The following is a 112929-nucleotide window of genomic DNA, read 5'->3' as shown; positions in this document are numbered from 1 at the left end:
AGGCCTGACCTGCGTGAAGAATTGGCAACAGTCGAGATTCGTCAGTTCTTTAATCGTGTTGAGTCACCGACAGTTGGACAGGTGAAAGTAACTGAAACAGGTCTGATGGATGATTCGGTGAGATCGATTCAGACCATTTATCATTTTAGGAAAGAAGAGAAAAACTGGAAAATGCACAATACTGAAAAGCTCTATCAGTGTGTACGCGGTTCAAATACCAAAACTTTCCAGAAAGCAGTCTGTCCATAATAATGTTTGATCTTTAAATAAAACTTCGTTAAAAGCGTATCTTCAGGATGCGCTTTTTTGCTTTTTGGGGCGATATGAAAAACGATATTAATATAGAAACTGTGCTTAGTAATATAAGTTATGAACTACAAAAATTATTTGATTCTGCCCCATACAATACTTTTGATTACTTAGATTTAGTACAGCTTCTTATTCTCTATAGATTTGAGGAGTTTTCTAAACGGCTAGAACAGCATACCGATTTATTAGAGTCTTTACTAACTAGATTAAAATACGCGAATCCTCATTTCAATTTAGATGAAGTCTTTGAAGCAGAAAGAACTGCAAGAAAAGTATTAGGGGTATTTGATAGCCAGTATAAATTCGCTGATACTGATGAATTAGATTTCCCTTTAAATATAGATAAAGATAATTTAGAAAGAAGCTATAGAAAAATAAACAGACAACTATTTGATATACATAAAGAACAATTAAGAATTTCTTTTAATAATGAAGATGTTTTGAAATTACAGAGTGAAGCTAATCAATTAGTTGAAGAGTTAAGAGTAAAGAAGTATTTATTAAATCAGGATATAGACGATAAAAATAATAGCTTAATTAAAAAATTATATGATGAAATTCATGAGGAAGAAGTTTCGATAGCAAACAAATATAGAAATTGGGCTTTAGGTATTTTTGCAATTATTGGAACAATATTGATATTGGGTTTTCTTAACATCTCTATCCAAAATTGGAATCATTTAAGAGATAGTACCTATATTCATATTCCACTTGGTTGGGAAAGTCTAATCAAAACATTGATGCTTTTTAGCTTAACTACACCTGCTTGGTACTTAGCTCGTGAATCTTCTAAACATCGTAAAGTGGCATATAAAGCCAGAATGTTGGGAACTGAACTCGCTTCTTTCCCACTTTATGCCCGTGAATTTAAAGATGAGGATCGTTTAGAACTTCGGAAACATTTAGCAGATCGTTTCTTTGGACAGGAACTTTATAATGATTCGAAAGCTGATTCAAATTCTGATAATTCGTTGGAACAAGTCAAATTACTGACAGAGGCAAATAAAGTTTTAGCTGAATCTTTTAAAATGAAGAAATCGGTTGAGAACAGTTAAAGTTCAAAATACTTTAAATCCGATCTCTGCTAAAATTATTCTTCTCTATTTTAGATAAAGTTCGGTCTGCTATTAATGGGCAGACTGGCAATAACAACTCCCATGCAAAACGCCCAAACCCACAAACTGACCCGTGCCACACTGATGTTTCCTCTGGCACTGGTGCTGTTTGAATTCTCCGTCTATATCTGTAATGACCTGATCCAGCCGGCCATGTTGGCCATTACCCGTGATTTTGGTGTGAGCAGTTCCTGGGCACCATCCTCTATGTCCTTTTTCCTGTTAGGTGGGGCATTTGTTGCCGCAATTTTAGGACCCTTATCAGACCGTTTAGGCCGTAAAAAAGTCCTGCTCGGTGGCGTGGCATTTTTTGTAATCTGCTGTCTGGCAATTTTACTCACAACGAATATTCAAAGCTTTCTGTTCCTGCGCTTTTTACAAGGTTTTGGCTTGTCCTTTATTGCTGCTGTGGGGTATGCCGCGATTCAGGAAAGTTTTGAAGAACGTGATGCCATTAAAGTCATGGCACTTATGGCCAATGTTTCCTTGCTGGCACCACTTTTAGGGCCAGTGGTCGGCGCCTTTATGATTGACCATGTCTCATGGCATTGGGGCTTTATCGGCATCGCCTGTCTGGCATTTCTGAGCTGGTTTGGACTGAAAGCGAAAATGCCGAATCCGAATATCAGTATTCCTAAACAGCCACTCAGCTATATTATCGATGACTTTAAGCAAGTCCTAAAAAATAAACGCTTTGTGATCATGACCATGGCATTGCCGCTGGTGAGCTTGCCCTTGATGCTATGGATTGCCTTATCTCCTGTGATTCTGGTTGAAGAATTGGGCTTGAGCAGCATGCAATATGGCCTGGCTCAGTTTCCGGTATTGGGTGGCCTGATTCTGGGCAATATCATTCTGCTAAAAATTATTGACAAGATGCCGCTCGGTAAAACAGTAATGCTAGGTGTGCCATTGATGCTGTTTGGAACCATTTTGCTTTTAGTGGGAATGCTGATTCCGGATTATTTCCTGCATTGCCTGATTATTGGTACCACTTGCATCAGTCTGGGTGAAGGGATCAGCTTCTCGGTATTGTACCGGTTTGCGCTGATGTCATCTGAAGTGTCTAAAGGCACGGTTGCGGCAACGGTATCTATCTTGATGATGCTGAGTTTCTTTATCGTGATTGAAGTGGTCAGAATTGCATATGAAGCTTTTGATCTTTGGGCTTACTGCGGTGCCTCGTTTATTTTAATTGCGCTGTGGTTTAGCTTGCCGCGTATGCAGCTGAAACAGGTGATGTTGGAAAGAAAAGGGCGAGGGGAGTTTTAAAAGAATTCCTTTCTCTTAAATATTTAATCGAATGAAGCTATTTACTTTATGTGCCTCAAATACAAGTATTAAATGTTCTCTCTCCCTATGGGAGAGAGTGAGAGAGGGAAATATTAATAAAATAACCTCACCCTTGCGCAGCAGTGCTGCTCATCTCCTAAAAGGCGAGGGAACGTCCATGATTGATTTAATAATGATTAGAATCCAAAAGCTAAGCTTCAGCCGGCTGCTCCAACTTCTTTAATTTCATATCAAAAATAAATGGCCCAAACGGCAGAATCGAAGCGATCAAACCCAGTATAAACATACTCAGAGACCATTTCTGTTTTTCGCAGACCGCAAATAACACCACAAGAAAAAGCACGAAAAGAACGCCGTGACCCATGCCGATATATTTTACCAGAATCGGGTTATCCATCATGTACTTGACCGGCATGGCAATAAATAACAGCAGCAGAAATGAAATACCTTCAAGCAATCCAACCAGACGCAAAGTTTTAATATTCACGCGCGCTCACTCTTCTATGTTCTATTCAATCAGGCTTGAGTGTACCCAATCTACCAATTTAAGCAAAATGAAATTTATAGGATAAAATTAATTATTTTAAATACTTATATCCTAGTGCTCCGCTTGGTTATTTGATTTCAACAGCTAGTAATTGCTGTCTTAGAGACAATAATTCAGGCAAGGTTTCCAGTAACAGACTGATCTGTTTAAGCACCAGCAGCAGGTGGGTAGAAATATGTTCCTGCTGACTCAGTTGCCGGATTTCTGCCAATTGGCCTTGAATGTCCTGCTGCGGTACATTTTCAGGATTTGATAGGGCAGAGGTTAAAGTCTGCTGACAGGCAGAGAGCAGTTGCAGAATTTGCGGATCAGATACCTGTTCACGATGGCTACCCAATGCGGAAATATAACTGAGCTGACTGTGACTATAAACTAGATAACGAAAGGCATTGCGAATCAGCACCGGATCTGGATTTGGTTCGGTACTCAGACTGGAAATCATATTGGAAAGGTCAATCTGGGCATTGTGGGCCAAACGACGTGCTGTCCGATAAGCAATGCTGTTATTTTTGCCATGCTGATATTGCTCCAGAATAGCCAGTAAATAGTTCAGCGTCGCTTGGGAGGATTTTTTGATATTGCTGGAAATATTACGGAAATTCCAATCCGGCCAGATACAACTGACCGCCAGCCAGGCAATTAGACAGCCAATTAGGGTATCGATAATTCTCGGCAGAATGACAGCATAGCCTGCGCCTTTCAGATTAAAAATCAGCAGTACTACTAGGGTCGCCATTAATGTAGCCATAGCATATTTCTTGGAGCGCAAATAGAAAAAGCCGACACCAAAAATCACCGTAAGCAGCAACTGGCCTTCAATACTTGGTACAAAATACAGGATTGGAATTCCTAGAATGACGCCGAGCAATGTACCCAAAGTTCGCAGTTTTAAACGGCTTTTGGTAGCGAAATAACTGATCTGGCATACAAACAGACTGGTCAGCAATATCCAGTAGCCATTTTTGGCAAAGGGCAATAGAGAAATTGCATAGCCGACCAGAAAGACCAAAGCGATCCGCACCGCATGACGAAACAGCGCCGATTGCGGTCCCAAATGGGGTTTTAATTTCAGCCAGAAATCCGCAGGTCCACGCAGATCATCATCAAACAGGCTGGAATCATCAAAATACTTTGGATAATCTGGACGGTAAATGGCTTGTCCATCCTGCAAATGTTGCAGCTGTTCATGCACACTCAGCAGATTGCTCAGAATGAGCTGTAAGTTTTTTACCTCAATATTCTGTGGATGCTGGGCAATCCAGTCCCTCATGGAGGCTTCTAATGCTTTGAGTGCCAGTTGATGCTGTTCAGGAAGTTGATAAGTTTCATTACGCAATACGCAAGCAGCCAACTGCTGGCAGGCAAGCGCCTGCAAGTGAATATTTTTCTGAATGCGAAAAATCAGATCGGTACGGCTAAAATGCTGGTGAATCTGCTCGTAATGCAGATAGTTAGCAGTTGCCTGCTCATGAATATCCTGAGTCAGAAAATAAAGATTCAGCCAGTAAATAGTTTTATGATTTGGGCGCGAGGCTTTGAGTCGGGTCAGTAAAGAATCTTTGGTGCGGTTAAAGCTTTCAATGACTTGGGTATTTTTTAAGGAAAGTTCATAAAGCAGCGGTTCGACATTATTCTGATTATCGGGATCAAATAATTTGGCTTTGGTCGATAGCAGTTCGGCCATCTGTTGTAGGTTGATGGACAGATTTTCCTGAACCTGTAAAGTGGGACGAATCAGGTAAAACAGAATCGAAGTCAGGCCATACCACACCACCCCAACTACAAAATACAGCGGCTGCTCATACCAGTGTCCATATTCTCCCAAGCCAAACATGGTGTAAATGGACAGCAATACAGTGCCAAAAGAAATGGTGGCATAACGCTGTCCCAAAGCCCCCATTAAGATAAATACGGCACTAGAAAGTGATAGCCAGAGTGCAAACCAGATTTTATAGGGATGCAGAAATTCCAGCATGCTACTGACCGCAAAAAACAGCAGCATGACCAGCCCCAGATTGCGCAGCCTTAAACTTAAACGGTCATCAAAATCGGTCAGGGCGGTGGCAATTGCCCCTAAAGTGACCGGAACAATCAAAGTCTCATAGCCGAGAAGCTTTAGACCAAAAGTCGTTCCTGAAAGCACAATGAACATCTGCAAACAGTAAGTCATCAAGGCACTGGACTGAAAAGGCAACAGGGCTTTTTTAAGTATGTGCTGAAGAGGATGCAATATGGAATCTGAGCTATTCACAAGAATATGATCCGTGGTATTTGACTGCCGGTTTTGAATGCAATTTAAGCGCCAATTTCAAAAGAAATATCTACTAAAAAACGGGCAAGAAGCCCGTTTTTGAATGCTAATAATCTGTAATAAATCAGATTACGCCACATGCAATACGTTCACCGCCACCGCCTAATGGCTGCGGTTCATCTGAATAGTTATCACCGCCTGCATGGACCATGATGGCACGACCCTGAACATCTGCCAGTTTCAGGCGTGGCGCAAGCAGAGTCACACGTGCTGTACCATCAGTGTTTACTTTAAGGGCTGGTAAGTCACCCAGATGACCCGTCATGGGTGTGCCATGATGAGGTGCCTGATTCGGGTTGTAGTGACTGCCGGCAGCAAGTGCAGCACCTGGTTTGCCATCTTTTTCACCCGGTGCACATGAACCATTTTCATGAATGTGGAAACCACGCTCACCCGCAGGAAGCTGTTTCAGGTTAGTACGAATCACCAGGCCCGCCGGGCTGTCACTCAATAATACGGTACCAATCGATTCACCGACGCCCTGTGCAGAGACTGCATTCAGGGTCACGATTTTAACATTTTCAGTCGAAGTAGAGGTTGAAGCGCAACCGGTAAAAAGTGCGGCACTGACTGCGCACAAAGCTGTAAGTTTAAACAATGAAGACATAATTATCACACCTTGATCTTTATTCTGCTTTTCGGAATCTATTGAAACAGAGCAAGACCAAAAGCACTATGGAAAATCGGTACTTAAATGTTTTAATTTGTTTAAGCCAGTTAGTCTTGTGATTTAGGCGTCTTGTTACGGCGCAGACGGAATTTTTTCTTCGGTTCAACCTCATGCGCCATAGTGGCTTTAGGCATCATCAAAGGTTCATTCAAGTTGCTTTCATGCAGCCATTCACGCCAGATGGCCAGTAGTACGGCCAGAATCACCGGTCCAATAAAGACACCGACCAGACCGAAACTGGCAATGCCACCTAAGACACCAAACATGATCAGCAGGAATGGAATTTGTGTTGCACCTGAAATGACCAGTGGACGAATCACGTTATCCGCTGTACTCACAATACAGACACCCCAGATCATGACCCCTACGGCTTCAATGGTCTGTCCTTGCGAGAACAGCCATAGCGAAACTGCACCATAAGCAACAGGAGGGCCAAAAGGAATTAAAGCAAAGATAAAGGTGATAATGGTCAGTACCATCGGGTTCGGTACGCCAGCCACAAAGTAGCTGATACCTGCCAGCAAAGACTGGGCAATTGCTGTTAAGCCTACGCCATAGACCACCGCACGTGTAGTATCCGAAATTGTCGCCAGATAATGGTGAATACGTGGACCGACTACCATTTCAAAGGCTTTACGCACCTGATTCAGAATGGTATGACCATCACGATAAAAGAAAAATAACGACAGCACGGCAAAACACAGCTTAAAGACATTTTTACTGATTTCATTCAGCACGACTTTGCCGTAATTCAGATGACCCTGAATCCAGACCGAAATGGTCTGTGCAATGCTGTTTGGATCGGCATTAATCTCATTCAGGGTGCGGTTAATTTCCTTACCTACAAGTGGCAGGCCGCGAATAAAATCTGGAACGCTGAGATGACCTGAGAATACCTGTTTCTGCAATTCAAAATACAGGTTCCGGCCTTCGTGTTGCAGCATAAAAATGGCAAAGATAAAAGGCAAACCAAATACCAGAATCACACCCAGAATCATAATGGTCGCACTCAGCGTTGGCCGATTGCCACTCATTCTTAAGATCGACTGATACAGCGGCCAGGTCATGTACGCAATAATGGCTGCCCAAACTACAGGAATGATGAAATACTTGAGTATGTGAAAACTCAAAAAAATCAGAATGAAAAACAGTCCAAATAATAAGACTTTTTGTAGTGTGGGCGCGTATTGTTGCACTGAATTTAGAAGCTCATTTTTTAGGTCGTGTCAGGCATATTAACTGAAAAAAAAGCGATCGAAAACGATAGTGCAGGAAGTAGTACGATTATTTTCCTTAGAATAAAAAGAAGAGGCTAAAAATAACAGAACTAGAACCATTGGCTTGGATCGTCAATAATGGCATTCAATAAAGGTTGCCATTGATCCTGTAATTCCCGGTACATCTTCTGCTGTTTATCAAAAATAGACAGGCCTTGCATGGCCAGTCGGCTATAGGGTGCACGTTCAGAAATCCAGGTAACCGGTTGCTGATCAATTTTATTAAAGAATTGCTGAATGTCCTGATTACTGGCTGCATTAGGTTTGGTGCGGTTAGCGAGGAGCAGAATTTCAACCTTGCCTTTACGGATACGTTTAATATCCTGCAAATGTTTGAGAAAACGGCGCGTAGAATCAATATCAAAAAAAGAAGGCTGCAGCGGGATAATGATGGCATCCGCTTCACTAATTAGCTGTTCGGCATGATCTTCAGTCAGCGCTCCGGGTGCATCGATAATCAGATATTCCAGATTTTTAGGCGCATCCCCAATCGATTTGGCATTTCGCCAGTCCAGACTCTGAATCGGTGCGGCATCTTTTGGGCGATGTTTCAACCATTGCAAGGTCGATTTCTGGCTGTCCGCATCGGCCAGAGCAACTTTATAACCCTTTTGTGCCAGGGCAGCTGTCAGGCTAATCGCAGTAATGGTTTTACCACAGCCACCTTTCTGATTTGCAATTAAAATAGTTTTCATGACCCGGGATGATTTAATTCTGCTCCCGCCTAGCATATCATTCTTTGCAGGCTTACTGGATGGCAGACCCTTTCAACTTCAGTCGAAGGTAGGCAGCAAAATAAAGCAGATTAGGAAGATTGAATGTCCATTGGAATGGCTATGCTGATTGGTGCCTGTATTGGAGTGGTTTTAACTACCCTGATTCTGGGCCAGACGCGAAATGGTCGAATTAAAGCAGAATATGAACAATATATTGCCGAGCTGGAGCTGGAACATCAGCAAGCTTTAGTTGCTGCACAAAAACGCAGTGTGAATACCAGTCGTGCGGTACTCAAAGGCAAAATGGCCGAGCAGTTGGCACCGATCATGCCAGAGTTTCAATATCTGCCTAGTGATGCCAAATTTTTAGGTGATCCGGTGGATTATGTGGTCTTTGATGGTTATACCGATTTTCGTGACGGTGAGGGGCTGGCTGAAGATATTGAAGTGGTTTTGATTGATATTAAAAGTGGGGGTGCACGTCTGACCAAAGGCCAGATGGCAATTGCTCAAGCCATTCAGGAAGGGCGGGTACGTTTTGAGACCATCCGGATTGATTTTGAAGACTGAAGGACAGCAAGCTTCAACTCTACACTATGGATAAACTGATTATTGCCGCAGCACTGTTTGCGCTTGGACTATGGATCTGGTCGGAATACTTTCGGGCGATCCCGAATCTGGAGCAGGCCGGGGTACTCAAAAATTTTCAGGTAGAATCGATTGAGCCGCATCAGGCTGAATATCGCGTACTGGCTAAACAGTATTATGGGCCTGAGCGCCGTACCATTCATCCAGCCAGTCCGGTGGTGGGAAGTTTTAATGATCTGGCCTATGTCAGTAATATTGATCTGTTACTAGCAGTACCGGAAGTATCCAGTGCTGTATTTAAACCATTCAAGCTTGAGCAGGACAGGCGTTGTTTTAATATGACCGCTACAGACGCACAAGCCAATCCTGCGAACATTCAACCTCATTTGCTGAACCTGAGTGTGATTGCCGCCAGCGAAGCTGTTGCCAATAAGGTTCGCCGTTTAAAAGCAGATCAGCGGATCTGGCTGCAAGGTGACTGGGTACAGGTCAAATTAGCGACCAGCCAGCAAGAATTCCAGGTTGGAAAAAGCAATCCAAAATCAGCCCAATGCCGCCTGTTCAGAATAACTGATTTAAAAGTGCTGGATTAAAGCGGTTTATGCGCTCTAGCTAACAGCATACGCTGGCCAATCTTTGGAATACCTTCTGCATCGATATAATGAACTTCATCCAGTTCAAACCCAGCCTCTAAAAGAGCGGTTTCAATATCCCGGTTAAGATGACAGCCATCTGCCACTTTCTTCTGAATCGGGGTGAGTAAATGCTGTAAGCGCTGAATGTTGAGATGCTCTCGGTTTAACACATGCTCAACCAGATGAAAATGGCCGCCTGGCTTCAGAACCCAGTAAATTTCATGCAGACTTTGGTGCAGATCTGGAATACTACATAAGGTCCAGGTTGATACGATATTTTCCAAACTATTCTCTGCAAAAGGCAGGGCTTCTGCACGGGCCTGAATCTGTTCGACCGCAAAAGGGCTTTGACTGATACGCTGCTCAGCCAGTTTAAAAATGTCCGGGTTAGGTTCCAGCGCATAGATTTTATCGACGGCCTGATAAAAAGGCAGATTTAATCCTGTACCGAAGCCAATTTCCAGGACTTCACCTGTAATAGGCAATAATAATTCGCGGCGTAAATCCATCAGGGATGGGGTCTGCATGACCTGATTTAGCAAATGTGGAAAAATATGTTGTTGATAGAATTTATACAGCATGGTCGCATTCAAATTATTTTTAGACAGGCTTAGATTAACCGAAAATAATCAGATTAGCTAAAGCCCTCCGCTCACCAAAATTGATCAACTTGTTACTAATTTCAACTATTTATTCATTAAAAAAATCGTACTATCAAGCAAGATATTCTTGAAAAGATTTGATGGAATAAAGACAGAATTATGTTCAAACATCTTCGATACTATGCTTTGGCGGCCAGTCTTTTACTACCGCTTTATGGTCACACTTCTGTAGACCATAATGTTGCCAAAGGACTGCCACCGATGGCCAAAGACCAATCTATTTCAGTCTTGCAGCCGTTTAAAGGTGATTTCCGCATTCTGGGATCAAAAATTTATACCGACGATGAGCAGGCCAAGTTCTCTCCGATCGATTATGCGGTGAGTTGGGGGCTGTTTGCACAACCTGAAATTGCCCGTCACATTACAGTCAACCAGTATAACCGTTACCTGAACTGGAAAATGGATCGCGTGCCAGTGCCTATTGAACAGGCTAAACAGATGGTATCCAATATGCACATCATCCCTGCCAATCCACAAATTGCCAAAGCAATTAAACAGGTAAAACGGGGTGACCTGGTGCGTTTGCAAGGGGAACTGGTGGAAGTACGTGATAAAGACCTCGTCTGGAAATCTTCTTTAACCCCAACCGATACCGGTGATGGTGCTTGTGAAGTATTTCGGGTCAGCTCAATCAAGTGGATTGAGAAAGTAGGTAAAGGTTAAAACTGGAAAAATTTATGGCTTTCTGAAAGGTGTGCTCGGGTGCTTCTGAGTGACTTGGCTTTATAGCTATTTAATTTATTTTTAGCCTCAGAGTTTTTCATTTTTAAAGTGAATTACTTCTTCCAAAAAAAATTTAATCTTAAATATGAATGTCATCTTGTTCTGTTATTTTGATATAAAAAACCGCCAGAAATAGGCGGTTTTTTATTTGGCAGAATAACTTATTTGGCAGCCAGTGCTTCACCTTCAAACGCAATGCCATCCCAGCCATTTTGCATGAACTGGCGGATATTCTGATGATCCGTTGCTTCTGGTGTAGCCAGTACAGCCGCATAGTGTTCTGCAAACAGGCTCAAGGTTTGTGCCTGATCCAGACTATTTAGTTGGGCAAATGAAAATACTTTGGCACTGCCTTGGTTTTCAGTGGCAGCATTAACCTGTTGGCCATTTTTAAAAGCAGTGGGTGTATGAGCATAGTGCGCATCGATATATGCAATCACATCTGCAAATTTAGCTTCGCCCGCAGCCAATTGAGCCAGTAATTCCTGAGCCATGTGGATTCCCTCTAGACTTAAATCAATTTGAATGGCGTCGAATATACCAATTTTTTGGCAAAGATCCATGTTCATTCTGCAATTTTAGGTGCATGATGTTATTCATTATTCTCGTCCCCCATGGTGGCTGACGAAAGTTAAGATCGGATAAGGATGGTGTAGACATGAACTGGCTTTTGGTGGCAATGGGCGGCGCGATTGGGGCAACACTGCGTTATGGAACAGGAATGCTAATTGCCAAGCCACACATGCTATTTCCGTGGCCGACCTGGTGGATCAATATTATAGGCTGTCTGTGTGCCGGAATTTTCTTTGCCTTTAGCCAGAAATATAGTTTCCTGCAAACTGAAGCACGGCTATTTTTGATGGTAGGCATCTTGGGCGGCTTTACGACTTTTTCCAGTTTTGGACTAGAAACCTTTCAGCTGCTTAAGCAGGGTGCAGTCACGATCGCCCTCAGTTATGTGATCTCTAGTATGATTGTCGGAGTATTTATGCTGGGTGTGGGCTTCTATTTAACCCAGCTGGCTTTAGCGCAGGCATAAAAAAGTCAGGAAATTGGAGGTAATTTCCTGACATAAACCGCGATTTAAATTGAGAAAAAAATCGGAGGTTTTAAGTTTAACCACGTTTAAAACGGGCAAAACGTTTGTTAAAGCTCGCTACGCGACCTTCATTACTGGTTTGACGTTGCTCACCGGTATAGAACGGATGTGAAGCACTCGAAATATCAAGGGTGACATAAGGATAGGTCTTACCTTCATATTCCTTGGTCTGGCTAGAAGTCATGGTGCTGCCAATCACGAAGTAGGCATCAGCATTGGTGTCATGAAATAAAACTTCTCGATATTCGGGATGAATTTCTGGACGCATCGTAATATTCCTCTTGTAATTTAAGAGTAATGTTATAATGTAACATTTGATATTTCAAGTGAAGTAGGGTTACAGCTTGTAAGCTTATTACTTCAACCTAACTGCGACTTGGCACAATTTCCTCAAATACATCACTCAAATCATCATGTACTTTTAAATGAATTAGGTTCCAGTACTGTCCGGAAATAGTACGGTTCACCATCAAGGTATCTGGCGACGGTTTGAATACATCCCAATATTTTAGAGAAGGTTTGAGCAATTCCATTCCATCATGATGTGCTGAGTTTTCAGCAAAATCATAATTGGTAGTTAAAGGACGCATCAGCACTTCTAGCCATTGCTCATACAGATCGGCCGGGAATTTTCCGGTTTCTGTCAGGGTATGCAAGGCATCCAGTTGCTGTTCAATGGTCGAAATATCCTTGTCACGGGCTGCATGGATCAACTCTTTGAAATGAGTAATGATCTCGGTAGAAAGGGTTTTAACACCGCCGTAATCGTAAATAATCACCGAGCCATCTTCACGGAAGGCGAAGTTCCCTGGATGCGGATCACAGTGGAAACGTTTCAGATAGAAAATTTCCTGACCAATCGCACGGAATAAACGACGGCCTAGGGCATTACGGGTTTCTAGCGGCCATTGGCTGGCTGTTTCCATACTTTCACCCTGTTCCAGGCTTAGGGTCAGAATATGGCGGGAAGAATATTCACTAAATACTTTCGGAATTACAATTTGGTGATCGAGCGATTCATGAAAGGCACGCGCCACTTCTAGGTTCTGTGCCTCAATTTCATAATTGAGTTCATTGTCTAGACTATGCTGGATTTCCTTAAAGAGTTGATCCTGCAATTTGCGGTCAATTTTCAGTACACCCATTAAACGTAAGGCCAGACGAACCTGTTTCAGGTCACTTTCACAGGCTTCTTCCACTCCCGGATATTGCACCTTGACCACAACCTGCTGACCATCGGGTAGAGTCGCTTTATGTACCTGTCCGATTGAGGCTGCAGCAAAAGGCTGCTCATCAAACTGCTGGAATAGGTCCTGCAAAGATTTTCCCAATTCTTTTTCGACCTGAGACTGAATCTCTTTAAATGGCATCGGTGGAGCCTGACGCTGCAATTTGGAAATGGCTCGAGCAACTTCAGGCGGGAAAATATCTTTATATTGTGAGGCAATCTGGCCGACTTTCATCACCGCACCTTTCATTTCCCCCAAGGTATCAGCAATCTGTACTCCAATATCCTGAAATAATTTACTGCGTGCAGCATTTTTCTGCTCTTCATCCGCAGTTAAATTTTTAATCGAATTGGATAGGGTTTTACTTGCAATACTTGCGGTCATTCCAGCCAATTTCATAAAGCGGCGACCAGGCGTTCGAGCCGTTTTTGCCATGCGAGATTCCTCAAAATCACCATTTTTATGGGTGTATTTGATCATAGGTGACAAACTATAAATTGCCTATATTTAATTGTAGATGTTATGTTGCAAAGCTTCTCAAAGTATTCATATTTGCTTGATATTGTTCATTTGATTTATGCAATTTTTAAACCAACTCGGCGTATGTACGGCAGTTTTTAAATCAATTATTTAATTATTCTTGCGCGAGCAAAGCATGATTTTTGAGTTCCTTTCTATGATGAAAGGCTTAAAATAATGGCATCTCAAGATCAAGAAATTTCAATGAAAGTCTATCGATATTTTACTGGCAAAGATGATGTGAGTTTTTGTGCCCGTGTGACCAAGGCACTCAATGAAGGTTATGAACTTTATGGTGCGCCAACCATGACCTTTAATGGAACAGATGTCATTGTTGGGCAAGTGGTGATTAAAGAAGTCGCAGATGAGTCCGAGGTTCCACAGGGATTAAAAGATGCGTTAAATCAGTAATTCAATGCATCCTTTTAAATAATAAGAGGATTAGGCATGCTGGCTTAAACGTTTATTATTACCATAAAGCCGTGCCAGCAGCAGGACACAAGCCACACTGAGACCGACAATCAGTCCGACCCAGACGCCTGCCGCCCCCATATCTCCAAACCGGGACAAATAAACCCCCACCGGGAAGGCAATCACCCAATAGGCAATCATGGTGATCCACATTGGGCCTTTGGTATCCTGCATACCGCGTAAGCAACCTGCAGCACTGATCTGCCAGGCATCCATCAGCTGATAGGCCACTGCAAAGAGCACCAGATAAAGCGCAATCTGGGTCACCATAGGATCAGAGGTATAAAGCGCTACGATTTCACTACGGAACACCCAGAGTAATAACATGATGAGCAGAGCCAAAATCGTCGCGGTCATCAGACCTAAGCCTTGTACTCTACGCATGGCATCCCAGTTCTGTTCACCATAATAAGTTCCCACCCGAATGGTTAGTGCAATGGCGAGAGACATCGGAATCATGAACAGCTGTGAGGTAACAGAAATAGCAATCTGGTGAGCGGCCACAATGGTTTCACCCAATGGGCTCAAGACTATCGCTGCGGTACTAAAAATACTCACTTCAAAGAAAATTGCCAGTCCGATCGGAAAGCCCAGCTTTAAAATCCGTTTCAGCCAATATCCGTTCAGCTTTTCCCAGTGACTAAATGGCTGACTACTTTGATAAACCCGATTTTTAAAAATATACAGCGCCAAGCTGAGTAACATTAACCATTGCAGAATTGCTGTGGCAAAACCACAACCGGCACTGCCCAGTGCCGGAATAGGGCCAACTCCATACATAAAAATGAAGTTTAATGGAACCAAAAGCAGTAGCGCCATGAGGCTAATAGCAGTGACCGGACGTGGATAACCAATGGCTTCAGAATAACCACGTAAAGCCGCATACATGGTCACAGCAGGCATACCAAAGCCGATGGCATGTAGGAACAGACCAGCCTTAGGTTGCAAGCTTTCTGGGACACCTAGTAAAGGTAAAGAGAGGGGCAAAACTTGTAAAACCAGACCCGCAATCACCCCAAGGATGAATGCGACCCATAATGATTGTCGCGCAATTGTGGCAATTTTCTCAGGTGTACGTGCACCTTTAGCTTCAGCGACTAGAGGCGTGGTGGCGATCATGATGCCACTGAAGAGTAGCATGACTGGAATCCAGAGGCCGACACCAACCGCAATCGCTGCCAGATCAGTTGGTGAGAGACGCCCGGCCATAATGGTATCAATCAGGCCCAAACCTGCCTGGGAGAATTGTGTGACCAGAATGGGCAACATCAGATGGAACAGCTGTTTTAATTCATAACGACGGGTTGTGGCTGTCAAAACATTCGACACAAAAATTACTCATTAGTGATCATGTGCTTAGAGATAAGGTTTAGCGTTGTAAAGTGAGAAGCACACCAATAAAAATCACCACGCCACCTAAAAGACGTTGCCAGTTCACCGGCATTTTTTCATTGCCCAGCAGACCAAACTGATCGACGATCATGGACATCACCATCTGACCAAAAATAATCATTCCGGTCAGTGTCAGGAAGCCCATTTTAGGTGCAGCATAAATGCTCATGCTGATCGCATAAACACCCAAAAAACCACCTAACCAGAGATACCAGGGAATTGCCATCAGCTCCTGTAAGCCTGGTTTGGGATGTGACTGAAACAGCACGATGCCGGCAAGTACTATTGTACCAATCAAAAAGGAAAAAAATGCAGCTTGAATAGGAGAATATAAATATTCTTTTAATTGGGTATTAATAGCCGTCTGTAAGGTCAGCAAGACCCCGATCGCAAAGACCAAAGGCAGTAAAATAAGGAGCTGGGAAGATATTTTCATAATTTTAACTATCTAATTCTATTTGAATTTTTAGGCATTAGGCGATGGCGATTTTAATTTTAGCAGAGTTGTTGCCGAGTCATGTTAAAATTACGCTAGATCTTGTAGTTGTTTTTGAGTAGTTCTTTGGCTGAATTGAATCCTGCACTTATTCCCTTATCCCTGTATATCCATATGCCGTGGTGCGTACGTAAATGTCCGTATTGTGACTTTAACTCGCATGCCGTACCTGATGGAAAACTGTCTTTGGACCTGGAGCGGGAATATCTGCATGCGCTGGTAGAGGACTTTAAAACTCAGGTTGATTTTGCCCAAGGCCGTTCGATTCATAGTGTATTTATCGGTGGGGGAACGCCATCACTGATCTCTGCTGCAGGTTATCAATGGCTATTTACCGAACTGAAAGCACTGATTCCTTTTGAAGAGAATTGTGAAATCACACTGGAAGCCAATCCAGGTACGGTGGAGCATGATCCATTTGCTGGCTATTTAGCAGCTGGTATTAATCGTCTTTCTATTGGCGTGCAAAGTTTTAATACCGAGCATCTGAAAAAGCTGGGCCGAATCCATAGCAATGAAGATGCGATCTCGGCGATTGGCCTGGCGCGTGATGCTGGTTTTCAACGGATTAATGTGGATTTGATGCATGGCTTACCTGAACAGACACTAGAGCAGGCACTCAATGACCTGAAACTGGCAGTCGAGAATGGTGCTACGCATATTTCCTGGTATCAGTTAACTATTGAGCCGAATACTGTGTTTTTCCGTACTCAGCCGATTTTACCGGTCGATGAAGTACTGGAAGAGATTCAGGAACAGGGCGAGGCTTATTTAAAAGCCAATGGCTTTATCAATTATGAAGTCTCTGCCTGGCGTGAAGAATTACCATCGGCACATAACCTGAATTACTGGCAATTTGGTGATTATCTGGCCATTGGAGCAGGGGCGCATGGCAAAGTGACTCAACCGGATGGTGTTTACCGTTTCCAGAAAACCCGTTTGCCCAAAGACTATTTAGCCAAAGTGCCAGCCGAACATTTGCAGTTTAAGCGCATCGAAGCGGCAGATATACCGTTTGAATTTATGATGAATGCCTTACGTTTAAATGATGGTGTGGAAGCGAAGCTTTATCTTGAGCGAACAGGCTATAGTCTGGATACACTGGATGAATTGCTGACTTCATTGCGCCAACGTCAATTAATGGTAGAAGATACAGAACGTCTGGCATGTACTGAGCAAGGTCACATCTTTTTAAACTCTGTGCTGGAAGAGTTTCTTTAATTGCCTAATCTATCCGAATAATTAATTTAGTTTAAAAAGAACAAGCCCGATGAGTTACATCGGGCTTGTTCTTCTCTCTACTATGCGTTTAAGCCATTCGGATTAACGATACTTAGGCGGTAACTTGTGATGCGGGCCATTGTGATGGTTTTTGTTGAAGAAGCTCTTATGGTCTTTCTTGCCAAATTTATCATGAAGATCATGCTGGTTAAAATGCGCTTTAGGAGGTGCTTTATGGAAACCACCTCTATGCGGCATTGGGTTCTTATCAAAATGATGCGCTGATGGCGTTGGATGACGATGATCCGGTCCAGGAGCCGCCATTGCTGACATGGTAGCTGTTGTTGCGATCAAGCCAATCATTAAAGAAGAAACTAATTTTTTCATGATCATACTCATATTTATTCAATGAGTTCATCATAGGAGTCAGCGATGTAGGGAAGATGGAGCCATAGACAACACTTTTGTAAATTTCAGAATTTCTTTTAATATATGCTTAAGTAATTAATAAATAATAATTTTTATTAAAACTTCTATATTTTTATGGGCAATTTTTGATTTTAAAATCATCAAAATTCTTCTCAGCTTCTTCATGTTTTAACCTGACTAAAATCAGATGAAGAAATTTAGGACAAGATGATGAATGAAAAGCGAATATTTAATTATCTTTTAAACTTAATTAATTGATCTGGAAACTAAAATTAGTCAATTTAAGGTACAAAAAAAGCACTCTAATGAGTGCTTTTTTTCATCTTCGCAATATTAGATTGCAGTGATGTTAGTCGCTGTAGGACCTTTTTGGCCTTGAGCTACGCTGAAAGAAACCTTTTGGCCTTCAGCTAAAGTTTTGAAACCTGAACCTTGGATTTCGCTGAAGTGAGCGAAAACGTCTGGACCATTGTCTTGTTGAATGAAGCCAAAACCTTTAGTTTCGTTGAACCACTTTACTGTACCGGTAACTGTGTTAGACATAATATAACCTATTGAATCTTATGGATTTATAGTCAAAATTTCAGATGACTAGCTGTAACTTTGAAAAATAAAAAGGATGGAGCTTATTGATCTTTAAAACGAAGGTTTATGACTAAAACTGCGATACTTAAAAGAAGACTAACCAAAACAAGAATTTTTCTAGTTATCGCCATCATACCCTGTATTTATAGATATTCAAGTAAATTATATGGATTATTTAATAGACGTCTGAAAATTATAGATATAAATTTGTGTAGTTTGTGTACGCAGCAGATTCTTCTTTGTATCAAGTCATCATTTTGACATATGAAAAAGAGCGCCGTAGCGCTCTTTTTAAAGCTAAAACCTAAGTTTTTGACTTAGTAATCAAAGCTAAAGTGTTCTGCTGCCAGTGAAGTCATGGTTTTTGATGGGTTCACCATCGCTTCAGCATGGCCTTGGGCACGCGGCAATAAACGCTCAAAGTAGAAATCAGCAGTTTTGATCTTCGCTTTATAGAACTCTGGAACTTCTGCACCATCACCAGCAACCAGTTTCGCTGAAGCCACCGCAGCTTGTTGTGCCCAGAAGTAAGCCATCATCACATAACCCGAGAACATCAGGAAGTCCACAGAAGCAGAGGATACGATGTCACGGTCTTTACGTGCTGCCAGCATGATACGTACAGTTAACGCATTCCACTGTGCACATAGCTTGGTCAGGTCCCAGGCAAAACGGCGCATGTATTTATTGCGTGCATGCTGTCCACAGAATTTCAGAATTTCAGCGGTGTAATCACGAATCACTTTACCTTTAGAGGTTAGCAGGACCTTACGACCAATCAGGTCAAGTGCCTGAACGCCAGTCGTTCCTTCGTACAGGGTAGAGATACGTGAATCACGAACGATTTGCTCCATGCCCCATTCTTTGATGTAACCATGACCACCAAATACTTGCATACCGTGGTTCGCTGCTTCATAACCCATTTCAGTCAGGAAGCCTTTCAGAATAGGGGTATAGAAACCTAAGTGATCATCCTGCTGTTCAAATTCAGCAGTATCACCACGCAGCAGAGCATCATTCATGTTATCTGCGATTTGTGCAGCATGATAGATCATGGCACGACCACCTTCAGCAATCGCTTTCTGGGTCAACAGCATACGGCGTACATCAGCATGGTGGATAATCGCATCCGCCACTTTTTCTGGATCTTTTTTACCAGACAGGGCACGCATCGACATACGTTCTTTAGCATATGGCAATGCACCCTGGAACGATAATTCTGCATGACAGATACCTTGGATTGCGGTACCAATACGCGCGGTATTCATGAAGGTAAACATGGCATGCAAGCCTTTGTTTGGCTCGCCAATTAAATAACCTACTGCATTGTCAAAGTTTAGTACCGCTGTTGCAGAGGCACGGATCCCCATCTTGTGTTCAATCGAACCACAGTTCACCGCATTGCGTTCACCAATACCGCCATCTTCAGTGGCAATAAATTTCGGTACGATGAACAGGGAAATGCCTTTGGTGCCTTGTGGCGCATCTGGAAGACGTGCCAAAACGATGTGCACGATATTTTCAGTTAAATCATGCTCACCCGCAGAAATAAAGATTTTAGTACCAGAAATCGCATAAGTACCATCAGCTTGCGGTTCTGCTTTAGTTTTTACCTGACCCAGGTCGGTACCACATTGTGGCTCAGTCAGACACATGGTTCCTGACCAGGTACCTGCAACCAGATGCGGTAGATAGGTGTTTTTCTGCTCGTCAGTACCATACTGGATGATGGTATTGATACAGCCTACGCTCAAACCTGGATACATCTGGAAAGACCAGTTTGCCGTACCCATCATTTCTGATTTGATCAGGTTTAAAGACATCGGCAGGTTTTGACCGCCAAATTCTTCAGGATAAGACAGACCTTGCCAGCCACCTTGTACGAACTGATCATAAGCTTCCTTGAAGCCTTTAGGTGTGCGTACTTCGCCATTTTCAAAATGACAGCCTTCTGCATCGCCGGTCTGGTTCAGTGGAGAAAGTACATTTTCACAGAAATCTGCCGCACCTTCTAGAATCATGTCTACCGTATCTGCATCGGCATATTCGCCATTTGACAGTTTTTGGTAATGTGCAGGGTAATCAAGCACTTCATTCATTAAGAAGCGAATATCACGTAAAGGAGCTTTATATGCTGGCATGCGTTTAATCCTGATTAAAATAGTTTTGGATTATCTGTATCGATTCTATGATTATTCACATTGGGGATAAAAAAACATTGATAAAGACAACAAATAAAAATGTCAGAAAAGCGAATCGAGAAGATCAGACAAGTTTAAAGATTAAATAACGGAACTCTCCATCTTTAAATAAGGCACTTCTATTTAAAAATGCTTATCTGTCTGGACTTTAATCAACATTTAGGGAGATTGTCTAGGGGTATTTTTGTATGAATTGTACACGAATGTTAGGGTCTAATCATTGGATAAATCATGTCATTAAATCCAATTTAATTTTATTATTTTTAATGAAAGAAAAAGAGCGAACGGATTAATGGCTAACCCGTTCATCTCAAAAATATTCAGAATTAAAGAAAATCTTTCAACTCAGGTTTTACTCCGTTCCAGATATAAAAAGATTCAATGGCCTGACCGACTAGCATGCCGAAACCCTCAGAAGTAGGGACGCCACGAGCTTGAGCTTGATCCAGAAAAGTGGACGGTTTGCCATAGGCCATTTCATAGGCATGTTTAAACTGTAGGGCTTCAGGTAGTACCAGCGCATCACCACTAAGACTGGCAGAAGTCGCATTAATTACAATATCAAACTCACCGGCTAAATCAGTTAAGGCAATGGCTTGTAACTCTGCTTGAGGTACAGCGTCTTTTAGATCGGCAACCAGTTGTTCTGCACGTGACAAAGTACGGTTAGCAATAACAATCTTCTTCACACCAGCCTGTACCAATGGATAGATCACGCCGCGGGTCGCGCCACCAGCACCAATAATCAGGATATCGGTATTTTCCAGAGTCCAGTCAAGAGCACGAATAGCCTCGACTAAGCCTTGTCCGTCAGTATTGTCACCATGCAGAATGCCATCTTTCATCCATAGGGTATTAACGGCTTTGGCGATTTTGGCACGTTCGGTAAGGAACTGGCACTGGGCAAAGGCCTGTTCTTTGAAGGGCACAGTCACATTCATGCCAATACCGCCCTGAGCAAAAAATTCCTGGATATTGGCTGTGAAACCATCCAGAGGGGCAAGGCGTTTGGTATAGGTCAGATCGACCCCGGTTTTGGCAGCGAAAGCCTGATGCAGTTCAGGAGAGCGTGATTGTTCGATGGGGTTACCAATGACGGCAAATTGCTTGCTCATTTCACCATGTCCATGTGCGGAAATGGCCATTAATATACGTGAAAATGCAGGAGGGCTAAAGCCTGTCAGCAGTGAAAAGCAGGCTAAAGATTAAAGGTTTAGGAACTACAGATCTCAATAATATGTTCGACAAAGAGCAAGGCCATACTAAATAAGGTTCCGGCAATCGTGAGGACACTAACAAAAATGGCCACTACATCTAGAATCAGGTTATGACTGATGACAGCGGTACTAATCGCACTAATACCAAGCGCCAGAAATAGCCAAAAGGCCAACGTAGCAGGATTAAGGTGAAGCTTAAACATTGTTATTTTTACCTAGCAGAATTTATCTTTATCAGAGTCGAGATCTAGGAGTAGATCCTGAAATATCTTTCTGAGTTGCAGTATAGAGGATTTATCCATTAAAAAAGCCCTCGATCTGAGGGCAATTTGTATTTAAATATTTTGATTGCTTTATTTAGTTTTTAATTCTGTTAACCAGTCATGCGGTTTAAGATAGTAATCGGTCAAGCGTTTTTCTGGTGATCCTTCAGCCCATTCCGGGCGGTATAACCAGCCGGTAAGAGGCGGTAGGCTCACTAGAATCGATTCAATCCGGCCACCCGTCTGCAGGCCAAACAGTGTGCCACGGTCATATACCAGATTGTATTCCACATAACGGCCACGACGGTACAGCTGGAAATCACGTTGTGCTTCAGTATAAGACTTGTCTTGGTTACGCTGGAAAATTGGCAGAATTGCTTCGAGATAACCATTGCCTACAGCCTGCATATACTGAAAACAGGTTTCAAAATCCCATTGATTCAGGTCATCAAAGAATAGGCCGCCGACACCACGCTGCTCATCACGATGTTTTAGATAGAAATAATCATCACACCATTTTTTATGTTCTGGATAAACCTCTTCGCCAAAAGGTGCACACAGGTCATATGCGGTCTGGTGCCATGAAAGCACATCTTCATCATTTGGATAAAAAGGGGTGAGGTCAAAACCGCCACCAAACCACCAGACCGGATTCTGACCTTCTTTTTCCGCTACAAATAAACGTACATTGGCATGTGAAGTCGGGACGTTCGGATTTTTAGGATGGATAACTAAAGATACACCCATGGCTTGAGCTTTAGCTCCGGCTATATTCGGATGGCGTTCAGTGGCAGAAGCGGGCAGTTTGGAAATATTGATGTGAGAGAACATCACACCGCCTTTTTCAATCACCGTACCATTTTGCAGCACACGTGAACGGCCGCCGCCACCTTCAGGACGTTCCCAGTCATCAATCAGGAATTCAGCTGTACCGCCACCGGCACGTTCCTGCTGTTCCAGCGCGGCACAAATCCGGGCTTGCAGGTCGAGGAGAAAATCGCGAACGCGTTGAATATCTGCAGAGGTAGGATGCTGCATCAGAACCCTCATAGGGAAATAAAAAGACTGCTTACATCAAAGCATAAAATGGCCTAAAAATTAAGGTGTTTTTCTGGATGCTCACCATCTGTAACAACATTCAACCTAATGTTTTAGAAGGATGTGTAGTGCATTAAATCCGACCAGACTACTAGGTTGAATTCTTTTTTTGAGCTCCGCACAATAACCTCAACAGCGCTTATGCAGCGCATTAACCTGACTGATAAGGTGGTAGGCATTCATGACTGTGCAGGCAAATTCTCTCATTCAAAAATACAATGTACCCGGTCCCCGCTACACCAGTTATCCAACCGTACCTTATTGGGAAGAGTCAGGATTTTCACTAGAGCTTTGGAAGCAGACACTAAAACGTTCTTTTCAGGAGTCGAATGCGACTGAAGGCATCAGCCTGTATATTCATCTGCCATTTTGTGAAAGTTTATGTACCTTTTGTGGCTGTCATAAACGGGTGACCAAACGTCATGAAGTCGAGCAGCCTTATATACAAGCTGTGCTGAAAGAATGGGAGCTGTATTGTGAGTTATTAGAAGAAAAACCCATCATCAAAGAAATTCATCTTGGTGGTGGGACACCGACGTTCTTTTCCATTGAACATTTAACCCAGCTGATTCAAGGTATTTTGTCCAAAGCCAAGATTGCAGCAGAGCATGAATTCAGCTTCGAAGGTCATCCAAACAATACCACGCGTGAGCATTTGCAAGGCTTGCATGACCTGGGTTTTCGTCGGGTCAGTTATGGCGTGCAGGATTATAATGAAACCGTACAAAAAGCCATTCACCGGATTCAGCCTTATGACAATGTCAAACAGGTCACCGAATGGGCGCGAGAAATTGGTTATGAATCGATTTCGCATGATCTGGTTTTTGGTCTGCCATTTCAAAGTTTGGAGAATGTCTTGAATACCATCGATCAGACCAATTCATTATTACCAGACCGTCTGGCTTTATATAGCTATGCGCATGTGCCTTGGATTAAAGGGAATGGCCAGCGCGGTTTTAAAGATGCGGATGTACCGAAAGATGAGATCAAGCGTCAGTGCTATGAAGAGGGTAAGAAAAAGCTCTTGGCGCATGGTTACCATGAAATTGGTATGGATCATTTTGCGTTAGAGAAAGACAGTATGTATCAGTCTTTTCAGTCTAGAACTTTGCACCGCAATTTTATGGGTTATACCGCGTCTAAAACTCAGGTGATGATTGGACTCGGAATTTCTTCGATTAGTGATAGCTGGTATAGCTTTGCGCAGAATGTGAAAACCATTGAAGAATATTGTGAACTGCTAGAGCAAAACCAGATTCCGGTCTTTAAAGGGCATATCCTGACTCAGGAAGACCTGATCATTCGCAAACATATCTTGAACCTGATGTGTAGCTTTACCACCTCTTGGGCAAAACCTGACATGCAGTTTTCTGAAATTGATGAAGTTCTAAAGCAGCTTGAGGAAATGCAGCAGGATCAGCTGATCAAAATTGAAGACTCTTCAGTCACGATTTTGGAGAAAGGGAAACCATTTGTACGCAATATTTGCATGGCTTTTGATTTACGTTTAAAGCGTCGTATGCCAGAGAACCGGATTTTCTCGATGACGATCTGAATCTCCCCCTCTTGCGGAGCAGTGCTCCTCATCTTTGAAAAAGAGGGGGAAAAGCCTCCCTGAGCAAGACTTAAGCATGGCTTTAAGTCGAAGCGCAAGAAAGGGAGGTTTGGAGGGGTTAAGTTAAAAGGTCGAAGAGATTTAAAAATAATTAAAAATCTTCCTTCTGATACATATGCGCCATACGCTCATGCTTGGTTTTGAGGTATTGCTCATTGAATGGATTCAGACCCACAGTGAGTGGTACACGGTCCACTACATTAATGCCTTGCTCTTTCAGTGCATCAATTTTTAAAGGGTTATTGGTGATCAGGCGGACGGCTTTTACACCTAGGTGATCCAGCATGATGCTGCACATATCATATTGACGTGCATCTGCCGGTAAATTCAGCATCAGATTGGCATCGACCGTATCATGGCCCTGGTCTTGCAAGGCATATGCACGGATTTTATTGGTCAGGCCAATTCCGCGTCCTTCCTGACGTAAATAAAGAATGACACCGCGACCCACTTCATTAATCAGTTTTTGTGTTGCCTGGAGTTGAGGGCCACAGTCGCATTTTAATGAAGCAAAGGCATCACCGGTTAAACATTCAGAATGTACACGGACCAGCACAGGTTCATCACTTGGTTCTTCTAAGCCTTTAGAAAGAGCGACATGTTCTTCGCCAGTTTTAGGGTCTTGAAAAACAGTAATTTTAAATTCACCATGAGCGGTCGGTAATCTTGAAGTTGCGACAAATTCGATAGGCACAGCTGAACCCGTAAAATCCTAATAAAGTAGCTAAAGTATAGCGTAATGCTTAAACATTAGTAGAATTGCTCAGCTGAATTTATGAAGAACATTTTCTTTTTTGTAGAAAGCGAACGATAATAGTTGATAAATAGTAAGATTATTCAGGATAATCGTAGCCTGCAAATTTTTCACCCCGACGAGATCGCTGTTTAATATTGCATCGCTAGAAGCGTAGCTGAATTGAAGCTGCTACAATTCAACTATATGATCGGTTATTCCCCATTGACCTAGCTTAAGATTTTGCCAGGCTTTAGAAGGCTTTGCCATATATGCTGTATACAGAAATACCAACTCAACGCCCTGTAACACCGTTGCTTGATGCGATCGATCATCCTGAGCAACTGCGTGCACTCGAGCAAAGCCAGCTCACACAAGTGGCGGATGAGTTACGTCAATTCATTTTGTATGCTGCGGGTCAGAGTGGTGGACACTTTGGGGCCAATCTGGGTGTGATTGAGCTTACTGTCGCTTTACATTACTGCTTTAATACGCCACATGATCGCCTGATCTGGGATGTGGGTCATCAGGCTTATCCGCATAAGGCGTTGACCGGACGTCGTGAACAGCTCACTACAATCCGTGCAAAAGATGGTCTGGCCGCATTTCCGGCGCGTGAAGAATCCGAATTTGATACTTTTGGGGTAGGGCATTCATCTACCGCAATTTCTGCTGGCCTCGGCATGGCTCTGGCGCGTCGTTATCAGAACAATCCGTGTGAAGTTGTATCAATCATTGGTGATGGGGCCATGACAGCAGGTATGGCCTTTGAGGCTATGAATGATGCTGTGGCACATCAGGCTGACCTGATGGTGGTTCTGAATGACAATGATATGTCGATTTCATGTAGTACTGGTGGTTTTGCCAAGCATCTCGCTGCAATCTGGGAACGTGGCGAATTCGTCAATGTGACTGAAGATGGTGAGGCTTATGTACAGCCACATCCGGAATGGCTATATAACTCGCGTTTACATCAGGCTGCAACTGATGCCGCAGATAACCTCTTTAAAGCCATTGGTTTTGATTATTTTGGTCCTTATGATGGCCATGATGTTAAACAGCTGGTACACGTTTTTAAAGCCTTGAAAAAACGTACCGGTCCACGCCTGATCCATATCTATACCAAAAAAGGTAAGGGCTTTGCGCCAGCAGAATGTGACCAGATTAAATACCACGCCATTAGTAAACTCAATGCAGCTACAGCCCCTAATCTAGCACCGAAATATTCAGATGTATTTGGACAATGGTTATGTGATGAAGCAGCACAGGATAAACGCCTATTGGCGATTACTCCGGCAATGTGTGAAGGTTCAGGCATGGTGCAGTTTGCCAAAGAGTATCCAGAGCGTTTCTTTGATGTTGCCATTGCAGAACAGCATGCAGTGACGCTGGCAGCAGGTATGGCTTGTGAAGGTTTAAAACCGGTCGTCGCAATTTATTCAACTTTCCTGCAACGGGGATATGACCAGTTGGTGCATGATGTAGCGCTGCAAAATCTGGATGTGACGTTTGGGATCGATCGTGCCGGTCTGGTTGGTGAAGATGGTCCAACGCATGCCGGCGCCTATGATTATGCCTATATGCGTACCATTCCGAATCTGGTGATCATGGCACCAAAAGATGAGAATGAATGCCGTCAGATGTTGCATACGGCTTATCTGTATCATGGTCCGGCAGCAGTGCGTTATCCGCGCGGGAATGGACTGGGTGTGGAAATCCAGAAAACCATGACCGAGATGCAGATCGGTCAGGCAGAATTGTTGCTCAGTCTGAACGAACAATATGATGAATATGTTTCAATTCTAGCGTTCGGTAGTCGGGTTCAAGCCGCAGTTGAAGCCGCTCAAGTATTTGCCAGCAAACATGAGGTGGGTGTACGCGTGGTAAATATGCGTTTCATCAAACCACTGGATACCAAAATGTTAAACCAGCTGGCCCATTCTACCAGCCTGTTTGTCACTGTTGAAGAACATGCAGTTATGGGCGGCGCAGGAAGTGCAGTGAATGAGTATCTGGCTGAAGCTCAAATCGTTAAACCAATCCTGAATCTAGGTTTAGCGGATAACTTTATGGCACAAGCAACACATAGCCAGATGTTGCAGCAGGCAGGACTTGATAGCCAAGGCATTGAAAAATCAATCAATGAGGCCTGGTCAAAGCTAGGTCAAAGCGTTCTGTTATAAACGCTTAAAAAGTTTCGACACATTTTTTCCCAAAAAGCCCGGATATTTGCTAAAATATGCGGGCTTTTATGCATTATTCTTTATCAGTATCTTCAAATTTGTAGTGGGTGTTCAATGGAACCTATGGTGGTGATGGCTGCGCGTGCGGCTCAATTAGTTGGTCAAGAGCTTTTAAAAGCGCATCAAAATCGTCATAAACTCGATCTGCAAGTCGAAGAAAAAGGCATTGATGGTCCGGTAACGCGTGTAGATCGTTATCTGGAACAGTTGACCATCGATACTCTACGTAAAAGCTATAAAAATCACAGTTTCCTTGGTGAAGAATTTGGTCTGCAAGAAGGTAAAGGTCACGACGCTGATTGGTGTTGGGTGATCGATCCACTTGATGGCACACTAAACTTTATCAACGGTTTTCCGCATTTCTGTATCTCTATCGCAGTTCAGCACAAAGGTGTAACTCAACACGGTGTTATTTATGACCCGGTGAAAGATGAGCTATTCTCTGCGAGCCGTGGTCGTGGTGCGATGCTAAACCAGCGCCGTATCCGTGTAAATGTTAAAGACAGTCTGAACAATACTTTTCTGGCAGTTGGTCATGCTTACCGTACTAAACGTAATGGTGAAGTAGTCTCTTATGCCAAGAATCATTTTGATGCATTACTCAATGTGACTGAAGCAGGTGCACAATTCCGTCGTGGTGGTTCAGCTGCCCTGGATCTGGCTTATGTAGCTGCCGGTCGTCTTGATGGGTATTTCGAGCTTGGCTTGAAACCTTGGGATATTGCAGCAGGCGAGTTAATCGTGAAAGAAGCGGGCGGTACTGTGGTTGATGCGCGTGGTGGTAGCGATTCTATGGAAAATGGTCAAGTTTTGGCTTGTTCAATGAAAATGCTGAAACCTCTTATGCAAGCAGTTGTTCCTGCTTGGGGTGAGGCAGCGAAATAATCGGGTTTAACGCCGTAAATCGAATATTAAAAAGGTATCTTTCGGGATGCCTTTTTTATTTTTTGAAAATAATTACGGGATAAATATCTTCATATTTAGATGATTCACAGCCTTGATAAAAAGAAAATTGACCAGCCGGAGAATTAATTACATTTCTTTTCTTGGTTAAGTCTTGGAAATTGATGAAGAAATTAGCAGTTAAACAAAATAATCTGAAAAGCGGATGACTTTATGAATAATCCTGCTATAATCTGCGCACGCACTTAATTTCTGTTCGTCACCTGAACATTTCTCTTCTTATCATTGTGTATGCGCGTGCGGTCCAAAGAGAGGACGATATCTCGCGCCCCAATCGCTAAAGCGATTCCTTCAGGTTATGCCGTAATCATGCGTGCGTTATATCACATCGTCGTTACTCGGATCGCCGCTGAATCATCTCTTTTCAGCGTTTAATTGCTGTACCGCTTTTTGTCGATGTCCATTTGACTTTATTTTTAATGGAGCACCCAGTTTCCGGGTGGAATACTCTATGAGCAAAACTTTTGCTGAATTTTCTTTGCATGAATCGTTACAACAAGCCCTTCAAGGCTTAGGTTTTACTACTCCGACTCCTGTACAAGAACAATCTATCCCTGCTGCACTAGAAGGTAAAGACCTTTTAGTATCTAGCCAGACAGGTTCGGGTAAAACCGCTGCGTTCCTTCTCCCAACTTTGAATGCACTTGCTAACCAAGATACTTTCGTACCATTTAAAGAACGTATGAAAGCGGTGACTCAACCAACTATTCTGGTGATTTCACCAACTCGTGAATTGGCACAACAAGTATGCCAAGACGCGATCGCATTTGTACGTCACATGAAAGGTGTTCGTATTGCTGCAATTATGGGTGGTATGCCATTTGGTAAACAAATCCAGCAGTTAAAAGGTGCACAGGTTGTTGTAGCAACTCCAGGCCGTTTACTTGACCTTGTTAACCGTCGTCAAATCAAACTTGACAAAGTTGACTCGCTGATCGTCGACGAAGCTGACCGTATGCTGGATCTTGGCTTCTCTGAAGACCTAGAAGCAATCGGTGACTTGGCTGCAAACCGTAAACAAACACTGATGTTCTCTGCAACTTTCGCTCCACGTATCATTACCCTTGCTGAACGCATGATGAATGAACCAGAGCGTATTGCAATTGAAACTGGTCACTCTACCAATACTGACATTACCCAGACTTTACACTGGACTGATGGCTTTGAGCACAAGAAAAAACTTCTTACTCACTGGTTAAACGAAGAAGACGTTGATCAGGCAGTGGTCTTTGCTTCTACTCAAGAAGATACAGATATGCTGGCTGAAGAACTTGCTGAAGCAGGTTTGTCCGTTGTTGCTCTACATGGTGCGATGCCACAAACCGTTCGTAACCGTCGTCTGCGCAGCATCCGTGAAGGTCGTGCAAAAATCCTGGTTGCAACTGACGTTGCAGCACGTGGTCTAGACGTACCGACAATCTCTCACGTGATCAACTTTGGTCTTCCTATGAAGAACGAAGACTATGTACACCGTATCGGTCGTACAGGTCGTGCGGGCCGTACCGGTAAAGCAATTACTTTAGCGACTTATCGTGAACGCGGTAAAATCCGTGCACTAGAAGACTTCCTTGAAGCTCGTCTAAACGTATCTGAAATTGAAGGTCTTGAGCCATCTCCACCTCCTGCACGCGGTAGCCGTGATGGCGCTGGTCGTGGTCGTGGCGGTCGTCGTGATGGTGGTCGTGGCTTCGGTGGTGGTCGTCGTTTCGAAGGCGAGAGCAACTTCAAACGTCGTGAAGGTGGTGATGACCGTCCACGTCGTAGCTTCGATGACAAACCTCGTGGCGAACGTCCTGCGTTCGGTGGCGAAGATCGTCCACGTCGTGACTTCAACAGCGATCGTCCACGTCGTGAAGGTGGTTTCGGTGATCGTCCACGTCGTGACTTCAATGAAGACCGTCCACGTCGCGAGTTTAACAATGATCGCCCACGTCGTGACTTCGGTGACCGTCCTCGTTTCGAAGGTAATGATGACAACCGCGGTAACCGTGTAGATTACAAACCACGTCGTGAAGGTTCTTTCGGTGACCGTCCTAAACGTGATTTCGGTGATCGTCCTGCTCCACGTCGTGAAGGTGGTTTCGGTGACCGTCCAGCACGTCGCGAAGGCGGTTTCGGTGATCGTCCAGCACGTTCATTCGGTGATGACCGTCCAAAACGTGACTTTGGTGACCGTCCAGCGCGTCGCAACTTTGATGACAAGCCACGTGGCGAGCGTTCATTCGGTGAAGATCGTCCACGTCGTAAATTCAATGACTAATTGAATAACGTCTGAAAAAAAACCAGCCTGAGTGCTGGTTTTTTTATGCATTGATTTTTTGTTTTTTCAGCATAGAATGCCCACTTCATCAACTTTTTCTGGATTTATGATGATCCGTAATCTGAAAGCGTCCTTGTATAGTCTTTCATATTATTGAGGGGGTACATGTCCTACATTGCGGTAACTTTGCTTTTGTGCAATCTGATTTATTATGTATATCGTTTTTTAAATGGATCATAGTCTGTTAAAATCGCGTCGAAACAAAATTTTTGATTACTAGAAATATATGGCCAGGCATGGAGCATTATGTTTTCCATGAACTTGACCCTTCATTTTCAAATGCTAACATGTTGAACTTCGTTCTTTTGTCATATGCATGCTGAAAAAATGCAGGAATAAACTCAGCTATGAAAAATCAAACAGCGCAGGATCCTCAGTCTTTGATTGAAGTCAAGAATTTGAGTTTCAAGCGGGGTGAGCGTGTAATTTATGACGATGTCAGTTTAAACATTCGTCGTGGGCAGATTACCGCCATTATGGGACCTTCCGGAACTGGTAAAACCACTTTATTAAGATTGATCGGTGGGCAACTGACGCCTGAACAGGGTCAGGTTTTACTGGACGGTAAAGATATTGCCAAGATGTCCCGTTCCGAGCTTTTTTCCGCACGTGCACGTATGGGGATGCTGTTCCAAAGTGGTGCTCTGTTTACCGACATGAGCGTCTATGAAAATGTTGCCTTTCCGATTCGTGCGCATACCAAATTGCCTGAACATTTGATTGCTGAAATCGTGGCTTTGAAACTCGAATCAGTAGGACTGCGTGGGGCAGAGCAGATGATGCCTTCAGAGCTGTCTGGCGGGATGAATCGTCGTGTCGCATTGGCTCGTGCGATTGCACTGGACCCGGAGCTGATCATGTACGATGAGCCTTTTGCCGGGCAGGATCCGATTGTGATGGGTGTTTTGACCCGACTGATCCGCTCTCTACGTGAAGCATTGGATTTAACGACCATTATTGTTTCACATGATGTGGCAGAGACTTTATCGATTGCTGATTACATCTATGTGGTCGCAGAAGGCAAAATTCAGGGTGAGGGCACAGCAGAAGAATTGAAAAATCATCCTTCAGCTTTTGTGCAGCAGTTCCTAACCGGTTCGGTTGAAGGCCCGGTAGATTATCAGTTTAGTCATCAGGCTTATTTAAGTGATGAGGTACGTTCATGAATGCCATTGCTGCCTTAGGTAGACGCGTTATTGAACGTGTTCAGGGGATTGGTGTTGCAACACTGATGCTGTTGCAGATTCTCTTTTCCATGCCGACCTGGCTTGGAGTAAAGCTGTTTGTTTATCAAATGTATCGGGTTGGGGTGCTGTCCCTCTTGATCATTGCGGTATCTGGCCTGTTTATTGGTTCGGTACTCGGTTTGCAGATGTATACCATTCTGTCGACATTCGGTAGTGAAGCGATGCTTGGTACTGCAGTGGCTTTAACCTTGTTACGTGAATTGGCACCTGTGGTTGCTGCCTTACTATTTGCGGGTCGTGCCGGTTCTGCTTTAACTGCCGAAATTGGACTGATGAAAGCGACCGAGCAATTGTCCAGTATGGAAATGATCGGGGTCGATCCCTTAAAACGGGTGATTTCACCACGCCTTTGGGCCGGTATTTTTAGCTTGCCCATGCTCTCTGTGATCTTTGCTGCGGTCGGGATTATGGGCGGAAAAATGGTGGGTGTTGATTTTCTGGGTGCAGATGAAGGCGCATATTGGAGTGGCATGGAAAGTACCGTGCGATTCTATAAAGATGTCCTGAATGGCACCATTATCAAGAGTTTTGTTTTCGCATTAATTTGTACCTGGATCGCGGTTTATCAGGGTTATGCCTGTGAACCAACATCAGAAGGTATCGCAACTTCTACAACACGTACGGTTGTCTATTCTTCGCTGTGCGTATTAGGTTTTGATTTCGTGTTGACTGCGGTCATGTTCGGAGGTATTTAATGAAATCACGTACTAGTGAGCTGGCCGTTGGTGTTTTTGTCATTCTTTTTGGTATCGCCCTGTTCTTTTTGGCGATGCGTGTTAGCGGTCTGGTAGGCACCAATATTTCTGATAGCTATCAGATGACAGCGACTTTTGAAAATGTAAATGGCATCAAGCCACGTGCTAAAGTTGCTTTGAGTGGGGTAAAAGTCGGTCAGGTCGATAAAATTACACTGGATCCGGTGACCCGTTTAGCCACTGTCCATATGACACTGGATGGCTCTCTGACTTCTTTTAATGCCGAGCAGCTCAAGCAGGTTCAGCAGGAAGCATTGGAAGAGTTACGTTATAGTTCAGATTATACCGCAGCCGATCCTGCGCAACAAAAAACAATGGAAAAACAACTATTAGATAACATGAAATCCATCACCAATATTGATGAAGATGCTTACATTATGGTAGCAACAAATGGTTTATTGGGTGAAAAGTATCTGAAAATTATTCCAGGTGGCGGTCTGACTTACTTGAAACGTGGTGAGCAGATTGCGAACACTCAAGGCACCATGGAAATTGAAGATTTAGTGACGAAATTTATTACCGGTGGTGCCGGAAAATCGTCAGATAGTCAGGAAAGTGCCTCAGAAGAAGCTGCATTTTCAGAAACAACAGATGCGGAACCTGCATTTGTTGAATAACAGATTGAGGAGATTTGAGTGAAGACTTTAGTAAAACAAACGCTTGCTGCAAGCATTCTTTCAACAATGGTTGCTGGTACAGTGTTTGCTGCACCGTCTGAAGCCCCACCTGCTTTTATTAAAAGAGTTGCAGACAATTTGATTGATCGTCTTAAAACCGATCATGCCAAATTGCAAAATAATCCTGCGCTTGTGAAAACGATTGTTCGTCAGAATCTTGACCCGTATATCGATTCACAATCGTTTACCCGGATTGTGATGGGGACTTATGCGACCAATCAGTATAGTACTGCGGCGCAGCGTGCACAGTTTGAAAAGAACTTCCGTGAAACCCTGATTGAAAATTATGGTACGGCTTTCTCTAAGTTCAGTAACCAGACTTACAGCGTTCGTCCTTACAAGGCGACTAACAGCAAAAATCCTGTGGTGACTATCGACTTTAATAACAAAGGCGAGAAAATCCCGGTTGCTTTCCAGCTGGTTGATAAAGGTTCACAATGGAAAATCCGTAACATCAATGTTTCTGGTATTGACCTGGGTTTGCAGTTCCGTAACCAGTTTGCGGCTACAGTAAAACGTAATGGTGGTAATCTGGATAAAGCCATTGCCAACTTCAAGCCAGATGCAGAAGCGGCGATTGACAAGAAAAAATAAGATAGGTGAGCTGTGATTCAATTCAATAATCAGGAACTGCAGGTTTCAGGCAAGATTGACGCTGACAATGCGCAGAACTATTACCTAGATGGTCTGCGTGTTATTCACTCACAGGGCAAGTTTCCTGTGGTAGTTAATTTGGCTGGACTTGAGCAGGGTAGTACTTTGGCTTTGGCCGTTCTGGTGCGCTGGTTGCGCCAAACTCCGCAAGCACGAGGGCTACAGTTTAAAGCGGTTCCTGAGAAAATGATGAAGATCATTCAGGCCTGTCATTTGCAGGATGATTTACAGATCATTCAGTAAATAAAAAAGCACCGAAAGGTGCTTTTTTATTGCCGGTATATTTTAAAAAAGTTCCTCCCTTTCTCAAAGGGAGCTTAGGAGGGGTTAGTTAATTAACCTCTCCCTAAAGGAGAGGGAACTTGTATTTTAAAAAAGTGGAGAAATGGGCCTGGACTCGAACTTTAAGCAAATATTGGAAGTCTTTTCTCTCTGAGCGAGATTTAAAGCACTGCCTTAAATCTAAGCACAAGAGAGTTAATTCTCACCTCACCCTTGAGCAGCAGTGCTGCACATCACCTGAAAAGAGAGGGAAATTCCTCCCTTAGGAGAAATTAGGAGGGATTCTAAATCCACTTCTTCCATCTAAAGTAAATAAGAGGCCCAATCAAAAAGCCCATAATAATAATGCTCACCATCACAAAGCTCATCGAACCTTGAGCGAAGGGCAAGACATCAGTATTCATCCCGTAAATACTGGCAATCAGCATGGGTGGCGCAAGCATACTCGGTAAAATCGAGAAGCGACGGATCGTATCATTCTGTTCAGTGTTAATGAATCCGGACGTGGTATCCAGCAAGAATCGGACTTTTTGGAACAGGAAGGCATCATGCTCGACCAGTGAGCGGACGTCTTCACTGAGTTCTCGAATATCCGCATCATAAATATGACTGCCTAAGGCACGTGGACGTGACAGGAAGGTAAGTACACGGCGTAAATCGATCAGACAGAGCTGAGCTTTCCCGAGCATATCTTCCAGTTGGGCCAGACGGGTAATCATGTCATCCAGATCAAGGATCTGTTCACGATGCCGGTTATTCAGCACTTCGGTTGAGTATTTTTCCAGATCCTTATGTACGTCTTCCAGAATATCGGCCAACTCATCCAGTTTGGCCTCGAGCAAACCCAGCAAAATCCAGGTTGGATCTTTATAGTCAATATCATAATCATTGCGACGCGCACGGGCACGAAAGGCCCGGAAAGCTACCAGCTTTTCACCGCGTAGGGTAAAGAGCCGGTCTTTATGCAAAATGAAAGCGACTGTCTGAACCGTTGCGAGGATGCTGGCATCATCCTCATGTTCACTTTCGACTTGATAATTTTTATTTTTCGTTAAGAAATAAGTACTGATGTGCAAAATACCGTCATCATCACGGTAAAATCGGGCACTCGAAGAAATATCTTCCAGAGATTTTAAAGTGGGTAGGTTTTGCTCATAGGCATCCAGAATCCATTGCTGTTCTTCCTGTGAAGGTGCAATTAAATCTATCCAAACCAGTTCCGGATGCAGGTCGAAATCACCATTGATGGTGGCATCTTCTAGGCTACCGCGCTCTGTGGCGTAAAAGGCTTCAAGCATGCTGTCTTTTCTCCCTTGCGCAGTATGTTAATCTAAATGCGTGTATTTTAGACAAGGAATTGAATAAAAACACTGATTGTGCAGTTATTTTTGAAAAAAAACTCTCAGGCGCTGCCTGCGTACTATATACCGGCAATGCAATGGTGAAAATGATGAATTCTATCGCAATTTTCTGTGGCTCAGCGCTAGGTTCTGAACCTGGTTATAAACAAATTGCTGAAAAGGTAGGCCAAACTCTGGCAAAAAGACAGCAAACACTGATTTATGGTGGTGGTCGTTCCGGATTAATGGGCATTGTAGCGGATAGTGCCTTGGCTGCAGGGGGCGAGGTTATTGGTGTTATTCCAAGACCCTTGGTGAATCGTGAACTGGCACATCCACATATTACCAAGCTGTATGTGGTCGATAATATGCATGAGCGTAAGACCAAAATGTCAGAACTCTCCGATGGTTTTATTGCCATTCCGGGTGGGGCGGGAACGCTCGAGGAAATTTTTGAGCAATGGACTTGGGCTCAGCTCGGGATTCATAAAAAACCTTGTGCTTTTCTCAATGTCGATGGCTTTTATGATGATTTGCTGAAATTTATTCAGATGACCACGGACAAGGGTTTTACCAAGCCACGTTTTACTGAATCCCTGATCGTGAGTGATGACTTCGAAGAAATTTTACAGAAATTTCAAGACTACCAGCCGCCTGAAGCAAAATGGGGTATGGTCGATCAGGAAGATCTCGTAAAATAAGTGTTTTCCACTTGATCGTTCCGAATTCATGAAAATTATTACCGTCGCAGCTGCCATTATTTTGAATTCAGATCAGCAGCTGCTGGTGGTTCGTAAGAAAAATACTGACTGTTTTATGCAAGTGGGTGGCAAGCTGGAACCGGATGAAGCACCTGAACGCACCCTGCTACGTGAAATTAAGGAAGAAATTGGTTGTCAGGCTGAGATTCAGCAATTTATCGGGTGTTTTGAAACTCAAACTGCCAATGAACCGGATCATCAACTGGTTAGTTATGTTTATCTGGTGCAGTTAGATGGCGAACCACATATTGAAGCTGAGATTGCCGAGATGAAATGGGTGGATCTGGATCAGAAAGATGTGAAACTTGCACCTTTAACTACAGAAATTGTCATACCTTGGGTTAAAAAGAACTTACTGGCCCAAGCCTGATTTAAAGTTTGGCTCCCGCCAGACAGGCGGCATAAATCTGCTGACAGCCCAGTTTTTCCAGTTGCTGGCTCAAAGCTCGAATTGAGCTGCCAGTCGTAACCACATCATCAATAATTAAAACCTTACGATAACGGACTTTTGAAGAGATAGTGACCCTGAACTGGGCTTCAATATCTTCGATACGTTCCAGACGGCTTAAGCCTTTTTGTGAATGTTGCTTGAGTCGTTCAATTGGTTGCCAGACGGGAACTTGCAAGTGTTTAGCTACATGCTTGGCCAGCAACAAAGATTGATTATAGCCACGTTCAACCAGTCGTTCGGTTGAAATCGGCATAGGAACCACTGCACTGACTTTAGGAAATTTTAAGGTTAGTAATGCACCTGCCAATAATGGTTCCAGATGCAGCTTCTGCTCATATTTAAATAATTGAATCAGGCGATCCATCGGGTAGGCATAGTCACAAGCCACCTGAAACTGCATTTCCTGACGCTGAATAGTCTGATATGCCCAAGGTAACTGTTGCCAGCAATCCTGACAGACAGAATGCAGGTTTTGATAATCTGTCTGGCACAGCTGACAAGGCTGTAAACGATTCAGCCAGAGTTTACCCTGTTGTAACAGCTTAAACATAGGCATAGCGTGGAGCCTCAGGTAGCCAGCGTTTTAATAATGCATCCGCCTGTTTCGGATAATCTTTTAACATCTGCTGGGCGACATAATGCGCCTGATTCAGCAAGTGATCATCACGTGCCAGTTTGGCTACACGGAAACCCATATCACCGGTCTGTTTGGTTCCTAACAATTCACCCGGACCACGTAATTCCAGGTCTTTCTCGGCAATGATAAAGCCATCATTGGTTTCGCGCATGATACGCAGACGTTCCTGACCATTTTGTGACAATGGATTTTTATAGAGCAGGGCACAGAAACTGGCTTTGGCACCACGACCCACCCGACCACGCAGCTGATGTAGTTGTGACAGGCCAAGCCGTTCGGCATTTTCAATCACCATAATCGAAGCATTCGGGACATCAACACCGACTTCGATCACAGTTGTAGCAATGAGTAGCTGCAGTTTATTGTCTTTGAATTCCTGCATGACTGCCTGTTTTTCATCGGCTTTCATTTTGCCATGTACCAGACCGATATTCAGTTCAGGGAAGCGTTCCTTGATCTCGGCAAAGGTTGCTTCTGCGGCTTGAGCATCCAGAGTTTCCGACTGTTCCACCAAAGTACAGACCCAATAAGCCTGTTTACCTTCAGCACAATTCGTGGCAATCCGTTGCAGAACCTCTTCGCGACGATCCAGCGGAATGGTCACAGTCTGGATCGGAGTACGACCCGGTGGCAATTCATCAATAATCGAAGTATCCAGATCGCCATACGCCGACATGGCAAGCGTGCGTGGAATCGGGGTCGCGGTCATGACCAGTTGATGCGGTGACATACCATCCAAGCCTTTATTTCTCAAGGCTAAGCGTTGATCGACCCCAAAACGATGCTGCTCATCAATAATCACTAAGCCCAGTTTGGCGAACTCGACATTTTCCTGAAACAGGGCATGTGTGCCCACCACCAGATGCGCGCTGCCATCACGGATTACTTGTTCTGCTGCTACACGCGCTTTACCTTTCTGCTTGCCGGAAAGCCAGGCAACATTTAAACCGAGTGGTTCGAACCAGCGCTTGAAGTTGAGGTAATGCTGTTCGGCCAGAATTTCAGTTGGCGCCATCAGCGCGACTTGCCAGCCTTCTTCGAGGGCATGACAGGCTGCAACACCAGCTACTAAGGTTTTTCCTGCACCCACATCACCCTGCACCAGACGTAGCATCGGTTTATTCTGTTTCAGGTCTATAGCAATTTCCTTAGATACGCGTTTTTGCGCACCGGTCATTTCGAAAGGCAAACCGGCCAAAAGCTGTTTGGCATAGGTCTTACTTGGAGAAAATGAAGGGGCTTCAATCTGCTGAATAAAAGCACGCCGGGTCAGCAAACTGATTTGATGTGCCACCAGTTCCTCAAAAATCAGACGCTGCTGTGCCGGATGTGAGCCTTGAGTGAGCTGCAACATATTGGCGTCCAATGGCGGATGATGAATATATTCCAGTGCCTGCTTCAGGCCATAACCATTGCTAAATTTTTGTGGCAACAGTTCAGGCAAATCATCACTGTGCAGTTCTAGTGCCTGTTTAATATATTCCCGCAGCTTGGGCTGAGTCAGTCCTTCGGTTGCCGGATAGATCGAGGTGAGTTGGGTATGAGGCAGAGGCGTATGTTCAGTAATCACTTGCAGCTCTGGATGATACATTTCCAGACCACGGGCACCGACTCGCACTTCACCAAAGACTCTTAAACGGTTACCGAGCTTGCAGCGATCGGTAATGCCTTTATAAATATGATAAAAACGCAAAGTGACTTTGCCAGAATCATCATCCAGTAACACCGCCATGGACTTGCGTTTACCGGGTGGGAAATCGACCCCTTTCACGATACCTTCCAGCAAATAGCTGCGTCCCACCATTAATTGATTCATGGGAATGATCGTGCTACGGTCTTCATAGTCACGTGGTAGATGAAAAAGCAAATCATCAGTATTAAAGATATTTAGTTTTTCGAGTAAAGCAGCGGCGGCATTGCCAACGCCTTGTAACTGATGGACTGCAGCCATGTCCCCTCAACCAGGTCTGTGATTCGGTGTCGAATGCATATTTTATTTATTGGTTATGGTAAAACATCCGAGCGGGTAGCTAAACAATTATTTGAGCAAGGTCATCAAATTAGCACAATTAGCCAAAGTCCCAAAACAGATTCATTCGCAACTCATCTGATTCAGGATGTGCATACTCTAGATTTAAGTGCAGTCGCTTCGATTGATTGGGTCTATGTGTTACTCAGTCCCAAACAGAGTGGTGTCGAAGCCTATCAGCACATTTATCTGGATTCGGTTCAGCCAATCGTCACTGCCTTGAAATCCCATCCGGTAAAAAGAATTGTGGTGGTTTCATCAACCCGGGTTTATGGACAGAATGCAGGTGAAAGCGTGGATGATGAAACTGAAATTCATCCGAATGATGCTCAAGGTGAAATTCTGCATCACATGGAACAGGCGTATCTCGCGGCTTATCCTGATCAATGTACCATTATCCGCCCAAGTGGGATTTATGGGACTTCTGTGGCACGTATGCAGAAAATGGCAACCTCAATGATCAGTTATCCAAATCTGCACTGGTCGAATCGTATTCATATTGAAGACTTATCACGTTTTCTAGCTCATATGATTCACGTGGAACATCCTGATTCTTCATATATTTTGACTAATAATCAGCCACAACTTTTGCATGAAGTCTTGCAATGGTTTCAGCAGCAGATGGGTTTATTTATATTGAAAGTGGAAAGTGACAGGGTGACGGGTAAAAAGCTGTATGCCACAAGAATGGAAAAGATAGGCTTTGAGTTAGAGCATCAGGATTGTTTTCAGGATTATTTAGAGTTGATGAATAAGACTGATTTATAAATTTGGAAGTTCCTCCTCCCTCTGGGAGGAGGTTAGGAGGAGGGTTTTTTTAAAATCACCTCTCCCTTGCGCAGCAGTGCTGCTCATCTCCTAAAAGGAGAGGGAATATTTATCATTTTTATTAATTCTCAAGCAAAAAAAGAGAGGCCAAAACCTCTCTTTTTCTTTAAGTAAACTTTACTTTTTCTTGCGTTTCGCACGTTTCTTGGCTTGTTCAGCCGCAACCGCATCTAGTGCTTCTTTCAACTCTTCATCGGTAAAGGAGGTGATGTGATGCAGCATTTGCAGCTTCACTTCATCCAGTACCAGATCTGCATACTGCGCAACATTGGTCAGCTGCTCATCATAGACAATGGCATTGTCTTCGTTGGTACAAATATAGCCTTTTTGCGTCAGAACTTTGATAAAGCTTTGGAACAAGGCCTTGTCAAAGAATTCTGGCGAGTTGAATTCATACAGTACAGAAAGACGTTGCCCCACCAGATGACTCAGCTCTTCCACCTGACGGGTTGAAATATTGCCTGGGCCACGCTGGGTGATCAAAGCCAGTGTCATGTAATAGCGTTCCAGACTTTGGGTCACTGGAGCAGCCAGAACTTCAAGCTGGTGATGCGCTTCAGTATTCGGTGCTGGCGCTACCAGGTTTTCACCATCTGCACTGATCAGATTGGTTGCAAGTAAAGCATCGATATAAGCATCAACATGTTGCTGAATTTCGTCTTCTTTCCATTTCAGGAATAGCTCAGCTTTCAGGAATGGATAGAGTGTACTGCTAGCGTTGATCGCATCTTCACGGCGAATTATGCCATTGTGTTCTACCAGTGCCGCAATCAGGGACGGCAATACAAAGCTATGCACGATGTTATTACGGAAATAAGTCAGCAATACGGCCTGATTATCTTCAATGGCAATAATATCGCCCAGAACGTGTTTCACCCGTTTAATCAGCTTGAGCTTCATTGCATAGGCAATAATCTCTTTACCTGAAAGTGAGGTAATTTGCATACGCTCATCATAAGGTAAAGCCACCAGTAGATTACGGTAGGTATCCAGCTGCTTGATACAGATTTCTTCGTCCAGCGTATGTTTCGGTGTTGCCAATAAAATAAGTGACAGCAGTGAAACCGGATTCACCACGACTGCACGGTTGATATTTTCCAGAATGGCTTGGGCAGAACTGTTGACTGCGTCGGATACTGGCTGCGGAATCGGATCATCATTCTTTTCAATTTTGATATGTTCTGCACCATGCTGTTTCAGGATGTCATCCAGAAATACCGGTTCACCGAAGTTCAGATGGACCTTGCCAAAAATACGTTCAATTTTGCGCAAGGTTTTCAGGATGCCAAAAATAGATTCTGCTTCTTTCGGCTTGCCATTCATCTCACCGACATAAGTACCACCTTCCATCAGGCGTTCATAGCCGATATAAGTCGGAACGAAGACAATTGGCTTAGCTTTGCCACGTAAATGACCATGTACGGTCATCGCCAGCATGCCGGTTTTTGGTGGCAGCAGACGACCAGTACGTGAACGGCCACCTTCGATAAAGTATTCCAGTGGGGTATTACGCGACAGCACGCTATACAGATATTCTTTAAATACGGTGGTATAGAGTGCATTACCGCGGAAGGTACGACGGATAAAGAAAGCACCGCCACCCCGTAAGATCTGACCCACAAATGGCATGTTCAGGTTATCGCCTGCCGCAATATAAGGCACCATCAGACCACGACGATAAATCACATAAGACAATAATAAATAGTCGATATGACTGCGGTGACATGGCGTATAGACAATTTCATAATCTTTGGCCAGTTCACGCACGGTACTGAAATTATGTACTTCCACGCCGTCATAGAGCTGGGTCCATAAACGGGTCAGGGCTTTATCGGCGAAACGTACGGTAGAGTGAGAGTAGTCCGATACAATTTCATTCAGATAGCCAATCGCACGACGTTCTGCTTCCAGCATACTGATTTTGCTGCGGATGCTTTCATTACGAATAGCCGCCTGTACATCCGGAGATTTAATCAGGCCATGCATCACATTACGGCGGTCTGACAGGTCAGGGCCGAGGATCACTTCACGCTGTGCATCCAAATAGTCATTCAGACGGCTGACAATATAGGTCGCTGGCGCTGAATTTGGATAAGTTTCTTTGGCAAATTCCATGAGGGTGCGCAAAGATTGTGGCTCATGAAACTCTAGATAAGACTGGCGACCATGCAGACCGATATTGACCAGCTGTTTGACCCGGCTTGGCGTAGACCAGGTATCGGTAAATAAAAGCTTGAACCAAGAATCTTCTTTTTCAGGATCACGACCCCAAAGTACAGTCACCGGTACCAGTTCCACATCCAGTTCGGGATTTTTTTCTAGGACTTCAATCAGGCGTAACAGGCGTGGAGGAAAAGCATGTGGTGGTGAGCTAAGCAGATTATTCTCATCATGATGCTGCAGGAACAGCACCGAAGCCTTTTCCTTGCTGTCACCAATCTGTAGAGGGTCGAGCGCAGGCGGCATGTTTAAACGGCGAGTTTCCGCATCGACTACCAATGCATTACTGCGTGAATGATTCTGCAAGATATAGCAGACGATTTTCTGCTGCGCTGCCGGAGTCTGGTCAGCAGTAGGAGCTGTCACTTCACTTGGTACTTCCCCAAGAACATGCGGGGTGACCACAAGATCAAGTAGCTTACTTGAAAGCTTGCGATACATTTGACCAAAGCCACTCTTGGACATAGTTACTCCTAATTTTACTGACCAAAACTACAGAATTTCTGAGGGAATTTATTTTGATTGATTATAAAAACAAACAATATGTCATTTTCTGACAAATTCAATCGAAGTGGTTCAATTTTAGCGCGAAAGCAGATGTTTTTCCTAGTAAGTTGCAAGAGCAATTGACAGAACAGTCAATCAATCTTTAGAAGATTGCTTGGATTTTATGGCAGAATATTCAGAATAAATTGTATAGATTTATTTCTACACTTCTGGATCTTGCCAATATCACACAGGTTGCTTATGAATGCCTTAACACAGGAACTGGTCGAGCTGCTCAGTTTAGAAAAGTTAGAAGAAAATATTTTCCGGGGAATTAGCCGTAATCTGGTAGGCAAGCGCGTATTTGGTGGGCAGGTTCTGGGACAGGCTCTGCGTGCTGCGTCTTATACCACAGATCGTCCTGCGCATTCACTGCATGCCTATTTCCTGTTTGGTGGCGATGTCAATGCACCGATCATTTATGAAGTGGATCGTATCCGTGATGGAAAAAGCTTTGTCAGCCGTCAGGTTCGTGCCATTCAGCATGGCCGTACTATCTTCATGTGTATGGTTTCCTTTGCGCATCAGGAAGAAGGTCTGAACTATCAGATTTCAGAACCTGAGTATCCACCAGCAGAAAGCCTGAAAAATGAAGCAGAGCTCACCCGGCAGATTATTGAATTTATTCCGGAAAATGTGCGTGCTTCTTTCATGCGTGACCGTCATGTCGAAATTCGCCCTGTAATGCCAGTGAATCCATTCCAGCCGCAACCGGAAGCGCCAAATTATGCGCACTATATTCGTACTCATGGAAAGATTGCTGCAGAAGTGGATGAGATTTCCCTGCATCAGGCGATTGCTGCTTTCTATTCGGACTTTACCCTAATGACCACAGCGCTGCGTCCGCATGGTTTAAGTTATCTGTCTCCAAGCTTGCAATGTGCCAGTATTGATCATGCCATGTATTTCCATAAACCATTCCGGGTAGATGAATGGATGTTATACGACATGGATGCTACTCAAAGTGCCAGTTCACGTGGTCTGAACTTTGGCCGCATGTGGCAAAATGGTGAGCTGGTCTGCAGTACCACACAAGAAGGCCTGATCCGTTTACGTGAAATTGAAACCCAGTAAAGCATACTTTTAATTTAAATAAAGCCGGATCCCAGATCCGGCTTTATACATTTTTAAGCATGGCTCTTTATAAAAAATTACTCGATTCTCCAGCACTTGCATGGCATAGTGCCCTTAAGATCAATATTAAAAATGCATGTGAAATGAGCTTAAATACGCAGATTTTAATTGCCGCCGTATTGGGGGTACTGTTTGGATTTTTACTGACTTTATTTCCGCAAAGCACATTTTTTGATGTCGGCCTGTACGGGATTGGAATTGCCAGCAGCCTTTTTATTGGCCTGCTGAAAATGATTTTGATTCCCCTGATTTTTACCTCAATTGTGGTTGGGGTCTCTAATCTGCAGGCGGGGGGGCAGCTGAGTCGAACCTGGAAAATTACTTTGCTGTGCTGTGTGACCACCACCTCATTGGCACTGATTTTAGGGCTAACCTGTGCGCATCTGTTTAATGTGGGGAGAGGTGTGGATGTGGTGATGTTTCAGGATGCTATGGCTCAGCATCAGACTCCTGATACTTTAACGCCATCTTCTTTCTTTACTAATTTTATTCAGAATACCCTGATCAATCCCTTTAAGGCCTTTGCTGATGGCAATGTTTTGGCCGTTGTGATTTTTGCTCTGTTTATCGGTGTGGCGCTGGTCGCAGGTGGAGACAGCTTCCGTACTGTGCGTAAGCTGAGTCACCAGTTTTTTGACATCATGATGTTGATGATTGGCTGGATCATGAAACTGGCACCGATTGGGATTTTTGCATTACTCGCCAAGTTAATTGCCACTGAAGATATTTCAGTGCTGAGCCGTCTGGCCGAGTTTGCGGCAGTGGTGACAGGCACTACAATTTTCCACGGAATAGTGGTGTTGCCGTTATTGCTATGGATCTTCGGAAAAATGAATCCGCTGACCTTTTTTAAAGGCACCCGTAGTGCATTAATTACTGCCTTTGCCACCAGCTCCAGTTCGGCAACCATGCCGATTTCTTTAAAATGCGCGCAGGAGAACCTGGGCGTACGTCCGCAAACAGCCGGTTTTGTGATTCCTCTTGGCACGCAGCTGAATATGGATGGAACGGCACTTTATGAAGCTGCAGCAGCTTTGTTTATTGCCAATCTGATGGGGCTGGATTTAACCTTAGGTCAGCAGCTGGTGGTTTGTGCCACGGCAATGATTGCGTCATTAGGTGCACCGGGCATTCCAAGCGCCGGCATGGTCACCATGATCATGGTACTGCAATCAGTGGGTTTACCTGCTGAAGCGATTGCGATTCTACTTCCGATTGACCGTCTGCTGGATACCGTACGTACAGTAGTAAACGTGCAGGGCGATATGATGATTAGTGTGGTGGTAGATCGACATACCCGCGAGCCTGAAGTGCCGGTTTAATCTTTGTCTAATTCAGCTTTATCTAAGTCCGGATTCCAGACAATTTCCCAGAGATGACCATTGGGATCCTGAAAATAACCTGCATATCCGCCATAAAAAGTCGTGTGTGCAGGTTTAATAATTTTAGCGCCGGCACGTTCAGCCTGTGCCATTGCCTGGTCGACTTCTAAGGGACTATAGACATTATGCCCCAGAGTCATTTGCGTCGGACAGATTGGGCTTGGCTCCAGACCGGTATCTTGCTGGATACTACGCTGTGGCCATAAGGCAAGCTTAAGACCAGGTTGTAATTGAATAAAAGCCACCGCGCCATATTCAAACTCTTCACCCATAATTCCTTCACTGGGAAAACCCAGTCCATCACGGTAAAAGCGTAGTGAAGCTTCCAGATCGAGCACACCGAGGGTAATCACAGAAATCCGTGCTTGCATAAGTCCCTCCTGATTATGATTGTTATATTTCTATCTTAGGACAAATAAAAAGCAGGGAAGCGATCCCTGCTGTTAGAAATTGTAATAACAGGCAAGCTTAAGCGACTTTGAGAGTAGCGCGTTTGGCTGCCTGTGAATGGTTGAGATAATGCAGCGCATCATCGGTACTGCCTTCATGCACCGGATCATACCAAGGCATTAAATAACCGAGCTGTTGGGATACTAACCACAGCGGGTTAGGCAGAAGGCGGTTATCTGACTGGGAAATACGCAACCATTCTTTCCAGATCCAGGGTTTATATACGGCTGGCTTATACTGCTTGAAACGTGAATCCTGCGATAACAGATGTGCAGCACCATCCACCCAAAGGCCAATTACACCAATAATGACCACCACACTTAGATAATAACGGGCAATATAGCCGCCACCTAGGTGACGATATAAATCAAAAGCCACACTACGATGTTCAATTTCTTCAGCACCATGCCATTTCACCAGATCCAGCATATTCGGATCAGCACCCAGACGTTCCCATTCAGTATTGTAGAGTGCGTATTTACCCAGGACACAGGTCATGTGTTCTATCGTCGCAATGATACCGAGACGGAACAGATCCCATTGGTGTTCTAAGATTTTAGGAATTTTGAGACCGAATGGATGATCGGCTAGGAGCTTGTTAAATAGGAAATGCATGATGTGCAGATTGCGCTGGATATCAATCTGACGTTCAGATAAATATTCTTTATTGGCCGAATTATGCGCTTGGGCATGCATGGCTTCCTGACGGATAAATGCCTGCACATCATGCTTTAATTTTTCGTCAGTGATCTGGGGGAGGACTTTGTTATATAAACGGCAGAACCAGAGTTCACCCGCGGGCAGAATATTGTTAATTTCATTGACGAAGTAACTGGCAAAGGGCTGATCAGGAATCCAGTCGACTGGAGTGTCTTGCCATTCAAAGCTGACTTTGCGAGGCTGGATAAAATAGGAAATGGAAGAGCCAATTCTTGTTGTTTTGAAGCGCGAAAGTAAAGACATGGTGTGAATCCATCACTGCTTGATCAAGACAGTATGAAAAAAATATCCCGAATTGCGGCAGGCAATACGGGACATTCTTTTATCCGATGAAACACATTCGGCTTATTTTTGTGGATCCTGTTCGACAATCTTTGTTGGATCGGCTTCCACAGGTGCATCCAGATCATTCAGTTCACTGGCAGTGACTTCATGAGCGCTGTTGGTCTCATCTTCATCTTCTAATAATTCAATTGGTTCATCAGCTTCGTTTAAATCATGCATTGAAGCTTCAGGAATGCTGTCCAGATCAAATTCAGGTGCTTGATTCAAAGTGAAGTTCAAACGCCCGCCCATCACACTGGCCAGTTCTTCCAGACCTTGCTTGTTTAGAGAAGAAAACAGTTGAATCGAGAAATCCAGCTTCATCTTTTTCAGTTTGGCTTTCACTTCTTGTAGCGCTTTCGAAGCAGGGCCACGGTTCAGCTTGTCGGCTTTGGTCAGCAGCACATGTACGAATAATTTACGTGAATACGCCCATTCCAGCATCATCACATCAAAGTGTTGTAGCGGATGACGGATATCCATCAGCAACACCAGACCTTGCAGGCTCTTGCGGTGAATCAGATAGTTTTCCAGTTCTTTCTGCCAGACAATTTTCATGGCTTCTGGGACCGCTGCATAGCCATAACCCGGTAAATCGACCAGACGCTGATCCGGATTGCCAAGGCTAAAGAAGTTGATCATCTGGGTACGGCCTGGTTTTTTGGACGCACGGGCCAACTGTTTCTGATTGGTCAGGGCATTGATGGCACTCGATTTACCCGCATTGGAACGGCCAGCAAAAGCCACCTCATAACCGGTATCTTCTACACACAAGCTGAGCTTGGGTGCACTCATCAGGAACTCAGCTTTGCGTAACCAGTTGAGGGCTTGTACCGAATATTCAGTAATGGCTGGATCGACCTTTTTTTCATAGCTGATCTTTTGCTTTGGGGCATTTGATGCCTTACTGTTTTTCGACTTTCCTCTGCTGTGATGCATGGCTCAACTTCAATGACTAATTATACAAGAAGCTATTATAAAGGAAGTCGGGCGGGCAAGCGAACTTTAGAATTGCCCAATAGAATAAGGGTATTAGAGATTGATCAGGCTAATTGGTGACTGGATACTAAAATGTTCCTTGGTCGGTTCAACGACATCACCCAGAATATATTGATCGAGACTGGTGTAGAACTGCTCCACCGCCTGATCCAGAATGCCTTTTAATCCGCAATTGGTACGTAATACACAGGGTGGATCATTACATTCCACAATCTGGTTGTCACGTTGCAGAATACGCACAATCTGTCCTAGCTGAACTTTCAGGGCAGCCGGATTAAGACGGATTCCACCGCCTTTACCGCGAGAGGTAATGAGCCAGTCCTGTTTCGCCATAAAGTAGGCAATTTTCATGGCATGGTTCTGTGAAATCTGTAAGCGCTCCGCCAGCTCGGCAATCGTATAAGGCAGATCGCGGGGTTGTGCAACATACATCAGTATGCGCAGCGCATAGTCAGTAAATTTATTCAGTTGCATGATAATACTGATGTTTTTGATGAAAAAAATTAGGGTTAGTCTAGCATACCAGGCTAACCCTCTGTTTTTATTTTAAGCTGAAGAAGCAGTTAGTGGCGTACACCACCTGTGCCAAAGGCTTCGCTATGAATGTTCTCAGCAGGAATTCCGCGAGCGACAAGCGCCTTTTGCTGTTCAGCCATAAATGGCATTGGGCCACAGAGATAGTAGTCTGCATTGGCTGGTAATAATGCGCTATCTACAGTGCTTAAGTCCAGTCGACCGGCAACATCATAATCCTCGCCCAGTTTATCGCTTGGGTGCGGGAATTCATAAGCAGTCATTGTGCTTAAACGTGGATATTTGGCTTTCAGGTCATGAATATGCTGTTTCATCGCATGAACCTGTTTGCTACGGCAGGCATGGATGAAAGTCACAGGTTGTGGCATGTCCAGAGTCACCAGCTGGTTTAGCATGGCCACCATTGGAGTTAGACCTACACCGCCACTGATGAACACATTACGTTTATTCGGATCAATCAGGTAGAAGTTACCTGTCGGTGCAGAGACTTCAATTTCTGAACCTTCTGGCAGGCTATGTAAAGTATTCGATACCCAACCTGGAACCATGTCGCCTTTCTGGTCTTCACGTTTCACCGAGATACGCAGGTAGTCTGCTTGTGGGCAAGTCGACAGGGTATATTGGCGTGGTTGTCTCAGATTTAACTCAGGTACAAACACACGTACAGAGATATATTGGCCAGCTTCATATTTCGGTAATGGACCGCCGTCGACTGGAGCCAGGTAGAAAGAAGTGATTTCGTCACTTTCCACGACTTTCTTGGCAATCTTGAAGTTGCGCCAGCCTAACCAGCTGCCTTTAGTCTGTTCATGCTGGTCGTAAATCGCTTTTTCAGTTGCAATGAACAGATCCGCCAGTTGACCGTACGCTGCAGCCCAAGCATTAATCAATGGATCATCCATCGAAATGTTCAGCACTTCACTGATCGAATGCAACAGGTTTTCCCCAACAATACCGTAATCCGGTGCCTTAATGTTTAAGCTCACGTGTTTATGTGCGATCAGCTCAACCACGGGTAACAGCACAGATGGATCTTCGATATTTTCAGCATAAGCCAGAACCGCACCTGCCAAGGCTTGTGCTTGAGCTCCACTGCGTTGATGTCCCATGTTAAAGGTTTCTTTCAAATCAGGATTATTGCCTAGCATGCGGTTATAGAAATAACCGGTCAGGGCAACCCCATTTTCACGAAGTACAGGAACAGTGGCTTTTACAAGGTCAATTTGCTGTGGAGTCATAGCTGATCTCTCATGGCTGTTATTTATAAGATGTATTTAGAATACATCTTATAAAATGCTTTTACAATATAGTAAAAGCATAAAACCATAAAAAAATTATGGGATATAAAAATATCCCATAAAAATGATGTTTTCGATCGGAGAAAGGAAGGTTATTTGCGCCCGAAGAGGGAACCTAATAGACCACGCACAATTTTCTGTCCGGTACTACCACCAAGACTACGTGCTGCACTTTTGGCAAAGGTACCCACAATATCCTGAGTCAGTTTTTCACGTTGCTTGGCTGCACGCTCAGCTTCTTTTTGCTGTTCACGTGCCAAACGTTCCTGTTCCTTGGCTTGCTGTTTAGCCAGAGCTTCCTGTTCTTTGGCCTGTTGCTTGGCAAGTTCGGCGGCCTGAGCCTGCTGCTGAAGTTCCAGTACTTTTTGCTGCAGCATCTCATGCGCACTGTCACGGTCAACTTCCTGCTCATAAATACCAGCGACAATGCTTTGCTGCATCAGTGCTTTACGTTCTTCTGGTGTAATCGGGCTAAAAGAAGAATGTGGTGGCATGATCCAGCCACGTTCAACAATCTGTGGAGTCCCTTTTTCATCCAGACAGCTAATCAGCGCTTCACCTACAGCAAGTTCAGTAATCGCTTCCTGTACTTTAAATTCTGGATTGGCACGGAAAGTCTCTGCTGCGGTTTTCACTGCTTTTTGATCTTTGGGAGTGAAAGCCCGCAAAGCATGTTGAACCCGATTGCCGAGCTGGCCTAAGACACTTTCAGGTAAATCCAGTGGATTTTGCGTGACAAAATAAATCCCTACACCTTTCGAGCGAATTAGACGCACCACCTGCTCAATTTTTTCTTGCAGGGCAGGGCTGGCATTATCAAAGAGTAGGTGGGCTTCATCAAAGAAGAACACCAGTTTCGGTTTGTCCAGATCACCCACTTCTGGTAACTGTTCAAATAACTCTGACAGCATCCATAGCAGGAAAGTGGCGTACAACTTCGGTGTATTCATCAGCTTGTCGGCAGCCAGCAAATTGATATTGCCGCGGCCTTGGCTATCCGTTTGCAGGAAATCCATCAGGTCTAGTGCTGGCTCGCCAAAGAATTTATCCCCGCCTTGATCCGCAAGTGCCAATAAATTGCGTTGAATCGCACCGAGGCTGGCAGGCGATAGATTGCCATATTCCGCTTTAAAGTCTGCAGTATGTTCGCTGACATAACTCAGCATGGCTTTCAGGTCTTTAAAGTCGATCAGTAGCAGGCCCTGATCATCAGCAATCCGAAAGACGGCGGACAGTACTCCTTCTTGTGTGTCATTCAGGTTTAGGATACGGGCAAGGAGGAGTGGTCCAATTTCGGAAATCGTAGTACGGATCGGATGGCCTTGTTCACCAAACAGATCCCAGAATACGACCGGCGAAGCTTCAAAAGGAATTGAGTCAATATTCAGGCTTTTAATACGTTCATCAAACTTAGGATTACTTTCGCCTGGCTTGGCCAGGCTGGAAACATCTCCCTTGGCATCGGCAAGGAACACGGGTACACCAATGCGAGAAAAGCTTTCTGCCAAAACTTTTAAGGTTACCGTTTTGCCGGTTCCGGTCGCGCCGGCAATCAGTCCGTGACGGTTGGCAAGCTGTGAATGCAGCACAATATCTTGCGTGGTATCACTGGTTTTTTTAGCAATAATGATCGGTGTATTCATTAACTTGAAAACCTCTATATAAATTTTTGTCTTTTGGAATACTTAAATTTCCCTTATGCAGGGATTTGTGATTTAAGTCTCTTTTTTGGTTTATTGTGTTACATGTTAGGGTATTTTGACTTTATTGTTGAAATTGTATTCATTTTTTGTAATATTCACCATTCATTTTATTTTTAATAACATTATGAAAAATAAAATTTTAATTTAATAGCTTTTATTAAATAGTTTGAAAACGGTTAGAGGGTGTAAATGAAACTTAACAAACAATTATTAGCAATGTTAGTGGGAACATCTGTATTTTTAACGGCATGTGGTGGTGATTCAGATAGCTCAATATCTACAAAGCCTACTGATCCAGTTCCACCAGAACAGCCAGGCGAAACGCTTACTACTATTCAAGATGTTGCAACTGTAGTAAGTGAAAAGGCAAATATTGCAGTTTTTGGTGAAGTGAATCCTAAATATTTTACAGAGACAGCATTAACATCAGGTCGGACTGTTTTATTGTTAGATGATAATGTGACAAAAGCAGCTGGATTTGCTTCACAGGTTGATTTAACTGCTTCATCGGCACAGAATCAAGCGAAAGTGAGATCAGTTGTATTAAATCAAAATTTAGATGAATTTAGTAAATTCTATTTAGCTGCATTTACTAATGCTCTTATCCAGCAAAATGCAAAAGTCAATATTTTAACTAATCGTGTATCTACGAATGCTCAAGGTGAAGTGGTTAATGTAATCTTGGATATTGATTTTTCTAATGCCAATGAACTGACTAAAGTTCGTGACCTGTTGTTATCTGTATTAAATTCAAATTCATCTGTTACTACTCCTGTAGCCGTACAAGCAAGTGATAAAAAATTACGTCTCAATTTATCTTTTTGGCTTGCAAACCAATCAGGTTATATTTGGGGAAATACTTACGTAGCGAGTAATAGTGATCAAGTTAACCAAGTATATGGTGATTTGAATATTGCTAGTGCTTTAAGTAGCAATGCGGTTATTGAAGTGGCTACAGCAAAAGAAACTTTTACTCAAACAACACAATCTGCAAATGCGGTTGACATTTTATGGAATATTGATTCTTCAGGTTCAATGTCTGAAGAACAGCGTAACTTGGCTAATGGTGCTGCACAGTTCTTTAAATCATTGAATCAAGCAGGTGTAGATTATCGTTTAGCAGTGAATACGCAGGATGCGTATGCATGTAAGTCGCTTAGAACTTTAAAAGATAAAACGACTAATTTTATTGATAGAAATACACCAGATGCAGAGCAAGAGTGGGCTACCTTGGCTCAACCTGGAACTTATGATTCAGCTACTGAAACAGGTTTTTACTGCGTTCGTGAAGCAGATTTGACTGGTTTTGATCGTCCAAATGTGAAAAATTTAGTAGTGTTTGTTTCAGATGAGCCTGAAAATGAAACATATTGGCAGTACAGTCCTGTATATAGTAACTATACACGACGAGATTTTAATGATTATAAAAATTATTTCTTGTCTACAAACACTACCTACTTTTCGATTGTGGGTACATCTGATCATATCCGTCCAACTTTTGCAGATCCTACAACTTCTTGGAGTACATTAGGATTTGAATGTAATGGTCAAGGAGGATCTGCTGAAGGAGGAGGGCACTTTAAAGAGATTGCACGTTTGACTGGTGGGGCTTCTGCTTCAATTTGTGCTGATGCTACAAGCTGGAATGTGGTATTTGATGACATTATCCGTGTAGCAACTGGTCTTGCAAGTCAGTTTAGTTTAAAACAGGTACCAGTACCTTCAACTGTTAAGGTGACAGTAAATGGTCAGAATGTTGGGCGTGATACAACACATCGACAAGGCTTTGATCTAGTTTATAGTAATTCTGGAGTAAGCTTAGTATTTTATGGAACGGCTTTACCAAAAGCAGGAGAGACTGTTTCTGTAAGCTATGATTACTTTAAGTAAAGCGAAACGATAATGTAAAAAATTGGGCAATTTGCCCAATTTTTTTATGTCTATATTTAAGCTAAGACTTTTAAAGCCTGTTTAATATCCTGAATCAGATCTTCCGGATGTTCTAGCCCAATACAGAAACGGACCAGAAAACCCTCTTTCAAATGTGAATGTTCAAGCACACGCATTTCTTTTAAGTTATATAGCATGACCAGACTGACAGGACCACCCCAGCTAAAGCCAAGCTTAAACAGTTTTAAGCTGTCACAGAAATTGCGAATATCTTGCAACTTGTAGTTATTGTCAAAAATCACGCTGACCACTCCGGCACTGTGTCCTTGCTTGCAAATTTCTTTCCAGTTTTTATGGCCAGCATTGTCAGTATCAGCCGGATGTAAGACCTGAACAAATTCTGGTTGCTGTTTGAGCCAGTCTAATAAAGTTAAGCAGCTTTGTGATTGATGTTCATATCGGAGTTGCATCGATGCCAGACTTCGTTGTACCTGAGCGACATCATCACCTGATACTGAAATACCCTGAATGGCATGCGCACGGAACAACTTGTGGTGCAGTTCTTTATTGCGCGTAACCACTGAACCCATCAGGATATCACCGCCACCACTTGGATATTTAGTCAGGGCATGCACGGTCATATCGACACTTAAGTGTTCATTGCCAAAATCAAAAGCATTAAAGGCAAGACCTGCACCCCAGGTATTATCCAGCACAGTGAGAATGTTGTTAGCTTGAGCTTTCTTGACCAAGCGACTTAAATCGGGAAATTCTAAAGTCACGGAACCCGCCGCTTCAAGCCAAAGTAGTTTGGCTTTTTCCGAGGGCTGAAAAGTATCCGCATCTATCGCATTATAGACTTTGACCTGAATACCATAGCGGGTTTCCAGATTGCGTAGATGTTCCATGTTTGGACTATAGATATTATCTGCAACCCACACTTCATCGCCCTGGCTTAAAAAACAAGAATTCACGAGATTAATCGCGGATAAACCACTCGGTGCCAGCAAACAATATTGACCACCTTCGATCTGGGCAATGCTATCGCCTAAGGTAAATGTCGTCGGTGTACCATGCGTGCCATAGCTATAGTCATAGTCATCGGTCCAATGGCGATTAAATAGGGCATCGGTGTTGTTAAAGATAATGGTTGATGCACGAAACAGGGGAGGTTGAATACTGGAAATGTATTGCGGGGCCTTTCGTGGTGCATGAACCAGCGCTGTTTGAGGATTTTTTTTCACGTGAATGCTCTTAAATGTAATCAAATATTGCTTTAGCTTAAGAGAATCTCATTATTGCTGCCAGTTATGTTGTGAAATGTTGAAAAAATTGACATTGCTAAAAAGTTGGCTTCATTTTTGCAAAACCTAAAATCAGAGAGCTACAACAAAAGGTTTAGGCGCATGAAGTCGCAGTTAAAAGTACATTATTTTCAGCATATTGCTGGCGAGGGTTTTGGTAGTTGTATTGATTTTTTAAAGCAGCATCAGGCGCAAATTACTGCGACTGAATTCTTTGCTTTACCCGTCGATCGTCCACTCGATATAGAAGCTTTACCAGCAGTTGAAGAAGTTGATTTGCTGATCATCATGGGAGGCACCATGAGTGTCAATGATGAGGCAAATTATCCATGGCTCAAGATCGAAAAACGCTGGTTACGCCGTTATCTTTCTCAAGGCAAACCGGCGATTGGCCTATGTTTAGGTGGGCAGCTGATTGCCAATGCCTTGGGTGCGGCCGTCAGCCGTAACCAGGAGCAGGAGTTAGGCTGGACCACGGTACGCAAAGTCGCGCATGTACCCGAGGATTGTTTTATTTTACCTGAACAGTTTGAAATTATGCAGTGGCATAGTGAAACCTTTGAACTACCTAAAGGGGCAATTCATCTGGCAGAAAATGAAGCCTGTCGTAATCAGATGTATCAACTCGGCAAGAATGTCTTGGGGTTCCAGTTTCATCCGGAAATCACCCCGGAAACTTTAAAGCTGTTTTTGGAAAATGAAGAAGAAATTTCACAATTTTCTGGAAAATATGTACAGGACATACAACAACTGAAAAGAACAACCAAAAATAATTTTATCCAAGGAAATCAAATACTAAATCAAGCTATTCAGTATGTTTTGGAAAAAACAGCCTAGTGAGTAAAAAATAAACAATTGATTTCCCGAATAAATTGAAATACAGCAAGAAAAACCGTAAAAGGGATTTGCTTATGCAATAAACAATGGCTATAATAAGCGACCCTTCGAGAGGAAGGGGGTTAACTGCGAAGAAAGTAGTTAACTATCGTTACAGTCGTGGCATCGATCACGACCTTAGTGATATTTCACTGCTCTTGACACTTGCCTTAAAATAGTGGGGTGAGATGCGTCAAGAGTGATTCTTTATATATTTGGCTTGGAGTTAACTGGTATGTCTAACCAGAGAATTCGTATCCGTCTTAAGTCTTTTGATCACCGTCTTATTGATCAATCAGCTCAAGAAATCGTAGAAACAGCAAAACGTACTGGCGCACAAGTTTGTGGTCCAATTCCAATGCCTACACGCATTGAACGTTTTAACGTTTTAACATCACCACACGTTAACAAAGATGCGCGTGACCAATACGAGATCCGCACTTACAAACGTTTGATCGACATCGTTCAACCTACAGACAAAACTGTAGATGCATTGATGAAGTTAGATCTTGCAGCTGGTGTTGATGTTCAGATCGCATTGGGTTAAGGCTTTCGGGTTAATTAACGCTCTAAGTTAATTAGGCCGCTTTTTTAGAGGTTTATGCACATGGCTATTGGTTTAGTCGGTCGCAAGTGCGGTATGACACGTATCTTTACAGATGCTGGTGTTTCTGTGCCTGTTACAGTGATTGAGGTTGATCCTAACCGCATCACTCAAATCAAAACGCTTGAAACTGATGGTTATCAAGCGATTCAAATCACTACTGGTGAACGTCGCGAATCTCGCGTAACTAACGCTCAGAAAGGTCACTTCGCGAAAGCTGGTGTTGCTGCTGGTCGTCTGGTTCAAGAATTCCGCGTTTCAGAAGCTGAGCTTGAAGGTCGTGAAGTTGGCGCTACTATCGGTGTAGATCTGTTCACAGTGGGTCAAATCGTTGACGTAACTGGTCAGTCTAAAGGTAAAGGTTTCCAAGGTGGTGTTAAGCGTTGGAACTTCCGTACTCAAGACGCTACTCACGGTAACTCTGTTTCTCACCGTGTTCTAGGTTCTACAGGTCAAAACCAGACTCCTGGTCGCGTGTTTAAAGGCAAAAAAATGGCTGGCCATTTAGGTGCTGAACGCGTAACTGTACAGGGTCTTGAAATTGTATCTATCGACGCAGAACGTTCAGTTCTAGTAGTTAAAGGTGCGATTCCTGGCGCTACTGGTGGCGACGTAACTGTTCGTCCTACGATCAAGGCCTGAGGGGAAATAACGTGAATTTAAATACTGTTTCCGGCTCTGCTGTTGAATTATCAGAAGTTGCGTTCGGTCGTGAATTTAATGAAGCTCTTGTACACCAAGTTGTTACAGCTTACTTAGCTGGTGGTCGTCAAGGTTCTAAAGCTCAGAAATCACGTGCAGACGTTTCTGGCGGTGGTAAAAAACCATTCCGTCAAAAAGGTACTGGCCGCGCTCGTGCTGGTTCTATTCGTAGCCCAATCTGGGTTGGCGGTGGTAAAACTTTTGCTGCTCGTCCACAAGACTGGTCTCAAAAAGTAAACCGTAAAATGTACCGCGGTGCTATGCAATGCATCCTGGCTGAACTTGTTCGTCAAGATCGCTTAGTTCTAGTTGAAGAGTTTGCTGTTGCAGCTCCAAAAACTAAAGAATTGCTTGCAAAACTTAACGACTTGAATGCTACTCGTGCATTGATCGTTACTGATGCTGTTGATGAGAACTTGTATCTAGCTGCTCGTAACCTTCCACACGTTGATGTGGTTGATGCGACTGCAATCGATCCTGTTAGCTTGATCGCGTTCGATAAAGTTGTTATGTCTGTAGCTGCTGCTAAGAAAATTGAGGTAGAACTCGGATGAACAACGAACGTTTATATCAAGTCCTGCAAGGACCTGTTTTCTCAGAAAAAGCACAAGTTTTAGGTGAAACTGCTGGTGTTCAAGTATTCAAAGTTGCACTTGATGCAAACAAGCTTGAAATCAAAAAAGCAGTGGAACAATTGTTTGGTGTAGAAGTTGTTAAAGTTAACACTACGATCACTAAAGGTAAAACTAAACGCTTTGGTAAAACATTAGGACGTCGTTCTGATGTTAAAAAAGCATACGTCACCCTGAAAGCTGGCCAAGATGTTGAAATGGCTGACTTGGGCGATGCCGCTGAAAGCGCAGCGGAATAAGGACGAAAACTATGCCTATTCAAAAATGTAAGCCAACGTCTCCAGGACGTCGCTTTGTAGAGAAAGTGGTTCATGATCACCTTCACAAAGGCGCGCCTTATGCTCCACTAGTTGAAGCTAAAAAACGTACTGGCGGCCGTAATAACAACGGTCACATTACGACTCGTCACGTTGGTGGCGGTCACAAACAACACTACCGTTTAATCGACTTCAAACGTAACAAAGACGGCATCCCAGCTGTAGTTGAGCGTATTGAATACGATCCAAACCGTACTGCGCACATTGCGTTGTTGAAGTATGCTGACGGTGAACGTCGCTACATCATCGCGCCTAAAGGTTTACGCGCTGGTGATTCAGTTCAATCTGGTAACGATGCTCCAATCCGTCCAGGTAACTGCTTGCCACTTCGCAACATGCCTATCGGTTCTACTCTTCACAACATCGAACTTAAAATCGGTAAAGGCGCGCAGTTAGCTCGTTCAGCTGGTACTTCTGTTCAGTTGTTGGGTCGTGACGGTTCCTACGCTATCGTTCGTCTTCGTTCAGGCGAGATGCGTAAAATTCATGTTGAATGCCGCGCTGTGTTAGGTGAAGTATCTAACTCAGAAAGCAACCTTCGCTCACTAGGTAAAGCTGGTGCATCACGCTGGCGTGGTGTTCGTCCTACCGTTCGTGGTATGGCGATGAACCCAGTTGATCACCCACACGGTGGTGGTGAAGGGCGTAACAAAGGTATTCAACCTGTAAGCCCATGGGGTCAAAAAGCTAAAGGGTACAAAACACGTACCAACAAGCGTACGACTAAGATGATTATTCGCGACCGTCGCGTTAAGTAACAAGTAAAGGAATCTGACAATGCCTCGTTCTCTGAAAAAAGGCCCATTCGTCGATGCGCACTTGTTCGCTAAGGTTGAAGCGGCTATCGCGGCTAATAACCGTAAGCCGATCAAAACTTGGTCGCGTCGTTCGATGATCCTCCCGGATTTTGTTGGTTTAACAATTTCTGTACACAATGGCCGTAACCATGTTCCAGTGATCATCTCTGAACATATGGTTGGACACAAGCTTGGTGAATTTGCACCGACTCGTACCTACCGTGGTCACGGTGTTGACAAGAAATCTAAACGTTAATAGGTGCTATGATGGAAGTAACTGCTAAATTACGCGGTGCCGCTATCTCGGCACAAAAAGCTCGTTTGGTTGCAGATCTTATCCGCGGCAAATCTGTTGCGCACGCTCTTAACATCTTAAACTTCAGCAACAAAAAAGCTGCAGTATTGGTTAAGAAAGCGTTGGAATCTGCAATTGCAAACGCTGAACATAATAACAGTTTAGATGTAGACGACCTTAAAGTTTCTACGATCTACGTTGATGAAGGCATGAGCCTGAAACGTATTATGCCACGTGCTAAAGGCCGTGCAGATCGTATTACTAAGCGTACTTGTCACATCACCGTTAAGGTAGGGGTTTGATATGGGTCAGAAGGTTCATCCAATCGGTATCCGCCTAGGTGTTGTGAAACGTCATAACGCTAACTGGTATGCGAGTCCGAAACAATACGCTGAATACTTGCTTAAAGATTTGCAAGTTCGTGAGTTTTTAACTAAAAAACTTAAGAATGCAATGATCAGCAATATTCTTATCGAACGTCCAACAGGCGCTGCTAAAGTAACTATTAGCACTGCTCGTCCTGGTATCGTAATCGGTAAAAAAGGCGAAGACATTGAGAAATTACAACGCGAATTAACATCTATTATGGGTGTTCCTGCGCAAGTAAGTATCAACGAAATTGATCGTCCAGACTTAGACGCGCGTCTAGTTGCTGAAGCTATCGCTTCTCAATTGGAAAAACGTGTAATGTTCCGTCGTGCTATGAAGCGTGCGGTTCAAAACACTATGCGTGCTGGTGCGAAAGGTATCAAAGTAGAAGTTTCAGGCCGTTTAGGTGGTGCTGAGATTGCTCGTACTGAATGGTATCGTGAAGGTCGTGTACCTCTACATACTCTTCGTGCAGATATCGACTACGCGACTATGCGTGCTGAGACTACTTACGGTACGATTGGTGTTAAAGTTTGGATCTTCCGTGGCGAGATCTTGGGTGGCATGAAACAAGTCATGAACCCAGCTCCAGCTGAAGAACGTCCAGCTAAACGTGGTCGCGGTCGTGGTGAAGGTCAAGAGCGTCGTGGTCGTCGCAATGATCGTTCTGCTGAAAAAGGAGAATAATCCATGTTGCAACCTAAACGTACTAAATTCCGTAAGGTGCAAAAAGGCCGTAACACTGGTCTAGCTCACCGCGGTAGCTCAGTATCTTTTGGTACTATCGCACTTAAATCAATCGAACGTGGTCAAATGACTGCACGTCAAATTGAAGCAGCGCGTCGTACAATTAGCCGTCGTATTAAACGTGGTGGTAAAATCTTTATCCGTGTATTCCCGGACAAGCCAATTACTTCTAAACCACTTGAAGTGCGTATGGGTAAAGGTAAAGGTTCTGTGGAATACTGGGTTTGCCAAATCAAACCAGGTAAAGTCTTGTACGAAATTGATGGTGTTAACGAAGACCTAGCTCGCGAAGCGTTCACGCTTGCTGCTGCTAAACTTCCGTTTAAAACCACTATCGTGACTCGGACGGTAATGTAATGAAAACTAAAGATCTACGTGAAAAGTCGGTAGAAGAGTTGACAGCTTTGCTTGATGAGCAACAGCTAAACCAATTCCGTCTTCGTATGGCGAAAGCAACTGGTCAATTGGGTAAATCGCACGAAGTGCAATTGACTCGCAAGACTATTGCTCGTATCAAGACCCTCCTTACCGAAAAACAGGGGAACGGACAATGAGTGAAAATACAGTCCGCACGTTAACAGGCAAAGTAGTAAGCGACAAGATGGAAAAATCTATCGTTGTTCTTATCGAACGCCGTGTTCAACACCCGTTGTATGGCAAATCAATCCGCCGTTCAACAAAATTACATGCTCATGATGAGAACAACACAGCTAAAGTTGGCGACGTTGTAACCATTAAAGAAAGCCGCCCAATGTCTAAAACTAAGTCATGGACTTTAGTTGAAGTTGTTGAAGCAGCTGCTGAGTAATTAACGTTCTTGTTGCATCATCGGTCAATTTCGAGTACTCTTTGAGCCTTTCGAAATTGTGACCGGTGATGCTCGGTTTTGGAGTAGGGCAATGATTCAGACCGAAACTATGCTCGACGTAGCAGACAACAGTGGTGCTCGCCGCGTACAATGTATTAAAGTACTTGGTGGTTCACATCGTCGTTATGCTTCTGTTGGCGACATTATTAAAGTTACTGTAAAAGAAGCAATTCCACGCGCACGTGTTAAAAAAGGTGACGTGATGAATGCAGTAGTTGTACGTACAAAATTCGGTATCCGTCGTCCAGACGGTTCAGTGATTCGTTTCGACGATAACGCTGCTGTTATTTTGAACAACAACAAAGCGCCGATTGCAACTCGTATTTTCGGACCAGTGACTCGTGAACTTCGTACTGAACAGTTCATGAAAATTATTTCATTGGCTCCTGAAGTTCTATAAGAGGCGATCATGGCTAAGATTAAAAAAGGCGATCAAGTAATTGTGATCGCAGGTAAAGAAAAAGGCAAACAGGGTACTGTTCTGTCTGTTTCTAATGACCGCGTTAAGGTTGAAGGCCTTAACTTGGTGAAGAAGCATCAAAAGCCGAACCGTGTTACTGGCGCTGAAGGCGGCATCGTAACTCAAGAAGCTTCGCTTCACATTTCAAACGTGGCAATTTTTAATGCTACAACCCAAAAGGCTGACCGTGTTGGTTACCAAACGATTGACGGCGTGAAAACTCGCGTATTCAAATCTAATGGTGAATCAGTGGCGGTAGCGAAGTAATAGGTTGAAAAAGGCAATGGCCAGACTTAAAGCACGTTACAACGACGAACTTAAAGCTCAATTAAAAGAACAATTGGGAATTAAGAATGTGATGGAGATCCCTCGCATCACTAAAATCACTATCAACATGGGTGTTGGTGCAGCTTCTGCTGACAAGAAACTCCTTGATGGTGCTCTTTCTGATATGCAAGCTATCGCTGGTCAAAAACCAGTTCTTACGTTAGCTCGTAAATCTATCGCTGGTTTCAAAATCCGTGATGGTTGGCCGATTGGTTGTAAAGTTACTTTACGCGGCGAACGTATGTACGAATTCTTAGACCGTCTGATCTCGATTGCGATTCCTCGTATCCGTGACTTCCGTGGTTTCTCTGCGAAATCATTTGATGGTCGTGGTAACTACTCAATGGGTCTTAAAGAACAGATCATGTTCCCTGAGATCGATTTTGACAAGATTGACCGTATTCGTGGTATGGACATTACCATCACTACGACTGCTCGCACCGATGACGAAGGCCGTGCGCTAATGCGTGCATTCGGCTTCCCGTTCAAATAAGAGGTCGAAATGGCTAAGAAAAGTATGATTAATCGCGAATTGAAACGCGAAGCTACTGTTGCTAAATACGCTGCAAAACGTGCTGAATTAAAAGCAATTATTGCAAACGTAAATGCTTCAGATGAAGAACGTTTCGATGCGATGATGAAATTACAGGCATTACCACGTAATGCATCTCCAGTACGTCTACGTAACCGTTGTGGTTTAACTGGTCGTCCTCATGGTTACTTCCGTAAGTTCGGCTTAAGCCGTAACATGGTACGCGATAAAGTAATGCAAGGTGATGTACCTGGCGTTGTTAAGGCAAGCTGGTAAGGAGCACTATAAATGAGTATGCAAGATACCGTTGCCGACATGCTAACACGTGTTCGTAACGCACAAATGGCAAAGAAACAAACTGTTTCTATGCCTAATTCTAAGTTGAAAGTTGCGATTGCTAACGTACTTCAACAAGAAGGTTATATTTCAAACGTAGAAGTTGCTGAAGTTGAAGGCAAAGCAACTCTTACTTTGACTTTAAAATATTTTGAAGGCAAGCCAGTTATCGAAACTGTGAAACGCGTAAGCCGTCCAGGTCTACGTCAGTATCGCGGTAAAGATGCACTTCCAAGCGTTAAGCAAGGTTTAGGTATTGCAATTGTTTCTACAAGCAAAGGCATCATGACTGATCGCGCTGCACGTGCTGCAGGCGTTGGTGGTGAAGTTATTGCTTTTGTTTCTTAATAGGTGATTCCTCATGTCTCGTGTGGCTAAAGCCCCAGTAACTGTACCTAACGGTGTAACAGTTACTCAGAACGGCCGGCAGGTCGAAGTGAAAGGCAGCAAAGGTACATTGTCTTTCAACCTGCATGCGCTGGTCGAGCTAAAACAGGAAGACGGTACTCTAGTTATTGCTCCTAAAGCTGAATCTAAAGACGCTTGGATGCAAGCTGGTACTGCTCGCGCTGTGCTTAACAACCTTGTAAAAGGTGTAAGCGAAGGTTTCGAACGTAAGTTACAACTTATCGGTGTTGGTTATAAAGCTGCGGTTAAAGGTAACGTTGTTAACCTTAACCTTGGTTTCTCTCACCCGATCGACTATACGCTTCCTGAAGGTGTAACTGCTGAAACTCCAACTGCAACTGAAATCGTACTTAAATCTGCTGATAAAGCAGTTCTAGGTCAAGTCGCTGCAGATATCCGTGGTTACCGTCCACCAGAGCCTTATAAAGGTAAAGGTGTTCGTTATTCTGACGAAGTTGTACTTCGTAAAGAAGCTAAGAAGAAATAAGGCGCGAGGTTCTTATGAACGAAAAGAAACAATCCCGTTTGCGTCGTGCGAAAAGCACACGCTTGCACATCCGTGCATTGGGTGCGACTCGTTTGTGTGTAAACCGCACTCCGCGTCACATCTATGCTCAAGTTATCTCAGCAGATGGTGGCAAAGTATTAGCGCAAGCTTCTACTCTAGACGCTACTCTACGTGCGGGTACTACTGGTAACGTTGAAGCAGCTCAAAAAGTAGGTGCTTTAATCGCAGAACGCGCTAAAGCAGCTGGTGTTACTAAAGTTGCATTTGACCGTTCTGGTTTCAAATATCATGGTCGTATCAAAGCCTTGGCTGATGCTGCCCGTGAAAACGGCTTGGAGTTCTAATCATGGCTAAAGTTGAACAAAACGAAGGTCTTGTTGAAAAGCTGGTTGCCGTTGATCGTGTAGCCAAAGTTGTTAAGGGTGGTCGTATCTTCTCTTTCACAGCATTAACTGTTGTGGGTGATGGTAATGGTCGCGTAGGTTTTGGTCGTGGTAAAGCGCGTGAAGTTCCAGCTGCTATTTCTAAAGCACTTGAAGCTGCTCGTCGTAACATGATTACTGTTGACCTTGTTGATGGTACTGTTCAGCACCCTATCAATGCTCGTCACGGTGCAAGCCGCGTTTACATGCAACCTGCTTCTGAAGGTACTGGTGTAATTGCTGGTGGCGCGATGCGTGCAGTTTTAGAAGCTGTTGGCGTACGTAACGTATTAACTAAATGTTATGGCTCTACAAACGCTGCTAACGTAGTAAACGCGACTTTTAACGGTTTGCGTGATATGACTTCTCCTGAGAAAGTTGCTGCGAAACGTGGTTTAACAGTAGAACAAATTCAAGGGTAATCAATCATGAAAACGATTAAAGTTACCCAGACTAAATCTGCATCGCACCGCTTGAAAAATCACAAGCTGAGCCTGAAAGGTTTAGGTCTGCGTCGTATTGGTCATACTGTAGAAGTGCAAGATACGCCTTCTAACCGTGGTATGATCAACCAAGTCTACTATATGGTTAGTGTAGAGGAATAAGCCATGACTCTGCGTTTAAATACAATTGCACCTGCAGAAGGTGCTAAGCGTGACAACCTTCGTTTAGGTCGTGGTATCGGTTCTGGCGTTGGTAAGACTGGTGGTCGTGGTATCAAAGGTCAAAACTCACGTAAGAGCGGTGGTACTCGTCCAGGTTTTGAAGGTGGTCAAACTGCACTTTATCGTCGTTTGCCTAAATTCGGTTTCACTAGCCAATTGGCTTTGAAAACTGCTGAAGTACGTTTATCTGAGCTTGCTAAAGTTGAAGGCGACATCGTGTCTCTTGAAACTTTAAAAGCTGCGAACGTTGTACGTAAAGACATGACTCGTGCTCGTATCGTACTTTCTGGTGAAATTACTCGTGCATTCACTGTACAAGGTGTTGCATTGACTAAAGGCGCTAAAGCTGCTGTTGAAGCTGCTGGCGGTAAAGTCGAGGAGTAATCCCCAGTGTCTATGACTCCTAGTTCTTCAGGTCATGTCAACATGATGAAAGGCCAACCATTTCATGTGAAATACCGTGAAATTATTCGTCGAATGATGTTTCTCATTGGTGCGTTGTTGGTGTTTCGACTAGGAGCGCATATTCCAGTACCAGGGATTAATAATGCCGCGCTAGAAAATCTGTTTAATGCAAACCAAGGTACCATCCTTGGTTTGTTTAACATGTTTTCAGGTGGTGCATTAGAGCGAATGTCGATTCTTGCTTTAGGGATCATGCCATACATCTCTGCATCGATTATTGTGCAGTTAATGTCTACCGTGGTTCCATCGCTCGAAGCTTTGAAAAAAGAAGGCGAGCAGGGCAAACGTAAGATTAACCAATACACACGACAAGGCACGCTGTTCCTTGCACTTGTGCAAGCAATTGGTATGTGTGCTGGCCTGATCAGCCAGGGAATTACCCTGACCTCTGGTCTGGCTTTTTATGTTCCTGCGGTAACCTCTTTGGTTGCGGGGACCATGTTCTTGATGTGGCTGGGTGAACAGATTACCGAGCGTGGGGTGGGCAATGGTATTTCCATGATCATCTTCGCAGGTATCGTTGCAGGATTGCCGACTTTAGTTATGCAGTCTCTAACTTCAGTTGATAATGGCCAGTCTAGTCTAATTGGATTAGCAATTTTTGGTCTGTTATCGATTGCTGTACTAGCAGCGATTGTGTTTATCGAGAAGGCGCAACGTCGTATTCCGGTGAACTATGCTCAAAAGCAGCAGGGACGTCGTGTATTTACTGCACAGCAAACACATTTGCCATTAAAAATTAATATGGCGGGTGTAATTCCGGCAATTTTTGCCAGCTCTTTACTTTTGTTCCCAGCGAGCTTAGGTCAATGGGTTGGTAGTTCGGATCCAAGTGCAGGAATTATCAAGCGTAGTCTACAAGACTTGGCATTGGTGTTATCGCCTGGTCAGCCGTTGTATTTGGTGCTCTTTGGTGCGTTAATTATCTTTTTCTGTTACTTCTATACAGCACTGGTATTTAGTCCTAAAGAAGTGTCAGAGAACTTGAAACGCAGCGGAGCTTACGTGCCTGGTATTCGTCCAGGTGAGCAAACTGCTCGTTACTTAGATCATATTCTCAATCGTTTGACCTTTATTGGCGCGATATACATCACTGTCATCTGTTTAATGCCGATGATTCTGCAAAGCTCTTTTGGTATTCCATTTAGCTTGGGTGGAACATCGTTGCTGATCGTGGTAGTGGTGGTGATGGACTTTATGGCTCAGCTTCAAGCACATCTCACCTCGCACCAGTATGACAATCAAACGTTAATGAGAAAAACGACTGCTCATCCTAAGGGATAAGCGCACTTAGAGGTTTCATCATGAAAGTACAAGCTTCTGTAAAGAAAATTTGTGGTAGCTGTAAAGTTATCCGTCGTAATGGGGTTATCCGCGTAATTTGTAGCGCAGAACCTCGTCATAAGCAGCGTCAAGGTTAATCTGATCAAGACCTGTTGATTTCAGTAGGCGAATTGGGTTATTATCCGCCCCTCAAGATTTTTGTGGGGCGGTTGATTATCTCTACTGCCTTTTTGGAGAAAATTGAATGGCTCGTATTGCCGGTGTAAACATTCCGGATAACAAGCATGCTGTTATCTCTCTAACGTACATCTTTGGTATTGGTCGCCACACTGCTAAGTCAATCTTAGCTGCTGCGGGTATCCCAACTACTACTAAGATCCGTGAATTAGATGACGCTCAGCTTGATGCGATTCGTGCAGAAATTGCCAAGGTTCCAACCGAAGGTGATTTACGTCGCGAAATTTCCATGAACATTAAACGTTTAATGGATTTAGGCTGCTACCGCGGTCTTCGTCATCGTCGCAGCTTGCCTGTCCGTGGTCAACGCACCAAAACTAACGCACGTACCCGTAAAGGTCCGCGCAAACCAATTAAGAAATAAGATTTCTGGAAGCTAAAAGATGGCTAAAGATACTCGCACACGCAAGAAGGTCACTCGTACCGTCTCTGAAGGTGTTGCACACATTCACGCTTCTTTTAATAACACCATTGTGACTATTACCGATCGTCAAGGTAATGCACTGGCTTGGGCTACTTCAGGTGGACAAGGCTTCCGTGGATCACGTAAATCAACTCCGTTTGCTGCTCAGGTAGCTGCTGAAGTTGCTGGTAAAGCAGCTTTAGATTACGGTTTGAAAAACTTGGACGTCCTTGTGAAAGGTCCTGGTCCAGGTCGTGAGTCTGCGGTTCGTGCATTAGGTGCAGTGGGTTATAAAATTAACAGCATTACCGATGTGACTCCAATCCCTCACAACGGTTGCCGTCCACCTAAAAAACGTCGCGTGTAAGGAGAAACATTCATGGCTCGTTATATTGGTCCAAAATGCAAACTCTCTCGCCGCGAAGGGACAGACCTGCAATTAAAATCTGGCGTTAAACCATTTGACGTCAAAACTAAAAAACACGCTAAAGCTCCTGGTCAACACGGTGGAGCTCGTGGCGGTAAACAATCTGAGTACTCACTACAATTACGTGAAAAACAAAAAGTACGTCGTATGTACGGTGTTTTAGAGCGTCAATTTAGTAACTACTACAAAGAAGCTGCTCGTGTTAAAGGCGCAACTGGTGAAAACCTGTTGAAATTGCTTGAAAGCCGTCTTGATAACGTTGTTTATCGCATGGGTTTTGGTTCTACACGTGCAGAAGCTCGTCAGTTAGTATCTCACCGTTCAATCACTTTAAATGGCCGTCGCGTTAACATCGCGTCTATCCAAGTTAAAGCTGGTGACGTGATTGCAGTTCACGAAGGCGCTAAACAACAATTACGTATCAAAAACGCAATTGAATTAGCTGCTCAACGTGGCATTCCTTCTTGGATGGAAGTAGATCATTCTAAACTAGAAGGTACGTTCAAAGCTGCACCGGATCGTTCTGATTTACCTGCTGAAATCAACGAAAGCTTGATTGTAGAATTGTATTCTAAATAATCCTTGAGGTAGCAATATGACGCGTACTGCAAATGAGTTTCTAACTCCGCAAGCGATCAAGGTCGAAGCGGCAAGCGGGACCTCGGCAAAAGTTATTCTAGAACCCTTAGAGCGTGGCTTTGGTCATACTCTGGGCAATGCTTTACGTCGCATCCTTCTTTCTTCTTTACCTGGCGCTGCTGTGGTAGAAGTTGAGATTGAAGGTGTTGAGCACGAGTACAGTACTTTGGAAGGCTTGCAGCAGGACATCGTCGAGCTCTTGCTGAACCTAAAAGGATTGTCTATTAAGCTGTTCGATCAAAATGAAGCTTATTTAACATTAGAGAAACAAGGTCCAGGCGACGTAACTGCGGCTGACCTTCGTTTACCTCATAATGTTGAAGTGGTTAACCCTGAACACTTGATCGGCACATTAAGTGCATCAGGCAATCTTAAGATGCGCCTGAAAGTGGCTCAAGGCCGTGGCTACGAGACTTCTGACTCACGTTTCCCAGAAGGCGAGACTCGCCCAGTGGGTCGCTTACAGTTAGATGCATCTTACAGCCCGATCAAACGTGTGTCTTACACAGTGGAAAACGCTCGTGTAGAACAACGTACTGACCTTGATAAACTGGTCATTGATCTTGAAACCAACGGTACAGTTGATCCTGAAGAAGCAATCCGCAAAGCGGCAACAATCTTGCAACAACAAATTGCAATCTTTGTTGATCTTCAGAAAGATCAAGCTCCTGTGGCTCAAGAACCTCGTGAAGAAGTTGATCCAATTTTGCTTCGTCCAGTAGATGATCTAGAGCTAACTGTTCGTTCTGCTAACTGTTTGAAAGCAGAAAACATTTACTACATTGGTGATCTTGTACAGCGTACTGAGGTTGAGTTACTTAAAACTCCTAACCTTGGTAAAAAATCGCTTACTGAGATCAAAGATGTTCTGGCTTCCAAAGGCTTACAACTCGGCATGCGTTTAGAGAACTGGCCACCAGCTAGTCTCCGTATGGACGATCGTTTCGCCTATCGTAGCCGTTAATTAAGTAGGACTATCACCATGCGTCATCGTAATAGTGGTGTGAAATTAGGCCGTACAAGCAGTCATCGTAAAGCGATGTTCCAAAACATGGCTAACTCTTTGTTCGAGCACGAGTTGATCAAAACAACTGTGCCTAAAGCAAAAGAATTACGTCGTGTTGCTGAGCCTTTAATCACTTTAGCTAAAGTCGATACAGTAGCAAACCGTCGTTTGGCGTTTGCTCGTACTCGTTCAGCTGCAACTGTTGGTAAATTATTTACCGTTCTTGGCCCTCGTTACAAAGAGCGTAACGGCGGTTATCTACGTGTTCTTAAAGCGGGCTTCCGTGCAGGTGATGCTGCACCGATGGCTTACGTTGAGCTAGTAGATCGCGAAGTTAACTAATTTCGTGTAGAGCAGCAAACGTTGTTCGAAAAGGTCGGTTGAATAAACCGGCCTTTTTTATTGTCTTGCATTTACCCATTATCAGGCAGTTTAGAAATTTGTCCTGAAAAGATAAGAAAATAATCACTTTTATTCAAACTTGACATTGTGTATTGTCAATTTTGTGATTTAATAAAATATATGACAATGCTCAGGTAAAAGAAGAATATGGAAAAGCAAGTTGATATTTTAATTGTAGGCGCGGGGATCTCGGGAATTGGTCTGGCGGCCCATCTTTCTAAACATAGTCCTCAACGCTCATTCGAAATTATTGAACGTCGCGAAAGCTTTGGCGGTACGTGGGACCTGTTTAAATATCCTGGTATCCGTTCAGATTCGGACATGTCGACTTTTGGCTTCAACTTTAAGCCTTGGAAAAAAGAAAGTGTATTGGCTTCTGGCTCGGCAATTAAAAATTATCTTGCAGAAGTGGTTCAGGAATTTAACTTGAGCTCAAAAATTCATTTTCAACATCGCGTCGTTAGTGCCAATTATGATTCAGCGACACGTAAATGGTCAGTCGTAGCTGAAAACGCTCAGGGCAAAAAGCAGACCTGGATCGCTAACTTTGTTCTTGGCTGTACGGGTTACTACAATTATGATCAAGGCTTCCAGCCGGAATTCCCGCATCAGGAAGCATTCAAAGGTACATTTATTCACCCGCAGCATTGGCCTGAAAATCTGGACTATAGCGGAAAAAAAGTAGTGATTATTGGCAGTGGTGCGACAGCAATAACATTAGTTCCAGCCATGGTGAAAGGCGGTGCAGGGCATGTGACCATGTTACAACGCTCTCCCACCTATATCGCCTCAGTTCCTTCGATCGACATGATTTACTCAAAAATGCGTAAATTATTGCCAGAAGATGTGGCTTATAAGCTGACCCGTGCGCGTAATATTGGCATGCAGCGTGGTATCTATGCACTCGCACAAAAACAGCCAAAACTACTGAAAACCTTATTATTGAAATCTGTACAGTTTCAGTTGAAAGGGAAAGTGGATATGAAACACTTTACCCCGAATTATGAACCTTGGGATCAGCGCCTATGTGTAGTGCCAGATGGGGATTTATTCAAAATTCTGCGTGAAGGTCATGCATCTGTAGAAACAGATCATATCGAGAAATTTACTGAAACTGGGATTCAGCTGAAATCAGGTAAATATCTGGATGCGGATATTATTGTGTCTGCTACTGGTTTAAATATTCAGATTCTGGGTGGTATTCAGGCCACGATGGATGGCAAGCCTTTGGATACGTCGAAGCATATGCTGTATCAAGGGGTCATGCTCAGTGATGTGCCAAATATGGCGCTGATTATTGGTTATATCAATGCTTCCTGGACCTTGAAAGTGGATATTGCCGCAGAATATATCTGCCGTCTGCTCAATTATATGGATCAGCATGGTTATGATGAAGTGATTCCAGAAGGGGATGCTACGGAATTACTTGAAGATACGGTGATGGGTAGTTTAACTTCAGGCTATATTGCCCGTGCCGCAGATGTGATGCCGAAACAGGGTAAGCATGCACCTTGGAAAGTATCTAATAACTACTTGGCAGACCGTAAAGAGCTTAAAACGGCATCTTTTGAAGATGGAGTATTGAAATTCAAATCGAAATCCAGTGCTGTGCCAGCCAAGCCAAGATTGGTGTCTTAAGTATAGACATAGATAAAAGGAGTACCTGATGAACTCCTTTTTCATATTTCAAATTAGAGTGATCTGGAAATCAGTTCCTTCATGATTTCATTGGTTCCTGCATAAATGCGGTTCGCGCGATTATCCAGGTACGCTCGTGCAATCGGATATTCCAGCATATAGCCATAACCGCCATGCAGTTGTAGGCATTCGTCAACCACTTTGCTATACAGTTCAGAAATTTTGTATTTAGTAGCTGCGGCGGCATCAACTCCCAATTTTTGAATAAGCTGTAGTTGCATACAACGGTCCAGATAAGCTCGGCAGATTTCAATTTCGGTACGCAGTTCTGCCAGTTTAAAACGGGTATTTTGAAAAGCGCTGATCGGTTTGCCAAAGGCTTGACGTTCTTTGGTGTATTTTACCGTATGTGCGAATGCCGCTTCTGCCCCTGCCTGACATATGATGGCCACAATTAACCGCTCCCAAGCCAGTTCTTTCATCAGCATCATAAAACCCATGCCTTCCTGACCTAGCAGGTTTTCTTTAGGCACACGGACATTGTCAAAGAACAGTTCACAGGTATCCTGACCTTTCATGCCGATTTTATTTAAGGGTTTACCTTTACTAAATCCTGCACGATCTGCTTCGACCATAATCAAAGAAAGATTGGCAGAGCCTTTCTCACTATGACCCGTCTTACATACCGCAATTGCCGTATCACAAAGATAACCATTGGTAATGAATATCTTGGAACCATTAATCACATACTCATCACCCTCTAATACAGCACTGGTGCGTACTGCCTGCAGGTCGGAGCCAGTTCCAGGTTCGGTCATCGCAATTGCCGTGACCACTTCACCTGTAGCCATTTTCGGGAGCCATTGCTGCTTTTGTGTTTCATTGCCAAAGTTCAGAATATAATTGGCCACGATATCGGAGTGCAGTGAAAATCCTGTCGCAGAGTCGCCTGCATAGGCCTGTTCCTCGATCAGGATCATACTGTATAAACGATCCACCCCTGAACCGCCATAAGCTTCAGGCATCGTGGCACAGAGAAGGCCAAGTTCACCGGCTTTATTCCAGAGCTCACGATCGATATGCTGTTGCTGTTCATATTTTTCTGTGTGAGGAATCACTTCCTTTTCATAGAATTTACGGACCATCTCCCGAAAGGCTTCATGTTCATCATTGAAAAGCTGACGTGGCAGCATGCTGGCCAATGGACGGATCGCGCTCGAATGCATCTTATAATTCCCTTATTGTGATGTTTTATTTAACTTAAGATAGAGCAGATGAGGGAACAATGAGCTGAATGTTCAAATCTGGGGAATCTACTGATGCTTTTGGTCATTTGTATGAAATACCTCGAAATTCAGCAATGGCTTAAGGTAAACTACTCAGGTTTGTAACGAGTTGGGAAAATTCGATGACTGATGACATCACCTTAGAAGAGCGCAAAGTGATTTATCGCGCGCGTCGTGGCTTGAAAGAGATCGATGTATATTTTGATCCCTACGTGAAAAACTATTATCTCACTGCTGATCCCTTCGAAAAACAGATGTTTGCTGAGCTGGTTGCACAGGAAGATCCAGACCTGCTGGACTGGTTTATGGAAGTGTCTGAACCCCCACGCCCTGAATTAAAAGATTTTATCAAGAAGCTTAAATTTTACGTTCATGGATAATCGTTGTTTCAAGCTGAAACGCAGCAAGTGTGCGCTGGTGTTTCAGCTTTTTATTTTCGCTGTATTAATGTTCCTGCTGTATCAGTTATTGCCTGTGATAATTTGGCTGGTTTGTGGCGTCATCGGAGTGGTCATCTACCAGTTGTTTTATCGTAAGACACCGCACATTGAGCAGTTTGAATATCTGGATGGACGTGAATGGTCACTGACAGCAGCTGCGCAAGGCACACGGCGAGTGTTGATCAGTCACGTGATTGATCACCAAGCTTATATCGTGGTGTATTTCCAGCATGCAAAAGCACGTCCGTTGCTCATCTGGTGTGACCAGTTGCCTTTTAAACAATGGAAGTCTTTGAAAGTTTTGACAAAAATACTTTAATTGTCCGACAAATGACATTCCGAAATTTTAAATAAATTGATTAAAAATAAAGATTTATCCGCTAACCCTGCTTGAATTGTCAGACAAAAAATCATATTTCCCTGTAAAAACAATGAATTGTCTGACAATTTTTCAGCTGCTTTTTTTATAAGCAGGTACATTTAAGTCACCAACAGCGAACACAGGAGATCATGATGGAATTTCCAATGTGGATGTTTTTGATCGTTGCGATTGTGATGGCCCTAGTCATAGGACGGCTGGGAACGGTGCTGAAGGACAGATTTTCACCTAAATAACAGAATTAAGCTCGAGAACCTATTTTCTTCTCGGCTTGCCAAGTTGATAAGTAGCATGTGCTGAACCGTCGCAATGCTACTTTTTTTTGCCCAAAATTTGGGATTTTATCTACTACAGTCAATTGCAGCTGGGCAATTTAATGGCAAAGTGTCTGGTCTAAATTAGAGTAAATACTCTTTTATTCGTTATATGCTTCTGATATGTTTAGCAGAATAATGGACATAATCACAATTATAGAGGACAGGAAAATGTCGAGCGTCCGAAAAATATGCCAAGGTATGGCGACCATTGCAATAACAACAACAGTTCTAACAGGATGTTCTCAGGTCATTAAAACCGGTGCCAATGTGGCGCTGGGCTTCACTGAAAAGCATATTGTTCCACCAATCCTGGCGATGGATGATGCCGAGATGGTGTGTAATTCCGGGAATTCTTTAACACCGGCCATCATGTCGACTAAAGAAATGGGGGCTGATCCGACTCGTGTCGCAGTACTGATGTATTCTGCAGCCGGGATTTGTGCCGAGCAGAAAGCACTGGATGCAGAGCTGCGGTATCTGCGTGCTTCTAAAGTCAACCAGGTGACTGAAGCTCAGGATGCGCGGATTGAGCAGAAACGCTGGGCTGCACTGGCTGCACAACGCCAGTACACGGGTTATCAGTTATTCCAGACCCGTTATGAGAAAAAATATAAAAAAGCGCTGGGTGAAGGCTGTCCACGCATGAACAGTGATATTGAACAGACAGTTTATCTGCTGGGCATGCTAAGTGGCTTGCAAGCCATGACCAATGACATTAACTCGGGTGGGGCCGTACAAGTACCCAAAGATATTGCGGCTGTGGTCGAGCGTGGCATGACCTGTCTGGATAATACCAAATTCTGGGGCGCACCAAATGCAACTCGTGCTGTGATCTGGACTTTATTGCCAGGGGCAGGTGATGGGAAACCTGATCCTTACCAAACTCTGAAACAGTCAGTACAAATTGGTGAGCAAAAAGGTGTACGTTTATCACATGCCTTATATGCTGTAGCGGCACAGGCCAGTGGGGATGATGCCAAAATTCGTGATGCGTTAAGAACCTTTGATCAGGCACGTAGTGATGAGAAGCCGGTCAATCCTCAGTTCAAGCTGATCGACAGTATGGCTGCCATTATGGTGAATGGTATTTCTGACCGTTACTGGACTGAAAATACCGGTATTCGTAGTGCAGATGATGGCATGCAGACCTTCTGGGATGAAACAGATAATTCTTCAGAACTGGATGATCTGTTTAGCGCTGACCTATAAATTAATGAAAAATTAAGTGAATGATGCTCATAGAGGTCATTTTCAATATGCTGAAAGGAGTTCAAGGAGCCGATGCAAGATCAACATCTTCGACGAAAAATTATTTTTCTGGCGGCTTTTGTCTCTCTTTCAGCGAGTTTGCAAATCTTTAACGATGCTTTCATCTACTGGCAGGAAAGCCTGCTCGGGGAGTTTTGGCGGCTCTGGACCGCGCACTGGGTGCATGTCGGCTGGGCCCATTATTTTCTGAATATTCTTGCCTTTATCTGTCTACCTTTCATTTTCCCCCGTGCATCTGTGTGGCATTTCGTCTCGATTCTTTTGATTCTGCCGCCGTTGATCAGCCTGAGTTTTTATTTTTTCCTGCCAAATATTGAAGCATATGCAGGACTATCCGGGGTATTACATGGGGCTTATGTCGCAGTCGCCTGTGTGCATCTGCTTTATCAACGCGAACGTGGATTTGCCGTGCTGGTATTATTTTTAATCTTTGCCAAACTGATTTGGGAAAATACCATTGGAAATCAGGAAACTGCACAACTTATTGGTAGTCCGGTACTGGTCGAAGCGCATTTATTAGGGGTGATCTGGGGAGTGGTAGTCGCATTGCTCTATATCTTGGGCAATTATGTCCAGGATAGCTGAAACTGTTGGCAGAAAAGACAAAAAGAAAAGATAAATTGTCATTTTTATTCTGCTGATTTTCATGCAGAGTCAAAACAGAAAATAATGATACTGACCCTTGTAAAGGAATTTTCGGGGCAGACAGGAAGACCAGCGCTTAAAAGAATGTAAGGCGCGAAAACAAGAATAGGAAAATACATGCACAACGATAATCAAAACAGATCGGGATTAGGTCTGTTACGTTATATCTGGACAGAGTGGATCTCGACCTTTGTCGTGCTCATCTTGCTCTTACTGACCTTGGTGATTGGAACCGGGGAAATGATTCATGGTCAGTTGCTGCGTATGGGCGAGCGTCTGTATGGTGATCCGGCGACAGGCATGCAGTATTCGTTTTTGCGTGCTGAACCGAAAGCGCCTCAATGTGATCGTAATATTAATGTCGATCAAAAAGTTCAGGAGCAGATGAAAGCAGATGCCGCCGATGAATATGCCGATTTCTTCGGCGTACGTTCTGAAGCGGATGTACGTGCTGCAGTGATGCAGGCACAACAGGTTTGTGAAGAGTCTTACCAGTTCTATGATAAGGCGATAACGCATATTGAAGCGCATCCAAGTATTCGCGCCTATCGCAGTTTTGAAACTTCATTCTTTGGCATTTTCAAGTTCGGGACTGAAAACCGTGCCTTGCTGCTCATCATTATGGTGGTATTTGCTGCAATCAGCGCGACATTGAAAACCCATCATATTGGTCTACGTAGTCCAGCCACTCGTATCGACTTTAAAGTCTATTCTGTGGCGATGCTGATCGCGAACAGTTTCCTGGTCTATTCTTCCTATAGCCAATATATGTCGGTGCTGAATTCCGGGGTGCCAATGGGAGACATGAAGTATGTCTACTGGCTATGGATGATTCTCTTTGGGACATTGACCCTGATCAGTTTGTATCAAGTCATTAAGCCACCTCAGGCGACCCGAGAAGGGGGCAGTTTCGGGCTGGCTTTCTTAAGCGTGCCACTGTATGCCTATATGGCCATCAGTACCGGATTTAACTTTGTCTTCTTGATGGATTACCCGATGGGTCAGGGCATCTATCTGGGGCAGTTGGTTGAATTTTCGAGCATCTTCCTAAATCTGGCCTTATTTATCTGGGCCGGTATGTTGCTGAAACAAACCCGTGTCGTAGACATGTTCCTGAATATCCTGCGTCCATGGAATCTGGCACCAGAAACCTTGACCTGGTTAATCCTGCTGGCAGCTGCACTACCAACCGCTTATACCGGTGCATCTGGGATTTTCGTGATTGCTGCAGGTGCGATCATTTATAAGGAAGTCTGGAATGCCGGTGGTCGCCGTCAGTTTGCCTTGGCAGCAACAGCGATGTCCGGTTCACTCGGTGTGGTGCTTCGTCCATGTCTACTGATTGTTGTGGTTGCTTCACTGAACAAGGAAGTGACGACAGATATGCTGTATCACTACGGTGTCTATGTCTTCCTGCTCAGTTCAACATTGTTCCTGATCATTTCGCTATTCTTTGCTGAAAGCAAGTTCCGTATTGCTGCACCTGGTCTGGCTTCACCACAGTCTGCACGTGCCTTTGTAAATGTGATTCCTTATATTGTGATTTTCATCCTGATCTGGCTGTTCTACAAATATGCTTTATCTACAGATCTGAATGAATTTACTGCACCTGTCATGATGCCAGTCATTCTGTTGATGATCGTGCTATTTGATAAGTTACGTCATGAGCCTGCACCATTACCACCAGTAGGGCATTGGGATGAAACCTTAACCACCACCTTAGGTTCAGGAAATACGCCTGCAATGGCGACTGCGGGTACAGCCATTAATGCTGAATATCGTGAAGCAGACCATGTTGAGCAGCAGGGCGGTGAGCTGGCTGTAGATCATGGTGTAAAACGTTCGACTGCGGTTGAAAGTTTACGTCATGTCAGCTTCTGGAAATCATTACACATTTCGACCAGTGAAACGGTTGGACACATTGGTGCACTGGTGATCCTGATGGCACTATCTGTCAGTGTGGGCGGCCTGCTGGAACGTATGGAAATTATGGAAGCGTTCCCGACAGATATTAGCAGTACCATTCTGGTGATTTCCATGATTGTTGGCCTGATGGTGTTCGTTGGCATGATTATGGACCCATTCGGCGCAGTGATCCTGATTTCAGCAACGGTTGCACCAGTCGCCTATCAGTATGGAATTCATCCGGTACATTTCTGGATGATTACCTTGATTGGTTTCGAGTTGGGTTATGTGACACCGCCAGTTGCCCTGAACCATTTGTTAGCAAGGCAATCTATTGGTGATGCCGAGGTGGCTGAAGCTGATGCAGAAGTCCGACATAAATCCTTCTATTATCGCTATGAGCGCTGGATTTTACCGATGATCGTATTACTGCCAGCAATGCTGATCATTGCCTATGTGCCTTATGTATTTAAGCTCTTCGGCTGGTATCAATAATTTAAACAAATAAAAAAAGCACCTTCGGGTGCTTTTTTTGTTGTGGCCTTAACGCAGTCTAAGCTTATTTTGTAAAACAGGACTACACAGTAAAATCCCACAAAAAATCAGCCCTAATCCGAGCAGGCTATAGAGATCCGGAACTTCCTGCCAGAATAAATAGCCCCATAAGCCAGCGAAGAAAATCGCAATATAGTTCACTGGTCCAATCTGACCAGCAGGTGCCAGTTTATAAGCATTGGATAGAAATAACTGGCTGGTATTTGCCAATAAACCGGCTGCAATTAAATAACCGAGTTCAGTCAGGGTATAAGGACGCCAATGCCAGAACATTGGAATCATGGAAATCAGGGTGCCGATCAAACAGAAATAAAACACAATTCGTTCTGGTGGTTCGGTCTGGGTCAATGCGCGAACCGTGACAAAAGCCATAGCAGCCAAGAAGCTGGCACTCAAGCCAATCACAGACATTAGGTTAAATAAACCGGAATCAGGCTTAGCTACGCACAACACGCCAATAAAACCGATCGCAGCAGCCAGTAACATGCTTTGAGTGACTTTTTCTTTTAGAAACAGCCAAGCAATCAGCGGAATAAAAATTGGTGAGGAATAGGTAAAGACCATGGCATTGGAGAGCTTTAAATGTGCAATGGCATAGAAAAATCCATACATCGCCGTCAGACCTGCGACAGAACGCCAGGTGTGCATCCAGAGTTTTTCAGTTTTAAAAAAGTTAATGCCTTTATTGAAGATTAAAGGAAGAAAAATAAACAGGCCGACAAAATTCCGGAAAAATACCACAGTGGCATTATCAACGGTGTGTGAGGCGAAGCGGATACAGACGCCCATGACTGAAAACAAAAAAGCGGAACAGGTCAGAAAGACAATTGCCTTAACCAGATGCGAGGGAGAGGCTACACTCATGAGGGAACTTAGCTAGAAAATCTGTGGATATTCTAGCTGAAAATCCCTAACTCATTCTGACTATTGTGCCAGTTGTGCTTCGAGTAACTTGATTTGTTCCTCTTTGAGTTTAATCAGCTCATCCGCATCACTATGCTGTTGCTTCAGGCTTTTTTCCTGCTCATTGAGCTGTTGCTGAATATCTTCCAGTTTGGCAATTTCTTCTTTCGCCAAAGTGGCATTTTCAGTGACTTCTTCTCTTATAATAGAGGCATCGACCAAGACATTTTCAGAAGTAGGCACAATTTCTTCCGGTTCAGGTTCTGCTTTAGGTGCGGCTTGTGTCACCGGTGCGTGCATCAAGTCACCCTGATGTGCTGGTAATGTTTCATTTTGCTTGAGAAAAAACTGTGTAATTATTAAAACAGCAATAATCACAACAATTAATCCACTCACTATTCCCCATAAAAGTTTAGGATTTTGTCGATGATCTAGAGTCATTTAGGTTCCCGAAATTATTCTTTTGGCTGACGGGGTTTAAACTGAATCACACCAATTTCATCCGGAACGGCTGGTGACTCAGGTTCCTCGATATGGGTAGGACGGTTTTCTTCATACCCACATTCGATACATTCAATCCATTCAGCTTCACCAGAGGTCAGCATAACGATCCGATCCAACGCCTGACATTTAGGACATTTTGCGCCTGCAATGAAACGACGTTTGATAGCCATCATACTCACCCTGTGATTTACTTAAAAACGTAGTTTAAGCGTTTTTAGAGCGGTTCGTCCAACCTTGATGACGTAACAAAGCATCTATTTTTGGCTCGCGTCCGCGGAAATTGATAAATGCGTCAAGTGCTGTATCTTTTCCGCCAACTGCTAGAATTTTTTGTCTAAACTGCTTTCCGGTTTCAGTGTTAAAAATTCCTTCTTCTTCGAAGCGATCGAAGGCATCACTGGCCAAAACTTCTGCCCATTTATAAGAATAATAGCCCGCTGCATATCCACCCGCGAAGATATGACTGAAGCTGTGCTGGAATCGGTTATATGCTGTAGTAGGTAAAACGGCATATTTTTCACGAATCTCGTTTAAGGTTGCCTGAATCTGTTCAGCACTCAATGCCGGATTGGCACGGTGAATGGTCAGGTCGAATAAAGCAAATTCCAGCTGACGCAAAGTTTGCATACCGGACTGGAAGAAACGGGCATCTAATAAAGCTTTTAACAAGTCAGCAGGTAAGACTTCCTTGGTTTCGATATGTTCGCTGAGCAGGTTTAAACTGTCCTGATCCCAGGCCCAGAATTCCATAAACTGGCTTGGTAGTTCGACAGCATCCCAATCCACGCCATGCGTACCAGCCACGGCAATATTGTCCACCTCTGTCAGCATATGATGCAGACCGTGACCAAACTCATGAAACAGGGTAATCACTTCATCATGAGTCAGTAGTGCAGGGCGGTTACCCACAGGTGGAGTAAAGTTTGCTACCATATAACAGATTGGTTTTTGCAGGCCTTCAGCAATTTGCATGCGTGAACGGAAGCCGCTCATCCAGGCACCGCCACGTTTGCCCTGACGTGCATAGAGATCGAAATAGAAACCGCCAATCACTTCGCCCTGATCTTCCAGTTCAAAATAACGCGTATCTGGATGCCAGACTGGCGCTTCACGTTCAACCACCTGAATGTCATATAAACGTTTCAGGATACTGAACAGGCCTTGCAGAATTTTTGGAGCCGGGAAGTAGGGTTTTAGCGATTCCTGAGACAGATTAAACTGCTGCATTTTCAGCTTTTCAGAATAGTAACTGCTGTCCCAGGGCTTTAATTCAGTAATACCATCTTTAGCAGCAATGGCTTTCAGTTCAGCCACTTCCTGTTTAGCAGGCGCACGGGCATGTTCCGCCAGATCACGCAGGAATTCATCAACAGCTTCGACATTTGGCGCCATTTTGCTGGCCAGTGAATATTCGGCATAGTTATTAAAGCCTAATAGTGCTGCCATTTCCTGACGTAATTTCAGGATTTCTTCCATGATGGCTGTATTGTCAAATTCAGTCTGTTCGGACTGATCTGACGCGCGTGTGGTATAGGCTTTATAGAGTTCTTCACGCAGGCCACGATCTTCGGCATGAGTCATAATTGCCAGATAAGACGGGAAATCTAAAGTGGCAACCGGCTGATCCAGTTCACGTTGCTGGCCATACTGTTTTAAGAGTTCAATATTGCTTTCAGACAGGCCCGCTAATTCTTCTTCCTTAAGCGGTCTGAAATAAGCTTGAGTTGCATCCAGTACATGATTGGAGAAATCTGAGGAAAGTTGTGACAAACGTGCAGAAATTTCTGCATAGCGTTTTTTGGCTTCACCCTCTAGAGCCACACCTGACAATTTAAAGTCACGTAGCGCCAGTTTAATTGCACTTTGCTGAGCTTCCGGCAGTTCATTGAAGACCGGTGCATCCTGTACATGCTGATAGGTTTGATATAGCGCCGTATGCTGGCCCAACTGGGTATAGTAATCACTTAGACCCGGTAATAATGCCTGATAGACATCACGGGTTTCACTATTATTCATAACTGCGTTGAGATGCGACAAAACACCCCAGGACTCGCTCATATTATTTTCTAACGTATCAACCTGTTTCAGAACCGCAAGTTGCTCCTGGACAGTATCAGGTGTCTGGTTCAGTTCATTTAGAAATTGCAAACCTTGCTGAATGCAGTTTTCAATTTTTTGTTTAAGATCTGCCAGGGTAATCTGATCAAATTGTGGAACGGGTAAAGTTGCTTTTTCTAATGTCATGTCGTTTCTGCCGAAGTCATTTCCTATGTTAAATCTAGATGTAGGGCTTATTGGCAGGGAAATCAAGCTATCTATAATTTTTTCTCAATTTTTTGATTTAAGGTTGTTAAAGATTTATTGATATTTTTTAATTGTTCTAAGATGCCGCCATTGGATGAAGGAAGAGATTCTAGTTCATTTATATCGATAATAGAGATATTAGTGATTTTGGTTTTCCACAGGTTCAAAGGATGTTTATAAGAATAAGTCACAGTGAAGGTGATAGATGTATTATTTAATGATTCTTTAAGACCTCCATATTGTCCCCAATCGTATATGTAACTTTGATTAGGTGGAAATACTTTTATTCCATTTTTAAAAATACCAGAATCAAAATATTGCTTATTAGAAGTTAATTTCTCAATTCCAAATGCTGCTTGAGGAATAGGCTGGTCGCTAAAGACTCTTACATTGTGAGCGATAGATTTACCGATATTTTTAACATGAAGTTGAATTAAAGATTCTTTTCCATAATGAGGTGTAGCAAAAATAAGAATCTGTGGCTGTTGATCTGATTTAAACACTGCATAGGTTACAAGTAGAGCTGTGAGGGAAATGATCAATGTAAGAATATTAACTGTATCCAATTTATAATTTTCCTTTTAATTAGTATATTGATTATAAATAAAAAGAGCGCCGTAGCGCCCTTTTTATGATCATTAGAAATTATTCAGTCTTGGTTTTTGCATTCGACTTTTTCTTTTTGATCTTGGCTTTTTTCTTCACTTTATCTTTAGTCTTTGCTTCAGACTTTCCTGCAGATTTTTTAGCAGGCTTTTTGCTGTAGGAACTGGGTTTGGATTTGTCTTTTTTGCGTCGTATGGGCTGTTCTCCATCATCACTGGGCTGGGCTTTTTGCGCACGCTCATGATTATTGAAGACTTCCTCTTTTGCTTCCGGACGTGGTGCAGGTTTTTTTTCTGCGACACGTGGAGCACGGGCGCGAATTGGACGACCCGCATGAGTCAGTTGCTGGATCAGTTCAAAATCAATTTTGCGTTCTTCCAGATTGACTCCAGCGACCTTGATCTTGACTTCATCGCCCAGACTGAAGATTTGACCACGGTTCTGGCCGACCAGACTCTGGCTGCTTTGATCAAAGACAAAGAAGTCATCGCCTAACTGGCTGACATGCACCATACCATCGACATAGAGGTCTTTCAGCGTGACAAACAAACCAAATTCAGCCGTTGCACTGATAATGCCAACAAACTCTTCACCAAGATGTTGCTGCATATAGTGACATTTCAGCCAAGTCGTTACAGAGCGGGAGGCTTCATCAGCACGGCGTTCTGTCGCTGAGAAATGCTCACCGGCATCATCTAAAGAGGCACCTGAAATTGGATATGGCTTTTTACTCAAATGAGCTTTGATGGCACGATGTAATAACAGATCCGGATAACGGCGAATTGGAGAGGTGAAGTGTGTATACGCTTCATAGGCCAGACCAAAGTGGCCAGCATTGTCGGCACCGTAATAGGCTTGCATCATGGAACGTAATAACACGGCATGAATACTTGGCGCATCAATCCGGTCTTTGGTCGCTTCAATCACCGCTTGATAGTCAGCTTGGGTTGGCTGTTCCGGGAATGGCAGACCCAGCAGTTTCACGAAATCACGAACTTTCTGGATACGTGAGAACTCAGGGGGTTGATGCACCCGGTACAGCATCGGTATTTCATTTTTCAATGCATATTCAGCTGCTGCAACGTTGGCTAGCAACATACATTCTTCAATCAGCTTATGCGCGTCATTGCGGGTACGTGGCAGAATTTCATTAATACCACCCAGCTCATCGAAAGTCATATAGGTTTCAATGGTTTCAAATTCCATTGCATTACGTTCAGCACGCAAGCCTTTTAGAATCTGATACAACTGAAACAGGGTATTTAGTGATTTACGTACACTACGATCTTCAGTGATTGCTGTACTGTCACCTTCAAAATACTTCGCGACCTGATCATAGGTCAGACGTGCCTTGGAATGCATGACTGAAGGATAGAATTCATACCCGGTCACTCGGCCAGCACGTGACAGTTTCAGGTCGCAAACCATGCACAGACGGTCGACATTCGGATTTAAAGAACACAGGCCATTAGAGAGTGCTTCAGGCAACATTGGTAAAACAAAGTGCGGGAAATACACGGAGGTCCCACGTTCTTGCGCTTCATCATCGAGTGGTTTGCCCGGACGTACATAATGACTCACATCAGCAATCGCTACGACCACACGATAGCCACCACCCGGACGTTTTTCTGCATAAACCGCATCATCAAAGTCACGTGCATCTTCGCCGTCAATGGTGACAAGCGCTAAATCACGTAGATCGACACGGCCGTCACGGTCTTTGGCAGAAGGCTCTTTAAAGCTTTCCGCTTCTTTCAAGACTTCTTCAGGGAATTCATATGGCAGGCCATATTCCAGAATAGTCTGTGGAATGATGATTTCGGTATCGGCTTTGTCTGCCATCGACTGCACAATATGGCCAGTCGCAAATTCTTCTTTAGTCGGGTAGGTGTCAATTGCCACGCGGATTGAATCGCCGACTTTGACCTGGGCATGCTCGATCAGCTCTTTTTCTAGAGTAATAGGCTGATGTGCATTTGGATTAGCTGGCTGAACAAAATATTCGCCTTCATATTCAGACACTTTACCAATGATCTGTTTGACACGATGCTGCAAGACTTCGGTAATAAAGCCCCAGGCTTTGCCTTTGCGGTCTACTGAGGTCTGACGGACTTTGACACGGTCACCGTTAAAGACCTGACGCAATTCACGCTCAGGTAAGAGCAGGTCATCTTCACCTGAAATATTGGCTGTGCCGCTTCCCTTGGAGTTGATATACACCGTTGCTTCATGCTCAGGCTGTTCCGCCGCGATCTGGAACTTGTAACCGTCTTTCATTAATTGCCCGTCACGTACCATCGCGATCAGACGATGGCTCAGGGCATCAATACTTTTTTGATCGGCAATTTCAAAATATTCCACCAGGTCGGCATGGGACAGGGCAGTTTTTTCTTCTATAGTTTCGAGAATCAGGGTACGGCTTGGAATAGGGTTGTCATAACGTTCGGCTTCAGCTTTTGCTTCAGGATCGACCCAATTTTTCATCATATCTTTAAAGTGTCCTTGGAGATAGGTTTAGCATAAGTCATGTCAGTGCAGACTGCACGTAAATGATTGCAATAATCTGTTTAAGTTTTCGATTTTTGGCTAATTTTAGATAACTGGAAATTTATCGGGTTTTTCAGGACTTAAATGACTAAAAACAGGGAAATTGTTTAAAAAGTATTTAAACGAGCAAAAATATGCAGTTTTTTTTCAAGCTGTGCTTGCAGTGCTATGCCGAAATTTGTATTATGGCGGCACGTTACGGTGAGATGGGTGAGTGGCTGAAACCACGTCCCTGCTAAGGACGCATACGGGTAACTGTATCGAGGGTTCGAATCCCTCTCTCACCGCCACTTTACTTATGTCGCGCTCATAGCTCAGCTGGATAGAGCACTTGGCTACGAACTAAGGGGTCGGGAGTTCGAATCTCTCTGAGCGCACCAATAAGTAAATCGGAAAATAACGCAGTCTATAAAGACGACACAAGTTACGCGCTCATAGCTCAGCTGGATAGAGCACTTGGCTACGAACTAAGGGGTCGGGAGTTCGAATCTCTCTGAGCGCACCAACTTGAACAATGAACCGCACATGTTGCGGTTTTTTTGTGCCTAAAATTTACAGAATCCGCCTGAATCACATGCTAAAAATAAATCCTAGATGACTCAATAAAAATAAGGGCATTGTGATGAGAAAAATTATTGTCCAGGAATTTCTGACTCTAGGCGGTGTAATGCAGGCACCCGGCGGTCCGGAAGAGGACATATCTGGAGGCTTTCAATATGGTGGCTGGGTGGCGCCGTATTTTAGTGCTGAACCCGATCCAGCATTTGATCACATCATGCAAAAATGGATGCAGTCTACCGATATTTTGATTGGTAAGAATACCTTTCAGATTTTTGGACCTTACTGGCCGAAGCATGCTGAAGACTGGCCAGGAATTAATGAGGTGAATAAATATGTGCTGTCCACCAGTCTAGAGCGCTCGGACTGGCAAAATACGATCTTTCTAAAAAGTATTGATGAGATCATTAACCTGAAGGCTTCAGGGAAGGGGAATATTCGGGTGTATGGCAGTGCCGCAGTGGCACAGGCACTTTTTAAGCATAATCTTGTGGATGAACTCTATCTAATGACCTTTCCTATAATATTGGGCAGAGGAAAACGTCTATTTGCTGAAGACTCTATGCCAGGAGCATTTGCAGTGACAGATCATCAAGTTACTTCAAATGGCATGGTATTGAGCTGTTATCAGCGGGCAGGCGAGGTTAAAACTGGCCTGGTTGGGGAATAGCTCCATTAGGCTGTGAGCATGAATATGAGGTAATTGAAAGATTAATTTAGCTAATCCTGAAATCTCGCCAAGTCTGGGTTATTGTTTTTAACTCTAAATCGGCAGGAATTTTCATCAAAAAAACTGAAATATTGCAGTATCGTTTAATTACTGTACGTTCGGTTATGATTTTATTAAAAAACACTTAACAAGTACTGAAAACTCTATATAATGCACTCCATCAAGACGTCGCGCTCATAGCTCAGCTGGATAGAGCACTTGGCTACGAACTAAGGGGTCGGGAGTTCGAATCTCTCTGAGCGCACCAATCTTGATAAAGAATTCTGAAAAAACCGCACATTGATGCGGTTTTTTTACATCTGTAGTTTTTTAATTTTTCATATAAAAAGCCAATAATTAGGAATGAACTTAAGATTTTAATTTCTGCTGTATTTTCAAGGCGTAGACCGTATTGCCACCAACAGCCGGCAACATGTCATGATAGGGAAGGCTGCGCATGGCTTTCAGTAAAAAAGGCGCCTGATCATGAATTTTCATGGAACTGGTGATTTGGAATAGCGTTCCCTGAGATTGCGGCAAAAGCTTCATTCCACCCCGTACAAATTTTAAATCTCCGCCATTAGCATAGAACTGGTTTTGTAAGGTATTTGGCTGTTCAAAACGCATTTTAAAATTAAAGGGAATCTGAATGACGCCCAAGCCGACTGATACCTTGTAGTTGGCATCAATACTTTGCGGGTTGACTGGGTTCAGTTCCACTTTTTTGATTTGTCGCGGAAAGAGTTTCTGGCTGGCCTGAGCCGATAACCAAGGCTGCAGCTTCTCAGTTGGATGTGAGAAATATTGATAGGTAGTACTGAATCTTAGATTTTCTGAACCTTTACCGGCCTTGACCTGATAATTGGGCAAAATAAAGCTGACAGGTTGTCCTGATTTTTGACTAAGCTGGGCAATTTTCTGAGTTTGCTGATTGCTGAGCTGAACTTGGGGTATTGCCGTATTTAAAATTGTAGCAGCAGGATATTTAAAACGCTGTTGTAAAGCTTCAAGCAGAAAGGCATTGGTGCCAGCAGGAATGCCGAGTTTGGCTTCCGGCAGGGCATTTAGAATCTTGCTAAATAGAAAACCTTGCGGCTGGTTTAGATCACCCCATTGCGTCACCGTTACTAAGGTTTTATTGGGGCTCAGTGCAAACCATTCCAGCTTTCCGGCCCCATAGGGAATTGGCGCGTCCAGAATTAGTGTGCTGATACTGTTATTTTCCAGATGATGCTGCATCACTACAGTTTCTTTAAAGTTTAAGACCGGGATTGGAGTGGGAATATGCACCTGATATTTGACTTGTTGAATGCTACCTTGCTGTTCAATCACCTTGGCGGATTTTAGGGTCGGAAACAGGCCGACATAATTCGGATAATGTTGCAGTAATTTTTCGACTTGTGCTTCGGATGCAGGCAAGACTACAGCCGCACTATAAAACTGGGATTTGCTACTAGAAGCCGTTTTAAAAGTCGGTAGATGGGTTTTGCTGGCAGGATGCGCATAAATCAGGATACGTTCGCCAGTGAGTTCAGCCAGTTGCTGAGAATTGCCTTGAAATACATCAAGACTGCTTGGCAGATTAGGGGTCCATAGCATTATTTTTGCGAAAGCTGGTGAGATTGCAAATAAGGTACTACTCATCAGCAAATAGGGGATCAATCCTTTCATCCAATATCCTATTGTGTGTTTTTTGTTTTAATGATGATTTATTTAAAACTAAATTCAGTTATTTCCAAAGCAAAGTTATGTAATTGATAGCATAAGCCATGAGTTTTAAGCATATTTTGATATAGTATGGATCAGGATTTTATATTTTTGATGTAATGCTATGACTGAGTCAGCACCGACTTTATCCACCCGTTATTATCTTACTTTAGAAGAATCTCAGGATGGATTTGCCCTGGCCACTTTTGGCAAAAAACAGATTTCACGGTTTCTGACGCCTTTGGTTAGCATCGGGATTATTATCTGGGGCTTCTCAATGGGCCTGAATGGGGTTGGTCGTTATTATGTGGCTTTGGGTGCCTTCTTTCTGATTCTACAGGGCATCATGCGTTACTGGTTCCTGCCGATGATGTTTAAGCGCCAGTTTGTAAAATACCAGTTTGGAAAAAGTGAACAAGGCATTGACCTGTTTCAGGACTATGCAGAAATTTTCAATAACGGACGTAGCAAGGTCGTGCATTATAATGAAGTACAGAGTTTTGCCATCGGCAAACTGACCTATATGCTGGAACTGAAAAACCGTACAGTGGTGATTGTGCCAAAACGTGCCTTTAAAGATGGTACTGAGCAAAGCATTTTCGAAAATACCTTCAAGAAATAAGACAGATCAAGAACAGGAAAGAGATCATGAGTACACGTCCATCGAAAATTGTTTGTGTCGGTCGCAGTTATGCTGACCATGCCAAAGAGCTTGGAAATGCGGTACCTGATCGTCCTGTGTTGTTTATCAAGCCACCGAGTGCTTTGACTGCACTGGATGCTGGTATTGAATGGAATCCGGACTGGGGTAACTGTCATTATGAGTGTGAACTAAGTTTGCGTATTGACCGTACCTTAAGCAAGGAAAATGATCCTGCCAAAGTTTTGCAGGCAATTGGTGCTGTGACTTTAGGTCTGGATCTGACCTTGCGTGATCTACAAGATGACCTAAAGAAAAAAGGTCAACCTTGGGAGCGGGCCAAAGCTTTTGACGGTTCTTGTGTACTTGCAGACTGGATACCGGTAGCCGATGTCATTACTGACTGGAAAGATGTGCATTATACGCTAGAGATCAATGATGAGCGGCGTCAAAAAGGCGATACAGCTTTATTGATTTTTGATATTGCAACTTTATTGGCCGACATCAGTCAAGTGTTCACACTGGAAGCAGGTGATGTGGTCATGACCGGTACACCAGCAGGAGTGGCAGCCTTACAATCGGGTGATCAGTTGAAAATGACCCTAAAAGGCCAAAATCAGGATTATGTTTGGACGACATTTGTAAAGTAAGACCGGATTTTTGAGATCAAGGAGCCGAAGGGCTCCTTTATTTTGTTTAGAAAAGTGTAATGAGCAAGGGATAATTTATCAGACTGATCAGGCACGGTTGCCATTCAGTTTCTAGATATAAATTGGATAGCGTCTAAATCGTTTTTTATGCATCACTCTTTTTGCCTGAATCACCTCATCGTGTGTCTATTTTAAAGTATATCTTCTACTTCTAACATTTTTAGTATGTAGCGGCTCGAATCGAGAACAGGACTATATTTTTTGAATCATCGTCAGGCACTAGATGTCAAAGCATCTGCCATTATGTTTGTACTATGTATGTTGTGGGGTTTGCAGCAGGTCGTACTGAAATGGGCGGCCAGTGATATTTCTGCCCTGATGCAAATTGCATTACGTTCAGCCTTATCTGCACTTATGGTTTATCCTTTAATTCAGCAGAGTGTACGCCGTCAGCTTTGGAGTGCGCGATACTTATCTGCAGGTTTACTGGTGGGTGTGCTGTTTGCCGCTGAATTTTATCTGGTGGGTGAGGCGCTGCGTTATACCTCAGCTTCGCATACCATTGTCTTGCTCTATACTGCACCAATTTTTGTGGCTTTGGGCTTGCACTGGAAACTGCCGGCGGAACATTTGTCTCATGTGCAATGGGGAGGAATTTTTCTTGCCTTTAGTGGTATTGTGGTGAGTTTCCTGCTGCGCCCGCAGACAGGATCTGCTTTACAATCTCATGCCTTATGGGGAGATTTTCTGGCGCTACTGGCGGGCGTGTTCTGGGCAGCCACGACCGTGAGTGTACGTTTGAGCTCGCTGGCTGAAGCGCCTGCAACCCAAACCTTATTCTATCAATTGCTGATCGCTGGCATGGCGTTGTTGCCTTTGTCCTTTTTGACTGGACAAGCCAGTATTCAATGGACAACTTTGTCGATTTCCAGCCTGATTTTTCATACGGTGGTGATTTCCTTTGCCAGTTATCTGATCTGGTTCTGGATGCTGAAACATTACCTGGCTTCACGCCTAGGAGTATTTTCTTTTTTAACCCCAGTATTTGGCATGCTGTTTGGCGTGTTAATTCTAAATGAGCATGTCGAGATCAATTTTATTGTCGGGACCTGTATGGTGATGCTGGGCGTGATTCTGGTGAGTTTACAGGGATGGTTAAAGAAGCCTGAGCCTCAGATCAAGACTCAAACCTCTATATAAAAATCCGGTCAATGAAAATAACGACACTTAGTTTTTGGATTATAGCTTTAATGACAGCAAGGATGATTATTTGCTGAAAATCAAATCAATCTACTTAAATTTAATCCTCTCAAAAGAGAGGATTAAATTTATTTACTGCGGAACAGTTCTGATAATGGAAAATTGAGTTTTTCTTCCAGAAACTGATCAGTTTCATTCAGTTTGGGTGAGAATTTTTGCATCCAGAGATCATCAGTATGCACATCAGTCAGATGCTGTTTGCGCGGCAATGGATAAGGAAGCTGTAGATAAAAATTCCAGAAGCTGACCTGATCCAGATCGCGTACCAGCACATATTCATTGTCATCTGTACGTTTAATCAGATTCTGTTTTTCAAACATGCTGACATAGCTAGGCCAGCGTCCAATTTCATCCCGTCCCAAAACTTCTAGTGCCTGGGCTTCACTGACACTTTCACCAGTTTTCTGCTTTTTATAAAACAGTTCTAATAGATCCAGCAACATGACGATTGGATGGCGCTTATTGTCCTGTCCAGATTCGAATGCAGTCAGGGCATAGCTGATTTCCACGCCCAGCAATACAATAATCCAGGACAGATAAATCCAGAGCAGGAAAATAGGGACAGCTGCGAAAGCTCCGTAAACAATTTCATAACTGGTAAAGTTTGACATCAAAAAGCCGAACAGGTTTTTCAGAAGTTCGAAGACGATGGCACTAAACAGACCGGCAATAAAAGCTGATTTGAGCGGTACACTCCGATTGGGAATAGTCCAGTTCAGAATAAAAAAGCCAAGTACGGTCAGAGAAAAAGAAATTACCCAGAGAATAAAGGCACCATCTAGTTCATAACCGGCAAAGTTATTACTGAGAATATTCATGGAGGCCAAAGTAGAAGAAATCACAAAGGCGCTGCCCAGCAGAATTGGACCGAGTGAAATAATGGTCCAGTAACGCATAAAACCGATAATGCCGCCGCGGGTTTCAGTCACACGCCAGATCCGGTTAAAGACCGTTTCGATACTACTGAGCATCAGTACTGTTGTGATAAATAAGAAAAGAATACCGATAATAGTTAAATTGCTGGACTTCTCCGTGAAGGCATTGAGGGCTTTATCGAAAGCGATCGTTGTTTTAGGTAAAAAGTTACTATAGATCAGCTGTTGGAGCTGTTGTCGTGCCGGTTCCAATGCTCTGATTGAAGAGATAATGACCAGAAACACGGTCAGCATCGGAACTACAGCAAACAGGGTAGTATAGGTCAGTGAACCAGCCTGCTCACGACATCGGTCAGCCTCGAAACGCCGTAGTACAAATAAAATAAATTGAAACCAGTGTTTTTCATAAAAAGGTAACTTCTTTAAATATTCAACGATCATGCGCTTTCAATCTCAATTTTTTTATTCATCATGAATTTTCATTCTTCAGCTTACCCAAAAAAGTTGCGAAATACCGTATAGTTTTATTTTTTTAAGTAATGAATAAGAACTTTATGCAACCTTATGTCCTTGTTTTATATTACAGCAAATATGGCTCAACCAAAGAAATGGCGTATTTGATTGCGAATGGTGTTGAAGCAGCAGGAATGGCTGTAAAAATTCGTACTGTTCCAAATATTGCGACCGTAGTGAAAGAAGCAGAGCCGAGTATTCCGGCAGAAGGTGATATCTACTGTACTTTAGATGATCTTGCCCAGTGTGCTGCTTTGGCATTAGGTTCACCCACCCGCTTTGGGAATATGGCTTCAGAAATGAAATACTTCTGGGATCAGACCACCAGCTTATGGCTGAATGGTGCTTTGCATGGTAAGCCAGCCTGTGTTTTTACCGCGTCAGGCTCAATGCATGGCGGACAGGAAAGTACTTTACTGACGATGCTACCGCCATTGTTTCATCATGGCATGATGATCATGGGATTAAGCAATGCGACACCAGCTTTGTCTAATACTAAAAGTGGTGGCACGCCTTATGGCGCAAGTCATGTGAGTGGCCCACGACATGACCAAGGCTTAAGCCAGGATGAGAAAATTTTGTGTGAAGTACAGGGTAAACGTCTGGCCGAAGTTGCTTTAAAACTCTATCAGGCTTAAGAAATTAATTAAAAAAGGAAATGAAGAATCAGCTTCATTTCCTTGATTTTATTAATCTTCTTTTTGATCTTTTTGATCTTTTTGATCTTTTTGATCTTTTTGATCTTTTTGATCTTTTTGATCTTTTTGATCTTTTTGATCTTTTTGATCTTTTTGATCTTTTTGATCTTTTTGACTGAATCTATGTTTGCAATTCAGACACTGATAATCCAGAAACAGATTGCGATCTACAGAAACACCTGCTTTTTTACCTAAGAAGTTTCCGACCACGCCACCAGTAATGCCTACGCTGATTGCGCCTACGAAGGTTCCAACTGTGCCGCCTACAATTACCCCTAAAGGACCTGCGACTGTTCCAATGGCAGCACCAATTGAAGCACCAGAGGCTGCACCACCTACTGTACCGGCAGTGGCACCAGCTGAGGTCATTAAAATACCACCAATTTTTTTCAGATTCTTTTCGTGATCGCGTAGCTCAATTTCCGTTGAACCACATTTAGGACATTGCATAGGATTTTCCATCAGCGATTAGTATTTATTCATTTTAAGCAAATGTGTGATATGGAATCTTACTTAGACCAGCAGCTATCCAACACATCCGGCTCAACAGTATGTAGGTTCTGAATATTGAAGTCAGGAACATTTCATACCAATTTGATTCTAGTGGAATTTTATTCAGAGAAGTTTAGCTGAGTTGTAAATACATGCATTTTCCACTAAGAAACCGGTGAAACTGGTACAAGGACCTCCTATTACCGATATTTTTACCCCTTTTGATATGGCTTTATCCTGTTTAAAAGGGCAATTACGTAATGATGTCAGCTTCTCTGTGGGTGCGATTCTGGATCAAACCGGTAAAGATGTGGTGACCAATGGAGGTAGTGGGAAAATGGTCACTCAAGGCGCTGGAGATATGGTGCAGTCTGCTTTATTTCAGGCGGGAGTCAACTTAATGAACCGACGTGATCCCCGAATTATTGAAAGTGAAGCCAAGTGGGGGATTCGGGATCCAAGACAGATTCAGGCCTCTGATTATTATGTGACTGGCAGTATTAACAGTCTGGATTTTATTCCGGGGGGTGGATTTGATATGCAGATTGCGGGTGTTGGCCCGAACTACAGTCAAACCCGTATTATGGTTGGTCTGGATTTATCTCTTACCGATACACGTACGAGTAAAGTCGTTGCGAATGTATCGCTGCAAAAGCAGATTGCTGCACAGGATTATGGTGTCAGTGCCGGGCGGTTTACTGGACGTACCTTGTTAAATGTTCAAATCGGTAAAGGAGAACGTGAGGCGACTAATTTTGCTTTACGGCAAATGTTGAATCTGGCCACTTTTGAATTACTCAGTCAGGTTGTCCCACCTCCAGTCTTTGCAGGTTGTCGTGCACAAATACCACCTGAATATGGTCAGCTCAATCTGACACGAAGTTCTGTGGCTTTGCATAAGTACAAAAAAAGTCAGGAGCAAAATAGTATAGCGTCCAGTACTGCTGTTCAGGAGTCAGCTGCAACAGAATCTTCTTCATCCAATGAAAAAAATAAATCGACCAATTCACCGAGTAAGGATACGAAGCCACCTAAAAACAAAGAATCCGAAGTGATTCAGAATCCTGAAGCAGATCCTGAAATGAGTAAACAAGATTTAATTAAATATATCAGTAAGAAAAAAGCTTCGTCTTCTTCAGGTGTAATAAAGAACAAAAAAGATTCGCAAGAAATGAATTCTAAAGAAAAAGAAGAGGAGAAAGTATCCATGTTGTGGGATGCCAATCCTGAAGTTATAGAAAATTACTGGTCAAGTTCTCAGCGTGATTAATTGACCAGTAAAAATGGGCTCGCTCCCATTATGAGAAAGAAATACTGAGCGAGAAGTATTTCAAAGCTAAAAAAGGAAAAACAACGATGAAAAACACGATCAAAACAATCGCTTTATCCGTCGCTTTCCTGTCTGGTGCAGGTATGGCATATGCTCAAGATGATGAAACACCAACTGAAGTAACCGTAGATACTGGTTTACAAGCGACCCTGGAGTCGATCTCTCAGCAGGTGGAAAATGGTTCTGCCTTGAATCTTGCAGTAAATACAGGTGATGTTGATGCCAGCGTCGATTTACAAGCATTAGGAGAGGTATCAAGAGAAGCACAGGATGCAATTAGTTCAATTGAAGGTACGATTGAAACTACAGCAATTGGCGCCGCGAATACAGGTAGTATTACACTAGAGCAAGGCAGCTTTAATAGCGTGATATCAGACGTATCAGATGAGACATATAACTATGACTTCAGTGAAGTTACCAGTGCAACTAATAACTCAGAAACTGTAGAAGAGCTCTCAGAGGTTGCTGATAGTTCAGACATCTCAGAAGTAGTGAGTACTACACTGGCGACCAACTACAGTGAGCAAATCAATGAAACTTTAAGTAATTATAGTGCAGCAAATATTGCTTACAATGCAGGTACCATTGATGCATCTGTAAGTGCAATTGCAGAAGGAACTCAAACTGCTGTTAACAACAGCATCACAACTACCGCCATTGGTGCTGTCAACAGCGGTAGTATTACTGTGACTGTCAAATAGTTTATTGTTGAAAATAAACCAAGGGCCTAACTATTGGCAGATAGTTAGGCCTCTTATCTTATAATAATATCAGCTTAAATTGTTGTTATTTGTCGGATAATAAATTCTTGAAGCTTTAGCTGTTTAAAAATTTCATAAGAAAAAGTCGGAGTACAATTATTTACGTGCAGTCGAAAATAGATAGTTTTATAGCTATGTTTTAGTTATTCCTAGCTAACAGAAATTAAAAAAATCCAATAAAAAAGAGTGCCGAAGCACCCTTTAAAATATTCATTTGTAAATTTAATCTCGAACAAATTCGACAGTACCATTTGCCAAAGATTTCACACGCGCTAATGATTCAACGCGGTAACCTTTTTCAAGTAACAAGTCACGGCCTGGCTGGAATGATTTTTCAATCACAATCCCGATCCCTACCACTTCAGCATTCGCCTGATGAATCAAGTCAGCAAGACCCAGTGCTGCCTGACCATTTGCCAGGAAGTCATCAATCACTAAAACCTTGTCAGATGAACTAATGTGTTTATTTGAAATGGCAATCGTGCTTTCAGTCTGTTTGGTAAATGAAAATACTTTAGAACGGTATAAATCATCTTTTAAAGTGAGAGACTGGTATTTGCGTGCAAAAATCACTGGAACACCAAGCTCTAAGCCTGCCATGACTGCAGGTGCAATACCGGACGCTTCAATGGTAATAATTTTGGTAATACCAGCATCTTTAAACAGACGCGCAAATTCCTGACCAATTTGCTGCATCATGATTGGATCAATTTGGTGATTTAAGAAAGAATCAACTTTCAAAACTTCTTCAGATAGAACGATACCTTCGGCTAAGATTTTCTGTTCTAGTGCGTGCACGGGAGAATCCTCAAGAGCAGGTGCTTTTTAAAGCAAAAGCGTATTGTAAAAAGCACCCAAAAAAAATCAAGCGAAATTCACCAAAAAACCTTAGTTCGTTTTACCGTTATAGCTGGTCAGCAATAAACCGTAAGAGGTTTTCTTGTCGACATGCGATACTTTGACTGGTAAGTAGTCCAGTTTCGGTGCTAACCAGAAAGTAGTTTCACGGCCTGGTTTGTTGTGTTTAATCACTACTTTAATGGTACTAAATGAACCATATTTGGTGCTCACCGTTTCTGTACCTTGTTTGACAAATTTACGGCCTTCCACCTCTTTGGCATCAGCAATGTAGTAATTCGATTTTAAACCACCATTTTTCAGGTCTTCACGAATCTGCAATTCAGCATTTAGCTCATCCAGTACATCTGCTCTCCAGGCAAAAGAACGTTTTTCATCATCTTTCTTGGTGCTGATTGTTTTGCTAGATGGATTGAAGTTGATACTCATGGTGTTGCTATGCACCAAAATCTTACTGGTACGGCTGAAACTGCTTGAACCAATCTTGCCATTATTAAAAGTAAAACGGCTGGTTTCAGTCGCTGAAGCAACGCCACCCGCTTTGGCTGCAAAAACATAGGTCCAGTTATTACCAGATTTGCTCAAGGTACGGGTAGCAGAACCCATATTTTTTCCATTGTAGCTAAACTGATAATTGGCTTGGAAAGGCGCCATGGCGAAGGTCTGGGTGGATAAACCAGTAAGTACCATTGCGGTAGTCAAGCCTACAGTCACCCCTAAAGTTTTGAATACAGTTTTCGCCATAAAGAATTGTCCTGTGTAATTTCAGATAAAATTGATCACTTTCCACTTTTTATTATTTGGTCAAAATGTGGAAAATGAAGGGAGATTTTCAATAAAAATGTATATTTCATGTAGTTACTGGTGTGTTTGTTTAGGTATTGAATTACACACAGTTTAAGTCGGTTCTTTCTGTTTGATCGGTGTGACTTTATTGTCATCCATGTCGTCTTCGTCCCATTTCTCTTCTTTTTCCTGAGAAAGCTTTCTGAACAGGGCTGCAAGATTCACATTACCAATTACGACGAGCTCAGCTTCACGAAGTACTGCATGGTTCACATGAACCTTACCAAGCGTCTCAATCACCGAGCGGTTTTTACCTAACCAGCGGTTTAAATCCAGATGCAATAAATCATCTTTTACTTTAATGACGCCCAGTTTTTCCAGAATCATGCCAAGAGGGTCCTTATTCAGCACGCGCTGATAGAAAAACAGGGCGAATCGTACCCCCAGTTTATAAAAGACATTTGGGTATTTGGCTTCAATCAACTGGGTATCACTGATCTGTTCAAATACAATGAGCTGCGTATTCTTATTCAGCTCCATTTGCACCAGTTTTAAATCAACCGATAAGGTCACGTTCAGACCTTTATAGTCCAGCGTGGCATAGAGTCGTAACCAGTCATCATGCAGATCGGCATGCAGATCTTTCAGCATGGAAACATTGTCAGTGACAAAACGTTGAAATGTCGCATTCAGGAAAACTTGAGACAAAGGAAATTCGCGTTCATCCTCAATAAATCCTTCCGCCTTTTGATACGCCTGGCGAATTTTATTAGAAATATTGGAAATTAGCGTTTGCATCTTTAAGCATCCTGGCAACTATATGTTTTAATTCGAAGTGTATCTTGTCGAATTGTATAAAAAATACAAGAGTTTCAGCTTGCAGTTTAGCAAAATAAATAGCACCATTTTTAGGGTTTTAGTTATGTAACGTTGAAGATTTGATGGGTTTGGCATTTTTAAAAGAAAAATGCAAAGCCGTTTATTTTTTAATTTTTAAAAATGCTGTTTGGGGGATGAACTCAAGTCTGGGTTCGTAGCGATGAGATCAACCATGATATTAATGCCTCTGGTCAAAGCCTGGTGGAAAGATCCAATTTTTAATAGCGCCGTATTTGCAGCTGTTATTTTGCACGTGATTTTTCTCACGCTGGAATTTGGTATGCCACAAGATCAGGAGAGCATGACTAAAGAGATTGCGGTCAGTATTCGTCAAACTGATGAAAAAATTGAGCATGCAGATTTTCTGGCTCAAACTGATCAGCAAGGTTCAGGCAAATTTCGTGAAGCACATCGTATGTCGAGCGATATGCCTGCACCGTTGATGGAGCAAAAGACCGGAGAAGAGCAGCAAGAAAGTCCGGACATGTTGCAACAGCAGCGTGAATTAAGCTTTGAAGAAAAAGTGCTGATGACGACTTTAAGCTGGCAAAAACAGGCGGAAGAAAATCAGCGCAAAAAACTGCAGGAACAGTTACAAAGTCAGTTCCAGGCCAAAGCCGCTATGGTAGCCAGTCTTGAAGCCCAATATCTGCAACGACAACAAAACTTCAGTCGTCAGCAAAAAATTAAAACCGTAGATGGTATCCAGTCTAAACAGGATGTCTCTGCGGCTTATCTGGAAAAATTCCGTCAAAAAGTAGAGTTCTATGGTAACCGCTATTATCCAGACGCGGCCAAACAGCAGAATCTGGCAGGAGAGGTGCGCTTGATGGTGATCTTGAACCAGAACGGCGGAATTCGTGCAATTCGTTTAATTGACAGTTCAGGGCATAGCTTGCTAGATGAAGCTGCAAAATCTTCAGTACGCAAGGCAGCACCATTCGGAGCATTTGATGCCAAGATGTCGGATATTTCCGAGCTGAGAATTATTCGAACCTGGCGTTTTGATCCGGCTGAAGCGGAGTTTGAGGTGCGTTAATCTGGGCGCTTCGCCTGTATATAACTACCTTGCTGAGTTCCATCGTCCCAGACCACATTTAAATGGTTTTCATCTATGGCTAGATATTTGGGAAATATCATCAAGTCCTGGTACTTTGGATCTGCTTTTAAGCCAATACACTCTTTATTTTGCCACCATGTTCCTTCGGCAAATTGATCCAGAGCACCATAGGCCAGATACCATTTAAAGGTACCATCTGCTTGTAACAGCAACTCCGAACCTAATTCCATAACTCCGTTTAAATAATAATGGCCTGCCCATGAGCTTTGGTTCTGTTGAAATTTAATTTTTGGGCACATGGGAATTGAGTGGGCATAAAGTGATGAACACAGCCAGGGAGAGAAAATAAGTAATGCAGTCGAGAACAATCTTTTCATTACGTTCTCCTAAAATTTTTGAAGCACAGTTCTTTGTTAAAGTTCATTATGTGCTTATGTATTTCTGGAAGAAATCATGAATGCGTAAGCAGATATTTTTTTAAAACTCTGTATCTAAGAACAGATCAAGAAAAAAATAAATAAGGATCGATGAGTATTTAATTTAACTGTGCATCATAGCGCCGTAAAACTTCACAGACTTCCACGCTGAAATATGTATACCAGCTATATTTTCCTAGCTCTTGAGCGGCCTGATGTTCAGCATCTTCATGCCAGGCGCGAATATCATGAAGACTGTTCCAGTAAGAAAGCGCAATTTCCTGAGTACCTTCGGTTAAGGCTTCAAAATACTGGCACTGAAATTGTGAAAGGGCTCTTTCTCTCATTCGCTGGGCTGTTTCAAAATAACACTGATCTAATTCTTTAATTTGCGCTTTGAAAATCACGACATATTTCATGAAGGTTTTTATTTTATTTCTTAAATTGAGCTTATTATGAAGTGAATAAAATGAAAAAAGCGAGCCTTGGCCCGCTTTTTAATTGTTGAATTTTAATCTCTTTCCAGATACGGATTAGCAATACCCAGTTTGTCCAGAATCTCGATCTCAATGCCTTCCATTTCTTCAGCATCTTCCTCTGAAGTTTCATGGTCATAACCCATCAGATGCAAAGTGCCATGTACCAGCATATGGGTGAAATGGAGCAGTGGAGCTTTGTCCTGTTCAGCGGCTTCACGCAATACGACTGGAATACAAATCACCAGATCACCGATCGGGAAAGCATCCAGCACCTGTGCCATTTCATCTGGAAGCTCACTTGGAAAAGACAGGACATTGGTCGATTTATCCTTGCCGCGATATTCCAGATTGAGTTTATGACTTTCGTCATTATCGACACAGGCAATGCCAATTTCACAATCACTTTGGGTACCGATATGGCGCAAAGTGGTTTCTACAACTTTTTTAATATAGGCACGTTTCAGCACCAGTTCTGGTGACTGAAAGTCCTGTTGCAGGGAGAGACTAAGTTTCAACGTGAATCCTTAAAAATTAAATAACAATGCAGCTTTAATGCTGTGCATCAGCCGCAGCATCATTTTCAGCTATCAAGGCTTCCTGACGGGCTTTACGCTCAGCACGAGCCTCAGCGCTTAAACGCTGCTGTTCACTGTCCCAGCCTTCGTAGGCTTCAACAATTTTCTGAACCAGCTGGTGACGCACGACGTCACGAGAATGGAAACGGGTAATATGAATTTCAGGGATTTTATCAATCACACGTAAGGCATGTGCCAGACCAGACTGCTGACCTCGTGGTAAATCCACCTGAGTCACGTCACCAGTAATCACTGCACGTGAACCGAAACCTAAACGGGTCAGGAACATCTTCATCTGTTCAGGTGTAGTGTTCTGGGCTTCATCCAGAATTACAAAAGAATGATTCAGAGTACGACCACGCATATAGGCGAGCGGTGCAACTTCAATAATCTGACGTTCAATCAGCTTGGCCACTTTTTCGAAACCAAGCATCTCATACAGGGCATCATAAAGGGGACGCAAATACGGATCGATCTTCTGGGTTAAATCCCCTGGCAGGAAACCAAGTTTTTCACCCGCTTCGACCGCAGGACGAACCAGTAAGATACGCTGGATTTCATTACGCTCCAGCATATCTACAGCGGCTGCAACGGCGAGATAGGTTTTACCGGTACCCGCAGGGCCAATACCAAAAGAAATATCACTTTGCAGAATACGCTGTACATAACGTTTCTGGTTGGCACCGCGCGGATTGATCCGGCCTTTGCGCGTTTGCAGCCAGACATTGTCCAAACCAGTATGTTCCTGTTCTTCCAGGTTCTCCTGGAGTTCACGATCGGTCTGGCTACCTTGGATCATCATATGCAAAGTATCTGCACTGATCTGCTGGCTGTGTTCAGATTCTTCATGAAGACGTTGTAAGAGCATTTCGGCTCTCTCAACGGCATCGATTCCACCATCGATAAAGAAACTTTCACCTCGGTGGGAAATTTTGACGTCTAAACGTTGTTCAATTTGTTTCAAATGACCGTTATAGGCACCTAAGACGGCCTGTAAACGGTCCATCGAAATTCCAGGAAAAGCTACTGTACGTCGAATCGTTGCAGTCAAGAGTGTTCCTTTTAGAAGTGTACGTTATATGCTCTACATTACGCCACGTCAGGCTCAAGATTCAAGAGCTCACCGTAAACTAAATTTAAAGTTTTAATTTCGGTAATTTCGATCTCTGCAAAACGTCCTACCCACGATGCATCGCCAATAAAGGTGACATAACGGGTGTTGTCTGCTGTACCGACCAGAACGTTCGGATCTTTATCAGAAACTTTCTCAACCAGTACGCGCTGGACTGTACCGAGCATGGCATCTGTTTTACGAATACTGGACTGTTTAATCCAGTCCTGAACTTTGGCCAAGCGTTCTTTTTTCACCTGTTCAGGTGTCGTATCTTCCAGCTCTGCGGCAGGGGTGCCCGGACGTTTGGAATAAACAAAACTATAAGAATGGTCGAAATCCAGATCCTGAATAAACTGATAGGTTTCTTCGAAGTTCTCATCGGTTTCGCCCGGGAAGCCGATAATAAAGTCTGAAGATAAATGCATGTCTGGACGAACTTTACGTAACTTTTCGATTTTCTCGATATACACATCAATGGTGTGGTTACGTTTCATCGCCTGCAATACATCATTGGAACCGCTTTGTACCGGTAAATGCAGATGTGACACCATCTGTGGCAGGTCACGGTAGCACTGGATCAAATCATCATTGAATTCCAGTGGATGCGAAGTGGTATAACGAATACGGCCAATACCTGGAATTTCTGCAACCAAACGTAACAGATCGGCAAAAGTACAGATTTTTCCGTCAAAGGTCTCACCGCGATAACCATTCACGTTCTGACCGAGCAGGGAAATTTCACGCACACCTTTTTCTGCTAAGCCAGCAATTTCAGCCAGAACGTCATCCAGCGGGCGAGATACTTCTTCGCCACGTGTATATGGAACTACACAGAATGAACAGTATTTTGAGCAGCCTTCCATGATCGAAACAAAGGCCTTATAACCTTCAACACGCGGTTCAGGCAGGAAGTCAAATTTTTCGATGTCCGGGAACGAAATATCGACCAGTTTAATTTTTTCTTTTTTCGGTTTTTCGACCTGCTCAAAATGCTGGTCCAGCATTTGCGGTAAACGGTGCAAGGTTTGCGGACCAAAAATCATGTCCACATAATTGGCACGTTTCTGGATATTGTCACCTTCCTGAGAGGCCACACATCCGCCGACACCAATAATCAGGTCAGGATTTTTTTCTTTCAGCTTGCGCCAGCGGCCCAATTCTGAGAATACTTTTTCTTGTGCCTTTTCACGGATCGAGCAGGTATTCATCAGCAGAATATCCGCTTCTTTAGGATCGGTGGTTAGCACATAGCCATGGGAATCGCCCAGCAGATCTGCCATACGGTGACTGTCATACTCATTCATCTGACACCCTTGCGTTTCGATATACAGTTTTTTAACTGAACCATCGATGGCTGGGGTGTGCGCTGGCTGGGTGACAGTGTTTTCTGAGGCAGCTGGGGCACCATTCGGAATGAAGGTTTGAACCGTCATGTAGGCTCCTACAAGGTAATACGTCGAAAGAGTGAACGAATAACCTGTTTGCATAGGCAAACGGGTAAATAAAAATTCAATTCACGTTCTGAAATCTTTAAAAGGCGCATATTTTAGCAGGAAAGTCGCTTAAACTTATAGCCTAAAATGCGGCTGGGAAAATATTGATTTATGGACAAAAAGTGTCTGAAAATTAATATTGTCTAATCATAAGGTTACATAAGTGAACAATACAGTGGGTTATAATTTTCCGGCTAACTCTTATGATAGGCAACAGGGGCTGGGCGAAAACTCGATGATAGAAGGCAAATTGATGTTTAAACACACTAAAAATATGAAGAAATATTATAAATTACTAAGCTTGAGTGTGGCGTGTCTCTGTTCAATGAGTGCGCAAGCAGCAGAAGAACAATTTAATGATGCCTTACGCGCGGCAAATGCTGGAAATGTCGGACAATTACAACAATATCAGTCTGCCATGCAAAATGATGCCTTGGGCTATTATCCTGAATACTGGATTCTGAACCAGAATCTTGGCTCACAACCTGCCAGTCAAATTATCAGTTTCGCCCAACGTTATCCTCAGTCGGCTATGGCAGAAAAACTCGCAGCCGATTATGTCGAAGAAAAAGTCAAAATGGCTGACTTTGCCACTGCACAACCTGTACTGCAATATGTTACCAATGCCGATCCGGCTGAAGCCTGTGCAGTTGCGCAAGTCCGTGCCAAAAGTGGCGATCAGCTGGTTTATGCTGAGTTTAAGGATGTTTGGCTAACCACCAATTCTCAACCTGAGTCTTGTACAGGCTTGGGACGCATGATGTTATCCAGTCCGCTTATGACCAATGAAGACCGCCAGCAGCGTTTGTGGGTGCAATTACGTGCTGGTCAGTCTGGACAGGCTATTGCCACTGCACAAGGTTTAGGGCTTAACCTGTCTCTGGCTCAGCTCAATACGATTCAGGCCAATCCAACCAATTATTTATGGTCAGCCCCTAAAAGTACTGCCGCTGATCATGCCTATCTGATTTATGCGTTGGGGCGTCTGGCAGACAGTGATCTCGATTCAGCAATGTCCATTGTAAAACGTACTGCTGAAGGCACACCGGTACAAGTACAAAAAACACTATTCAGAACTGTGGGTTATATCGGCGGCACTACGGTAATGAAAAATAACTTCAACCGTGAAGTGCTGAACTATCTGGATGCCAGTTATGGTTTGCCATTTAGTCCGGAAGAAGCCGAAATTTATGCCCGTCAGGCGATTCGTTTTAGTGCCTGGGAAAGTCTGATTCGTGCCATTGATGCCATGAGCGTGAACCAGAAACAGGAAGACCGCTGGCAATACTGGCTGGCACGTGCCAGTGAACAGCGCACAGATCGCGCTTCAAAACAGGCAGCAGAAAGTATCTATAAAAAACTGGCAGTCGGTGAGGATTATCATAACCTGCTAGCGCGAGATAGATTAGGCCAGTTAACGGCTTCTACACCGAACTCGGCACAGCCATCCAGCCAGGCCATGCAACGCCTGAACCAAGATATTCATTTCCGCCGTGCCTTTGCCTTACGTAATATTAATGCGCCAGAAAATTATATTAACCGTGAATGGAATTGGGCAGTTCGTCAGGCTTATTTAAGAAAAGATGACGATTTACTGTTGGCAGCAGCCAAACGTGCGATGGATATGGGCTGGTATGACCGTGCCATTTATGCAGCAGATCGTACTGCGGACAAGCATAATTACAACTATCGTTATCCGATGCCACATCAGAATTATGTGGTGAGTCATAGCCGTAATGCTGGCATTGATGCCGCTTGGGCTTATGGTTTGATGCGTCAGGAAAGCCGTTTCAATACTGGCGCACGCTCTCATGTAGGCGCTGGTGGTTTGATGCAAATCATGCCGGACACCGCCAAACTGGTTGCTCGTCAAATGGGTGAGACTTATAACCCCGCAGCCTTAACCGATATGAACACCAATATCCGTTACGGAACTTACTATTTATCAACAATTCAGCGTCAATTGAGCAATAGTCCAGTACTGGCTACAGCAGGTTATAATGCCGGCCCGAACCGTGCCCGCCGTTGGCAACCCGAATTCCAAAGTATTGCTGCGGATCAATATACCGAAACCATTCCTTTACTGGAAACGCGAGATTATGTGAAACATGTCATGACGAACGCGACATATTACGGTATTTTATTGGGACAGGGCGCACAATCGGTCGGTAAGCGTATGCAAGCCATTCCGTTACGTAATACACCATAGCATTCAAAAAATCTAAGGGAAGGATAGTTTGTTGATCAAGGGAATAAGGGGTGCTCAAATTTCTGCTGGATGGGCTGCACTTTTATTTTTAGCAGCAAGTCCAGCTGCCTTTGCATTGCCAACGGGTTATGTCATGGACATCCAGATGGTACCGGCACTTTGCAGTCTGGATCCGGCCTACAGTAAAAAAAGAAAATGTCTTGAAGGTTATTCCCTAAATATTTCTGGTCTCTATCCTCAAACCACATCAACACATTGCACTACTACCAGTTCTGCGAAGTTACCGCCTTTGCAGGCTAAAGTGGTGGCCCGTATCATGCCGGATGAAAATACCCGCGCATTGCTCTGGCATAATATTGGTGGTTGTATTCCGATGAATGCCACGCAGTATTTTCGTACCGTGATCAATCATGCTGATCGTCTGAAAGTTCCTGAAGAACTCACCGAGCAGGAAAGTCATACCGTTTCCATTGATATGCTGCGTTCCAAATTTCTGAAAATCAATCCGCAACTGCCTTCAACAGCATTGCGCTTTAACTGCCATCAGACCCGCGCATCCAGCCTGCTGACCTCCATCCAAGTCTGCTATAACGCCAATGGGGGTTATAAAGGCTGTCCTGCAAACATTATTAATACATGCCCAAAAACTGTCACAATAAAAGGGACATACTAAGTTTTTTAGTCAAATTAATTTATATTTCCTATCATACTTTTGTTGAAATCCATTCTCTTTTACATGCATCTCGAAGAGGATTGGAGTACAATCTTTGCCGTTTATGATTATTAAGATTAGATAGAACAGCTATTTAATCATTATGACGATCCTCTCAATTGGAGATAATTACATGAAGCAACCTGTTCGCGTTGCCGTTACTGGCGCTGCTGGTCAAATTGGTTACAGCCTATTATTCCGTATCGCAAGCGGTGAAATGCTTGGTAAAGACCAACCAGTTATTCTTCAATTATTAGAAATTCCTGTTGAGAAAGCTCAGCAAGCGCTTAAAGGCGTAATGATGGAACTAGACGACTGTGCTTTCCCATTATTGGCGGGCATGATCGGTACTGATGATCCTAAAGTAGCTTTCAAAGATGCAGACTATGCTCTATTAGTTGGTTCACGTCCACGTGGTCCTGGTATGGAACGTGCTGACCTGCTTAAAGTAAACGGCGAAATCTTCATTGGTCAAGGCCAAGCACTGAACGAAGTTGCTAGCCGTGACGTTAAAGTTCTTGTTGTAGGTAACCCTGCGAACACTAACGCTTACATCGCAATGAAATCTGCTCCAGATCTTCCAGCGAAAAACTTCACAGCAATGTTGCGTCTTGACCACAACCGTGCGTTAACTCAACTTGCTCAAAAAGCGGGTGTTGCAGTTTCTGACATCGAAAACATGACTGTTTGGGGTAACCACTCTCCAACAATGTATGCTGACTACCGTTTTGCGAACGTAAACGGCGAAAGCTTGAAAGACAAAATCAACGATGCAGCTTGGAACAAAGACGTATTCCTTCCAACTGTTGGTAAACGTGGTGCTGCGATCATCGAAGCACGTGGTTTGTCTTCTGCTGCTTCTGCTGCAAACGCTGCAATCGACCATATGCGCGATTGGGCTCTTGGCACAAACGGAAAATGGGTAACTATGGGTATTCCTTCTGACGGTTCTTATGGTATTCCTGAAGGCGTAATGTTCGGTTTCCCTGTAACTACTGAAAACGGTGAATACAAAATCGTTCAAGGTCTTGAAATCGACGAATTCAGCCGTGAACGTATCAACGTTACACTGAACGAGCTTGAAGAAGAGCGCGCTGCAGTTGCTGACATGATCAAATAATTTAATCTTTTTAAGATTAAGTTAAAAAAGCACTCCATTGGGGGTGCTTTTTTATTGCTATTTCTAAAAAATTTAAAGAACAAAAAATAACATCTTGTGAAGGAGGGACAACTGAACTTTGCGAGTGGCTCATCTAGTTTAATAAGAAGAATCATCAACAAAAGAGGAGGTACTGAGATGTTAGAGCAGCGACCTACCATGGAACTTTTTTTTGAGCAACTCGGCTTGGATTCAAGCCCGGAAGCAATCGATGAATTTATCAAAACCCATCAGATTGGGATGGACGTCCCCTTACATAAAGCTCCTTTCTGGACCAAAAACCAACATGATTTTCTGATTGGTCACTGGAAAGAAGATGATGACTGGGCAATTTTTGTAGATGTACTCAATGAGCAATTGCATATTGAGGCGGAAGGAAGTGGTTCTTGTGATCTACCTTCTTCTAAGCGTCAATAATATTTTCAAATCAATGAACTGATTATTTTTATGATGGAGTGAGCGAATGGTATTAGAACAGCAAGTGACTTTAGAATTATTATTTGAGCAATTAGGCTTGCCTGCTGATGAAGCATCAATTGATGAATTTACCAAAAATCATCAGCTACCATCAGACGTGATTTTGCCGGATGCAGATTTCTGGAATGAGGGGCAAAGCGCTTTTCTTCGCGAACACTGGCATCAGGATGATGAATGGATCGTAATCATTGATAAACTGAACCAGCTTTTACATGTCGAAAGTGATAAAGAAGGCCCTGAAAGCAATTAAAGTTTCTTTATACAAAAAGACACAACAAAACCTAGTCCTTTGACTAGGTTTTTTTTGTCTTATCTTATAAGTTAGTCCTATAAATAACTACAATATATCTGATATAAGGAGGGCATATGCTCGGGAAGAACCAACCATCCTTAGAACTGTTATTTTCTCAACTCGGCCTGGCTAACAGCCCGGCGGCAATTGAGCTTTATATACGTACTCATCAGCTACCTGCCCATATGTCACTGCATGAAGCACCGTTCTGGAATAAAGCGCAGCGTTCGCTGTTGATTAGTCATCTGGTACAGGATGATGACTGGGCAATCTGGATTGATGAACTGAATCAGCAATTGCATCTGGATGCAGATCGACGCCGTTTGGCTTGAGTCAATTAAATTAATTCATAAAAAATGCCTCATCAATGTGAGGCATTTTTATAGGAACAGATTTCGTTGTTTTAATGCATACGGCTACGCAGAATCTGGATAAACCATTCCAGTTGACGATATTCATCAAATGCCGGATGCTGGCCTACCAGTTCATGGTCAAAATGGGCCGTTTTACTGTATTTATTTAGCCAGTGACGAGTCATGGCAGGCTCTTTCTTACTGGCAGATGCATAAGCCAGGAAGAAATAAATATCCGCATGCTCATAATTGGTCATTGGTTTTAGAATCTGCTGGGTAATAAGCGCATAATGATCTTCTTTGGTCAGCTCAAAGTAGATCATATAGGCTTTGGCCAGGTGTAAAGACAGATTGATATACAAATCCAGTGGCATTTCTTCAAATTCAATCCGGCTCTGCTCCAGCAGAACAATCGCTTCTTGCAGGAAATGCACCTGCTCTTGACGTAACTGGCTAATAGTCACCAATTGCAGACGAAGATCCGCCCGTTCAAGCGCCAGCTCAGGCGTATTGCCATTTAAAAACAGCTGATCTGTTTCACCAATGCGTGCAATGATCTCTTTGGGGGTTGGTCGCATGAACGCAGTCCTTATATCTCAATGATTGCTATATGAGGCTGAAAATTGAAATTTAAAGCGTGGAAAAAGGATTAGAGCAAACAGGTATCACTTCTTAACCAGGCGGTGATTGATAAACGTTGATGTTTGGCTTTTAAAACTTCATGCATTAAATCACTTTGGAAGAAGGCAATACGGTTTGGTTTAGGCTGGATAATATGCCATTGATCATTTTTATCCTGCAGATGTAGTTCGCCGCCCCAGTTATCTTGCCAATCATCATGCAGATAATAAACCGCAGAAATCATCCGGCCATTTTTGCCTTGAGGATTATCGCGATGCAGGGCATAGAACTCACCCGCGTTATAGCAGGCAAAATGGGCTTCCACATCTTTAATGCCGAGGAAGAAAGCGCGGTTCAGCTCATGACCTAAAGCCTGTAAGGTTTGCACATGCTGGTTAGAAATTTCCAGATCTTCATTGAGCCAGAGAATGTGATCACTGCGGATATTGCTGACTACGCCATTCTGAATGGCTGCATCACGAAAGCGTTCCAGATTACTGGTACATTCAGCAATCAGCTGTTCAACATAGGATGGGGCATAAGCATTGTCGATCATGCTAAAACCATGCTGATCTAGATCATCAATAATCTGATCAACTGGCCAGGTTGCCGGGAGTTGAACTGCTTCCATAGAAACTCACCTAGAAGGGTAAATTGGGGTCGCGCTATTCTATGTAAGAATCGGGTCTGAACGAAACTATTTTTCATGTTAAAATAGCGGTTGAAATTAGGAATTAATGAAACATGAATTACCGTCACCATTACCATGCTGGCAACTTTGCCGATGTCATGAAGCATGTATTGTTGCTTCAATTATTGACTCGACTCAATGCAAAAGATAAACCATATCGCTATGTAGATACACATGGTGGTGCAGGTAAATATGATTTATCCACCTCTGAAGCGCAAAAGTCAGGGGAATTCCTGAACGGTATTCATCGTCTGATCAAGCTGGATGATTCGGTCAAGCGTAATGCGCCAGAAGGCGTACAACAATATTTAAAAATTGTTGAGAAAATGCGTGAAAACTTTGGTAAAGGTGCATATCCGGGTTCACCTTGGTTTGCACTGGAAGGCATGCGTGAAATTGACAAGGCCACCATTTTTGAAATGCAGCGTGATGTGTTCCAGCAGTTACGTCATAACATTTTTGACAAACGCGCCGGTTTGCATGAGCGTGATGCGTATGAAGGCTTGCTCGCAGTCATTCCACCGAAAGAAAAACGTGGTCTGGTGATGATCGATCCGCCGTATGAGCTGGAGCGTAAAGACTTCCCACAGCTGGTTGAATTACTGGTTGCTGCTTATAAAAAATGGCCGACAGGCGTATTTGCAGTTTGGTACCCAATTAAAGACCGTGCCATGATTGAACGTTTCGAGAAGAAAATGTTCAAGACCGGGATTCGCCGTCAGTTGGTATGTGAAATCTGTGTATGGCCAGATGATACACCAGTGGGTTTAAATGGTTGTGGTTTACTGGTGATTAACCCACCTTGGAAGTTCTCTGAAGATGCAGACGAAGCGCTGCAATGGTTATTCCCGCATTTGCGTATGCAGGAAAATGGCGGTCATGCAGCAGTTCGTTGGTTAGTAGGCGAATAATATTTTAAAGATCGGGTCATAGTTAGGATCGACAAGAATGACAAGTACAAATAAGCCGGAACACGAATCTTCGAAAGATTTGCCATTTGATGGCATCACCTTCGAGGTGGAAGAGGTAGAGCATACCCAGGAAGGGCAAAGAGTTAAGCGTCGAGGTATCTATCTGTGGCCTAACCTGATTACAACCGCTGCGTTGTTATCAGGCTTTTACTCGATTATTGCCAGTATGAATGGCGAATTCCAGCAAGCCATTTATGCGATTTTCCTGGCGGCCTTATTCGATGGTCTGGATGGCCGTGTGGCGCGCGCTATTGGTGCACAAAGTCCGTTTGGTGAGCAGTTTGACTCACTGTCTGACATGTTAGCCTTCGGTGTTGCACCCGCGATTCTGATGTATAGCTGGGGTTTGAGCGACCTCGGTCGTATCGGTCTGGCGGCTTGTTTTGTCTATACGGCTTGTGCGGCTTTCCGTCTAGCCCGCTTTAATGTTCAGATTAGCGTAGTGGATAAACGCTATTTTATTGGCGTTGCAAGTCCATTAGCAGCCGTCATTATTATTTCACTGGTCTGGGTAGGATTGGACTTCCCGGCTGTGTTTGATATTCGTGATTTTACTGTACAAATCATTAATGCTGCGATTATTGTAATCGTTGGCTTATTGATGATTTCTAATATCAAATACTATTCATTTAAAACCGTAGAGCGTAGACGGGTACCGTTTTTCGTGTTGCCGATCGCGGTGTTTATCTTTGCAGCGATGACTTATAATATTCCGGTAGGGATTCTCGTGATCTCTGTCATCTATGCCTTGTCTGGTTTCCTTACAACATTCATGGCGAAAAGACAGAGTACCTTATAACAATATAAAAATAAGGAGTTTGAGATGCAGTTTCTTCAAGATTTTCTAGATCGTTCGAAACAGCTGAATCAGACTCCTGCTGTTTCCCAGCATAATCTTGCCTATCATGGGCCAAACCAGAAATATAAAATTATTCATCAGGGCCTGACACTTCCGGATCTGCCTGCACCCCTTCATTATCTTAATTTTCTGAGTATTATTGGTCAGCCTAATGCACCGATGTTGGCAAACCCGAGTGCTATTCAAACCAATGCACTGGATACAGCCACAGTAATCTGTAGTACCAGTCCGCATATGGCGGGACAATTAAATTGCTATTCAATCAAAAAGGATTGCAAGTTTCAGTATGGCCTGTTTCAGTTTCTAGATCGTGAAAAACTGACCGGCGACTTTCCACATTTTCGTTTACAACGTTTTGATTCTGAACTGGGCTTTGATCTCAGCATCCATACGACCAATCTGATTTCACACTTTACCCAAATGCGCTTTGCACTGGCTGATCATTGGTCTTTGCTTTGTTATTGTCAGGGCACCTTACATTATAAAGATCAGAAATACCTTATCGAGAGTTTAGGTAGTTTTGAATTTGCACGAAGCTTTAATTTTCCCTATTTGCCTTTAGCCTTTCTGACTTATCAGATTATTAACCTGAGTGAAGGACGGCAATTATTGTTGGCACAAATTCGAGATAGTCTGAACAGCATTGTGCAGTCACGAATTTATCTGCGTGACTTGAAAAATATGACCAGTCAAATGTTCGATCAAAAAGTCTATTTCAAGGTGCATCGGGTTTATCCGAGTGTGACTACCCCAAATGGGCAAAAGATGTATCTGCCGCGTGAGTTTGAATGGTGCTATGAAGATGGCAAAGGAACACAGATCTGGTTGCAGGGACAAAGCCGGGGAGATTTCAAATTTGGTCTGGCTGCGGGTTATGTTGGAAGCTTTAATTACGAAGTCAGAATTAATGGCAAGACTGAGTATGGAGAAGGGGGCTATTGTGAATATATAGATTGCCGCTCCTTGCACTTTCAGGAACACAATAAAAAAGAGAAATTATTAAGTACATTGGCCAATTCTGTACCTTTAATGCTCAAAAAATAGGGAAAATCGGCATTTTTGTAGAAATAATAATCAACTGAAGTATTTTCTTAAAAATAGGGGTTGCGCTTGTTTGGGATTGGTCTATAATGCACATCCATCGGCGGTGATGAAGATTAAAACTTCTGATAAAACAGTAACTTAGCATGAAATGGTTGAGTTAGGTTTTAGAAAGAAAGTTTAAAAATAATTTTCATTACTGGTTGACTTTCTAGAGATAGAGAGTAATATAGCCGACCTAGCTTGCTACTGACGAAGTAGCAAGAAGATCATTAAGAGATTATGAAGAACAACTTGTGTGGATTTTTACTGGTTGATTGATCGAAATTATTTTCATTGATTGATTGGTTTAAATTACTCGAAGTTTATTTGAGCAAATTTTTTGTCAGTAATTGATGAGCCAGAATTGGTACCTTGTCTTAACTAAGGTACAAAATGATTTTAACTGAAGAGTTTGATCATGGCTCAGATTGAACGCTGGCGGCAGGCTTAACACATGCAAGTCGAGCGGGGATAGGGTGCTTGCACCTGATTCCTAGCGGCGGACGGGTGAGTAATGC

General features: G+C 43.4%; 123 protein-coding genes, 4 tRNA genes, 1 rRNA gene and 2 pseudogenes (1 of these 130 only partly in view). 81 read left to right on the top strand and 49 right to left on the bottom strand.

From position 1 onward, the window contains the following. The 3 genes from FTU46_RS00650 to FTU46_RS00640 form a co-directional block, all read left to right on the top strand. On the top strand, positions 1-249 hold the 3' portion of the coding sequence (locus tag FTU46_RS00650) for a hypothetical protein (protein ID WP_004787040.1). It extends 129 nt beyond the left edge of the window; 249 of the gene's 378 nt are visible here — the last part of the coding sequence; its start codon lies off the left edge, out of view; its stop codon occupies positions 247-249. Positions 250-323: 74 nt separating this feature from the next. Beyond that, positions 324-1364 (top strand): hypothetical protein, encoded by a 1041-nt coding sequence (locus FTU46_RS00645; protein WP_125279695.1) that lies wholly within the window; start codon positions 324-326, stop codon positions 1362-1364. A gap of 102 nt (positions 1365-1466) precedes the next feature. Then, positions 1467-2696 carry an MFS transporter gene (locus FTU46_RS00640; RefSeq protein ID WP_180104140.1) on the top strand — a complete coding sequence of 410 codons (1230 nt, stop codon included), beginning with the start codon at positions 1467-1469 and terminating at the stop codon, positions 2694-2696. A gap of 211 nt (positions 2697-2907) precedes the next feature. On the opposite strand, the gene FTU46_RS00635 is transcribed toward FTU46_RS00640, so the two are convergent. The 5 genes from FTU46_RS00635 to FTU46_RS00615 all read right to left on the bottom strand — a co-directional run bounded on the left by FTU46_RS00635 (position 2908) and on the right by FTU46_RS00615 (position 8217). After that, positions 2908-3204, bottom strand: coding sequence for a DUF3817 domain-containing protein (locus FTU46_RS00635; protein WP_004787034.1), 297 nt, complete (start codon positions 3202-3204; stop codon positions 2908-2910). A 127-nt stretch (positions 3205-3331) separates the two neighbouring features. Beyond that, complete coding sequence (gene yccS / locus FTU46_RS00630) at positions 3332-5434, bottom strand: YccS family putative transporter (RefSeq protein ID WP_257224575.1); 2103 nt, start codon at positions 5432-5434, stop codon at positions 3332-3334. Positions 5435-5639: 205 nt separating this feature from the next. After that, entirely contained in the window at positions 5640-6182 is a 543-nt protein-coding gene (gene sodC / locus FTU46_RS00625; protein WP_180104138.1) for a superoxide dismutase family protein, read from the bottom strand. 110 nt (positions 6183-6292) lie between these two features. Beyond that, positions 6293-7441, bottom strand: coding sequence for an AI-2E family transporter (locus FTU46_RS00620; protein WP_180104137.1), 1149 nt, complete (start codon positions 7439-7441; stop codon positions 6293-6295). A 131-nt stretch (positions 7442-7572) separates the two neighbouring features. After that, positions 7573-8217, bottom strand: coding sequence for a ParA family protein (locus tag FTU46_RS00615; protein ID WP_179992145.1), 645 nt, complete (start codon positions 8215-8217; stop codon positions 7573-7575). 123 nt (positions 8218-8340) lie between these two features. Between FTU46_RS00615 and FTU46_RS00610 the strand changes: the two genes are divergently transcribed. Both FTU46_RS00610 and FTU46_RS00605 read left to right on the top strand, forming a co-directional pair. After that, positions 8341-8808 carry a Holliday junction resolvase-like protein gene (locus FTU46_RS00610; protein WP_004787020.1) on the top strand — a complete coding sequence of 156 codons (468 nt, stop codon included), beginning with the start codon at positions 8341-8343 and terminating at the stop codon, positions 8806-8808. A gap of 26 nt (positions 8809-8834) precedes the next feature. Continuing rightward, the gene (locus tag FTU46_RS00605; RefSeq protein WP_180016559.1) at positions 8835-9419 is read left to right on the top strand and encodes a hypothetical protein; all 585 of its coding nucleotides are present in this window, start codon (positions 8835-8837) and stop codon (positions 9417-9419) included. Here the strand turns inward: FTU46_RS00605 and FTU46_RS00600 are convergent. After that, positions 9416-10042: a class I SAM-dependent methyltransferase gene (locus FTU46_RS00600; protein ID WP_180104136.1), complete on the bottom strand. Its 627-nt coding sequence runs from the start codon at positions 10040-10042 to the stop codon at positions 9416-9418. The genes FTU46_RS00605 and FTU46_RS00600 overlap by 4 nt on opposite strands. Before the next feature lie 180 nt (positions 10043-10222). On the opposite strand from FTU46_RS00600, the gene FTU46_RS00595 reads away from it, so the two are divergent. Next, on the top strand, positions 10223-10786 hold the full coding sequence (locus tag FTU46_RS00595) for a hypothetical protein (protein ID WP_004787012.1): 564 nt from the start codon (positions 10223-10225) through the stop codon (positions 10784-10786). 221 nt (positions 10787-11007) lie between these two features. Here the strand turns inward: FTU46_RS00595 and FTU46_RS00590 are convergent, their stop codons facing one another. Beyond that, positions 11008-11340: a HopJ type III effector protein gene (locus tag FTU46_RS00590; protein ID WP_180104135.1), complete on the bottom strand. Its 333-nt coding sequence runs from the start codon at positions 11338-11340 to the stop codon at positions 11008-11010. A gap of 164 nt (positions 11341-11504) precedes the next feature. Between FTU46_RS00590 and crcB the strand changes: the two genes are divergently transcribed. After that, entirely contained in the window at positions 11505-11885 is a 381-nt protein-coding gene (crcB, locus tag FTU46_RS00585; RefSeq protein WP_180104134.1) for a fluoride efflux transporter CrcB, read from the top strand. A 76-nt stretch (positions 11886-11961) separates the two neighbouring features. Here the strand turns inward: crcB and FTU46_RS00580 are convergent, their stop codons facing one another. Both FTU46_RS00580 and FTU46_RS00575 read right to left on the bottom strand, forming a co-directional pair. Continuing rightward, positions 11962-12213, bottom strand: coding sequence for a type B 50S ribosomal protein L31 (locus FTU46_RS00580; RefSeq protein ID WP_180104133.1), 252 nt, complete (start codon positions 12211-12213; stop codon positions 11962-11964). A 97-nt stretch (positions 12214-12310) separates the two neighbouring features. Beyond that, positions 12311-13609, bottom strand: a complete 1299-nt coding sequence (locus FTU46_RS00575) for an AarF/ABC1/UbiB kinase family protein (protein ID WP_004787005.1) — start codon at positions 13607-13609, stop codon at positions 12311-12313. Between the two features lie 288 nt (positions 13610-13897). Between FTU46_RS00575 and FTU46_RS00570 the strand changes: the two genes are divergently transcribed. Beyond that, positions 13898-14104 carry a DUF1737 domain-containing protein gene (locus tag FTU46_RS00570; protein ID WP_180104193.1) on the top strand — a complete coding sequence of 69 codons (207 nt, stop codon included), beginning with the start codon at positions 13898-13900 and terminating at the stop codon, positions 14102-14104. 30 nt (positions 14105-14134) lie between these two features. Here the strand turns inward: FTU46_RS00570 and FTU46_RS00565 are convergent, their stop codons facing one another. Further along, entirely contained in the window at positions 14135-15493 is a 1359-nt protein-coding gene (locus FTU46_RS00565) for an MATE family efflux transporter (RefSeq protein WP_159122649.1), read from the bottom strand. 40 nt (positions 15494-15533) lie between these two features. Continuing rightward, positions 15534-15992 carry a DMT family transporter gene (locus tag FTU46_RS00560; protein ID WP_004786999.1) on the bottom strand — a complete coding sequence of 153 codons (459 nt, stop codon included), beginning with the start codon at positions 15990-15992 and terminating at the stop codon, positions 15534-15536. A gap of 126 nt (positions 15993-16118) precedes the next feature. Here FTU46_RS00560 and hemW point away from each other — a divergent pair, with 126 nt between their 5' ends. Continuing rightward, positions 16119-17273: a radical SAM family heme chaperone HemW gene (gene hemW, locus FTU46_RS00555; RefSeq protein WP_180104132.1), complete on the top strand. Its 1155-nt coding sequence runs from the start codon at positions 16119-16121 to the stop codon at positions 17271-17273. Positions 17274-17375: 102 nt separating this feature from the next. Here the strand turns inward: hemW and FTU46_RS00550 are convergent, their stop codons facing one another. From FTU46_RS00550 to hemF, 6 genes are all read right to left on the bottom strand, one after another. Continuing rightward, positions 17376-17660 carry a hypothetical protein gene (locus FTU46_RS00550; RefSeq protein ID WP_257224570.1) on the bottom strand — a complete coding sequence of 95 codons (285 nt, stop codon included), beginning with the start codon at positions 17658-17660 and terminating at the stop codon, positions 17376-17378. A 375-nt stretch (positions 17661-18035) separates the two neighbouring features. Next, on the bottom strand, positions 18036-18245 hold the full coding sequence (locus tag FTU46_RS00545; protein WP_004786992.1) for a cold-shock protein: 210 nt from the start codon (positions 18243-18245) through the stop codon (positions 18036-18038). A gap of 359 nt (positions 18246-18604) precedes the next feature. Continuing rightward, on the bottom strand, positions 18605-20428 hold the full coding sequence (locus FTU46_RS00540) for an acyl-CoA dehydrogenase C-terminal domain-containing protein (RefSeq protein WP_166135889.1): 1824 nt from the start codon (positions 20426-20428) through the stop codon (positions 18605-18607). 386 nt (positions 20429-20814) lie between these two features. Beyond that, positions 20815-21603, bottom strand: a complete 789-nt coding sequence (aroE, locus tag FTU46_RS00535; protein ID WP_180104131.1) for a shikimate dehydrogenase — start codon at positions 21601-21603, stop codon at positions 20815-20817. A 98-nt stretch (positions 21604-21701) separates the two neighbouring features. Next, positions 21702-21908 (bottom strand): hypothetical protein, encoded by a 207-nt coding sequence (locus FTU46_RS00530; RefSeq protein WP_005233693.1) that lies wholly within the window; start codon positions 21906-21908, stop codon positions 21702-21704. A gap of 150 nt (positions 21909-22058) precedes the next feature. Next, entirely contained in the window at positions 22059-23006 is a 948-nt protein-coding gene (hemF, locus tag FTU46_RS00525; protein WP_180104130.1) for an oxygen-dependent coproporphyrinogen oxidase, read from the bottom strand. A 241-nt stretch (positions 23007-23247) separates the two neighbouring features. Between hemF and hemN the strand changes: the two genes are divergently transcribed. After that, on the top strand, positions 23248-24621 hold the full coding sequence (gene hemN, locus FTU46_RS00520) for an oxygen-independent coproporphyrinogen III oxidase (protein WP_180104129.1): 1374 nt from the start codon (positions 23248-23250) through the stop codon (positions 24619-24621). Between the two features lie 151 nt (positions 24622-24772). Here the strand turns inward: hemN and ribA are convergent, their stop codons facing one another. Next, positions 24773-25375 carry a GTP cyclohydrolase II gene (ribA, locus tag FTU46_RS00515; protein ID WP_004786979.1) on the bottom strand — a complete coding sequence of 201 codons (603 nt, stop codon included), beginning with the start codon at positions 25373-25375 and terminating at the stop codon, positions 24773-24775. 311 nt (positions 25376-25686) lie between these two features. Here ribA and dxs point away from each other — a divergent pair, with 311 nt between their 5' ends. From dxs to FTU46_RS00475, 8 genes are all read left to right on the top strand, one after another. Further along, positions 25687-27597, top strand: coding sequence for a 1-deoxy-D-xylulose-5-phosphate synthase (dxs, locus tag FTU46_RS00510; RefSeq protein WP_180104128.1), 1911 nt, complete (start codon positions 25687-25689; stop codon positions 27595-27597). Positions 27598-27711: 114 nt separating this feature from the next. Next, positions 27712-28542: an inositol monophosphatase family protein gene (locus FTU46_RS00505; protein ID WP_004786976.1), complete on the top strand. Its 831-nt coding sequence runs from the start codon at positions 27712-27714 to the stop codon at positions 28540-28542. Between the two features lie 529 nt (positions 28543-29071). Beyond that, positions 29072-30880, top strand: coding sequence for a DEAD/DEAH box helicase (locus FTU46_RS00500; RefSeq protein ID WP_104425681.1), 1809 nt, complete (start codon positions 29072-29074; stop codon positions 30878-30880). Positions 30881-31287: 407 nt separating this feature from the next. Beyond that, positions 31288-32106, top strand: coding sequence for an ABC transporter ATP-binding protein (locus FTU46_RS00495; protein WP_005233709.1), 819 nt, complete (start codon positions 31288-31290; stop codon positions 32104-32106). Beyond that, positions 32103-32882: a lipid asymmetry maintenance ABC transporter permease subunit MlaE gene (gene mlaE, locus FTU46_RS00490; protein WP_004786970.1), complete on the top strand. Its 780-nt coding sequence runs from the start codon at positions 32103-32105 to the stop codon at positions 32880-32882. Before FTU46_RS00495 ends, mlaE begins: the two co-directional genes overlap by 4 nt. Then, positions 32882-33559 (top strand): outer membrane lipid asymmetry maintenance protein MlaD, encoded by a 678-nt coding sequence (locus FTU46_RS00485; protein WP_004786968.1) that lies wholly within the window; start codon positions 32882-32884, stop codon positions 33557-33559. The genes mlaE and FTU46_RS00485 overlap by 1 nt, the downstream gene beginning before the upstream one ends. Before the next feature lie 18 nt (positions 33560-33577). Continuing rightward, positions 33578-34213 carry a phospholipid-binding protein MlaC gene (locus FTU46_RS00480; protein WP_004786965.1) on the top strand — a complete coding sequence of 212 codons (636 nt, stop codon included), beginning with the start codon at positions 33578-33580 and terminating at the stop codon, positions 34211-34213. Positions 34214-34225: 12 nt separating this feature from the next. Continuing rightward, a complete protein-coding gene (locus FTU46_RS00475; RefSeq protein ID WP_159122637.1) occupies positions 34226-34516 on the top strand; it encodes a lipid asymmetry maintenance protein MlaB in 291 nt (96 codons plus the stop codon). Positions 34517-34839: 323 nt separating this feature from the next. On the opposite strand, the gene FTU46_RS00470 is transcribed toward FTU46_RS00475, so the two are convergent. Beyond that, positions 34840-35853: a CorA family divalent cation transporter gene (locus tag FTU46_RS00470; protein WP_004786961.1), complete on the bottom strand. Its 1014-nt coding sequence runs from the start codon at positions 35851-35853 to the stop codon at positions 34840-34842. Positions 35854-36005: 152 nt separating this feature from the next. Here FTU46_RS00470 and FTU46_RS00465 point away from each other — a divergent pair, with 152 nt between their 5' ends. Beyond that, positions 36006-36596 carry a TIGR00730 family Rossman fold protein gene (locus FTU46_RS00465; protein WP_034701503.1) on the top strand — a complete coding sequence of 197 codons (591 nt, stop codon included), beginning with the start codon at positions 36006-36008 and terminating at the stop codon, positions 36594-36596. 28 nt (positions 36597-36624) lie between these two features. Further along, entirely contained in the window at positions 36625-37026 is a 402-nt protein-coding gene (locus FTU46_RS00460) for an NUDIX domain-containing protein (protein ID WP_166135917.1), read from the top strand. 1 nt (position 37027) lies between these two features. Here FTU46_RS00460 and FTU46_RS00455 read toward each other — a convergent pair whose 3' ends face one another. Both FTU46_RS00455 and recG read right to left on the bottom strand, forming a co-directional pair. Next, entirely contained in the window at positions 37028-37663 is a 636-nt protein-coding gene (locus tag FTU46_RS00455) for a ComF family protein (protein ID WP_180104127.1), read from the bottom strand. Then, a complete protein-coding gene (gene recG, locus FTU46_RS00450) occupies positions 37650-39695 on the bottom strand; it encodes an ATP-dependent DNA helicase RecG (protein WP_180104126.1) in 2046 nt (681 codons plus the stop codon). The genes FTU46_RS00455 and recG overlap by 14 nt, the downstream gene beginning before the upstream one ends. A gap of 33 nt (positions 39696-39728) precedes the next feature. Here recG and FTU46_RS00445 point away from each other — a divergent pair, with 33 nt between their 5' ends. Next, on the top strand, positions 39729-40541 hold the full coding sequence (locus FTU46_RS00445) for an NAD-dependent epimerase/dehydratase family protein (RefSeq protein ID WP_180104125.1): 813 nt from the start codon (positions 39729-39731) through the stop codon (positions 40539-40541). 177 nt (positions 40542-40718) lie between these two features. Here FTU46_RS00445 and plsB read toward each other — a convergent pair whose 3' ends face one another. Then, positions 40719-43286: a glycerol-3-phosphate 1-O-acyltransferase PlsB gene (gene plsB, locus FTU46_RS00440; protein ID WP_180104124.1), complete on the bottom strand. Its 2568-nt coding sequence runs from the start codon at positions 43284-43286 to the stop codon at positions 40719-40721. Between the two features lie 282 nt (positions 43287-43568). Here plsB and FTU46_RS00435 point away from each other — a divergent pair, with 282 nt between their 5' ends. Together FTU46_RS00435 and FTU46_RS00430 are read left to right on the top strand one after the other, a co-directional pair. Further along, positions 43569-44441, top strand: a complete 873-nt coding sequence (locus tag FTU46_RS00435) for an acyl-CoA thioesterase II (protein WP_004786947.1) — start codon at positions 43569-43571, stop codon at positions 44439-44441. A 143-nt stretch (positions 44442-44584) separates the two neighbouring features. Further along, positions 44585-45823 (top strand): dicarboxylate/amino acid:cation symporter, encoded by a 1239-nt coding sequence (locus FTU46_RS00430; RefSeq protein WP_004786945.1) that lies wholly within the window; start codon positions 44585-44587, stop codon positions 45821-45823. Here FTU46_RS00430 and FTU46_RS00425 read toward each other — a convergent pair. The 6 genes from FTU46_RS00425 to FTU46_RS00400 form a co-directional block, all read right to left on the bottom strand. Continuing rightward, positions 45820-46254 carry a VOC family protein gene (locus FTU46_RS00425; RefSeq protein ID WP_179992769.1) on the bottom strand — a complete coding sequence of 145 codons (435 nt, stop codon included), beginning with the start codon at positions 46252-46254 and terminating at the stop codon, positions 45820-45822. The two genes, FTU46_RS00430 and FTU46_RS00425, sit on opposite strands and share 4 nt — an antisense overlap. 97 nt (positions 46255-46351) lie before the next feature. Further along, the gene (locus FTU46_RS00420; RefSeq protein WP_166135540.1) at positions 46352-47296 is read right to left on the bottom strand and encodes a metal-dependent hydrolase; all 945 of its coding nucleotides are present in this window, start codon (positions 47294-47296) and stop codon (positions 46352-46354) included. A gap of 102 nt (positions 47297-47398) precedes the next feature. Then, positions 47399-48316: a ribosome biogenesis GTP-binding protein YihA/YsxC gene (yihA, locus tag FTU46_RS00415; RefSeq protein WP_166135543.1), complete on the bottom strand. Its 918-nt coding sequence runs from the start codon at positions 48314-48316 to the stop codon at positions 47399-47401. Between the two features lie 93 nt (positions 48317-48409). Next, on the bottom strand, positions 48410-48850 hold the full coding sequence (locus FTU46_RS00410; protein WP_004786937.1) for an Rrf2 family transcriptional regulator: 441 nt from the start codon (positions 48848-48850) through the stop codon (positions 48410-48412). A gap of 89 nt (positions 48851-48939) precedes the next feature. Then, entirely contained in the window at positions 48940-50148 is a 1209-nt protein-coding gene (gene hmpA / locus FTU46_RS00405) for an NO-inducible flavohemoprotein (protein WP_180104123.1), read from the bottom strand. Between the two features lie 152 nt (positions 50149-50300). Further along, entirely contained in the window at positions 50301-51851 is a 1551-nt protein-coding gene (locus FTU46_RS00400; protein ID WP_180104122.1) for a helicase HerA-like domain-containing protein, read from the bottom strand. Positions 51852-52100: 249 nt separating this feature from the next. Between FTU46_RS00400 and FTU46_RS16650 the strand changes: the two genes are divergently transcribed. Continuing rightward, entirely contained in the window at positions 52101-53801 is a 1701-nt protein-coding gene (locus FTU46_RS16650; RefSeq protein ID WP_228154820.1) for a hypothetical protein, read from the top strand. Positions 53802-53857: 56 nt separating this feature from the next. Here FTU46_RS16650 and FTU46_RS00390 read toward each other — a convergent pair whose 3' ends face one another. Next, entirely contained in the window at positions 53858-55045 is a 1188-nt protein-coding gene (locus FTU46_RS00390; RefSeq protein WP_180104121.1) for a PLP-dependent transferase, read from the bottom strand. A 162-nt stretch (positions 55046-55207) separates the two neighbouring features. Between FTU46_RS00390 and FTU46_RS00385 the strand changes: the two genes are divergently transcribed. The 30 genes from FTU46_RS00385 (at position 55208) to FTU46_RS00240 (ending at position 71471) form a co-directional block, all read left to right on the top strand. Beyond that, a complete protein-coding gene (locus tag FTU46_RS00385; protein ID WP_179992772.1) occupies positions 55208-55942 on the top strand; it encodes a type 1 glutamine amidotransferase in 735 nt (244 codons plus the stop codon). A gap of 274 nt (positions 55943-56216) precedes the next feature. Beyond that, on the top strand, positions 56217-56528 hold the full coding sequence (gene rpsJ, locus FTU46_RS00380) for a 30S ribosomal protein S10 (protein WP_000070912.1): 312 nt from the start codon (positions 56217-56219) through the stop codon (positions 56526-56528). A gap of 60 nt (positions 56529-56588) precedes the next feature. Further along, complete coding sequence (gene rplC / locus FTU46_RS00375; RefSeq protein ID WP_005233737.1) at positions 56589-57227, top strand: 50S ribosomal protein L3; 639 nt, start codon at positions 56589-56591, stop codon at positions 57225-57227. 11 nt (positions 57228-57238) lie between these two features. Then, positions 57239-57841 carry a 50S ribosomal protein L4 gene (gene rplD, locus FTU46_RS00370; protein ID WP_004786925.1) on the top strand — a complete coding sequence of 201 codons (603 nt, stop codon included), beginning with the start codon at positions 57239-57241 and terminating at the stop codon, positions 57839-57841. Beyond that, on the top strand, positions 57838-58158 hold the full coding sequence (rplW, locus tag FTU46_RS00365) for a 50S ribosomal protein L23 (protein ID WP_004786923.1): 321 nt from the start codon (positions 57838-57840) through the stop codon (positions 58156-58158). The genes rplD and rplW overlap by 4 nt, the downstream gene beginning before the upstream one ends. Positions 58159-58169: 11 nt before the next feature. Further along, positions 58170-58994, top strand: a complete 825-nt coding sequence (rplB, locus tag FTU46_RS00360; protein ID WP_005233738.1) for a 50S ribosomal protein L2 — start codon at positions 58170-58172, stop codon at positions 58992-58994. Between the two features lie 19 nt (positions 58995-59013). Further along, complete coding sequence (gene rpsS, locus FTU46_RS00355; protein WP_004673001.1) at positions 59014-59289, top strand: 30S ribosomal protein S19; 276 nt, start codon at positions 59014-59016, stop codon at positions 59287-59289. A gap of 11 nt (positions 59290-59300) precedes the next feature. Further along, positions 59301-59630 carry a 50S ribosomal protein L22 gene (rplV, locus tag FTU46_RS00350; RefSeq protein ID WP_001982638.1) on the top strand — a complete coding sequence of 110 codons (330 nt, stop codon included), beginning with the start codon at positions 59301-59303 and terminating at the stop codon, positions 59628-59630. A gap of 1 nt (position 59631) precedes the next feature. Next, a complete protein-coding gene (rpsC, locus tag FTU46_RS00345) occupies positions 59632-60384 on the top strand; it encodes a 30S ribosomal protein S3 (RefSeq protein WP_004786918.1) in 753 nt (250 codons plus the stop codon). A gap of 3 nt (positions 60385-60387) precedes the next feature. Further along, the gene (gene rplP, locus FTU46_RS00340) at positions 60388-60801 is read left to right on the top strand and encodes a 50S ribosomal protein L16 (RefSeq protein ID WP_004786917.1); all 414 of its coding nucleotides are present in this window, start codon (positions 60388-60390) and stop codon (positions 60799-60801) included. Beyond that, on the top strand, positions 60801-60998 hold the full coding sequence (rpmC, locus tag FTU46_RS00335) for a 50S ribosomal protein L29 (protein ID WP_004786915.1): 198 nt from the start codon (positions 60801-60803) through the stop codon (positions 60996-60998). The genes rplP and rpmC overlap by 1 nt, the downstream gene beginning before the upstream one ends. Beyond that, the gene (gene rpsQ, locus FTU46_RS00330; RefSeq protein ID WP_004786913.1) at positions 60995-61252 is read left to right on the top strand and encodes a 30S ribosomal protein S17; all 258 of its coding nucleotides are present in this window, start codon (positions 60995-60997) and stop codon (positions 61250-61252) included. The genes rpmC and rpsQ overlap by 4 nt, the downstream gene beginning before the upstream one ends. A gap of 91 nt (positions 61253-61343) precedes the next feature. After that, positions 61344-61712 (top strand): 50S ribosomal protein L14, encoded by a 369-nt coding sequence (rplN, locus tag FTU46_RS00325; RefSeq protein ID WP_001982634.1) that lies wholly within the window; start codon positions 61344-61346, stop codon positions 61710-61712. 9 nt (positions 61713-61721) lie between these two features. Next, a complete protein-coding gene (gene rplX / locus FTU46_RS00320) occupies positions 61722-62039 on the top strand; it encodes a 50S ribosomal protein L24 (RefSeq protein WP_004786911.1) in 318 nt (105 codons plus the stop codon). A 16-nt stretch (positions 62040-62055) separates the two neighbouring features. After that, positions 62056-62592, top strand: coding sequence for a 50S ribosomal protein L5 (rplE, locus tag FTU46_RS00315; RefSeq protein ID WP_004786908.1), 537 nt, complete (start codon positions 62056-62058; stop codon positions 62590-62592). 9 nt (positions 62593-62601) lie between these two features. Next, entirely contained in the window at positions 62602-62907 is a 306-nt protein-coding gene (rpsN, locus tag FTU46_RS00310; RefSeq protein WP_004786907.1) for a 30S ribosomal protein S14, read from the top strand. A gap of 12 nt (positions 62908-62919) precedes the next feature. Beyond that, on the top strand, positions 62920-63315 hold the full coding sequence (gene rpsH, locus FTU46_RS00305; RefSeq protein ID WP_004786905.1) for a 30S ribosomal protein S8: 396 nt from the start codon (positions 62920-62922) through the stop codon (positions 63313-63315). Positions 63316-63328: 13 nt separating this feature from the next. Continuing rightward, a complete protein-coding gene (rplF, locus tag FTU46_RS00300; RefSeq protein WP_004786903.1) occupies positions 63329-63862 on the top strand; it encodes a 50S ribosomal protein L6 in 534 nt (177 codons plus the stop codon). A gap of 14 nt (positions 63863-63876) precedes the next feature. Further along, entirely contained in the window at positions 63877-64227 is a 351-nt protein-coding gene (gene rplR / locus FTU46_RS00295; protein WP_004281497.1) for a 50S ribosomal protein L18, read from the top strand. 2 nt (positions 64228-64229) lie between these two features. Next, a complete protein-coding gene (gene rpsE, locus FTU46_RS00290) occupies positions 64230-64727 on the top strand; it encodes a 30S ribosomal protein S5 (protein ID WP_004786901.1) in 498 nt (165 codons plus the stop codon). A 6-nt stretch (positions 64728-64733) separates the two neighbouring features. Continuing rightward, on the top strand, positions 64734-64910 hold the full coding sequence (gene rpmD / locus FTU46_RS00285; protein WP_004786899.1) for a 50S ribosomal protein L30: 177 nt from the start codon (positions 64734-64736) through the stop codon (positions 64908-64910). Positions 64911-64913: 3 nt separating this feature from the next. Further along, entirely contained in the window at positions 64914-65354 is a 441-nt protein-coding gene (gene rplO / locus FTU46_RS00280; RefSeq protein WP_004786897.1) for a 50S ribosomal protein L15, read from the top strand. A gap of 45 nt (positions 65355-65399) precedes the next feature. Further along, positions 65400-66719, top strand: coding sequence for a preprotein translocase subunit SecY (gene secY / locus FTU46_RS00275; RefSeq protein WP_171505548.1), 1320 nt, complete (start codon positions 65400-65402; stop codon positions 66717-66719). A gap of 20 nt (positions 66720-66739) precedes the next feature. Next, on the top strand, positions 66740-66856 hold the full coding sequence (gene rpmJ / locus FTU46_RS00270) for a 50S ribosomal protein L36 (RefSeq protein WP_000867907.1): 117 nt from the start codon (positions 66740-66742) through the stop codon (positions 66854-66856). Positions 66857-66963: 107 nt separating this feature from the next. Continuing rightward, positions 66964-67320 carry a 30S ribosomal protein S13 gene (gene rpsM / locus FTU46_RS00265; RefSeq protein ID WP_004786893.1) on the top strand — a complete coding sequence of 119 codons (357 nt, stop codon included), beginning with the start codon at positions 66964-66966 and terminating at the stop codon, positions 67318-67320. Between the two features lie 19 nt (positions 67321-67339). After that, positions 67340-67726, top strand: coding sequence for a 30S ribosomal protein S11 (gene rpsK / locus FTU46_RS00260; RefSeq protein WP_001040166.1), 387 nt, complete (start codon positions 67340-67342; stop codon positions 67724-67726). Between the two features lie 12 nt (positions 67727-67738). Further along, positions 67739-68365: a 30S ribosomal protein S4 gene (gene rpsD, locus FTU46_RS00255; protein ID WP_004786890.1), complete on the top strand. Its 627-nt coding sequence runs from the start codon at positions 67739-67741 to the stop codon at positions 68363-68365. Positions 68366-68381: 16 nt separating this feature from the next. Then, entirely contained in the window at positions 68382-69389 is a 1008-nt protein-coding gene (locus tag FTU46_RS00250) for a DNA-directed RNA polymerase subunit alpha (RefSeq protein WP_004786889.1), read from the top strand. A gap of 18 nt (positions 69390-69407) precedes the next feature. After that, positions 69408-69773 carry a 50S ribosomal protein L17 gene (gene rplQ / locus FTU46_RS00245; protein WP_004786886.1) on the top strand — a complete coding sequence of 122 codons (366 nt, stop codon included), beginning with the start codon at positions 69408-69410 and terminating at the stop codon, positions 69771-69773. A 207-nt stretch (positions 69774-69980) separates the two neighbouring features. Further along, entirely contained in the window at positions 69981-71471 is a 1491-nt protein-coding gene (locus FTU46_RS00240; RefSeq protein ID WP_159122625.1) for an NAD(P)/FAD-dependent oxidoreductase, read from the top strand. A gap of 53 nt (positions 71472-71524) precedes the next feature. Here the strand turns inward: FTU46_RS00240 and FTU46_RS00235 are convergent, their stop codons facing one another. After that, complete coding sequence (locus FTU46_RS00235) at positions 71525-72697, bottom strand: acyl-CoA dehydrogenase family protein (RefSeq protein WP_180104120.1); 1173 nt, start codon at positions 72695-72697, stop codon at positions 71525-71527. Between the two features lie 182 nt (positions 72698-72879). Here FTU46_RS00235 and FTU46_RS00230 point away from each other — a divergent pair, with 182 nt between their 5' ends. The 5 genes from FTU46_RS00230 to FTU46_RS00210 all read left to right on the top strand — a co-directional run bounded on the left by FTU46_RS00230 (position 72880) and on the right by FTU46_RS00210 (position 78207). Next, on the top strand, positions 72880-73137 hold the full coding sequence (locus tag FTU46_RS00230; RefSeq protein WP_034590267.1) for a succinate dehydrogenase assembly factor 2: 258 nt from the start codon (positions 72880-72882) through the stop codon (positions 73135-73137). Next, entirely contained in the window at positions 73130-73516 is a 387-nt protein-coding gene (locus tag FTU46_RS00225) for a hypothetical protein (protein WP_159122623.1), read from the top strand. The genes FTU46_RS00230 and FTU46_RS00225 overlap by 8 nt, the downstream gene beginning before the upstream one ends. Positions 73517-74061: 545 nt before the next feature. Next, entirely contained in the window at positions 74062-75102 is a 1041-nt protein-coding gene (locus FTU46_RS00220) for a hypothetical protein (protein ID WP_004786877.1), read from the top strand. 72 nt (positions 75103-75174) lie between these two features. Beyond that, positions 75175-75747: a rhombosortase gene (gene rrtA, locus FTU46_RS00215; RefSeq protein WP_104425691.1), complete on the top strand. Its 573-nt coding sequence runs from the start codon at positions 75175-75177 to the stop codon at positions 75745-75747. A 177-nt stretch (positions 75748-75924) separates the two neighbouring features. Further along, a complete protein-coding gene (locus FTU46_RS00210; protein ID WP_180104119.1) occupies positions 75925-78207 on the top strand; it encodes a TRAP transporter large permease subunit in 2283 nt (760 codons plus the stop codon). A gap of 48 nt (positions 78208-78255) precedes the next feature. Here FTU46_RS00210 and FTU46_RS00205 read toward each other — a convergent pair whose 3' ends face one another. The 6 genes from FTU46_RS00205 to rnr form a co-directional block, all read right to left on the bottom strand. Beyond that, a complete protein-coding gene (locus FTU46_RS00205) occupies positions 78256-79131 on the bottom strand; it encodes a DMT family transporter (RefSeq protein WP_104425693.1) in 876 nt (291 codons plus the stop codon). 60 nt (positions 79132-79191) lie between these two features. After that, complete coding sequence (locus FTU46_RS00200; protein ID WP_159122621.1) at positions 79192-79611, bottom strand: hypothetical protein; 420 nt, start codon at positions 79609-79611, stop codon at positions 79192-79194. Positions 79612-79625: 14 nt separating this feature from the next. Next, positions 79626-79838: a YheV family putative zinc ribbon protein gene (locus tag FTU46_RS00195; protein WP_171064841.1), complete on the bottom strand. Its 213-nt coding sequence runs from the start codon at positions 79836-79838 to the stop codon at positions 79626-79628. A 40-nt stretch (positions 79839-79878) separates the two neighbouring features. Continuing rightward, positions 79879-81918, bottom strand: coding sequence for a M3 family metallopeptidase (locus tag FTU46_RS00190; RefSeq protein WP_180012366.1), 2040 nt, complete (start codon positions 81916-81918; stop codon positions 79879-79881). 71 nt (positions 81919-81989) lie between these two features. Then, positions 81990-82544 (bottom strand): hypothetical protein, encoded by a 555-nt coding sequence (locus tag FTU46_RS00185; RefSeq protein WP_180031763.1) that lies wholly within the window; start codon positions 82542-82544, stop codon positions 81990-81992. Positions 82545-82623: 79 nt separating this feature from the next. After that, positions 82624-85071: a ribonuclease R gene (rnr, locus tag FTU46_RS00180; RefSeq protein ID WP_180104118.1), complete on the bottom strand. Its 2448-nt coding sequence runs from the start codon at positions 85069-85071 to the stop codon at positions 82624-82626. A 260-nt stretch (positions 85072-85331) separates the two neighbouring features. On the opposite strand from rnr, the gene FTU46_RS00175 reads away from it, so the two are divergent. The 5 genes from FTU46_RS00175 to FTU46_RS00155 all read left to right on the top strand — a co-directional run bounded on the left by FTU46_RS00175 (position 85332) and on the right by FTU46_RS00155 (position 86666). After that, positions 85332-85421: transfer RNA gene (locus tag FTU46_RS00175), tRNA-Ser, on the top strand. A gap of 13 nt (positions 85422-85434) precedes the next feature. Next, positions 85435-85511, top strand: a tRNA-Arg gene (locus tag FTU46_RS00170). Positions 85512-85559: 48 nt separating this feature from the next. Next, positions 85560-85636 (top strand) — tRNA-Arg (locus tag FTU46_RS00165). Between the two features lie 117 nt (positions 85637-85753). After that, complete coding sequence (locus FTU46_RS00160; RefSeq protein WP_180104117.1) at positions 85754-86359, top strand: dihydrofolate reductase family protein; 606 nt, start codon at positions 85754-85756, stop codon at positions 86357-86359. Between the two features lie 230 nt (positions 86360-86589). Next, positions 86590-86666, top strand: a tRNA-Arg gene (locus FTU46_RS00155). 101 nt (positions 86667-86767) lie between these two features. Here FTU46_RS00155 and FTU46_RS00150 read toward each other — a convergent pair. Further along, complete coding sequence (locus FTU46_RS00150) at positions 86768-88069, bottom strand: SRPBCC family protein (protein WP_180104116.1); 1302 nt, start codon at positions 88067-88069, stop codon at positions 86768-86770. Between the two features lie 160 nt (positions 88070-88229). Here FTU46_RS00150 and FTU46_RS00145 point away from each other — a divergent pair, with 160 nt between their 5' ends. From FTU46_RS00145 to FTU46_RS00135, 3 genes are all read left to right on the top strand, one after another. Continuing rightward, positions 88230-88727: a YcxB family protein gene (locus FTU46_RS00145; RefSeq protein ID WP_125279712.1), complete on the top strand. Its 498-nt coding sequence runs from the start codon at positions 88230-88232 to the stop codon at positions 88725-88727. 26 nt (positions 88728-88753) lie between these two features. Then, positions 88754-89395 (top strand): fumarylacetoacetate hydrolase family protein, encoded by a 642-nt coding sequence (locus tag FTU46_RS00140; RefSeq protein WP_179992780.1) that lies wholly within the window; start codon positions 88754-88756, stop codon positions 89393-89395. Positions 89396-89656: 261 nt separating this feature from the next. Next, on the top strand, positions 89657-90595 hold the full coding sequence (locus tag FTU46_RS00135; protein ID WP_180104115.1) for a DMT family transporter: 939 nt from the start codon (positions 89657-89659) through the stop codon (positions 90593-90595). A 128-nt stretch (positions 90596-90723) separates the two neighbouring features. On the opposite strand, the gene FTU46_RS00130 is transcribed toward FTU46_RS00135, so the two are convergent. Continuing rightward, positions 90724-91971 carry a YihY family inner membrane protein gene (locus FTU46_RS00130; protein WP_180104114.1) on the bottom strand — a complete coding sequence of 416 codons (1248 nt, stop codon included), beginning with the start codon at positions 91969-91971 and terminating at the stop codon, positions 90724-90726. A gap of 113 nt (positions 91972-92084) precedes the next feature. Between FTU46_RS00130 and wrbA the strand changes: the two genes are divergently transcribed. Beyond that, positions 92085-92681, top strand: coding sequence for an NAD(P)H:quinone oxidoreductase (gene wrbA, locus FTU46_RS00125; RefSeq protein WP_180104113.1), 597 nt, complete (start codon positions 92085-92087; stop codon positions 92679-92681). Between the two features lie 168 nt (positions 92682-92849). Here wrbA and FTU46_RS00120 read toward each other — a convergent pair. Next, positions 92850-93203 (bottom strand): annotated as a pseudogene (locus FTU46_RS00120) (hypothetical protein); the annotation flags it as partial. Positions 93204-93393: 190 nt separating this feature from the next. Between FTU46_RS00120 and FTU46_RS00115 the strand changes: the two are divergent. Continuing rightward, positions 93394-94503 (top strand): annotated as a pseudogene (locus tag FTU46_RS00115) (CsgG/HfaB family protein); the annotation flags it as partial. A gap of 86 nt (positions 94504-94589) precedes the next feature. Then, on the top strand, positions 94590-95264 hold the full coding sequence (locus tag FTU46_RS00110) for a hypothetical protein (protein WP_004786838.1): 675 nt from the start codon (positions 94590-94592) through the stop codon (positions 95262-95264). 282 nt (positions 95265-95546) lie between these two features. Here the strand turns inward: FTU46_RS00110 and FTU46_RS00105 are convergent, their stop codons facing one another. From FTU46_RS00105 to FTU46_RS00095, 3 genes are all read right to left on the bottom strand, one after another. Then, positions 95547-96122, bottom strand: a complete 576-nt coding sequence (locus FTU46_RS00105; RefSeq protein WP_004786836.1) for a xanthine phosphoribosyltransferase — start codon at positions 96120-96122, stop codon at positions 95547-95549. 90 nt (positions 96123-96212) lie between these two features. After that, entirely contained in the window at positions 96213-96872 is a 660-nt protein-coding gene (locus tag FTU46_RS00100) for a DUF3108 domain-containing protein (protein WP_373683638.1), read from the bottom strand. A 207-nt stretch (positions 96873-97079) separates the two neighbouring features. Next, positions 97080-97766, bottom strand: coding sequence for a hypothetical protein (locus tag FTU46_RS00095; RefSeq protein ID WP_004786832.1), 687 nt, complete (start codon positions 97764-97766; stop codon positions 97080-97082). Positions 97767-98028: 262 nt separating this feature from the next. Between FTU46_RS00095 and FTU46_RS00090 the strand changes: the two genes are divergently transcribed. After that, positions 98029-98886, top strand: a complete 858-nt coding sequence (locus FTU46_RS00090; protein ID WP_180004392.1) for an energy transducer TonB — start codon at positions 98029-98031, stop codon at positions 98884-98886. Here FTU46_RS00090 and FTU46_RS00085 read toward each other — a convergent pair. The 5 genes from FTU46_RS00085 to miaB all read right to left on the bottom strand — a co-directional run bounded on the left by FTU46_RS00085 (position 98883) and on the right by miaB (position 102924). Further along, complete coding sequence (locus FTU46_RS00085; protein WP_104425710.1) at positions 98883-99284, bottom strand: hypothetical protein; 402 nt, start codon at positions 99282-99284, stop codon at positions 98883-98885. The two genes, FTU46_RS00090 and FTU46_RS00085, sit on opposite strands and share 4 nt — an antisense overlap. A 158-nt stretch (positions 99285-99442) precedes the next feature. Then, positions 99443-99742, bottom strand: coding sequence for an antibiotic biosynthesis monooxygenase (locus FTU46_RS00080; RefSeq protein WP_180104112.1), 300 nt, complete (start codon positions 99740-99742; stop codon positions 99443-99445). 92 nt (positions 99743-99834) lie between these two features. Continuing rightward, entirely contained in the window at positions 99835-100317 is a 483-nt protein-coding gene (ybeY, locus tag FTU46_RS00075) for an rRNA maturation RNase YbeY (protein WP_166135600.1), read from the bottom strand. 34 nt (positions 100318-100351) lie between these two features. Continuing rightward, entirely contained in the window at positions 100352-101428 is a 1077-nt protein-coding gene (locus FTU46_RS00070) for a PhoH family protein (protein WP_004786823.1), read from the bottom strand. 38 nt (positions 101429-101466) lie between these two features. Beyond that, positions 101467-102924 (bottom strand): tRNA (N6-isopentenyl adenosine(37)-C2)-methylthiotransferase MiaB, encoded by a 1458-nt coding sequence (gene miaB, locus FTU46_RS00065; protein WP_004786821.1) that lies wholly within the window; start codon positions 102922-102924, stop codon positions 101467-101469. 334 nt (positions 102925-103258) lie between these two features. On the opposite strand from miaB, the gene FTU46_RS00060 reads away from it, so the two are divergent. The 6 genes from FTU46_RS00060 (at position 103259) to FTU46_RS00035 (ending at position 108165) form a co-directional block, all read left to right on the top strand. Beyond that, positions 103259-105193, top strand: coding sequence for a transglycosylase SLT domain-containing protein (locus FTU46_RS00060; protein WP_373686574.1), 1935 nt, complete (start codon positions 103259-103261; stop codon positions 105191-105193). A 34-nt stretch (positions 105194-105227) separates the two neighbouring features. After that, on the top strand, positions 105228-105866 hold the full coding sequence (locus FTU46_RS00055) for a ribonuclease I (protein ID WP_179992790.1): 639 nt from the start codon (positions 105228-105230) through the stop codon (positions 105864-105866). A 172-nt stretch (positions 105867-106038) separates the two neighbouring features. Then, the gene (locus tag FTU46_RS00050; protein ID WP_004786815.1) at positions 106039-107025 is read left to right on the top strand and encodes a malate dehydrogenase; all 987 of its coding nucleotides are present in this window, start codon (positions 106039-106041) and stop codon (positions 107023-107025) included. A 177-nt stretch (positions 107026-107202) separates the two neighbouring features. Further along, positions 107203-107481, top strand: a complete 279-nt coding sequence (locus tag FTU46_RS00045; protein WP_004786814.1) for a DUF2789 family protein — start codon at positions 107203-107205, stop codon at positions 107479-107481. A 46-nt stretch (positions 107482-107527) separates the two neighbouring features. Further along, the gene (locus FTU46_RS00040; RefSeq protein ID WP_005233812.1) at positions 107528-107791 is read left to right on the top strand and encodes a DUF2789 family protein; all 264 of its coding nucleotides are present in this window, start codon (positions 107528-107530) and stop codon (positions 107789-107791) included. 116 nt (positions 107792-107907) lie between these two features. Continuing rightward, entirely contained in the window at positions 107908-108165 is a 258-nt protein-coding gene (locus tag FTU46_RS00035; protein ID WP_104425715.1) for a DUF2789 family protein, read from the top strand. A 71-nt stretch (positions 108166-108236) separates the two neighbouring features. Here the strand turns inward: FTU46_RS00035 and FTU46_RS00030 are convergent, their stop codons facing one another. Both FTU46_RS00030 and FTU46_RS00025 read right to left on the bottom strand, forming a co-directional pair. Beyond that, positions 108237-108764, bottom strand: a complete 528-nt coding sequence (locus tag FTU46_RS00030; protein WP_159122609.1) for a hypothetical protein — start codon at positions 108762-108764, stop codon at positions 108237-108239. A 71-nt stretch (positions 108765-108835) separates the two neighbouring features. After that, the gene (locus tag FTU46_RS00025) at positions 108836-109438 is read right to left on the bottom strand and encodes a 2OG-Fe(II) oxygenase (protein WP_159122608.1); all 603 of its coding nucleotides are present in this window, start codon (positions 109436-109438) and stop codon (positions 108836-108838) included. Positions 109439-109551: 113 nt separating this feature from the next. Between FTU46_RS00025 and FTU46_RS00020 the strand changes: the two genes are divergently transcribed. From FTU46_RS00020 to FTU46_RS00005, 4 genes are all read left to right on the top strand, one after another. Further along, positions 109552-110409 (top strand): 23S rRNA (adenine(2030)-N(6))-methyltransferase RlmJ, encoded by an 858-nt coding sequence (locus FTU46_RS00020; RefSeq protein ID WP_004786802.1) that lies wholly within the window; start codon positions 109552-109554, stop codon positions 110407-110409. Positions 110410-110446: 37 nt separating this feature from the next. Continuing rightward, complete coding sequence (pssA, locus tag FTU46_RS00015; RefSeq protein ID WP_180104111.1) at positions 110447-111268, top strand: CDP-diacylglycerol--serine O-phosphatidyltransferase; 822 nt, start codon at positions 110447-110449, stop codon at positions 111266-111268. A gap of 24 nt (positions 111269-111292) precedes the next feature. Beyond that, entirely contained in the window at positions 111293-112372 is a 1080-nt protein-coding gene (locus FTU46_RS00010; RefSeq protein ID WP_180104110.1) for a DUF6670 family protein, read from the top strand. Between the two features lie 439 nt (positions 112373-112811). Beyond that, a 16S ribosomal RNA gene (locus tag FTU46_RS00005) occupies positions 112812-112929 on the top strand; the annotation flags it as partial.

This window comes from Acinetobacter sp. YH12108 (genome assembly GCF_013419055.1).
Taxonomy (GTDB): domain Bacteria; phylum Pseudomonadota; class Gammaproteobacteria; order Pseudomonadales; family Moraxellaceae; genus Acinetobacter.
The sequence above is the reverse complement of the archived record's forward strand: the minus strand, read 5'-3'. Positions and strand labels throughout refer to the sequence as shown.

What these genes read in the sequence shown, in the direction of transcription:
- FTU46_RS00645 (WP_125279695.1), top strand. Translation starts at nt 324, where the DNA reads ATGAAAAACGATATTAATATAGAAACTGTGCTTAGTAATATAAGTTAT.
- FTU46_RS00640 (WP_180104140.1), top strand. Translation starts at nt 1,467, where the DNA reads ATGCAAAACGCCCAAACCCACAAACTGACCCGTGCCACACTGATGTTT.
- yccS (WP_257224575.1), bottom strand. Translation starts at nt 5,434, where the DNA reads ATGACTTACTGTTTGCAGATGTTCATTGTGCTTTCAGGAACGACTTTT.
- sodC (WP_180104138.1), bottom strand. Translation starts at nt 6,182, where the DNA reads ATGTCTTCATTGTTTAAACTTACAGCTTTGTGCGCAGTCAGTGCCGCA.
- FTU46_RS00615 (WP_179992145.1), bottom strand. Translation starts at nt 8,217, where the DNA reads ATGAAAACTATTTTAATTGCAAATCAGAAAGGTGGCTGTGGTAAAACC.
- FTU46_RS00610 (WP_004787020.1), top strand. Translation starts at nt 8,341, where the DNA reads ATGTCCATTGGAATGGCTATGCTGATTGGTGCCTGTATTGGAGTGGTT.
- FTU46_RS00605 (WP_180016559.1), top strand. Translation starts at nt 8,835, where the DNA reads ATGGATAAACTGATTATTGCCGCAGCACTGTTTGCGCTTGGACTATGG.
- FTU46_RS00600 (WP_180104136.1), bottom strand. Translation starts at nt 10,042, where the DNA reads ATGCTGTATAAATTCTATCAACAACATATTTTTCCACATTTGCTAAAT.
- FTU46_RS00595 (WP_004787012.1), top strand. Translation starts at nt 10,223, where the DNA reads ATGTTCAAACATCTTCGATACTATGCTTTGGCGGCCAGTCTTTTACTA.
- FTU46_RS00590 (WP_180104135.1), bottom strand. Translation starts at nt 11,340, where the DNA reads ATGGCTCAGGAATTACTGGCTCAATTGGCTGCGGGCGAAGCTAAATTT.
- crcB (WP_180104134.1), top strand. Translation starts at nt 11,505, where the DNA reads ATGAACTGGCTTTTGGTGGCAATGGGCGGCGCGATTGGGGCAACACTG.
- FTU46_RS00580 (WP_180104133.1), bottom strand. Translation starts at nt 12,213, where the DNA reads ATGCGTCCAGAAATTCATCCCGAATATCGAGAAGTTTTATTTCATGAC.
- FTU46_RS00575 (WP_004787005.1), bottom strand. Translation starts at nt 13,609, where the DNA reads ATGGCAAAAACGGCTCGAACGCCTGGTCGCCGCTTTATGAAATTGGCT.
- FTU46_RS00570 (WP_180104193.1), top strand. Translation starts at nt 13,898, where the DNA reads ATGAAAGTCTATCGATATTTTACTGGCAAAGATGATGTGAGTTTTTGT.
- FTU46_RS00560 (WP_004786999.1), bottom strand. Translation starts at nt 15,992, where the DNA reads ATGAAAATATCTTCCCAGCTCCTTATTTTACTGCCTTTGGTCTTTGCG.
- FTU46_RS00550 (WP_257224570.1), bottom strand. Translation starts at nt 17,660, where the DNA reads ATGAAAAAATTAGTTTCTTCTTTAATGATTGGCTTGATCGCAACAACA.
- FTU46_RS00545 (WP_004786992.1), bottom strand. Translation starts at nt 18,245, where the DNA reads ATGTCTAACACAGTTACCGGTACAGTAAAGTGGTTCAACGAAACTAAA.
- FTU46_RS00540 (WP_166135889.1), bottom strand. Translation starts at nt 20,428, where the DNA reads ATGCCAGCATATAAAGCTCCTTTACGTGATATTCGCTTCTTAATGAAT.
- aroE (WP_180104131.1), bottom strand. Translation starts at nt 21,603, where the DNA reads ATGAGCAAGCAATTTGCCGTCATTGGTAACCCCATCGAACAATCACGC.
- FTU46_RS00530 (WP_005233693.1), bottom strand. Translation starts at nt 21,908, where the DNA reads ATGTTTAAGCTTCACCTTAATCCTGCTACGTTGGCCTTTTGGCTATTT.
- hemF (WP_180104130.1), bottom strand. Translation starts at nt 23,006, where the DNA reads ATGCAGCATCCTACCTCTGCAGATATTCAACGCGTTCGCGATTTTCTC.
- hemN (WP_180104129.1), top strand. Translation starts at nt 23,248, where the DNA reads ATGACTGTGCAGGCAAATTCTCTCATTCAAAAATACAATGTACCCGGT.
- dxs (WP_180104128.1), top strand. Translation starts at nt 25,687, where the DNA reads ATGCTGTATACAGAAATACCAACTCAACGCCCTGTAACACCGTTGCTT.
- FTU46_RS00505 (WP_004786976.1), top strand. Translation starts at nt 27,712, where the DNA reads ATGGAACCTATGGTGGTGATGGCTGCGCGTGCGGCTCAATTAGTTGGT.
- FTU46_RS00500 (WP_104425681.1), top strand. Translation starts at nt 29,072, where the DNA reads ATGAGCAAAACTTTTGCTGAATTTTCTTTGCATGAATCGTTACAACAA.
- FTU46_RS00495 (WP_005233709.1), top strand. Translation starts at nt 31,288, where the DNA reads ATGAAAAATCAAACAGCGCAGGATCCTCAGTCTTTGATTGAAGTCAAG.
- mlaE (WP_004786970.1), top strand. Translation starts at nt 32,103, where the DNA reads ATGAATGCCATTGCTGCCTTAGGTAGACGCGTTATTGAACGTGTTCAG.
- FTU46_RS00485 (WP_004786968.1), top strand. Translation starts at nt 32,882, where the DNA reads ATGAAATCACGTACTAGTGAGCTGGCCGTTGGTGTTTTTGTCATTCTT.
- FTU46_RS00470 (WP_004786961.1), bottom strand. Translation starts at nt 35,853, where the DNA reads ATGCTTGAAGCCTTTTACGCCACAGAGCGCGGTAGCCTAGAAGATGCC.
- FTU46_RS00465 (WP_034701503.1), top strand. Translation starts at nt 36,006, where the DNA reads ATGAATTCTATCGCAATTTTCTGTGGCTCAGCGCTAGGTTCTGAACCT.
- FTU46_RS00460 (WP_166135917.1), top strand. Translation starts at nt 36,625, where the DNA reads ATGAAAATTATTACCGTCGCAGCTGCCATTATTTTGAATTCAGATCAG.
- FTU46_RS00455 (WP_180104127.1), bottom strand. Translation starts at nt 37,663, where the DNA reads ATGCCTATGTTTAAGCTGTTACAACAGGGTAAACTCTGGCTGAATCGT.
- recG (WP_180104126.1), bottom strand. Translation starts at nt 39,695, where the DNA reads ATGGCTGCAGTCCATCAGTTACAAGGCGTTGGCAATGCCGCCGCTGCT.
- FTU46_RS00445 (WP_180104125.1), top strand. Translation starts at nt 39,729, where the DNA reads ATGCATATTTTATTTATTGGTTATGGTAAAACATCCGAGCGGGTAGCT.
- plsB (WP_180104124.1), bottom strand. Translation starts at nt 43,286, where the DNA reads ATGTCCAAGAGTGGCTTTGGTCAAATGTATCGCAAGCTTTCAAGTAAG.
- FTU46_RS00435 (WP_004786947.1), top strand. Translation starts at nt 43,569, where the DNA reads ATGAATGCCTTAACACAGGAACTGGTCGAGCTGCTCAGTTTAGAAAAG.
- FTU46_RS00430 (WP_004786945.1), top strand. Translation starts at nt 44,585, where the DNA reads ATGAGCTTAAATACGCAGATTTTAATTGCCGCCGTATTGGGGGTACTG.
- FTU46_RS00425 (WP_179992769.1), bottom strand. Translation starts at nt 46,254, where the DNA reads ATGCAAGCACGGATTTCTGTGATTACCCTCGGTGTGCTCGATCTGGAA.
- FTU46_RS00420 (WP_166135540.1), bottom strand. Translation starts at nt 47,296, where the DNA reads ATGTCTTTACTTTCGCGCTTCAAAACAACAAGAATTGGCTCTTCCATT.
- yihA (WP_166135543.1), bottom strand. Translation starts at nt 48,316, where the DNA reads ATGCATCACAGCAGAGGAAAGTCGAAAAACAGTAAGGCATCAAATGCC.
- FTU46_RS00410 (WP_004786937.1), bottom strand. Translation starts at nt 48,850, where the DNA reads ATGCAACTGAATAAATTTACTGACTATGCGCTGCGCATACTGATGTAT.
- hmpA (WP_180104123.1), bottom strand. Translation starts at nt 50,148, where the DNA reads ATGACTCCACAGCAAATTGACCTTGTAAAAGCCACTGTTCCTGTACTT.
- FTU46_RS00400 (WP_180104122.1), bottom strand. Translation starts at nt 51,851, where the DNA reads ATGAATACACCGATCATTATTGCTAAAAAAACCAGTGATACCACGCAA.
- FTU46_RS16650 (WP_228154820.1), top strand. Translation starts at nt 52,101, where the DNA reads ATGAAACTTAACAAACAATTATTAGCAATGTTAGTGGGAACATCTGTA.
- FTU46_RS00385 (WP_179992772.1), top strand. Translation starts at nt 55,208, where the DNA reads ATGAAGTCGCAGTTAAAAGTACATTATTTTCAGCATATTGCTGGCGAG.
- rpsJ (WP_000070912.1), top strand. Translation starts at nt 56,217, where the DNA reads ATGTCTAACCAGAGAATTCGTATCCGTCTTAAGTCTTTTGATCACCGT.
- rplC (WP_005233737.1), top strand. Translation starts at nt 56,589, where the DNA reads ATGGCTATTGGTTTAGTCGGTCGCAAGTGCGGTATGACACGTATCTTT.
- rplW (WP_004786923.1), top strand. Translation starts at nt 57,838, where the DNA reads ATGAACAACGAACGTTTATATCAAGTCCTGCAAGGACCTGTTTTCTCA.
- rplB (WP_005233738.1), top strand. Translation starts at nt 58,170, where the DNA reads ATGCCTATTCAAAAATGTAAGCCAACGTCTCCAGGACGTCGCTTTGTA.
- rpsS (WP_004673001.1), top strand. Translation starts at nt 59,014, where the DNA reads ATGCCTCGTTCTCTGAAAAAAGGCCCATTCGTCGATGCGCACTTGTTC.
- rplV (WP_001982638.1), top strand. Translation starts at nt 59,301, where the DNA reads ATGGAAGTAACTGCTAAATTACGCGGTGCCGCTATCTCGGCACAAAAA.
- rpsC (WP_004786918.1), top strand. Translation starts at nt 59,632, where the DNA reads ATGGGTCAGAAGGTTCATCCAATCGGTATCCGCCTAGGTGTTGTGAAA.
- rplP (WP_004786917.1), top strand. Translation starts at nt 60,388, where the DNA reads ATGTTGCAACCTAAACGTACTAAATTCCGTAAGGTGCAAAAAGGCCGT.
- rpmC (WP_004786915.1), top strand. Translation starts at nt 60,801, where the DNA reads ATGAAAACTAAAGATCTACGTGAAAAGTCGGTAGAAGAGTTGACAGCT.
- rpsQ (WP_004786913.1), top strand. Translation starts at nt 60,995, where the DNA reads ATGAGTGAAAATACAGTCCGCACGTTAACAGGCAAAGTAGTAAGCGAC.
- rplN (WP_001982634.1), top strand. Translation starts at nt 61,344, where the DNA reads ATGATTCAGACCGAAACTATGCTCGACGTAGCAGACAACAGTGGTGCT.
- rplX (WP_004786911.1), top strand. Translation starts at nt 61,722, where the DNA reads ATGGCTAAGATTAAAAAAGGCGATCAAGTAATTGTGATCGCAGGTAAA.
- rplE (WP_004786908.1), top strand. Translation starts at nt 62,056, where the DNA reads ATGGCCAGACTTAAAGCACGTTACAACGACGAACTTAAAGCTCAATTA.
- rpsN (WP_004786907.1), top strand. Translation starts at nt 62,602, where the DNA reads ATGGCTAAGAAAAGTATGATTAATCGCGAATTGAAACGCGAAGCTACT.
- rpsH (WP_004786905.1), top strand. Translation starts at nt 62,920, where the DNA reads ATGAGTATGCAAGATACCGTTGCCGACATGCTAACACGTGTTCGTAAC.
- rplF (WP_004786903.1), top strand. Translation starts at nt 63,329, where the DNA reads ATGTCTCGTGTGGCTAAAGCCCCAGTAACTGTACCTAACGGTGTAACA.
- rplR (WP_004281497.1), top strand. Translation starts at nt 63,877, where the DNA reads ATGAACGAAAAGAAACAATCCCGTTTGCGTCGTGCGAAAAGCACACGC.
- rpsE (WP_004786901.1), top strand. Translation starts at nt 64,230, where the DNA reads ATGGCTAAAGTTGAACAAAACGAAGGTCTTGTTGAAAAGCTGGTTGCC.
- rpmD (WP_004786899.1), top strand. Translation starts at nt 64,734, where the DNA reads ATGAAAACGATTAAAGTTACCCAGACTAAATCTGCATCGCACCGCTTG.
- rplO (WP_004786897.1), top strand. Translation starts at nt 64,914, where the DNA reads ATGACTCTGCGTTTAAATACAATTGCACCTGCAGAAGGTGCTAAGCGT.
- secY (WP_171505548.1), top strand. Translation starts at nt 65,400, where the DNA reads ATGAAAGGCCAACCATTTCATGTGAAATACCGTGAAATTATTCGTCGA.
- rpmJ (WP_000867907.1), top strand. Translation starts at nt 66,740, where the DNA reads ATGAAAGTACAAGCTTCTGTAAAGAAAATTTGTGGTAGCTGTAAAGTT.
- rpsM (WP_004786893.1), top strand. Translation starts at nt 66,964, where the DNA reads ATGGCTCGTATTGCCGGTGTAAACATTCCGGATAACAAGCATGCTGTT.
- rpsK (WP_001040166.1), top strand. Translation starts at nt 67,340, where the DNA reads ATGGCTAAAGATACTCGCACACGCAAGAAGGTCACTCGTACCGTCTCT.
- rpsD (WP_004786890.1), top strand. Translation starts at nt 67,739, where the DNA reads ATGGCTCGTTATATTGGTCCAAAATGCAAACTCTCTCGCCGCGAAGGG.
- FTU46_RS00250 (WP_004786889.1), top strand. Translation starts at nt 68,382, where the DNA reads ATGACGCGTACTGCAAATGAGTTTCTAACTCCGCAAGCGATCAAGGTC.
- rplQ (WP_004786886.1), top strand. Translation starts at nt 69,408, where the DNA reads ATGCGTCATCGTAATAGTGGTGTGAAATTAGGCCGTACAAGCAGTCAT.
- FTU46_RS00240 (WP_159122625.1), top strand. Translation starts at nt 69,981, where the DNA reads ATGGAAAAGCAAGTTGATATTTTAATTGTAGGCGCGGGGATCTCGGGA.
- FTU46_RS00235 (WP_180104120.1), bottom strand. Translation starts at nt 72,697, where the DNA reads ATGCATTCGAGCGCGATCCGTCCATTGGCCAGCATGCTGCCACGTCAG.
- FTU46_RS00230 (WP_034590267.1), top strand. Translation starts at nt 72,880, where the DNA reads ATGACTGATGACATCACCTTAGAAGAGCGCAAAGTGATTTATCGCGCG.
- FTU46_RS00225 (WP_159122623.1), top strand. Translation starts at nt 73,130, where the DNA reads ATGGATAATCGTTGTTTCAAGCTGAAACGCAGCAAGTGTGCGCTGGTG.
- FTU46_RS00220 (WP_004786877.1), top strand. Translation starts at nt 74,062, where the DNA reads ATGTCGAGCGTCCGAAAAATATGCCAAGGTATGGCGACCATTGCAATA.
- rrtA (WP_104425691.1), top strand. Translation starts at nt 75,175, where the DNA reads ATGCAAGATCAACATCTTCGACGAAAAATTATTTTTCTGGCGGCTTTT.
- FTU46_RS00210 (WP_180104119.1), top strand. Translation starts at nt 75,925, where the DNA reads ATGCACAACGATAATCAAAACAGATCGGGATTAGGTCTGTTACGTTAT.
- FTU46_RS00205 (WP_104425693.1), bottom strand. Translation starts at nt 79,131, where the DNA reads ATGAGTGTAGCCTCTCCCTCGCATCTGGTTAAGGCAATTGTCTTTCTG.
- FTU46_RS00200 (WP_159122621.1), bottom strand. Translation starts at nt 79,611, where the DNA reads ATGACTCTAGATCATCGACAAAATCCTAAACTTTTATGGGGAATAGTG.
- FTU46_RS00190 (WP_180012366.1), bottom strand. Translation starts at nt 81,918, where the DNA reads ATGACATTAGAAAAAGCAACTTTACCCGTTCCACAATTTGATCAGATT.
- rnr (WP_180104118.1), bottom strand. Translation starts at nt 85,071, where the DNA reads ATGATGAAAAATTGGGTCGATCCTGAAGCAAAAGCTGAAGCCGAACGT.
- FTU46_RS00160 (WP_180104117.1), top strand. Translation starts at nt 85,754, where the DNA reads ATGAGAAAAATTATTGTCCAGGAATTTCTGACTCTAGGCGGTGTAATG.
- FTU46_RS00150 (WP_180104116.1), bottom strand. Translation starts at nt 88,069, where the DNA reads ATGAAAGGATTGATCCCCTATTTGCTGATGAGTAGTACCTTATTTGCA.
- FTU46_RS00145 (WP_125279712.1), top strand. Translation starts at nt 88,230, where the DNA reads ATGACTGAGTCAGCACCGACTTTATCCACCCGTTATTATCTTACTTTA.
- FTU46_RS00140 (WP_179992780.1), top strand. Translation starts at nt 88,754, where the DNA reads ATGAGTACACGTCCATCGAAAATTGTTTGTGTCGGTCGCAGTTATGCT.
- FTU46_RS00130 (WP_180104114.1), bottom strand. Translation starts at nt 91,971, where the DNA reads ATGATCGTTGAATATTTAAAGAAGTTACCTTTTTATGAAAAACACTGG.
- wrbA (WP_180104113.1), top strand. Translation starts at nt 92,085, where the DNA reads ATGCAACCTTATGTCCTTGTTTTATATTACAGCAAATATGGCTCAACC.
- FTU46_RS00110 (WP_004786838.1), top strand. Translation starts at nt 94,590, where the DNA reads ATGAAAAACACGATCAAAACAATCGCTTTATCCGTCGCTTTCCTGTCT.
- FTU46_RS00100 (WP_373683638.1), bottom strand. Translation starts at nt 96,872, where the DNA reads ATGGTACTTACTGGTTTATCCACCCAGACCTTCGCCATGGCGCCTTTC.
- FTU46_RS00095 (WP_004786832.1), bottom strand. Translation starts at nt 97,766, where the DNA reads ATGCAAACGCTAATTTCCAATATTTCTAATAAAATTCGCCAGGCGTAT.
- FTU46_RS00090 (WP_180004392.1), top strand. Translation starts at nt 98,029, where the DNA reads ATGCCTCTGGTCAAAGCCTGGTGGAAAGATCCAATTTTTAATAGCGCC.
- FTU46_RS00085 (WP_104425710.1), bottom strand. Translation starts at nt 99,284, where the DNA reads ATGAAAAGATTGTTCTCGACTGCATTACTTATTTTCTCTCCCTGGCTG.
- FTU46_RS00080 (WP_180104112.1), bottom strand. Translation starts at nt 99,742, where the DNA reads ATGAAATATGTCGTGATTTTCAAAGCGCAAATTAAAGAATTAGATCAG.
- miaB (WP_004786821.1), bottom strand. Translation starts at nt 102,924, where the DNA reads ATGACGGTTCAAACCTTCATTCCGAATGGTGCCCCAGCTGCCTCAGAA.
- FTU46_RS00060 (WP_373686574.1), top strand. Translation starts at nt 103,259, where the DNA reads ATGAAGAAATATTATAAATTACTAAGCTTGAGTGTGGCGTGTCTCTGT.
- FTU46_RS00050 (WP_004786815.1), top strand. Translation starts at nt 106,039, where the DNA reads ATGAAGCAACCTGTTCGCGTTGCCGTTACTGGCGCTGCTGGTCAAATT.
- FTU46_RS00045 (WP_004786814.1), top strand. Translation starts at nt 107,203, where the DNA reads ATGTTAGAGCAGCGACCTACCATGGAACTTTTTTTTGAGCAACTCGGC.
- FTU46_RS00040 (WP_005233812.1), top strand. Translation starts at nt 107,528, where the DNA reads ATGGTATTAGAACAGCAAGTGACTTTAGAATTATTATTTGAGCAATTA.
- FTU46_RS00035 (WP_104425715.1), top strand. Translation starts at nt 107,908, where the DNA reads ATGCTCGGGAAGAACCAACCATCCTTAGAACTGTTATTTTCTCAACTC.
- FTU46_RS00030 (WP_159122609.1), bottom strand. Translation starts at nt 108,764, where the DNA reads ATGCGACCAACCCCCAAAGAGATCATTGCACGCATTGGTGAAACAGAT.
- FTU46_RS00025 (WP_159122608.1), bottom strand. Translation starts at nt 109,438, where the DNA reads ATGGAAGCAGTTCAACTCCCGGCAACCTGGCCAGTTGATCAGATTATT.
- FTU46_RS00020 (WP_004786802.1), top strand. Translation starts at nt 109,552, where the DNA reads ATGAATTACCGTCACCATTACCATGCTGGCAACTTTGCCGATGTCATG.
- pssA (WP_180104111.1), top strand. Translation starts at nt 110,447, where the DNA reads ATGACAAGTACAAATAAGCCGGAACACGAATCTTCGAAAGATTTGCCA.
- FTU46_RS00010 (WP_180104110.1), top strand. Translation starts at nt 111,293, where the DNA reads ATGCAGTTTCTTCAAGATTTTCTAGATCGTTCGAAACAGCTGAATCAG.